Annotated in this window: 98 protein-coding genes, 1 tRNA gene and 1 pseudogene (2 of these 100 only partly in view); 76 read left to right on the plus strand and 24 right to left on the minus strand. The window is 60.5% G+C overall.

Translation table 11 applies throughout. The features are described 5' to 3' along the window. The 4 genes from NWV16_RS13930 to NWV16_RS13945 form a co-directional block, all read right to left on the minus strand. Positions 1-993, minus strand: the 5' portion of a protein-coding gene (locus tag NWV16_RS13930; protein WP_260519503.1) for a cation:proton antiporter. The gene continues 351 nt to the left of window position 1, outside the view; only the first 993 of its 1,344 coding nucleotides appear in the window; its start codon is at positions 991-993; its stop codon lies beyond the left edge, outside the window. Positions 994-1,053: 60 nt separating this feature from the next. Beyond that, positions 1,054-1,665 (minus strand): Yip1 family protein, encoded by a 612-nt coding sequence (locus NWV16_RS13935; RefSeq protein ID WP_260519504.1) that lies wholly within the window; start codon positions 1,663-1,665, stop codon positions 1,054-1,056. A 91-nt stretch (positions 1,666-1,756) separates the two neighbouring features. Further along, the gene (locus tag NWV16_RS13940) at positions 1,757-2,614 is read right to left on the minus strand and encodes an SDR family oxidoreductase (protein WP_260519505.1); all 858 of its coding nucleotides are present in this window, start codon (positions 2,612-2,614) and stop codon (positions 1,757-1,759) included. Between the two features lie 91 nt (positions 2,615-2,705). Beyond that, a complete protein-coding gene (locus NWV16_RS13945) occupies positions 2,706-3,860 on the minus strand; it encodes a MalY/PatB family protein (protein ID WP_260519506.1) in 1,155 nt (384 codons plus the stop codon). A 219-nt stretch (positions 3,861-4,079) separates the two neighbouring features. Between NWV16_RS13945 and fdnG the strand changes: the two genes are divergently transcribed. The 8 genes from fdnG to NWV16_RS13985 all read left to right on the plus strand — a co-directional run bounded on the left by fdnG (position 4,080) and on the right by NWV16_RS13985 (position 16,854). Next, positions 4,080-7,145 (plus strand): formate dehydrogenase-N subunit alpha, encoded by a 3,066-nt coding sequence (gene fdnG / locus NWV16_RS13950; protein WP_260519507.1) that lies wholly within the window; start codon positions 4,080-4,082, stop codon positions 7,143-7,145. A 1-nt stretch (position 7,146) separates the two neighbouring features. Continuing rightward, on the plus strand, positions 7,147-8,082 hold the full coding sequence (gene fdxH / locus NWV16_RS13955) for a formate dehydrogenase subunit beta (protein WP_260519508.1): 936 nt from the start codon (positions 7,147-7,149) through the stop codon (positions 8,080-8,082). Beyond that, a complete protein-coding gene (locus NWV16_RS13960) occupies positions 8,079-8,732 on the plus strand; it encodes a formate dehydrogenase subunit gamma (protein WP_260519509.1) in 654 nt (217 codons plus the stop codon). Before fdxH ends, NWV16_RS13960 begins: the two co-directional genes overlap by 4 nt. A gap of 3 nt (positions 8,733-8,735) precedes the next feature. Next, positions 8,736-9,662 carry a formate dehydrogenase accessory protein FdhE gene (gene fdhE / locus NWV16_RS13965; RefSeq protein ID WP_260519510.1) on the plus strand — a complete coding sequence of 309 codons (927 nt, stop codon included), beginning with the start codon at positions 8,736-8,738 and terminating at the stop codon, positions 9,660-9,662. A 48-nt stretch (positions 9,663-9,710) separates the two neighbouring features. Next, positions 9,711-11,117, plus strand: coding sequence for an L-seryl-tRNA(Sec) selenium transferase (gene selA, locus NWV16_RS13970; RefSeq protein WP_260519511.1), 1,407 nt, complete (start codon positions 9,711-9,713; stop codon positions 11,115-11,117). Next, on the plus strand, positions 11,114-13,033 hold the full coding sequence (selB, locus tag NWV16_RS13975; RefSeq protein ID WP_260523524.1) for a selenocysteine-specific translation elongation factor: 1,920 nt from the start codon (positions 11,114-11,116) through the stop codon (positions 13,031-13,033). The genes selA and selB overlap by 4 nt, the downstream gene beginning before the upstream one ends. 6 nt (positions 13,034-13,039) lie before the next feature. After that, positions 13,040-13,135 (plus strand) — tRNA-Sec (locus tag NWV16_RS13980). Between the two features lie 89 nt (positions 13,136-13,224). Next, the gene (locus tag NWV16_RS13985) at positions 13,225-16,854 is read left to right on the plus strand and encodes an AAA domain-containing protein (protein ID WP_260519512.1); all 3,630 of its coding nucleotides are present in this window, start codon (positions 13,225-13,227) and stop codon (positions 16,852-16,854) included. A gap of 1 nt (position 16,855) precedes the next feature. On the opposite strand, the gene NWV16_RS13990 is transcribed toward NWV16_RS13985, so the two are convergent. The 3 genes from NWV16_RS13990 to NWV16_RS14000 form a co-directional block, all read right to left on the minus strand. Continuing rightward, entirely contained in the window at positions 16,856-18,151 is a 1,296-nt protein-coding gene (locus NWV16_RS13990; RefSeq protein WP_260519513.1) for an OprD family porin, read from the minus strand. Between the two features lie 77 nt (positions 18,152-18,228). After that, positions 18,229-19,563 (minus strand): ATP-binding protein, encoded by a 1,335-nt coding sequence (locus tag NWV16_RS13995; protein WP_260519514.1) that lies wholly within the window; start codon positions 19,561-19,563, stop codon positions 18,229-18,231. Continuing rightward, entirely contained in the window at positions 19,560-20,270 is a 711-nt protein-coding gene (locus NWV16_RS14000) for a response regulator (RefSeq protein ID WP_260519515.1), read from the minus strand. The genes NWV16_RS13995 and NWV16_RS14000 overlap by 4 nt, the downstream gene beginning before the upstream one ends. 163 nt (positions 20,271-20,433) lie before the next feature. On the opposite strand from NWV16_RS14000, the gene NWV16_RS14005 reads away from it, so the two are divergent. Continuing rightward, entirely contained in the window at positions 20,434-20,760 is a 327-nt protein-coding gene (locus NWV16_RS14005; protein ID WP_065257371.1) for a hypothetical protein, read from the plus strand. Next, positions 20,760-21,428: a DUF3313 domain-containing protein gene (locus NWV16_RS14010; protein ID WP_260519516.1), complete on the plus strand. Its 669-nt coding sequence runs from the start codon at positions 20,760-20,762 to the stop codon at positions 21,426-21,428. Before NWV16_RS14005 ends, NWV16_RS14010 begins: the two co-directional genes overlap by 1 nt. On the opposite strand, the gene NWV16_RS14015 is transcribed toward NWV16_RS14010, so the two are convergent. The 3 genes from NWV16_RS14015 to NWV16_RS14025 all read right to left on the minus strand — a co-directional run bounded on the left by NWV16_RS14015 (position 21,421) and on the right by NWV16_RS14025 (position 27,899). Beyond that, the gene (locus NWV16_RS14015) at positions 21,421-24,021 is read right to left on the minus strand and encodes an EAL domain-containing protein (RefSeq protein ID WP_260519517.1); all 2,601 of its coding nucleotides are present in this window, start codon (positions 24,019-24,021) and stop codon (positions 21,421-21,423) included. The two genes, NWV16_RS14010 and NWV16_RS14015, sit on opposite strands and share 8 nt — an antisense overlap. Positions 24,022-24,123: 102 nt before the next feature. Then, a complete protein-coding gene (locus NWV16_RS14020; protein ID WP_260519518.1) occupies positions 24,124-25,410 on the minus strand; it encodes a carbohydrate porin in 1,287 nt (428 codons plus the stop codon). 83 nt (positions 25,411-25,493) lie between these two features. Then, positions 25,494-27,899 carry a glucose/quinate/shikimate family membrane-bound PQQ-dependent dehydrogenase gene (locus NWV16_RS14025; RefSeq protein WP_260519519.1) on the minus strand — a complete coding sequence of 802 codons (2,406 nt, stop codon included), beginning with the start codon at positions 27,897-27,899 and terminating at the stop codon, positions 25,494-25,496. Between the two features lie 462 nt (positions 27,900-28,361). On the opposite strand from NWV16_RS14025, the gene NWV16_RS14030 reads away from it, so the two are divergent. From NWV16_RS14030 to cydB, 6 genes are all read left to right on the plus strand, one after another. Beyond that, a complete protein-coding gene (locus tag NWV16_RS14030) occupies positions 28,362-28,880 on the plus strand; it encodes a hypothetical protein (RefSeq protein WP_260519520.1) in 519 nt (172 codons plus the stop codon). A 7-nt stretch (positions 28,881-28,887) separates the two neighbouring features. Further along, the gene (locus NWV16_RS14035) at positions 28,888-29,334 is read left to right on the plus strand and encodes a DUF421 domain-containing protein (protein ID WP_260519521.1); all 447 of its coding nucleotides are present in this window, start codon (positions 28,888-28,890) and stop codon (positions 29,332-29,334) included. A 66-nt stretch (positions 29,335-29,400) separates the two neighbouring features. Then, positions 29,401-29,628 carry a PLD nuclease N-terminal domain-containing protein gene (locus NWV16_RS14040; RefSeq protein WP_260519522.1) on the plus strand — a complete coding sequence of 76 codons (228 nt, stop codon included), beginning with the start codon at positions 29,401-29,403 and terminating at the stop codon, positions 29,626-29,628. 17 nt (positions 29,629-29,645) lie between these two features. After that, positions 29,646-30,182 (plus strand): hypothetical protein, encoded by a 537-nt coding sequence (locus NWV16_RS14045; protein WP_065257365.1) that lies wholly within the window; start codon positions 29,646-29,648, stop codon positions 30,180-30,182. A 50-nt stretch (positions 30,183-30,232) separates the two neighbouring features. After that, a complete protein-coding gene (locus NWV16_RS14050; protein ID WP_260519523.1) occupies positions 30,233-31,606 on the plus strand; it encodes a cytochrome ubiquinol oxidase subunit I in 1,374 nt (457 codons plus the stop codon). A 15-nt stretch (positions 31,607-31,621) separates the two neighbouring features. Continuing rightward, on the plus strand, positions 31,622-32,623 hold the full coding sequence (cydB, locus tag NWV16_RS14055) for a cytochrome d ubiquinol oxidase subunit II (RefSeq protein ID WP_260519524.1): 1,002 nt from the start codon (positions 31,622-31,624) through the stop codon (positions 32,621-32,623). On the opposite strand, the gene NWV16_RS14060 is transcribed toward cydB, so the two are convergent. Beyond that, positions 32,605-33,138 (minus strand): cupin, encoded by a 534-nt coding sequence (locus NWV16_RS14060; protein WP_260519525.1) that lies wholly within the window; start codon positions 33,136-33,138, stop codon positions 32,605-32,607. The genes cydB and NWV16_RS14060 overlap by 19 nt on opposite strands. Positions 33,139-33,188: 50 nt before the next feature. After that, entirely contained in the window at positions 33,189-33,665 is a 477-nt protein-coding gene (locus tag NWV16_RS14065; protein WP_260519526.1) for a hemerythrin domain-containing protein, read from the minus strand. A gap of 276 nt (positions 33,666-33,941) precedes the next feature. Between NWV16_RS14065 and NWV16_RS14070 the strand changes: the two genes are divergently transcribed. The 3 genes from NWV16_RS14070 to NWV16_RS14080 all read left to right on the plus strand — a co-directional run bounded on the left by NWV16_RS14070 (position 33,942) and on the right by NWV16_RS14080 (position 37,739). After that, a complete protein-coding gene (locus NWV16_RS14070; protein WP_260519527.1) occupies positions 33,942-35,729 on the plus strand; it encodes a thiamine pyrophosphate-requiring protein in 1,788 nt (595 codons plus the stop codon). Positions 35,730-35,732: 3 nt separating this feature from the next. Beyond that, positions 35,733-36,455: a DUF72 domain-containing protein gene (locus NWV16_RS14075; protein ID WP_260519528.1), complete on the plus strand. Its 723-nt coding sequence runs from the start codon at positions 35,733-35,735 to the stop codon at positions 36,453-36,455. A 144-nt stretch (positions 36,456-36,599) separates the two neighbouring features. Continuing rightward, complete coding sequence (locus tag NWV16_RS14080; RefSeq protein WP_260519529.1) at positions 36,600-37,739, plus strand: glutathione-independent formaldehyde dehydrogenase; 1,140 nt, start codon at positions 36,600-36,602, stop codon at positions 37,737-37,739. 53 nt (positions 37,740-37,792) lie between these two features. On the opposite strand, the gene NWV16_RS14085 is transcribed toward NWV16_RS14080, so the two are convergent. Continuing rightward, the gene (locus NWV16_RS14085; RefSeq protein WP_260519530.1) at positions 37,793-38,359 is read right to left on the minus strand and encodes a TetR/AcrR family transcriptional regulator; all 567 of its coding nucleotides are present in this window, start codon (positions 38,357-38,359) and stop codon (positions 37,793-37,795) included. Between the two features lie 118 nt (positions 38,360-38,477). Here NWV16_RS14085 and NWV16_RS14090 point away from each other — a divergent pair, with 118 nt between their 5' ends. The 3 genes from NWV16_RS14090 to NWV16_RS14100 are packed head-to-tail and all read left to right on the plus strand — an operon-like array spanning position 38,478 to position 44,204. Next, positions 38,478-39,638, plus strand: a complete 1,161-nt coding sequence (locus NWV16_RS14090; RefSeq protein ID WP_260519531.1) for a MexC family multidrug efflux RND transporter periplasmic adaptor subunit — start codon at positions 38,478-38,480, stop codon at positions 39,636-39,638. 27 nt (positions 39,639-39,665) lie between these two features. After that, positions 39,666-42,797 (plus strand): efflux RND transporter permease subunit, encoded by a 3,132-nt coding sequence (locus NWV16_RS14095; protein ID WP_260519532.1) that lies wholly within the window; start codon positions 39,666-39,668, stop codon positions 42,795-42,797. 3 nt (positions 42,798-42,800) lie between these two features. Beyond that, positions 42,801-44,204: an efflux transporter outer membrane subunit gene (locus tag NWV16_RS14100; protein ID WP_260519533.1), complete on the plus strand. Its 1,404-nt coding sequence runs from the start codon at positions 42,801-42,803 to the stop codon at positions 44,202-44,204. Positions 44,205-44,287: 83 nt separating this feature from the next. Here the strand turns inward: NWV16_RS14100 and NWV16_RS14105 are convergent, their stop codons facing one another. Next, complete coding sequence (locus tag NWV16_RS14105; protein ID WP_260519534.1) at positions 44,288-44,854, minus strand: TetR/AcrR family transcriptional regulator; 567 nt, start codon at positions 44,852-44,854, stop codon at positions 44,288-44,290. Positions 44,855-45,090: 236 nt separating this feature from the next. Here NWV16_RS14105 and NWV16_RS14110 point away from each other — a divergent pair, with 236 nt between their 5' ends. The 6 genes from NWV16_RS14110 (at position 45,091) to NWV16_RS14135 (ending at position 50,232) form a co-directional block, all read left to right on the plus strand. Further along, positions 45,091-45,750 carry a carbonic anhydrase gene (locus NWV16_RS14110; RefSeq protein ID WP_065257353.1) on the plus strand — a complete coding sequence of 220 codons (660 nt, stop codon included), beginning with the start codon at positions 45,091-45,093 and terminating at the stop codon, positions 45,748-45,750. Between the two features lie 462 nt (positions 45,751-46,212). Next, on the plus strand, positions 46,213-47,466 hold the full coding sequence (gene ectB / locus NWV16_RS14115) for a diaminobutyrate--2-oxoglutarate transaminase (RefSeq protein ID WP_260523525.1): 1,254 nt from the start codon (positions 46,213-46,215) through the stop codon (positions 47,464-47,466). Next, positions 47,463-47,930 carry a GNAT family N-acetyltransferase gene (locus NWV16_RS14120; protein ID WP_260519535.1) on the plus strand — a complete coding sequence of 156 codons (468 nt, stop codon included), beginning with the start codon at positions 47,463-47,465 and terminating at the stop codon, positions 47,928-47,930. Before ectB ends, NWV16_RS14120 begins: the two co-directional genes overlap by 4 nt. A gap of 10 nt (positions 47,931-47,940) precedes the next feature. Beyond that, positions 47,941-49,245 carry a SidA/IucD/PvdA family monooxygenase gene (locus NWV16_RS14125; protein WP_260519536.1) on the plus strand — a complete coding sequence of 435 codons (1,305 nt, stop codon included), beginning with the start codon at positions 47,941-47,943 and terminating at the stop codon, positions 49,243-49,245. Between the two features lie 51 nt (positions 49,246-49,296). Further along, complete coding sequence (locus tag NWV16_RS14130) at positions 49,297-49,920, plus strand: LysE family translocator (RefSeq protein ID WP_260519537.1); 624 nt, start codon at positions 49,297-49,299, stop codon at positions 49,918-49,920. A 9-nt stretch (positions 49,921-49,929) separates the two neighbouring features. Further along, on the plus strand, positions 49,930-50,232 hold the full coding sequence (locus NWV16_RS14135) for a hypothetical protein (protein ID WP_260519538.1): 303 nt from the start codon (positions 49,930-49,932) through the stop codon (positions 50,230-50,232). A 24-nt stretch (positions 50,233-50,256) separates the two neighbouring features. Here NWV16_RS14135 and NWV16_RS14140 read toward each other — a convergent pair whose 3' ends face one another. After that, positions 50,257-50,652, minus strand: a complete 396-nt coding sequence (locus NWV16_RS14140; RefSeq protein WP_065257333.1) for a MerR family transcriptional regulator — start codon at positions 50,650-50,652, stop codon at positions 50,257-50,259. Between the two features lie 75 nt (positions 50,653-50,727). On the opposite strand from NWV16_RS14140, the gene NWV16_RS14145 reads away from it, so the two are divergent. Continuing rightward, positions 50,728-51,789 (plus strand): SDR family oxidoreductase, encoded by a 1,062-nt coding sequence (locus NWV16_RS14145; RefSeq protein ID WP_260519539.1) that lies wholly within the window; start codon positions 50,728-50,730, stop codon positions 51,787-51,789. A 144-nt stretch (positions 51,790-51,933) separates the two neighbouring features. Here the strand turns inward: NWV16_RS14145 and NWV16_RS14150 are convergent, their stop codons facing one another. Then, entirely contained in the window at positions 51,934-52,086 is a 153-nt protein-coding gene (locus tag NWV16_RS14150; RefSeq protein ID WP_260519540.1) for a hypothetical protein, read from the minus strand. 99 nt (positions 52,087-52,185) lie between these two features. Next, positions 52,186-53,544, minus strand: a complete 1,359-nt coding sequence (gene chrA / locus NWV16_RS14155; RefSeq protein ID WP_260523526.1) for a chromate efflux transporter — start codon at positions 53,542-53,544, stop codon at positions 52,186-52,188. 245 nt (positions 53,545-53,789) lie between these two features. Between chrA and NWV16_RS14160 the strand changes: the two genes are divergently transcribed. Continuing rightward, the gene (locus NWV16_RS14160; RefSeq protein WP_260523527.1) at positions 53,790-54,293 is read left to right on the plus strand and encodes a cupin domain-containing protein; all 504 of its coding nucleotides are present in this window, start codon (positions 53,790-53,792) and stop codon (positions 54,291-54,293) included. A gap of 227 nt (positions 54,294-54,520) precedes the next feature. Here the strand turns inward: NWV16_RS14160 and fusA are convergent, their stop codons facing one another. Next, complete coding sequence (gene fusA, locus NWV16_RS14165) at positions 54,521-56,668, minus strand: elongation factor G (RefSeq protein WP_260519541.1); 2,148 nt, start codon at positions 56,666-56,668, stop codon at positions 54,521-54,523. A gap of 228 nt (positions 56,669-56,896) precedes the next feature. Here fusA and NWV16_RS14170 point away from each other — a divergent pair, with 228 nt between their 5' ends. The 13 genes from NWV16_RS14170 (at position 56,897) to NWV16_RS14230 (ending at position 73,385) form a co-directional block, all read left to right on the plus strand. Continuing rightward, entirely contained in the window at positions 56,897-57,061 is a 165-nt protein-coding gene (locus tag NWV16_RS14170) for a hypothetical protein (protein ID WP_260519542.1), read from the plus strand. Between the two features lie 500 nt (positions 57,062-57,561). After that, positions 57,562-59,436: a 3-dehydroquinate synthase gene (locus NWV16_RS14175; protein ID WP_260519543.1), complete on the plus strand. Its 1,875-nt coding sequence runs from the start codon at positions 57,562-57,564 to the stop codon at positions 59,434-59,436. Beyond that, positions 59,433-60,323, plus strand: coding sequence for a UbiA family prenyltransferase (locus NWV16_RS14180; protein WP_260519544.1), 891 nt, complete (start codon positions 59,433-59,435; stop codon positions 60,321-60,323). Before NWV16_RS14175 ends, NWV16_RS14180 begins: the two co-directional genes overlap by 4 nt. Beyond that, the gene (locus NWV16_RS14185; RefSeq protein WP_260519545.1) at positions 60,320-61,102 is read left to right on the plus strand and encodes an EboA domain-containing protein; all 783 of its coding nucleotides are present in this window, start codon (positions 60,320-60,322) and stop codon (positions 61,100-61,102) included. Before NWV16_RS14180 ends, NWV16_RS14185 begins: the two co-directional genes overlap by 4 nt. A gap of 12 nt (positions 61,103-61,114) precedes the next feature. Then, on the plus strand, positions 61,115-61,999 hold the full coding sequence (locus NWV16_RS14190) for a TatD family hydrolase (protein WP_065257312.1): 885 nt from the start codon (positions 61,115-61,117) through the stop codon (positions 61,997-61,999). Further along, complete coding sequence (gene eboE / locus NWV16_RS14195) at positions 61,996-63,228, plus strand: metabolite traffic protein EboE (protein ID WP_260519546.1); 1,233 nt, start codon at positions 61,996-61,998, stop codon at positions 63,226-63,228. Before NWV16_RS14190 ends, eboE begins: the two co-directional genes overlap by 4 nt. Then, positions 63,218-64,663 (plus strand): alkaline phosphatase family protein, encoded by a 1,446-nt coding sequence (locus NWV16_RS14200; RefSeq protein WP_260519547.1) that lies wholly within the window; start codon positions 63,218-63,220, stop codon positions 64,661-64,663. Before eboE ends, NWV16_RS14200 begins: the two co-directional genes overlap by 11 nt. Continuing rightward, positions 64,642-65,793, plus strand: coding sequence for a hypothetical protein (locus NWV16_RS14205; RefSeq protein ID WP_260519548.1), 1,152 nt, complete (start codon positions 64,642-64,644; stop codon positions 65,791-65,793). Before NWV16_RS14200 ends, NWV16_RS14205 begins: the two co-directional genes overlap by 22 nt. Position 65,794: 1 nt before the next feature. After that, the gene (locus NWV16_RS14210; protein WP_260519549.1) at positions 65,795-68,176 is read left to right on the plus strand and encodes a hypothetical protein; all 2,382 of its coding nucleotides are present in this window, start codon (positions 65,795-65,797) and stop codon (positions 68,174-68,176) included. Positions 68,177-68,251: 75 nt separating this feature from the next. Beyond that, on the plus strand, positions 68,252-69,172 hold the full coding sequence (locus NWV16_RS14215; RefSeq protein ID WP_260519550.1) for a hypothetical protein: 921 nt from the start codon (positions 68,252-68,254) through the stop codon (positions 69,170-69,172). Between the two features lie 19 nt (positions 69,173-69,191). Then, positions 69,192-70,484: a hypothetical protein gene (locus tag NWV16_RS14220; RefSeq protein WP_260519551.1), complete on the plus strand. Its 1,293-nt coding sequence runs from the start codon at positions 69,192-69,194 to the stop codon at positions 70,482-70,484. A gap of 3 nt (positions 70,485-70,487) precedes the next feature. Next, positions 70,488-72,305 (plus strand): hypothetical protein, encoded by a 1,818-nt coding sequence (locus NWV16_RS14225; protein ID WP_260519552.1) that lies wholly within the window; start codon positions 70,488-70,490, stop codon positions 72,303-72,305. 30 nt (positions 72,306-72,335) lie between these two features. After that, positions 72,336-73,385 (plus strand): hypothetical protein, encoded by a 1,050-nt coding sequence (locus tag NWV16_RS14230; protein ID WP_260519553.1) that lies wholly within the window; start codon positions 72,336-72,338, stop codon positions 73,383-73,385. Positions 73,386-73,432: 47 nt separating this feature from the next. Here NWV16_RS14230 and NWV16_RS14235 read toward each other — a convergent pair whose 3' ends face one another. Beyond that, the gene (locus NWV16_RS14235) at positions 73,433-73,741 is read right to left on the minus strand and encodes a cupredoxin family copper-binding protein (protein ID WP_119428166.1); all 309 of its coding nucleotides are present in this window, start codon (positions 73,739-73,741) and stop codon (positions 73,433-73,435) included. 14 nt (positions 73,742-73,755) lie between these two features. Further along, on the minus strand, positions 73,756-74,727 hold the full coding sequence (locus NWV16_RS14240; RefSeq protein WP_260519554.1) for a metallophosphoesterase: 972 nt from the start codon (positions 74,725-74,727) through the stop codon (positions 73,756-73,758). A gap of 154 nt (positions 74,728-74,881) precedes the next feature. Here NWV16_RS14240 and NWV16_RS14245 point away from each other — a divergent pair, with 154 nt between their 5' ends. Both NWV16_RS14245 and NWV16_RS14250 read left to right on the plus strand, forming a co-directional pair. Next, on the plus strand, positions 74,882-75,394 hold the full coding sequence (locus tag NWV16_RS14245) for a sigma-70 family RNA polymerase sigma factor (RefSeq protein WP_260519555.1): 513 nt from the start codon (positions 74,882-74,884) through the stop codon (positions 75,392-75,394). Next, on the plus strand, positions 75,387-76,133 hold the full coding sequence (locus NWV16_RS14250; protein WP_260519556.1) for an anti-sigma factor: 747 nt from the start codon (positions 75,387-75,389) through the stop codon (positions 76,131-76,133). The genes NWV16_RS14245 and NWV16_RS14250 overlap by 8 nt, the downstream gene beginning before the upstream one ends. 18 nt (positions 76,134-76,151) lie before the next feature. Here the strand turns inward: NWV16_RS14250 and NWV16_RS14255 are convergent, their stop codons facing one another. Next, positions 76,152-77,057, minus strand: coding sequence for a helix-turn-helix domain-containing protein (locus tag NWV16_RS14255; RefSeq protein ID WP_260519557.1), 906 nt, complete (start codon positions 77,055-77,057; stop codon positions 76,152-76,154). A gap of 162 nt (positions 77,058-77,219) precedes the next feature. Between NWV16_RS14255 and NWV16_RS14260 the strand changes: the two genes are divergently transcribed. From NWV16_RS14260 to NWV16_RS14280, 5 genes are all read left to right on the plus strand, one after another. Next, positions 77,220-78,578 carry a glutamine synthetase family protein gene (locus tag NWV16_RS14260; RefSeq protein ID WP_065257395.1) on the plus strand — a complete coding sequence of 453 codons (1,359 nt, stop codon included), beginning with the start codon at positions 77,220-77,222 and terminating at the stop codon, positions 78,576-78,578. Between the two features lie 92 nt (positions 78,579-78,670). Continuing rightward, on the plus strand, positions 78,671-79,759 hold the full coding sequence (locus NWV16_RS14265) for a polyamine ABC transporter substrate-binding protein (RefSeq protein ID WP_260519558.1): 1,089 nt from the start codon (positions 78,671-78,673) through the stop codon (positions 79,757-79,759). Beyond that, on the plus strand, positions 79,756-81,057 hold the full coding sequence (locus tag NWV16_RS14270) for an NAD(P)/FAD-dependent oxidoreductase (protein ID WP_260519559.1): 1,302 nt from the start codon (positions 79,756-79,758) through the stop codon (positions 81,055-81,057). Before NWV16_RS14265 ends, NWV16_RS14270 begins: the two co-directional genes overlap by 4 nt. 96 nt (positions 81,058-81,153) lie before the next feature. Further along, on the plus strand, positions 81,154-82,809 hold the full coding sequence (locus tag NWV16_RS14275; RefSeq protein WP_260519560.1) for an intermembrane transport protein PqiB: 1,656 nt from the start codon (positions 81,154-81,156) through the stop codon (positions 82,807-82,809). A 16-nt stretch (positions 82,810-82,825) separates the two neighbouring features. Continuing rightward, positions 82,826-83,377: a membrane integrity-associated transporter subunit PqiC gene (locus NWV16_RS14280; protein ID WP_260519561.1), complete on the plus strand. Its 552-nt coding sequence runs from the start codon at positions 82,826-82,828 to the stop codon at positions 83,375-83,377. Here the strand turns inward: NWV16_RS14280 and NWV16_RS14285 are convergent. Continuing rightward, positions 83,335-84,645, minus strand: a complete 1,311-nt coding sequence (locus tag NWV16_RS14285) for a sensor histidine kinase (RefSeq protein WP_260519562.1) — start codon at positions 84,643-84,645, stop codon at positions 83,335-83,337. The genes NWV16_RS14280 and NWV16_RS14285 overlap by 43 nt on opposite strands. 325 nt (positions 84,646-84,970) lie before the next feature. Here NWV16_RS14285 and NWV16_RS14290 point away from each other — a divergent pair, with 325 nt between their 5' ends. The 6 genes from NWV16_RS14290 (at position 84,971) to NWV16_RS14315 (ending at position 93,024) form a co-directional block, all read left to right on the plus strand. After that, on the plus strand, positions 84,971-85,624 hold the full coding sequence (locus NWV16_RS14290; protein ID WP_260519563.1) for a histidine phosphatase family protein: 654 nt from the start codon (positions 84,971-84,973) through the stop codon (positions 85,622-85,624). 291 nt (positions 85,625-85,915) lie between these two features. Then, a complete protein-coding gene (gene arnT, locus NWV16_RS14295; RefSeq protein ID WP_260519564.1) occupies positions 85,916-87,628 on the plus strand; it encodes a lipid IV(A) 4-amino-4-deoxy-L-arabinosyltransferase in 1,713 nt (570 codons plus the stop codon). Continuing rightward, complete coding sequence (locus NWV16_RS14300; RefSeq protein ID WP_260519565.1) at positions 87,625-89,154, plus strand: glycosyltransferase family 39 protein; 1,530 nt, start codon at positions 87,625-87,627, stop codon at positions 89,152-89,154. The genes arnT (NWV16_RS14295) and NWV16_RS14300 overlap by 4 nt, the downstream gene beginning before the upstream one ends. Positions 89,155-89,356: 202 nt before the next feature. Then, positions 89,357-90,370, plus strand: coding sequence for an iron ABC transporter substrate-binding protein (locus NWV16_RS14305; protein ID WP_260519566.1), 1,014 nt, complete (start codon positions 89,357-89,359; stop codon positions 90,368-90,370). Further along, positions 90,371-91,969 (plus strand): ABC transporter permease, encoded by a 1,599-nt coding sequence (locus NWV16_RS14310; RefSeq protein WP_260519567.1) that lies wholly within the window; start codon positions 90,371-90,373, stop codon positions 91,967-91,969. Continuing rightward, positions 91,966-93,024: an ABC transporter ATP-binding protein gene (locus NWV16_RS14315; RefSeq protein WP_260519568.1), complete on the plus strand. Its 1,059-nt coding sequence runs from the start codon at positions 91,966-91,968 to the stop codon at positions 93,022-93,024. The genes NWV16_RS14310 and NWV16_RS14315 overlap by 4 nt, the downstream gene beginning before the upstream one ends. A 7-nt stretch (positions 93,025-93,031) precedes the next feature. Here NWV16_RS14315 and xerC read toward each other — a convergent pair whose 3' ends face one another. Then, positions 93,032-93,937, minus strand: coding sequence for a tyrosine recombinase XerC (gene xerC / locus NWV16_RS14320; RefSeq protein ID WP_312846932.1), 906 nt, complete (start codon positions 93,935-93,937; stop codon positions 93,032-93,034). Here xerC and NWV16_RS14325 point away from each other — a divergent pair. The 11 genes and pseudogenes from NWV16_RS14325 (at position 93,876) to NWV16_RS14375 (ending at position 105,325) form a co-directional block, all read left to right on the plus strand. Then, positions 93,876-94,034: a hypothetical protein gene (locus NWV16_RS14325; RefSeq protein ID WP_260519570.1), complete on the plus strand. Its 159-nt coding sequence runs from the start codon at positions 93,876-93,878 to the stop codon at positions 94,032-94,034. The two genes, xerC and NWV16_RS14325, sit on opposite strands and share 62 nt — an antisense overlap. Positions 94,035-94,341: 307 nt before the next feature. Continuing rightward, positions 94,342-95,490, plus strand: a complete 1,149-nt coding sequence (arnB, locus tag NWV16_RS14330) for a UDP-4-amino-4-deoxy-L-arabinose aminotransferase (protein ID WP_260519571.1) — start codon at positions 94,342-94,344, stop codon at positions 95,488-95,490. Then, positions 95,487-96,509: an undecaprenyl-phosphate 4-deoxy-4-formamido-L-arabinose transferase gene (gene arnC, locus NWV16_RS14335; protein ID WP_260519572.1), complete on the plus strand. Its 1,023-nt coding sequence runs from the start codon at positions 95,487-95,489 to the stop codon at positions 96,507-96,509. The genes arnB and arnC overlap by 4 nt, the downstream gene beginning before the upstream one ends. Then, positions 96,506-98,497 (plus strand): bifunctional UDP-4-amino-4-deoxy-L-arabinose formyltransferase/UDP-glucuronic acid oxidase ArnA, encoded by a 1,992-nt coding sequence (gene arnA / locus NWV16_RS14340; RefSeq protein ID WP_260519573.1) that lies wholly within the window; start codon positions 96,506-96,508, stop codon positions 98,495-98,497. The genes arnC and arnA overlap by 4 nt, the downstream gene beginning before the upstream one ends. Next, a complete protein-coding gene (arnD, locus tag NWV16_RS14345) occupies positions 98,497-99,381 on the plus strand; it encodes a 4-deoxy-4-formamido-L-arabinose-phosphoundecaprenol deformylase (protein WP_260519574.1) in 885 nt (294 codons plus the stop codon). Before arnA ends, arnD begins: the two co-directional genes overlap by 1 nt. After that, a complete protein-coding gene (gene arnT, locus NWV16_RS14350; RefSeq protein WP_260519575.1) occupies positions 99,378-101,027 on the plus strand; it encodes a lipid IV(A) 4-amino-4-deoxy-L-arabinosyltransferase in 1,650 nt (549 codons plus the stop codon). The genes arnD and arnT (NWV16_RS14350) overlap by 4 nt, the downstream gene beginning before the upstream one ends. Next, on the plus strand, positions 101,024-101,368 hold the full coding sequence (gene arnE, locus NWV16_RS14355) for a 4-amino-4-deoxy-L-arabinose-phosphoundecaprenol flippase subunit ArnE (RefSeq protein ID WP_260519576.1): 345 nt from the start codon (positions 101,024-101,026) through the stop codon (positions 101,366-101,368). Before arnT (NWV16_RS14350) ends, arnE begins: the two co-directional genes overlap by 4 nt. Then, positions 101,365-101,778: a 4-amino-4-deoxy-L-arabinose-phosphoundecaprenol flippase subunit ArnF gene (gene arnF, locus NWV16_RS14360; protein WP_260519577.1), complete on the plus strand. Its 414-nt coding sequence runs from the start codon at positions 101,365-101,367 to the stop codon at positions 101,776-101,778. The genes arnE and arnF overlap by 4 nt, the downstream gene beginning before the upstream one ends. Then, a pseudogene (locus NWV16_RS14365) lies at positions 101,775-103,156 on the plus strand (UDP-glucose dehydrogenase family protein); the annotation flags it as partial. The gene arnF and the pseudogene NWV16_RS14365, both read left to right, overlap by 4 nt. Further along, positions 103,151-104,749, plus strand: coding sequence for an ArnT family glycosyltransferase (locus NWV16_RS14370; RefSeq protein ID WP_260523528.1), 1,599 nt, complete (start codon positions 103,151-103,153; stop codon positions 104,747-104,749). The pseudogene NWV16_RS14365 and the gene NWV16_RS14370, both read left to right, overlap by 6 nt. 57 nt (positions 104,750-104,806) lie before the next feature. Continuing rightward, positions 104,807-105,325, plus strand: a complete 519-nt coding sequence (locus tag NWV16_RS14375) for a GNAT family N-acetyltransferase (RefSeq protein ID WP_260519578.1) — start codon at positions 104,807-104,809, stop codon at positions 105,323-105,325. Between the two features lies 1 nt (position 105,326). Here the strand turns inward: NWV16_RS14375 and NWV16_RS14380 are convergent, their stop codons facing one another. Continuing rightward, positions 105,327-106,292, minus strand: coding sequence for a LysR family transcriptional regulator (locus tag NWV16_RS14380; RefSeq protein WP_260519579.1), 966 nt, complete (start codon positions 106,290-106,292; stop codon positions 105,327-105,329). Positions 106,293-106,590: 298 nt separating this feature from the next. On the opposite strand from NWV16_RS14380, the gene argH reads away from it, so the two are divergent. The 9 genes from argH to NWV16_RS14425 all read left to right on the plus strand — a co-directional run. After that, positions 106,591-108,018 (plus strand): argininosuccinate lyase, encoded by a 1,428-nt coding sequence (gene argH / locus NWV16_RS14385; RefSeq protein WP_260519580.1) that lies wholly within the window; start codon positions 106,591-106,593, stop codon positions 108,016-108,018. Positions 108,019-108,079: 61 nt separating this feature from the next. Next, complete coding sequence (locus NWV16_RS14390; RefSeq protein ID WP_096821468.1) at positions 108,080-108,958, plus strand: amino acid ABC transporter permease; 879 nt, start codon at positions 108,080-108,082, stop codon at positions 108,956-108,958. Between the two features lie 20 nt (positions 108,959-108,978). Then, the gene (locus NWV16_RS14395) at positions 108,979-109,743 is read left to right on the plus strand and encodes an amino acid ABC transporter ATP-binding protein (RefSeq protein WP_096821469.1); all 765 of its coding nucleotides are present in this window, start codon (positions 108,979-108,981) and stop codon (positions 109,741-109,743) included. 39 nt (positions 109,744-109,782) lie between these two features. Then, the gene (locus NWV16_RS14400) at positions 109,783-110,607 is read left to right on the plus strand and encodes an ABC transporter substrate-binding protein (protein WP_260519581.1); all 825 of its coding nucleotides are present in this window, start codon (positions 109,783-109,785) and stop codon (positions 110,605-110,607) included. Positions 110,608-110,735: 128 nt separating this feature from the next. Next, a complete protein-coding gene (locus NWV16_RS14405) occupies positions 110,736-111,581 on the plus strand; it encodes a polysaccharide deacetylase (RefSeq protein ID WP_260519582.1) in 846 nt (281 codons plus the stop codon). Further along, the gene (locus tag NWV16_RS14410) at positions 111,574-112,464 is read left to right on the plus strand and encodes a polysaccharide deacetylase family protein (protein WP_260519583.1); all 891 of its coding nucleotides are present in this window, start codon (positions 111,574-111,576) and stop codon (positions 112,462-112,464) included. The genes NWV16_RS14405 and NWV16_RS14410 overlap by 8 nt, the downstream gene beginning before the upstream one ends. Continuing rightward, positions 112,461-113,813, plus strand: a complete 1,353-nt coding sequence (locus NWV16_RS14415; RefSeq protein WP_260519584.1) for an MmgE/PrpD family protein — start codon at positions 112,461-112,463, stop codon at positions 113,811-113,813. Before NWV16_RS14410 ends, NWV16_RS14415 begins: the two co-directional genes overlap by 4 nt. A gap of 16 nt (positions 113,814-113,829) precedes the next feature. After that, positions 113,830-115,008 carry an MFS transporter gene (locus tag NWV16_RS14420; RefSeq protein ID WP_260519585.1) on the plus strand — a complete coding sequence of 393 codons (1,179 nt, stop codon included), beginning with the start codon at positions 113,830-113,832 and terminating at the stop codon, positions 115,006-115,008. A 159-nt stretch (positions 115,009-115,167) separates the two neighbouring features. Beyond that, positions 115,168-115,343: the beginning of an HPP family protein gene (locus tag NWV16_RS14425; RefSeq protein ID WP_260519586.1), read on the plus strand. It continues 511 nt past the right edge of the window; only the first 176 of its 687 coding nucleotides appear in the window; it begins with the start codon at positions 115,168-115,170; its stop codon lies off the right edge, out of view.

Genomic DNA, 115,343 nt, shown 5'->3' on the forward strand with positions numbered 1-115,343 from the left:
TTCCATTGCCCGCTCGACCAGACTGCCGAAGGCGAGCATGTCGCCCATCATGATCCCGGCGGCCACCTGACTGTCCTCGAGCCGTTCGGTATCGCCATGCACGGCGTGTTGCGGTTCGACATGCTGATGACCCACCACCGGTTGAACCAGGTGCTCGGCCGGCGGCTCACTGGCGCCGGTGGATTTCACTTCCTCCTGACGCAAGCCCAACCCCGCGGCAAACACCGACAGAAAACCGTAGCCGCCCAAGGCGTCGGCCCCCACATAGGCCAGTGCAATCAGGGCCAGCGTCAGGTAGTCGTTGGGGCTCACGGTGCTGTCTTCATTGCGGATCTGCAGGGCGAGGGTGATGCGTCCGATTCCGCGCCCCAGCCAGTACCCGGTGAGCAATCCGGCGGGAACGGCCCAGAGTACGTCACGCGTTACCCAGTGACTCCACTCGGCTGCCAGGCCATCACCCTTGAGCCACAACAGCCCGAGGATCACAAAGGGAAAGGCAATGCCGTCATTGAGCCCGGCCTCACCCGACAGCCCGAAGCGCACGCTGTCGATGTCCCGAGCGTCATTGACCTGTACCAGCGAAGCCAGCACCGGGTCGGTGGGCGCCAGGATCGCCCCGATCAATAACGAGGGCCCCCAGCCCAGGTTCAGTCCGTAATGCAGCAACAGGCTGACGCCGATGATCGTCAGCACCATCACCGGGCCTGCCAGGCCGAAGGCGATCCGCCAGCGCTTGTCGCGCAGCGGCAGGCGCAGCTTCAACCCGCAGACGAACAGCGAAAACAGCACGGCGACTTCGGTCAGATGCTCCATCCAGGAGGACGCCTGTTCCAGCGGCAGCTTCAACAGGTCGAGACCGCCCGGCCCGATACCGATGCCCAGCAGAAGACACACGGCCGATGTCGTGACCGGCAGCCAGCGCAGGTAGGACGAGGTCAGCGCAAGAACCAGCAGAACCGCGCCGAGCACGGTGACCCAGATAATGAAACTCATGGCTCGTGGCTCGTGCTGACAAGCGTTGCTGTGTCCCGATGCCAACGCATCGCGAAGGCCTTAGCCAACGGTCGTACGCAAGTATTCGGGTGTGAGCACGTTGAACCACAACAGGATCATCGAGACCAGCAGGGTCACCAGCACCAGCAGCGCGACACCCCACACACTGGCTGAATAGAGCAAGCCTTGCTCCTTGCGTTCGTGCATGAAGGTCGGCAGCCCGACGAACAGCAGGAACGTCGAGTACATCGCCGCCGCACCCAGTACCAGTACCGCCAGCCAGCGGCTCGGCCAGAGCCCGGCGATACCCGCCAGGAAAAACGGGGTGACGGTGTACGCCGCAAAGCCGATGCACTGGTTGAGCGTGGGGCGGGCATCGAAGGTCCGTGACATCCAGCGGATGAAGCCCCCGATGATCGCGACGCCCAGGACCGTGGTGACATACAGCAGAATGCTCAATTGCAAGGCGCTGGCGGTGCTCAGCCTGACCGTTTCGCCTGCCGCCAGGCTCCAGCCGACCGACGTCGTGCCAATGAACAGACACACGGGTGGAATGAGGGCCAGCAACAGCAAATGAGCCATGTAGTGACGCGGGTGCACCTCTTCTTCGCGGCGGATGTCGGTCCACGCAAAGTTCGGCTGGGTGAAAAGCTTGACGATAGGTGCGGACATGGCGACCTCCTGATCTTTCGTGGCGCGAGAGCGGGCCTTAAAGGTATTGAGAGGCCGTCCTGTTCGACGGTTCACTTTTTCCGCCCACCGTTCAGAGCATCGGCTTGCCGCCGGTCACCCCGTAGCGCTGGCCGGTGATATAGCTGGCTTCATCCGATGCCAGCAGCACGTAGATCGGCGCGACTTCCACCGGTTGCCCGGGGCGACCGAGCGGGGTCTGTTCGCCGAAGTGTTGTACTTCTTCGTCCGGCATGGTCGAGACGATCAGCGGCGTCCAGATCGGCCCGGGCGCCACGCAATTCACGCGAATGCCACGGGGACCGAGCATTTGCGCCAGGCCACCGGTGAAATTGGCAATCGCACCTTTGGTCGTGGCGTAGGCGAGCAGGGTGGGTTTTGGCATGTCCGAGTTGACTGAACTGGTGTTGATGATGGAGGCGCCACGCCCCATGTGTTTGAGCGCCGCCTGACACAGACGGAAAATGGCCGTGATGTTGACGTCGAAGGTCATCAGCCATTCGTCATCGGGAATTTCTTCGAAGGTTTCGTGGGTCATCTGGAACGCGGCGTTATTGACCAGCACATCGATACGGCCGAAGCGTTCGACAGTCTGATCCACCAAGGCCTGGCAATGGGCTTTTTGTGCAATATCGCCGGGCAGCAGCAGACACTGGCGACCGGCCTGTTCGACCCAGCGCGCGGTTTCCTTGGCATCTTCGTGTTCGTTGAGGTAGGCGACCGCCACGTCGGCGCCTTCGCGGGCGAAGGCAATGGCCACGGCGCGACCGATGCCACTGTCGGCGCCGGTGATCAGGGCGATCTTGCCGGCGAGCCGGCCGGAGCCGGTGTAGTGTTGCTCACCGCAGTCGGGGTACGGTTCCATCTTGCGCTGGGAACCGGGTACGGCTTGCGTCTGTTGCGGGAAGGGTGGAACGGGATAATCAGTCATCGTCAATCTCCAGGCTTTATGGCAGGTGTGGCCGGTTGACTCGGCACCTTTGCCATGAGTTCGATCGGATTGACGATGACCTCTACGGGATTCAGGCCCGGCGTTCGGCCAGACTGCGCTCCATCCGCGCAAGGCCTTCTTCCAGCAATGAACGCGGGCAACCGAAATTCAGGCGCACGAACTGCTGGCTTTGGTCACCGAAGTCGATGCCCGGGCTGAGCCCGACCCGAGCCTGTTCGAGAAAGAACTGCTGCGGATTGTCCAGCCCCAGCGCCGAGCAATCGAGCCACGCCAGATAGGTGCCCTGCGGCACATTCATCGATACACCCGGCAGACGGCTGCGAACGGCCTCGACCAGATAATCCCGGTTGGCCTGCAGGTACTGTTTCAGCTCCTTCAGCCATGGCCCCGCTTCGCTGTAGGCCACGCGCGTAGCCTCCATACCCAGCGGGTTGACGCTGTCGACCATGCCGCAGCGGGCGTGGTTGACCCGTTCGCGCAGGGTGGCGTCCTGAATGATCATGAACGAGGTCTTGAGGCCGGCAATGTTGTAGGCCTTGCTTGCCGACATCAGCGTAATGGTGCGGCGGGCGATGTCCGGGCTCAGGGACGCGGTCGGAATGTGCACGCGACCGTCGTGGCACAGCTCGGCGTGGATTTCGTCGGAGATGATCCAGGCGTCCTGCGCCATGCAGATGTCCGCCACCGCTTGCAGTTCTTCGCGGTCGAAGACCTTGCCGATCGGGTTGTGCGGGTTGCTCAGCAGCAGGGCGCCGCCACCGGTCAGGGATTCACGCAGTGCCTCCAGCGGCGTGGCGTAGGTGCCATCGGCTTGCGGTTTGAACTCCAGCTCGACCTTGTTCAGGCCCCAATGGCCCGGAGCATGGCGCAGCGGCGGGTAGTTCGGGGTCTGCACCACGACGTTCTGCTGCGGCTGCACGAGCGCCTTGAGCGCCATGTTGAAACCCGATTCGACGCCCGGCAGAAAGATCAGCTCCTGGGGTTTGACCCGCCAGGCGAACTTGTTCCAGAGGTCGGCGACGATGGCTTCGCGCAGATTGTCCCGGGCCACGCTGTAGCCTACCAACGGGTGCAGCAGACGCTGTTGCAGCGCCTCGATGACCACCGGCGGTGCCGCGAAATCCATGTCAGCGACCCACATCGGCAACACGTCGGCCGGATAACGGCTCCATTTGGTGCTGCCGGTGTCGTGGCGGTCGAATACCTGATCAAAATCGAAAGTCATGCGAGGTCTCTGAAGGCGGAGAGGAGTCGTGCCGGCGATGATAAACCTCCATCCCCTGCGGGTGCGAACTTGTGACCGATGAATGGCCGACGGTCGGTTTTCACACCGCCAGCCAGAGCGTTGTCTACAGTGAAAAGGGCGGCACTTGTCTGCCGCCACCGTGATTGTCCAGAAAAAACCCGGCTCGAGTACCGGGTTCCACCTGATCAGGAGTGCACGATGGATCTCAGCCGTCGTCAGTTCTTCAAGGTCGCCGGTATCGGCCTTGCAGGCTCTAGCCTGGGCGCGTTGGGCATGGCCCCTCTGCCTGCCTTCGCCGAGCAGGTGCGCCACTTCAAGCTTGCCCACACCCATGAAACCCGCAACACCTGCCCGTATTGCTCGGTCGGTTGCGGCTTGATCATGTACAGCCAGGGCGATGCCGCGAAGAACGTTGCGCAAAACATCATCCATATCGAAGGCGACGCCGACCACCCGGTCAACCGCGGCACCCTGTGCCCGAAAGGCGCCGGCCTGCTCGATTTCATTCACAGCCCGGGCCGCCTGCAATACCCGCAGGTGCGCAAGCCCGGCAGCAGCGAATGGACCCGGATCACCTGGGACGAAGCCCTAGACCGCGTCGCCGACCTGATGAAGGCCGACCGCGACGCCAATTTCGTCGAGAAGAACGCCCAGGGGCAAACGGTGAATCGCTGGCTGACCACGGGGTTTCTCGCGGCGTCGGCGGCGTCCAACGAAGCGGGTTACATCACCCACAAGGTGGTGCGCAGTCTCGGCATGCTGGGGTTCGATAACCAGGCGCGTGTCTGACACGGCCCGACGGTGGCAAGTCTTGCCCCGACGTACGGCCGTGGAGCCATGACCAATACCTGGACCGATATCGCCAACGCGAACCTGATCCTGGTGATGGGCGGCAACTCCGCTGAAGCGCATCCGTGCGGCTTCAAATGGGTGACCGAAGCCAAGGCGCACAACGCAGCGCGGCTGATCGTGGTCGACCCGAGATTCACCCGTACCGCGTCCGTGGCCGATTACTACGCGCCGATTCGCACCGGCAGCGACATTGCGTTCATGGGCGGGCTGATCAATTACCTGTTGACCGAGGACAAGATCCAGCACGAGTACGTGCGCAACTACACTGACGTGTCGTTCATCGTCAAAGCCGGGTTCGGCTTCGAGGACGGGCTGTTCACCGGTTACGACGCGGCCAGACGCAGCTACACCGACAAATCCAGCTGGGGTTACGAACTGGGCGAGGACGGCTTTGCCAGGGTCGACCCGACCCTGCAGGACCCGCGTTGCGTCTATCAATTGATGAAGCAGCATTACAGCCGCTACACCATCGACCTGGCGAGCCAGATCTGCGGCATGCCGGTCGAGGCGATGAAAAAGATCTGGGAGGAAATCGCCACTTGCTCGCAACCGGGCAAGACCATGACCATCCTTTACGCGCTGGGCTGGACCCAGCACTCGATCGGCTCGCAGATCATCCGTAGCGCGGCGATGGTGCAACTGTTGCTGGGTAACGTCGGCATGCCCGGCGGCGGGGTCAACGCCTTGCGCGGGCACTCGAACATTCAGGGCCTGACCGACCTCGGGCTGCTGTCTAACTCGCTGCCGGGTTACCTGACCCTGCCGACCGACGCCGAACAGGACTACAACGCCTACATCAAGAAGCGCACGCAATTGCCGTTGCGCCCGGGCCAGTTGTCCTACTGGCAGAACTACAGCAAGTTCCACGTCAGCCTGATGAAAGCCTGGTACGGCGCCAATGCGACCGCCGAGAACCAGTGGGCCTACGATTACCTGCCCAAACTCGACATCCCCAACTACGACATCCTCAAGGTGTTCGACCTGATGGGGCAGGGCAAGGTCAACGGTTACATGTGCCAGGGCTTCAACCCGATTGCCGCGCTGCCGGACAAGAACCGGGTGATGGCCGCACTGGCCAGACTGAAATGGCTGGTAGTGATGGACCCGCTGGCCACCGAAACCTCGCAATTCTGGGAAAACGTCGGGCCGTACAACGATGTGAAAAGCGCCGACATTCAGACCGAAGTCATTCGCCTGCCGACCACCTGCTTTGCCGAAGAGGACGGCTCGCTGGTCAACAGCAGTCGCTGGCTGCAATGGCACTGGAAGGGCGCCGACGGCCCGGGCGAGTCACGCACCGACGTGCGGATCATGACCGAGCTGTTCATGCGTCTGCGCCAGCGTTATCAGACCGAGGGCGGGGCCTATCCCGATCCGATCCTCAAACTTTCCTGGCCGTACAAGGTGCCGGAAGAGCCGTCGCCGGAAGAAATCGCCAAGGAGGTCAACGGTTACGCCACCACCGACTTCACCGACGCCACGGGGGCTGCGATCAAGGGCAATTCGCAACTGGCGGGGTTCGCCCAGCTCAAGGACGACGGCAGCACCGCCTCCGGTTGCTGGATCTTCTGCGGCAGCTGGACCGAGGCCGGCAACCAGATGGCCCGCCGCGACAACGCCGACCCTTACAACATGCATCAGCATCAGGGCTGGGCGTGGGCCTGGCCCGCCAACCGACGGATTCTCTACAACCGCGCCTCGGCGGACATGCAGGGTAAACCGTGGGATCCGAAAAAACGTCTGGTGTGGTGGAACGGCAAGGCCTGGGGCGGCACCGACGTGCCGGACTACAAGGCCGACGTGCCACCGGAAGCCGGGATGAACCCGTTCATCATGAACCCCGAAGGCGTGGCGCGATTCTTTGCCGTCGACAAGATGAACGAAGGGCCATTCCCCGAGCACTACGAGCCTTTTGAAACGCCGATCGGCATCAACCCGTTGCACCCCGAGAACAAGAAGGCCACCAGCAACCCGGCGGCGCGGATCTTCGATTCGGTGTGGGACAGCCTCGGCGTGGCGAAGGACTATCCGTACGCCGCCACCAGCTACCGGCTGACCGAACACTTCCACTTCTGGAGCAAGCATTGCCGGTTGAATGCGATTGCCCAGCCGGAGCAGTTCGTGGAAATCGGCGAAGTGCTGGCGAAAGAGAAAGGCATCGTGGCCGGCGACCGGGTACGGGTCAGTTGCAAGCGTGGGTTCATCGAAGCGGTGGCGGTGGTGACCAAAAGGATCCGGCCGTTGCAGGTCAACGGCCAGGTCGTGCATCAGATCGGCATTCCGCTGCACTGGGGCTTCACCGGCCTGACCCGCCACGGTTACCTGACCAACACCCTGGTGCCGTTCCTCGGCGATGGCAATACACAGACCCCGGAATCCAAGTCATTCCTGGTCAACGTGGAGAAGCTCTGATATGGCCAGCCAAGACATCATTGCCCGCTCGGCCACCACCACGCCGGCGCCTTCGGTGCGCAATCAGGAGGCCGTCGCCAAGCTGATCGACACCACCAAATGCATCGGCTGCAAGGCCTGTCAGGTCGCGTGCTCGGAATGGAACGAACTGCGCGACGAGGTCGGCCACAACCACGGCACCTACGACAACCCGCAGGATCTGAGCGCCGAGACATGGACGCTGATGCGCTTCACCGAGCACGAAACCGACGCCGGCAACCTCGAATGGCTGATCCGCAAGGACGGCTGCATGCACTGCGCCGAGCCCGGTTGTCTGGCGGCGTGCCCGAGCCCGGGAGCGATCATCAAGCACGCCAACGGCATCGTCGACTTCGATCAGGATCACTGCATCGGTTGCGGCTATTGCATCACCGGGTGTCCGTTCAACATTCCGCGCATTTCGCAGAAAGACCACAAGGCCTACAAATGCACCCTGTGCTCGGACCGCGTGGCGGTAGGGCTGGAACCGGCCTGCGTGAAAACCTGCCCGACCGGGGCGATTGTCTTCGGCTCCAAGGAAGACATGAAGACCCACGCCGCCGAACGCATCGTTGACCTCAAGAGCCGTGGCTTCGACAACGCCGGTCTCTACGATCCCGAAGGTGTCGGCGGCACTCACGTCATGTACGTGCTGCATCACGCCGACACGCCGAAGATCTACGCCGGGTTGCCGGACAATCCCGCAATCAGTCCTTTGGTAGGGCTGTGGAAGGGCATCAGCAAACCGCTGGGCCTGCTGGCCATGGGCGCGGCGGTGCTGGCCGGGTTCTTCCATTACGTGCGGATCGGCCCGAACCGTACCGAAGAGGATGACCATCCGGAACCCTCCGACACCTCGGTGCATATGGTCGATCCGGCGGTGCACACCTTCGATCCACGCAGGGAGGACCGGCCATGAGCAACAAGACGATCCTGCGCTACACCGCCAACCAGCGTACCAACCACTGGCTGGTGGCGATTCTGTTCTTCATGGCGGGGCTTTCGGGGCTGGCGCTGTTTCATCCGTCGATGTTCTGGCTGACCAATCTGTTCGGCGGCGGGCCGTGGACGCGGATTCTGCACCCGTTCATGGGTGTGCTGATGTTCGTGCTGTTTCTAGGCCTGGTGTTTCGCTTCTGGCGTTCCAACTTCTTCATCGACAACGACTGGAAGTGGCTGCGGCGCATCGACCGGGTGCTGGTCAACGACGAAGAGACCGTGCCGCCGGTGGGCAAGTACAACGCCGGGCAAAAACTGCTGTTCTGGACTTTACTGCTGTGCATGCTCGGGCTGCTGTTCACGGGGCTGGTGATCTGGCGCGCGTACTTCAGTCATTACTTCGGCATCACCACCATCCGCTGGGCGATGTTGCTGCATGCCCTGGCCGGGTTTGTGCTGATCCTGAGCATCATCGTACACATCTATGCCGGGATCTGGATCAAGGGCTCGGTGGACGCGATGCTGCACGGCTGGGTCAGCCGCGCCTGGGCGAAAAAACACCATGCACTCTGGTATCGCGAGGTGGAATCCAGGGATCCACCAGAGCGACCGGTCACCAAAAAGGGCTGACAGTTGCCGACCATTCTTGAACCCGGGGAAATCGAAGCGGCGGCCAGTTCGCCGCCGTTTCTGCACTTGCCGCCGCACAACCTTTTCGCGTTGCGCGCCGAACGTCTGGAACACCTGGCGATCGGTCATCCGTTGGCCGACTACCTGCGTCTGATCGCCGGATTGTGCCGCGTGCAGCAACAAGTCTTCGACGATCCCCCATCAAACGCCCCGATTGATGAACAACGCCTCGAAGTCTGCCGGCAACACGGCATGCCGCCGTTCGCTGCCGACACCTTGATCCGCGAGGACGGCTGGCAGGCGTATCTGGACGCCTTGCTGCAACGCTACGGTGTACCGGAACAACCCGCCGTTGCCGATGCGGTGAGGTCGTTGCAGGCTGCCAGTCCCGGCCAGTTACGGGCCTGGGTGGTGGCGTTGGTGAGCGGCCAGTACTCGCTGGTGCCGGCGGCGCTGGTGCCGTTTCTGGGCGCGGCGCTGCAAACGGCCTGGAGTCATTGGCTGTTGAGCGCACCCAGCCTGCAACTGGTCCCCGGCAACAGCCTCGGCCAATGCCCGGCCTGTGGCTCGCCGGCCATGGCCGGGGTGATCCGTCATCGCGGCAAGCAAAACGGCCTGCGTTATCTGGTGTGCTCGCTGTGCGCCTGCGAATGGCATGTGGTTCGGGTCAAGTGTGTGTATTGCGAACAAAGCAAAGGCCTTGAGTACCTGAGTCTGGAGGATGACCGTCACGCCGCCAATCAGGCGCCGCTGCGGGCCGAGGTCTGTCCGGGTTGCAACAGCTACCTGAAATTGCTGTACCTGGAAAACGATGCCGAGGCCGAAGCGTTGTCGGCGGACCTGAGCAGTCTGCTGCTGGACATGCGTCTGGCCCAGGACGGTTATCAGCGACTGGCACCGAATCTGATGCTGGCGCCCGGAGACGAATGACGCGAGCGTCTACACTCTGGCGCAACGGCTTTTTATCCGGAGCGCCTGATGCCTGCCAGTGTTGCCCAGCGGTTGCCTTCCATCGACAGTCTGTTGCGTCATGACGCCTTTCAACCCGTGGCCGAGCGGCACGGTCGCGAAGCGCTGCTGGCGATGCTGCGTCAGTTGCTCGACGATTTGCGCGAATCGGTCGTGGCGGGGCAACTTTCCGCTGTCGAAATCAGCCCTGAAGCGTTGGCCGGCAGGACTGCCGAGCGTCTGGCCCTGCAGCAGCGCAGCCAGGTGCGGCGGGTGTTCAACCTGACCGGCACCGTGTTGCACACCAATCTGGGGCGTGCCTTGTTGCCGGAAGAAGCCATCGAGGCAGTGCACCGGGCGGCCCGCTATCCGTTGAATCTGGAGTTCGATCTGGCCAGCGGCAAACGCGGTGATCGCGATGACCTGATCGAAGGCCTGATCCGCGAGCTGACCGGCGCTGAAGCCGTCACCGTGGTCAACAACAATGCCGCGGCGGTGCTGCTGACCCTCAACAGCCTCGGCGCGCGCAAGGAAGGCATCATTTCCCGGGGCGAACTGATCGAAATCGGCGGTGCGTTCCGCATTCCCGACATCATGGCCCGTGCCGGCGTGCGTCTGCATGAAGTCGGCACCACCAATCGCACCCATGCCCGGGATTACGAAGCGGCCATCGGCCCGCGCAGCGGTTTGATCATGCGTGTGCATGCGAGCAATTACAGCATCGAAGGGTTTACCGCACGGGTTCCGACGGCCGAATTGGCGGAGCTGGCCCATCGTCATGGCTTGCCGCTGCTCGAGGATCTCGGCAGCGGCAGCCTGCTGGACCTGACCCGCTGGGGATTGCCGGCGGAACCGACCGTGCGCCAGGCGCTGCTCGATGGCGCGGACATCGTCACCTTCAGTGGCGACAAACTGCTCGGCGGGCCGCAGGCCGGGCTGATTGTCGGGCGCAAGGCGTTGATCGCGAAGATCAAGAAGAACCCGCTCAAACGCGCCTTGCGGGTCGACAAGATGACCCTGGCGGCGCTGGAAGCGGTGCTGGGGCTGTATCGCGATCCGGATCGGTTGGCCGAGCGGCTGCCGACCCTGCGTCTGCTGACACACCCGCAGGCCGAGATTCTGGCCCAGGCCGAACGCCTGCAACCGCTTCTGTCCGGTGTGCTCGGTGCAGGCTGGACAGTCTCTGCCGTGACGGCGCTGGGCATGATCGGCAGTGGCAGCCAACCGGTGGCGCGGTTGCCGAGCGCCGCACTGTGCGTGCGTCCGCTGGTTTCAAAACGTCAGCGCGGACGTTCGTTGCTGAATCTGCAAACGGCCTTGCGCGAATTGCCGATCCCGGTGCTCGGGCGTCTGGACGATGACGCGCTGTGGCTGGATCTGCGGCAACTCGATGACGAGCCGGCGTGGCTCGCCCAACTCGGGCAGTTGCAGACATGATCGTCGGCACCGCCGGGCACATCGACCACGGCAAGACCTCGCTGCTGCAAGCCTTGACCGGGCAGTCCGGCGACCGTCGCCCGCAGGAGCGCGAGCGGGGCATGACCATCGACCTCGGTTATCTCTACGCCGAACTGGCATCCGGCACAGGGCTGACCGGCTTCATCGATGTGCCGGGCCACGAAAAATTCACCCACAACATGCTGGCCGGCGCCCAAGGCATCGATCTGGTGCTGCTTGTGGTCGCGGCGGATGACGGCGTGATGCCGCAGACTCGCGAGCATCTGGCAATCGTCGAATTGCTGGGGATTGCTCGGGCGCTGGTGGCGATCACCAAGTGTGATCGCGTCGAGGCGGGCAGGGTGGTAGAGGTTCGCCGGCAAATCGAACAGCTGTTGGCGCCCGGTCCGTTTGCCGCAGCGCCGATGCTGGCGGTTTCAAGTGTGACGGGCGAGGGTGTCGATGAACTGCGCCAGGCATTGTTGCGGGCGCAAAGTGAAGTGTTGAAACGGGGGCGCGAGGGGGGATTTCGTCTGGCCATCGACCGGGCATTCAGCGTTGCCGGTACGGGGATTGTCGTCACGGGCACGGCGTTGTCGGGGATGGTCGCCGTGGGCGACAGACTGATCCTCGGGCCTTCGGGCAAAGCGGTAAGGGTGAGAGGGCTGCACGCCCAGAATCAACCTGCGGAAATGGCATTTGCCGGTCAGCGTGTCGCCCTGAACATCAGCGGTGATCGCCTGGCGCTCGGGCATATCCATCGCGGGCAATGGTTGCTCGCCGAAACGCTGTTCGCACCGACTCAACGTCTGGACATCGATTTCCAGTTGCTGCCCGACGAGACGCGCACCTTCGAACACTTTCAGCCGGTGCATCTGCACCTCGGCACACAGGACGTGATCGCCCGTGTGGCGTTGCTCGAAGGACCTCGGCTGCTTCCGGGCGAGCGCATGTTCGCGCAACTGCTGACTGATGTTCCGGTACACGGCGTGAAGGGTGACCGGCTGATCCTGCGTGACCCGAGTGCCCAGCGCACGCTCGGTGGCGGTCAACTGCTCGATCCGTTCGCCCCGGCCCGGCAGCGGCGCAGCCCCGGGCGTCTGGCGCAGTTGCGAGCCTTGGCCATCAGCCCGGATCTGGAACAGGCGCTGCCAACGCTGCTGGAATACAGCGAAAGCGGCCTCGACCCGCAGCGGCTGGAGCGTCAGTTCAACCGACCGCGTGAAGGCTGGTCATTGCCCGATAACGTCCGCCTGATCGACACCCGCCAGGGGCAGCGCCTGTTCAATGCCCAACGCTGGGGCATCCTGAAATTCACATTGCTGGAGCACCTGGCGCGCTTCCATGAGCTGGAGCCCGACCAGATGGGCCCGGACCGTGACCGATTGCGCCGCTTCAGTGGCCTGAACATCGAGCATTCGACCTTCATCAGCCTGCTGGAAGAACTGCGCAGCGCCGGCTCGCTCACCGCCAGCGGCCCGTGGCTGCACTTGCCGGATCATCAGGTGCGCCTGAATGCGGACGACGAAACCCTGTGGCAGGCGCTGCAGCCGCTGTTCGATCAGACCGGCTTCGACCCGCCCTGGGTACGTGACCTGGCCAGAACCGTGGAGCAGGAGGATGCGACAGTGCGGTTGCTGTTACGCAAACTGGCGCGCCTGGGGGTGATGCATCAAGTGGTGCGTGACCTTTTTTACACCGACATCACCCTGCGGCAAATGGCAGCCCTGCTGCTGCGCCTCGGAGAAGAAAATCCACAGATTCAAGTCACGGCGTTCCGTGATGCGCTAGGCTTGGGACGCAAACGCAGTATCCAGATCCTCGAGTACTTCGACCGCCTCGGCCTGACCCGGCGGATTGGCGAAGGGCGACAGATCCGTTTCGACAACGCGCTGGCCAGTCCCGGCGCCGACTGAGTTCAAGGAAGGCAATCGCGCCCGGTGGCGCGGCCGGGCTTCAAACCCGGTTGGGGACGGCATCCGTTCCCGGGCAGGTTCGACTCCGGCTGCCTTCCGCCAATTATCTGTTCGTATCGAGCTTGAGGGTGCCATCAATAAGCCACTGCCGTAGAATCACCCTTCTTTTCGCTTCAGGTTCGGATGGATCAATGCAAGGCAATCAGCAAGACATGGACGTACTTCGCGGTTGGTGTGCTTTTGTCGAAGCGGCAGGCTTGGCCAAGAGTCGGGTGAAAGAAACAGAGGTCTATCAGGAACAACACGTCAGGCTCTCGGCAGATAATGTCGAAGAAGACTCCAAGGGATTCCGGCTTTCACTGTCTGCCGAGCAGACACGAGTGCTCGCGGAGCGCTATGTCAAAGAGAACGAGGAGGGCGCGACTCAGCCTGAAGCACTGCAACTCGGCTTTCCGTTGCTGCGTGTAATCGAGGGAAAACAGGCGTTCTTTGTTCCGCTTTTCCGTTACTCATTGCCTGATGACTGGCATACCCAGTCTGAACTCAGTCTGTGTGTCCCGGTCAAGCAAGGGATTGAAGTGGTGCCCAATATTGACGCGTTTCGGGCATACCTCGATATAGATATCCAGGAACTTGGCGCCGAGCGTCACATGATGAGCCTGGCAGTTGCCTGCACAGGAAAACAGGGAGAAACCTTCGTCGCGGTGTTCCGCACGTTTCTGGCCTGGATCAATCATCGCCTTGCCGGGTTGAAGACCATCCGTAAGGATGTTACCGATGTGCATCTGGAAAAAGCCATTACCGGGCTGATCTGCCCGCCAGTGATCAGCGACTTCAACTCTCGTGAGCAACTCAAGGACTATGCGGTTCTGCTTGAACGCCCTGACCTGAAAACCTCACCGCTCTTGCAGCGCTACATATTACAACGTTCGCTCGGCAACCCTGCGCCACGCCATCAGTATTCACGTTTTCCGTACGGCCTGTTCGAGCGCAAATACCCGCTGGGCAGGGGGCAGATGCAAACGTTGACCCAGGTTGCCAGTGGCGTACCGCTGGTGGCAGTGCAAGGGGCGCCTGGCACAGGCAAAACGACCTTGTTCAAATCGTTGATCGCCAGCCGGATCGTCGAAAGGGCCTTGGCATGTATCGCCGGGGAAGACCGAAACCTCGGCGTGGTCGTGACTTCGACAGCCAAAAAAGCGGTGGAGAACGTCATTGACGATTTGCGTGACGACCCTTGCCTGAATGATTTCAAGTGGTTCTATTTCCTGTGTGGGGACAAGGCACAGGTCACCTCTGAAATCGATCGGGTGCATGCGCTTCTACGCAAACTCGACGAGCAATCCTACGACAAGAAAAAGCAGGAAACCCTGGCGGACCGGGTCGTCGCGATCCAGCAAACGATTGATGGTGTTCACGTGAAGTTCCTGCGATTGCTTGCAGCTTTCGAGGATGCCCGCTCAGCCTTTTCGGTACTTTCACCCGAAAGCTTTCGCGAGCGACTGGACACATTGATACGCGACGTGCGCGAAAGCAGCGAAGCGTTGGGCTTGATCGACCATCAGGAGCCGTCGCTGGATTACCGTGTTTTAACCAGCCACTGCAACGGCGCACTAGAGGCGCTTGCAGTCGATAAAGTCAGATATACGCAAGCCAAAGACCAGTTGTCCCGCAGTTACGCAAAACTCATTGATGCCCCATTTGAGGAGATGGCCTATCAGCCGTGGCTCGAGAGCAAACTCAGTGAAACACTTCACTACCATTTTTCCGACTACCCAAGAGGCTTCATGGCATCGCTGCGCGCGTGGATGTCTCGCCGCAAATATGCCCGTGCGCTCGATCACCTGAAAAAGAATTGCCTAGATGATATGACTGCTTATGGGCTCGACGGCCTCGATCATGCCCACCTGGCAGAACTGGCGCGCAATCGGGGTGACGTCTTCAGTGCCGGTAATGCCGAGCAAGTATTTCAAACCTTGAGGCAGGGGCCGCCCGAACCCGCGAGGGAGGCGTCGCTCAAGCTGTTGGTCAAGGCCATTGCCGAGGTCATACAACGCTCCAGCGAATGGCATCGTTACGAGGAGGCCCGTAACAGCTTTGACGTCGAGTTCCCGGAAGGCGACTGGATAGAAGTATTGCGGCTGCGTTTCATCGCACAACAGCGCTCGCTGTTCGAACACGCAATTGACTATCTCTGGCAGGAGTTGCTCAGGCAGAAAGAAGTGCTTGGGCAGGCGCTATCGCTCTGGTGCAATATGCTCGACGGCCAGACTGACAGCGGCTTTCACAAATGGAAGGACAAGCTGCAAGAGTTCTATCGGTTGATCAGCCTTGCTTATCCGGTCATGGCCTCGACGCTGGCATCGGTGCAGAAACTGCCCGGATACAAACTCGCCAACCTCAACGGGTTCACTCCATACGCACTGAGTCTGGTGGATGAGGCGGGGATGGTTTCAGCGGAATCGCTAGTTCCTTTACTGGCACGAAGCGAGAGAACCATTGTCGTAGGCGACCCGCTGCAGATCGAGCCGATCCGTACGCTAGGCTCGGCCATGGCCGGCAAGCTCAAGGATCAACATTTCGCCGACAACACCCTGTATGAAGCGGTGTCACCGATGCTCGTGACCGCCTACCATCGCGCCGCCGGGACCTTTTCCGGCGCAGTGGACGATTTGGGCGATGGCATTGTTCTCGACGAGCATCGGCGTTGCCGACCGGCCATCGCCGAACTGTTCATGCAAATCGCCGGCTATCACGGAGTCCAGGTGTGTACTCAGCCCGCTGAACCGCGAATCCAGGCGGCCTGCGACAAGATGGGCGGTTTCAATCTGATGTTCTATGGCGTCGAAGGCCGTAAGGGTCCGCTGCCGAATACCAATCAAGATGAAGTCGAGGCAATCGGGCTGTTGCTGGACAAACTGGAAGGCGCAGGCTACGACCTTTCCCGGGACGTTGGCATTATCACTCCGTACTCGAATCAGAAAAACCTGTTGATCAAGACCTATGGCGAGCGACTCGCCCAGCGTAAGGCGCTTAAAATCGGATCGGTCCACCAGTTTCAGGGGGTAGGTTTCGAGGTAATCATTTACTCTCCGGTGATTTTTCAACGGACTGATCGAGATCAGTTTCAGAATGGCAAGCCCAACCTGTTGAACGTCGCCGTATCGCGGGCCAAGCAACAATTTATCGTTGTCGGTAATCAGCACCGCTTGTTAAACGCCGGCAAATCACTGGAGAAAATGGCGCGATCCTGTTCTGCCTCGTTTTTCGTAAATATGGAGCATCAGAGCCCTTCGTTTACCGGCGTCGCGCCGGTTGGCATCCGGCATTATTTCGATTGCGAGCACATCCAGGCATTCGAATCGCTCATAACGTCCAGTCAGCGATCTTTCGTTGCGGTGGTGCCGTGGATTCGTCAGGGTATCAGTCCCAACCACCCTCCGCTCAAACTGCTTCAAGCGGCGCAGCAGCGTGGTGTTGACGTGAAGGTCTACTACGGGCATGACCATATCGAGCATCCCAATGCCGATGACGGTGAAATCGGCTTGATCAAAGCCTATCGAAGCAAGCTTGGCGCCGAGAACGTTATCCGTCTTCCCGAAGGTACGCACGAGAAAATCCTGATAGTGGATGATCAACTTGCGATGGTTGGAAGCTGGAACTGGCTTTCACACAGTTATTACCGCTACTGCGAAATCTCCACGGGCGCTCCGCTGGCGTTACGTCGGGAAACAAGTGTCGAGTTGCGGGACCCCACGTTGATCAATCAATTGAAATCGCGTATCACAAGCCGTAACGAGGGAGCATCGCCGATACGCTGATTCAAAACCCCAACGGGTACTGAATCACCACATAGATCCTGTCAATGTCATCCCCCGCCTGAGCGCTGTTGGCCCGGTGCGAGACGTGGGACAGCTGCACCGAAAGATCCTTGGCCGCGCCGGACTGGACGATGTAGCGCAGGTCGATGTCGCGCTCCCAGTGCTTGCCGCCATCTCCTTGTTGGGGCTGGTACTGGCCGCTGTCCGGGTCGAACGGGTTGTAGGCGCCGCCCTTGGGCGCGTGGGTGCCGTCGATGTGGCTGCCGGAGACGTAGCGGGTCATGAAGTTGAGCCCGGGAATGCCGAACGCACCGAGATCCAGATCATAGCGGGCCTGCCACGAGCGCTCATGGGCGCCGTTGAAGTCGGCGTATTTGATCGAGTTGGCCAGGTAGATCGAGTCGCCGCCGACGAAATCGAACGGCGTATCGCCGTTGATCCGTTGCCAGCCAAGCATCACCGCATGCGGGCCAAAGGCGTATTTGCCCGAAAGGCTGAACGCGGTGTTATCGATTTCCCCGGCCAGCGCCTGCCCGGTGTCGCGGGTATGGTAGACGTTGGCGTCGAGCAGCAGACCGGACTGTTTGAAATGCAGGTTGGCGTAGTACTGGTGCCAGGTGTCGCTCAAGTCGGACGCGTACAACGCACCGCCAACCGGGCGGTCACTGAACAGGTCAGCGCCGATGAAGCTGATTGCGCCGGCCTTGGTATTGGCGCCGTAGCCCTGAAAGTCGCCTTGGCCGGAGGAGCTGTCCTGATTCTTGAATGCGGTGAAGCGCCCGGCCACCAGATTCACGTTGTCGATTTCCCGGCTGTCGAGCAGAAAACCGGTGGCGTATTCCGGTTGCAGACGTTTGTCGGAGGTATCGAACACCGGTGTTTCGACGGTCATTTCGCCGAAGGCGAGGGTGGTGCGCGAGGCTTTCAGTTTCAAGGCGCCGCCGGCGCTGGAGTAATCGCTTTCGCTGCGACCGTCACTGTCCACCGGTAACAGGCCGGTGCCCGAATGTCCCCGGCCGCCGTCCAGTTTCAGCCCATAAAAGGCGTGCGCATCAAGGCCGAAACCGACCGTCCCTTCGGTGAAACCGGATGAGAAAGTGCCGATAAACCCCTGAGCCCACTCCTGTTTGTAATTCTTGCCGCTGGGCGAGGGCGAGCGGTAGTCGTTGCTCAGAAAGAAGTTGCGGCTGAGCACTTCGCCTTTGGCGTCATCCAGAAAACCACTGGCCAGTGCCGGGTTGGCGATTGCGCCCAGCAGCAAGGCCAGCGTGATACCCGATGGCGATAAATCTTTCATGTGTCAGTCCGGCGTTGATGGGATGTCACCGGATTGTCGTGCGGATGATCTTCGATTGATTGAGCGGATGTGCTGCGTCAGTCAGTCACCGGCAATTGCACTTTTGCCACCAGCCCCGAGCCTGCACGGTTGCTCAAGGTCAGTTCACCACCCTGTTCGCGCACGATTGCCCGGGCCGCCGAAAGGCCGAGCCCGACGCCGCCGGTTTCACGGTTGCGCGAGGTTTCGAGGCGGAAAAACGGGTCGAACACCCGTTGCAGCGCCTCTTCAGGAATGCCCGGACCTTCGTCGCAGATTTCGATGCAGATCGAGTGGCTGTTGCGACTCAGCGAGATGTGCGGACGCTCGGCGTATTTCACGGCGTTTTCCAGCAGGTTGACGATCACCCGCTTGAGGCTCAGCGGACGGCCGTCATAGACCAGGTGGGCCGGGCCATCGAAGTCGATGAGGACGTGCTGGTCGCGGTAGTCGTCGAGGATGGTCTGTAGCAACTCCGACAGATCGAACGCCGTGGTCTGCTCCAGGCGTGTGCCCTCGCGGAAGAACGCCAGAGCGGCGTTGATCATCGATTGCATTTCTTCGATGTCGCGAATCAGTTTCTGCTGATGGTCCAGGTCTTCCATGAACTCGCTGCGCAGGCGCATGCGGGTCAACGGTGCGCGCAGGTCGTGGGAGATGGAAGCGAGCATATGGGTGCGTTCGCCAATGAAATGCTGGATCTGCGCCTGCATGGTGTTGAAGGCAATGATGGCCTGGCGGATTTCGTGGGGGCCTTCGATGCCGATGGGCGGCGCGTGCAGGTCGCCGCCGAACCGCCGGGCGGCGCTGGCGAAACGTTGCAAGGGCTTGGCCAGTTGACGGGTAGCGACCCAGGCCACCAGCAGGGTGGCGATCAGGCCCAGGGCGACGATCACTGCAATCCGGGCGTTCAGGGTCAACCCCCAGCTGCGTTCCGGCGGCGTGAACGACAGCCAGCTGCCATCGGTCAGCGGGATGAGGGCGACATAGTGAGCCTGCGCACTGCCGGCCGGCCAGTCGTCCGGGTTGAACACTTCGAACGCCCGATGACTGCCCAGCAATTGTTCCAGCGCCGGAACCTCCGAGGTTTCGACCGCTGCACCGTCGCCGGGAAGGTTGAAAAGGGCGCGTCGGGCATTCCACTCCACCTCGAGCGTCGGGCTGCTGGCCGCGCTGGCCAGTTGCGGACGCAACGAGGCGGGGGCTGCTTCGATCAGGCGGGTGGTTGCGGCAATCCGCTCCAGCAGGCCGGTACGCTCGATGGGCGGTTGGGCCCAGATGCCGGCCACCTGCACGAACAGAGCGTTGAGCAACAGCGAGGCGAGCATGGCCGCAACGATCGTCAGGGCGATCCGCCGACTGAGGGTGTCGCGCGGCAGGATTCGACCGATCATGAGCGGCTGACCTTGGCCGTGAACATGTAGCCGCCGTTGCGCACGGTGCGGATCAGGTCCGGGCGTTTGCTGTCCGGTTCGATCTTGCGCCGCAGGCGGCTGACCTGCACGTCGATGCTGCGATCGAAGGCTTCGTGGCCCTGGCCGTGAGTCAGGTCGATCAACTGTTCGCGGGTCAGGATGCGCTGGGGATGTTCGAGGAACACCAGCAGCAGGTCGAACTCGCCGCCGGACATCGGAATCATCACGCCCTCGGGCGAACGCAGCTCGCGGCACGTAATGTCCAGGTGCCAACCGGCGAAGGACATGACCGGGCGTGCCGGTTCATTGTTGCGGCTGACGTTCTCGCCGGTACGGCGTTGCAGCGCACGCACCCGGGCCAGCAGTTCCTGGGGTGCGAAGGGCTTGGTCAGGTAGTCGTCGGCCCCCAGTTCCAGGCCGACGATCCGGTCACTCAGCTCGGCCATGGCCGTGAGCATGATGATCGGGATCCCCATCTGCGCACGGATTTTCTGGCACAGGCTCAAGCCACCTTCACCCGGCAGCATCAGGTCGAGAATGATCGTGTCCGGGCGCGTCTGTTCGATGGCGGCCCACATGGCCTGGCCATCCGCTGCCACATCCACCTCGTAGGCGTGCTGCACGAAGAACTTCTTCAGCAGGGAGAGAATTTCCACGTCGTCGTCGACGATCAGCAATCTGCTCACGGTTGCAGGATTCCTGTACCCAAAAAAAGCGCATCTAAAACCATTTCGCGGCCGGGGTCATTTATTTCAATCCGGCAACATTCCTTCAGCACGGACATCAGCCGGACATCGTCGGGCAAAAAACCTCGGGCACTCTGCGCGCATTCCATCCAAGGGGGGTCATATGAAGGATATGAAAAGCGCTTACACCAACCCGGGACATGGCGCCGTGCGCCCGTTGATCCTGACGCAGCGCACCACGACCGGCATGCTCAACGCGCCGATTCTTTTCCAGGAAACCTGCCTGGGGATCGCTCAGGATCAAAGCCAACTCGTCATGCGCCGCTACTTCGAGCGTTTCAGCCCGGCCGACAGTCATTGGGTGGAATACATCCATTCGATTCCCACCAGCGAATTCATCCAATGGATCATGACTCACGGCCAGTTGCGCATCGAGTGTTCTGACAATACGCCCTTCGGTCAGATGCAGGCCGCGGGGGAAACGCATTGATGAGTAGTCGTCATGCGCTGCTGCTGGCTGCCCTGTTGAGCGTGTCGGCCTGCAGCAGCCAGAAAGTCGTGCCCGAGATGTATTCCGGGTTTCTCGACGATTACAGCCTGTTGAAAGAACAGCGCACGTCATCGGGGCAAACGATTTTGAGTTGGGTCAGCCCGGCGCTGGCAAACGGTCGCTACACCCGGGTTTATCTGGCGCCGAGCCAGTTTTATCCGAAGATCGAGCCCACCGGACGCATTCCGCAGAGCACGTTGTCCGGCGTGACTCGCTATTACGATGCCGCCCTCAGGCAGGAACTGGGCAAGACCCTGTCACTGGCCGCCGGGCCCGGCCCGAATACACTGGTCGTGCGGCCGGCCATCACCCGGGTGACCACCAGTACCCAGGGCCTGCGGTATTACGAATGGCTGCCGGTCACTTTGGTCGCTGCCGGCGTGAGTACCGCTGCCGGCATTCGTGACCAGGACAGTGAGATCGCCACGGAGGTATCGATCGAGGACGGCTCGACCGGCGAGGTGGTGGCGAAGGTCGTTCGCAAGGGCACGGGCGTGCCCCTGGACAACGACAGACAAGTGATGACTGTTGATCATCTCAAAGGCGTGCTCGACGGCTGGGCCAGCGATCTGAGTCAGACCTGTATCGCTTCGCGAAAGCTCAAGTGACGCGGTTTTTGCGTGACGGCTGCCGTTCGGCGCGGACGTCTCTGGACGTCTGCAACAGACGGGCGAAGGCTTCCTTGTCGATGGGGCGGCTCATGTAATAGCCCTGCACCTCATTGCATTGGTCCTTGCCGAGAATGTCCAGTTGCTCCTCGGTTTCGACGCCCTCGGCCGTGACGGTCAGGCCCATGGCCTTGCCCAGCCCGATGATCGCTTGCACCACCGCCCGGTCATTGGCGCCACTGCTGATGGAGGCGATAAAGCGTTTGTCGATCTTGATGCCGTCGAAGGGGTAGGCGCGCAAGTAACCGAGCGAGGAATAGCCCGTGCCGAAGTCATCCATGTTCAGCCTCACGCCCAACTCCTTGAGGGCGTTCATGGTGGTCAGGGCACCGTCGGTATCGTTGAGCATGACGTTCTCGGTGATTTCCAGCTCCAGGCGACTGGCCGGAAATCGCGTGCCGACCAGCACTTCGCGCACATCCTCGACCACATCGCTGATTGCGAACTGCGCCGGGGACAGATTGACCGACAACAGGATGTCGCCCGGCCAGGTCAGCGCCGTTTCGCAGGCCTCGCGCAGCACCCAACGGCCAAGCGGCACAATCAGATCGGTCTGTTCGGCCAACGGAATGAACACGTCCGGCCCGAGCAATCCCCGGGTCGGATGCTGCCAGCGCACCAGCGCTTCGACCGAAACGATTTCCTTGCCATCGACCGTATAGCGCGGCTGGTAATGCAGCACCAGTTCCTGGTTGCTCAGCGCGCGACGCAGATCATCCTCCATCTGCCGCCGTGTCTGGATCTGATCGCTCATGTGCGCTTCGAAATAGCACCAGGTGTTCTTGCCATCGGACTTGGCCCGATACAGGGCGATGTCCGCGCAACGGATCAGCTCGCTGGCCACGAAGCCATGGCGCCGGCTCAGGGCGATCCCGATGCTGGCACCGATGTGCAAGGGATGCTGCTCGAAGATGATCGGTTGATGCAGGCTGCCGATCAGGCGTGTGCAGAACTTGTCGATTTCCTGGCGGGTGTCCATGCCGTTGAGGACCACCACGAATTCGTCCCCGCCCAGCCGGGCGACGATGTCCTGATCGCGGGTGCATTCACGCAGGCGACTGGCGACCTCCTGCAACACGGCATCCCCGGCGGGGTGTCCCAGCGAGTCGTTGATCGGCTTGAAGTTGTCCAGGTCGATCATCAACAGCGACAACGGGGCCGCGTGTTCCTTGAGCAACAAGGCGTCGTCCAGGTAGCGCGCCAGTTTGTTGCGGTTAGGCAGGCCGGTCAGCGCGTCGTGCAAGGACAGGTGCTGGATCTGCGCATGGGCCGCCACCTCATCGGTGATGTCGCTGGCGGTGCCTCGATACCCGATGACACTGCCGTTTTCCAGGTACGGTCTGGCCGAAAGGCGACAATGGCGCAATTGCCCGGCGTGATCGCGATAGGTACAACGCAAGTCGCTGGCGTTGCCGCCCTCGTCGAGTTTTCTCAGCCACAGTGCCAGTGGCGTGGTATCGCAGACCAGCAAATGACCGATGTCCTGACCGATCCACTGCGTCTGAGCGTGGCCGGTCACTTCGCTGAAACGGTTCGAAAGGTATGTGATGGACAAATCCCGGTCGACTTCCCAGATCCAGTCGGAAGCCGCTTCGGCCACCGCCCGGAACCGTTCTTCACTGGCCTCCAGTGCCCGCTTCGAAGCCAGCATCGCGGCGACACTCTCGTCGACATGTTGGGAAGAGCGCATGGCATGGCGAAAGAACCAGGCCGTCAGCACCATCAGAACCAACAGGGCAGAACCCAGCGTCGGCAGCAACGACCACAGTAGATGCTGGCCCGGTCGGTCCAGATCGGCGATCAGGCTGTAGCCGGTGTTGTCCAGCGGGACGCGGGGCTGGGCCGGGTCAATGGTGTCGTCGGGGGCCAGGGTCAGGTTGTTGAGCCCGTAACCGCTGCCGATCTTGCGCAGTTTGGTGGGTGTCAGCTTGTCGACGAACACCAGCACCGAAGTCTTTTGCGGGTCTCCGATGGGACGTTCGTCGTTGGGAATGATCGCGGCAGCGGTGATCAGCGCCGGCCAGTCCTCGAACAATGAATAGGTGTTGACGGGTTTGGTCAGGTCCGGCTGATTCTGCACCAGATCGATCAGTGTCTGCGCCGGCACTTGCAGAAACCCGGACATCTGCGCGTCGAGCAACTGTCCGCGAACCACCGCGTATTTGGTTCGCTCGCGGTCCAGCACAAATACACCGTCGTAGCCATCGTTGGTGAACAGGGTCTTGCCCATGTTCTGCTCGGTGTACGCCCAGTTCGTGTCGACCTGGCCGCTTAAACGCTCGTAGGCCGTCGTCCAGTAGGCGTAGCTGGTGATGTAGTTTTTTGATGCCGTGATGCGGTTTTCCAGCGCACGGGCTGAATAGAAATGCACGTCATTGAAGTCATCTTCATCCAGGTGCGTGGCGATACTGAACAGTGCCGCCGTGGCAGCGGCCACACCGGCAATGAACAGGGCGCCGACCGCCAGGGCCAGACGTCGGGTGATTGCGCCTTGAAGGGTGGCGAGAGGCGTCGCATCGTTGGAAATGTCCATTTGCTCGTCCCTGATCCGGTGTCTACTCAATCTAGAACATTGGCGGGCACAAGACGTTCAGATCTTCTGCGCAACGCTTCGTCGCCACCCGTAAAAGGCGGCTTACAGCGCGGCTTTCACCTGCAGACCGACCACCAGCGCATTGTCGATGTCCTGCCCGGCAAACGCGCCAGGCTCGACGATGTACTGCAGGTTCGGACGCAAGGTCAGCCAAGGAGTGGCCTGGTAGCCGTAACCCAGTTCGATCAGTTGCTCGGCGCCATCGAGGCTGGAAAGCGGCGTGCCGTTGGCCAGCGCCGCGTCTTGCTGCACGTCGCGGCTGCGCGGGTTCTGCACGGCGCGACCGTAACCCAGGGCAACGGTGTCACGCGGGCGGCCTTCGAACGGTTTGTACAGGACCACCCCGGCGCCATACCACTTGGTGAACGGCGATGCCGCTTCGCTGGCTGCCGAATATTGACCGAAGGCGTGCAGGCTGCGGCCCTCGGACGTTGGCGAGCTCCACACGGCCTGATCGATCAGCAGGTAATGGCCGCCGCGACCGGAAACGTCCTCGTCGCTGCCGATGCGTTTCACATCCGAGCTGTCGTAGTAGTAACCGAGCTTGTATTCGCCGGGCAGGGTGCCTGCGTGTTTGTAGACCAGTTCGACCGGCACCACGGTGCCGGTGGTGTGTTTCGGACCCAGGTGCCAGGCGCGGCTGGAGTTGCCGTTGCTTTCAGGATCGACGTTGAACGCCGCCACGCGCAGTTGCCATTGCGGCGTCAGGTCGTATTTCACCCGCACACCCAAATGGGCGTTGGGGTAGTTGGTCCAGCCGCTGCCACCGGACATGTTCAGTGGATGGCCGCAGAAACCGGCGTTCATGAAGTTGCAGAGAATGCCGCTGTCGAGACCGCCCAAGTCGTTGCCCATGGCCATGTAGCCGAGTTTGACGTTCAGTGCCGGGGTGAAGAGCGTGCGCTCGTAACTCAGTTCGGTCAGGCGCGTGTAGAGGCCGCCGTAGTTTTCCTGGATCGGCAGACGGTTGCCGACCAGATCTTGCGAGGCGCTATTGCCGCGCCGGTCGTTGATGGTCAGCTGGACCTTGCCGGCGTTGTCCACGCCATAGATTTTGCTCAGGTCAAATTGCGCGCCGAGCTTGATGTTCTGCGAGTAACGGGCCGAACGGTGCAGGCCGCCGTCGGCGTTGTAGGCGGTTTCACCGGTGTAGTCGCCGGTGAATTTGACGCCGTCTTCGTCGAGCCGGTGACGCAGGCCGCCCCAGTCGCCGGTCAGGGTGTTACGGGTGAACAGGTTTGAATCGGCGTCGGCGAAAGCGGGCAGGGCGGTGCTGCCGGCAAGGGCGAGCAGGACTCCGGTGCAGGAAAAGCGAACCACGAATGACATTGCTGAAATCCAGAACGATAGACATGAAACGGCGCGACACCCGAAGATGCCGCGCGCAGTGAAATGAAGGAGGGCGCAGCGGTTTACGGCAGGGCGTAAGCCATGACGTAGTCGCCACGATCGGTCGACTGACGGGCACCGCCGGCCGTGATGACCACATATTGCTTGCCGGTTTTCGGCGACACATAGGTCATCGGGCCGCCCTGGCTGCCGACCGGCAGACGGGCTTTCCAGATTTCTTCACCGTTGCCGCTGTTGTAGGCGCGCAGGTAGAAATCCTGGGTACCGGCGATGAAGATCAAACCACCTTGAGTCGACAGCGTGCCGCCCAGAGTCGGCAGACCGATCTTGATCGGCAGGTGCATGCGGATGCCCAAAGGACCTGTGTCTTCAACGGTGCCGACCGGCACCTGCCAGGCGACTTTGCGGGTGTTCATGTCGATGGCGGTGAGGGTGCCGAACGGCGGCGCCTGGCACGGAATGCCGGCCACCGACAGGAAGCGGTTCTTGTTGACTGCGTACGGCGTGCCTTTCAGCGGAACGGCACCCATGCCGGTATTCAGCGCTTCGCCACCGGAGGTGGCTTCACCTTTGTTCTGCGACGGGATCATCTGGATCCACAGGCCCAGACGCATGTCGTTGACGAAGATGAAACCGTGCACCGGGTCAGTGGAGATGCTGCCCCAGTTCATGCCGCCCAGCGAACCCGGGAAGCTCAGGGACTTGTCGGTGCCCGGCGCGGTGTACAGACCGTCGTAGCGCATCGACTTGAAATCGATCCGGCACAGCAACTGGTCGTACGGTGTGGCGCCCCACATGTCCGATTCGGTCAGGTGCTGCGCACCGATCTGCGGCATGCCCACGGATTTCGGCTGGGTTGGCGAGTAGGGTTCGTTCGGAATGTTCGACGCCTTGACCGGTACTTCTTTGACTTCGGTCAGTGGCTTGCCGGTGGCGCGATCGAGCACGTAAATCTGTCCGGCCTTGGTGCCGATCACCAGTGCCGGAATGGTTTTACCGTCCTTGGTGAAGTCGATCAGGCTTGGCTGCATCGGCAGGTCGAAGTCCCAGAGATCGTTGTGCACGGTCTGGTAGACCCACTTTTCTTCGCCGCTGTCGGCGTCCAGCGCCAGGATCGATGCGCCATAGGTGTGATCGAGCTTGCTGCGTTCTACGCCATAGATGTCGGTGGACGAACTGCCCATCGGCAGGAAGACCGTGTGGGTGGCCGGGTCGTAGGACATCGGCGCCCAGCTGTTCGGCGTGCTGCGTACATAGGTTTTGCCGTCGGCCGGCGCCTTTTTATCTTGCGGGTTGCCCGGATCGAAGGCCCAGCGCATCGCACCGGTCATCACGTCGAAACCACGGATCACGCCGCCCGGCATGTCGGTCTGCACGTTGTCGGCCACGCGACCGCCCACCACCACGGTAGTGCCGGCCATCAGCGGCGCGGAAGACAGTTGATAGTAGCTGTCCGGAACATCACCCAGACCGGCCTTCAGATCGACCTGGCCGTTGTTGCCGAAGCCCTGGCAGAACTCGCCGGTGTCGGCGTCGACCGCGATCAGGCGGGCGTCGATAGTGTTGGTCAGCAGACGGCGCGTGCAGTTGGCGGCCGGCGCGACTGGCGTCTCGGTTACCGGCGAGCCGGCCGGTTTGGCGACTGCAGCGCTGGCGTCGAAATAGGCCATGCCACGGCAACGCTGCCAGACTTTCGATTTGGCGTTGATCGCGTTTTTCCAGAGTTCCTTGCCGGTGTCGGCATCCAGCGCAATCAGGTTGTTGTGCGGGGTGCAGATGAACACCTTGTTGCCGATCTGCAGCGGGGTCAGCTGGTCTTCGGCGCCGTTGCCGTCACTCTCGGCGATGTCGCCGGTGTGGTAGGTCCAGGCGACTTTCAACTTGTCGACGTTGCTGCGGTTGATCTGGTCCAGTGCGGCGAAGCGGCTGCCGCCTTCGGTATTGCCGTAGTGCGCCCAGTCTTTCTGCGCCTTTTCCGGCTCGACCGGGGTAAGGCCCGGGCCGGTGCCGGTAGGGGCGACCGTCGGGTGCGCAACGAACATGTTGCCGGCTGCCACAGCCAGCCCGACGGCCAGAACAGCGGCTACGCCATAAGCGCCGCGCCCGGCAATGCCGCCATTGGCGCGTTTGAGCATCGGGTAGACCAGCGCAACGACCAGGCCCACCGCACTGAACATGAACAGGCGCGAGAACACCGGCCAGAACTCAAAACCGGCATCGCACACTGCCCATATCGCGGTGCCCAGCAGAAACGCCGCGAACAACCAGGCACCGGCAGGCTTGCGCCGAGCGATCAGCAGACCGGAAACGGCCATGACCAGTCCACCGACCAGGAAGTACCAGGAGCCTCCCAGGCTGACCAATTTCACACCACCAGCGGCCAGTGCCAGGCCGAGCAGGGCGATGATCACCCCGAGCCCGACCAGAATGAATGTTGATATGCCCGAGAGGCGTTGACTCTGCTTCACGTTGAATGTCCCGTTGAAATGAGGCGGGCATTATATCGTTAGGTAACTATCTGGTTAAATCACTAATTTTGATTGAAGGAGTGTTTGCTGCCCAATGGTCTGAATGGAGGGCGGATCATAGGTATATGTCAAAAGCGCTCAGGAACAGCGGTAATGGGGAAAGTGGATTTTTTGTCAGGTGAAGTGGGATTTATGACAGGTGGTTGCCACTGGAGCTCCTGCGATTCGCACTTGACAGAGGGCTGCATCAGCGAAGCGATCTGTGTCGAGGCCACGGAAGCGACGATCACCTGTCCGCCGCGCTGGGAACCCGTTCATCAAACATGAGAGACAGCCAATCACCCTGACGGTTGAATTGTTTGGTCGTTGAGCAGGTCAATCGAACAGCATCATGGGTGCGGTTCCTGTTGACTGCAGCCGTCACTCTTGTCCGCTGTGCGAAGACGAGCGAGGGATTGGTCAATGAACGAGAACTCCGAACATCCCGATCTGGAGAGTCGTAATTACCCGTTCTGCGAAGACATGCCTTATCAGATCAAGGTTTGGCGGTTCGAGCGTTTCGGGTGGTACGCCCTGGTCCTGGTGATGATTCTGGGGCTGGCAGGATTGTTCTCACGTGGCGTACTCAGTTCACGCGACGTGCACAGCGAAGACGGCCGGCTTCGGGTCGAGTACGAGATGTTCCACCGTAATGGCTCGACCAACACAATGAAAATCAGCATGAAAGGCAAGCCGGAATCGGCGGTCGAGCTGGAACTGGCCGGCGAGTTGCTCGATGGTTTCAGTATCGAGACACTTCAACCTGAGCCCATACGCTCTCGCGGTTCTGCACAAGGAATGCGCATGTGGGTCCAGACCGATGCCCAAGGCCAGGCCAGTATGTTTTTGACACTGCGTGGTGACGGGCTGGGACTTTTTCGCAGCAGCATTCTCCTGCCCGGCACAAGCAACGTAAAACTCACCCAATTCATTTTCCCGTAGGTGATCCATGGATTCGGTATTGCGTGCGGCCGCCATGTATTTAGCGCTGATGGTGTTGTTCAAGATCGCCGGCAGACGCTCACTGGCGGAGCTGACGACCTTCGATTTTGTCCTGTTGATGATCATTGGCGAGGCAACCCAGCAAGCGCTGTTGGGCGATGACTTCTCGCTGACCAATTCGATGCTGGTCATAGTCACGCTCATCGCTGTGGATGTCGGACTGTCCCTGCTCAAACAGCGTTCGATTCGGGTATCACGCCTGATCGACGGGGAACCCACGATCATTGTCGAGAATGGAAAACTGTTGAGGCAGCGCTTGCGTCACGCTCGGCTGGTGGAAGCGGACGTCATGGAGGCGGCTCGTTCAAGTCAAGGCATTGAAACCCTGGATGAGATCAAATTCGCGATCATTGAGCGTAATGGCAAGATTTCGATCATTGCCCGAGACCGTTGACGCAATTGTTTTGAACACCCGGGATTGGTGCGCGCCTAACCCTTATCGACTCCGGAGGATTGCCCAATGGCACAAGCAACCAGCTACTTCCTGATCGCCATGGCGGTGATCATTCTGTTGATCGACCTGTGGGCCATCATCAGTGTGTTTCGCAGCGACAAAACGGTGGGGGTCAAAGCCGCGTGGGCCATCGGCCTGATCGTCTTTCCCGTGCTGGGACTGATCGTCTGGGGGATCGCCGGTCCGCGAGGGATCAAAGAGGGACCGACATCCCCTGAACACAGCAAAGGCTGATCACCGGGACGACTGTTTTGCCTAGAATTCTGACTTCCCAGGTGAGCGACACCGAACTGTCTGCACGGGATGCAACGATGTTTGGTTCACCCAAACAGCGCCTGGACTTTTACCGGCGTGAAATCCAGTACGAAACCAGCATCCTCTCCAACCGGACCAATGCGTATTTGACTGCGCAATCCTTTCTGGTCATTGCGTTCGGCTCGTGCATGGCCAACGTCAACCCTGAATGGGGAAAACTGTTCACGCTGGTGGTACCACCGTTGCTGGCGCTGCTGGGCATACTCACTTCGCTGAACGCCTGGCCGGGTATCCGCGCGGCGTACGACATCATCGACCATTGGTATTACAAGCAGAGCGAGCTGCTGCGCAGCGAACCTGTGATGGGACTGGCCTATGACGAATCGCCACTGTTCAGCGAGCGCGAGTCCAGCCACAAGGGTTATCGCAAGGCGCTACTGTTTTCGGTGCGTACACCCTGGATCTTCGCGGCATTCTGGGTGTTGCTGACAGGATGGTCCGTTTACATACAACTGGCCAATCCGGGGGGATGAGAACTTGGAACCCGTCATGCACACTTGCGCCCGCACCCCCGGCCCGTCCCATGGAAACGCTTGATTGCGCCCTGATGGCCGCGCGGGCGCAGTTTGCGATCACCATCAGTTTCCATATCGTCCTCGCAGCGCTGACCATCGGTCTGGCGAATTTCCTGATGGTGCTCGAGGCCCTGTGGTTACGCAGCGGCAAGGCGGTCTATCTGGATGTCTACCGCTACTGGCTGAAAATCTTCGCGCTCAATGTGGCGGTGGGCACGGCGTCGGGGTTGATTCTGGAGTACCAGTTCGGGCTCAACTGGTCGCGCTTGTCGACGCAGGCGGGCGATATCCTCGGCCCCTTGATGTTCTACGAGGTGCTGGCGGCTTTTTTCCTCGAGGCCGGTTTTCTGGGAATCATGCTGTTCGGCTTGAACAAGGTCGGCCCGCGTCTGCATTTCTTCGCCACCTGCGCCGTTGCGGCGGGCTCTTTGATCAGTGCGTTCTGGATTCTGTCAGCCAATTCGTGGATGCAGACCCCCGCCGGTTATTCGATAGCCGCCGATGGTCGGTTCATCGCCCTGGACTGGTGGGCGATCATCTTCAATCCGTCCTTTCCATACCGGTTCGTGCACATGACTCTGGCCACGCTATTGGGCACGGCCACACTGTTGGCTGGTGTCAGCGCCTGGCAGTTGCTGCATGCGCCCGAGAATCCAAGGGCCCGGCTGACCTATTCCATGGCGCTCTGGGCACTGGCAGTGCTGATCCCGGTGCAGATCGTGGTCGGTGATCTGCATGGCGAACACAGCCTCGAGTACCAGCCGCAAAAGGTCGCCGCCATCGAGGGCACATGGACGCGTCCACCCGAGGGCGCGGGCGAGCCGTTGCGTCTGTTCGCGATCCCTGACATGGACCAGCGGCGCAATCATTGGGAGGTGGCGATCCCGCGCATCGCGTCCTTGTATTTGCGCCACGACTTGAGCAGCACGATCCCGGCGCTCGATGAATTTCCGGCGCAGGACATCCCGCCAGTGCCGGCCGTGTTTTTTGCCTTTCGGGCGATGGTCGGTCTGGGCCTGTTGATGCTGGGGCAGGGCGTCATCAGCCTGGTATTGCGTTGGCGCGGTCGCTTGTACGCGGCGCGCTGGATGCTTCGAATCAGTGTCTGGATGGCGCCGGCGGGAATGCTGGCGATGCTCTGCGGCTGGGTGGTCACCGAAGTGGGCCGTCAGCCGTTCACCGTCTATGGTCTGCTGCGCACGGCCGACAGCCTTTCGTTCGTGTCACGGGCGCAGGTCGTCAGCGCCACATGGACCATTTTGCTGTTCTATCTGGCGACATTCGGGATCGGCCTGTGGGTGCTGCTGCGCCTGTTGCGTCAGCCGCCCCGCGAGCACGAAGAAGGGCCGCAACCTGCTCTCGCACGGGAAACCGGCAAATGATGAGGCTTGAAGCGCATGTTCGGTACTGACTGGCTGACACTCCTCTGCGCGGCAGCGGTCGGGTTCTCCGTGCTGAACTATGTGCTGCTGGACGGCACGGATCTGGGCACGGGCACTCTGATGGGCGTGACTCGCAGCCGTCAGCACCGCCGGGCCATGGCCGTGAGCATCCTGCCGATCTGGGACGCCAACGAAACCTGGCTGGTGCTCGGCGGCGGTGGTTTGCTCGCCATGTTTCCCAAGGCTTACGCCATTCTGCTGCCGGCGCTGTACCTGCCGTTCATGCTGATGTTTCTGGCGTTGATTGTCCGGGCGATGGCGCTGGAGTTTCGCGATCATGCGCCCGATGACCGCATCAAGCGCGGGGTGGATGGTTTATTGATGCTCGGCTCGGTTGTGGCTGGCGGTTGTCAGGGGATCGTGCTGGGCACGCTGGTACAAGGTGTGCCCGAACAGAACGGCCAATACAGCGGTGGCGGTTGGGAATGGCTGGCCCCGTTCCCGTTGTTTTGTGGCGCGGTGCTGGTGATCGGCTACACATGGCTGGGCGCAGGCTGGCTGTATTGGCGATGCGAGGGTGAACTTCAAATCCGCGCGCGACGGCAGGCAAAGTGGTTGGCCATGCTGACCGTGGTCTTGCTGATCGTTCTGGTTGTCTGGACATCGACCCTTCACGCGCAGTATGCGCAACGCTTGGGAAGTCCTCGGGTATGGCTACCGACAATGGCGACCCTGACGCTGTTGCTGGCCGGGTTCCGGGCGGCCTTCGCAACCCGACGCGACTATCTGCCGCTGTTTGCTGCCCTGGGTATTTTCGTCCTGGCATTCGCCTTGATGCTCGTCGCCCTGTTTCCGCTGATCATCCCGCCGCAATTGACCTTGCAGGCCGCTGCGTCGAGCCCGGTCAGTCAGGTGTTCATGCTGACGGGATTCGCGGTGCTGATCCCGCTGACGCTGTTCTACAACACCTACGGTTTTCGCGTGTTCAGCGGCAAGATTCATCCCGCCGAAGATTGACTCGTCCAATGCTCGGTCAACGCTCCAGAGCGGCCTTGAACAGGGTCGGTGGCAGGGAATGGCAGTGTTTCGATCTGCTGCAACTGAGCTTCGCTGGGCGACTCGCGGCGAATGTCCGCATGCTGGCCAGGCGGGTAGGCGCCGACCACCAGAAAATCGTCGCTGGCATTCAGGCTGCAATGTCCGGTGCCTGCCGGCAACAACAGGACATCGCCCGCGCTGACCATGAGTATCTGCCTGTCCGGGCCGCCGATCATCAAGCGTGCCTCGCCGCAGGCGATGCCAAGCACCTCATGGCCTTGGGTATGGTAATGGTGATAGTCAAAGACAGTGGAGCGCCACTGTGGTGGCCAGCCATTGTCGGCAAAGGTTTTCTCGAATGCCGACGCTGGATCTTCACCCCGTATGGCAATGGCACTGGAATACACCAACACGGGCAGACGCGGATTGTTCGGCACCCAGCCATTGCGCGGCAGCAACAAGGCGTGCACCGAATCGGTTTCAGCTCGGGTCATGACTGTTCTCCCGAAAAAGGGCCTGATCGTCAATCAGGCCCAGTGGCTGGTCATGCCGCCATACGGCTGGCGGCCCATTCCTTTTTGCAGGCGCTTTTCATGGCTTCCATCTGCTCGCCAAGTTCATCGAGCCGGGCTTTGCCGAGCAACTTCCTGGCTTGAGGAAACATCTCTTTTTCCTCTTCCTCGATGTGATGTTCCAGCAGTTCCTTGACGACTTTCACTCTGCCTGCGAATTCCGGGGTGCCGGGATCGGTTTCCTTGAGGTCGGGCAATACGAGTGAATCCACGGTGCGATGTTCTTCCTTGGCCTCGTAATACATCACGTCCTGTTCCTTGCTGCCCGCGGCCTTGAAGGCCGGGTAGAGGATTTCCTCTTCAAGGCGGGTATGGATGGTGATTTCCATCTCCAGCTTGTCCAGAAGCTCTGCCCGTTTTTTGGTGGCCCGTTCGGTGGAATCGCTCAATTGGCCCAGAATGCTTTTCACTTTTTCATGGTCAGCTTTCAGAAGATCGATGGCGTTCATTTTGGCTGTCTCCGATTAAAGGATTGCGGCTGAATCATTGTTATGTGCTCAGACGTACTCGCATTTCGCATGCCATTTCCGTCGCGAATAAAAATGTCTTTCAAATCAAGGACATGAAGCTCGACCTGCCTGTAAGCCGGATTGCACTCTGCAAGATTCACCCTTCGCCAGCCTTGCAATCAGCCCATGCGTCACATGGGCTCGACATCCACACGAACTTCGCCGTCCGCCGGACTGTCCAGTCCTTTACATGCACTGGATGAAGGCGGAAACGACATGACGATGACCGTAGGAGATTTTCTGGTCGAGCGACTGAGCGAGTGGGGCGTGACGCGGATTTTTGGTTATCCGGGCGACGGCATCAACGGCGTTTTCGGTGCATTGAGCCGGGCACAAGGCAAGATCGAATTCATTCAGGCGCGGCACGAAGAGATGGCCGCGTTCATGGCCTCGGCGCATGCCAAGTTCACCGGTGAGCTGGGGGTGTGCATCGCCACCTCGGGCCCCGGTGCCTCGCACCTGATCACGGGGCTCTACGACGCGCGCATGGATCACGTACCCGTACTGGCCATCGTGGGTCAACAGGCCCGCGCGGCACTCGGCGGACACTATCAACAGGAGCTCGACCTGCTGTCGATGTTCAAGGATGTGGCCGGTGCCTTCGTGCAACAGGCGTCAGCCCCGGCACAGGTTCGCCACTTGATCGACAGGGCAGTACGCACGGCTGTCGGTGAGCGGCGCGTGACGGCGATCATCCTGCCCAACGACTTGCAGGACATCGAATATGAAGCCCCGGGGCGCTCCCATGGCACCGTGCATTCCGGGGTTGGTTATACCAAACCGAAAGTCGTGCCTTATGACGCGGATCTGCAACGCGCCGCCGAGGTTCTCAACGCAGGCGAGAAAGTGGCGATTCTGGTGGGAGCCGGTGCGTTGCAGGCCACCGACCAGGTCATCGCTGTGGCGGAAAAACTCGGCGCCGGTGTCGCCAAGGCGCTTCTCGGCAAAGCGGTACTGCCGGACGAACTGCCCTGGGTCACGGGCAGCATCGGTTTGCTGGGCACCGAACCCAGCTACAAGCTGATGACCGAATGCGACACTTTGCTGATGATCGGCTCGGGGTTTCCGTACTCTGAATTTCTGCCAAAGGAAGGTCAGGCACGCGGGGTGCAGATCGATCTGCAACCCGACATGCTGAGCCTGCGCTATCCCATGGAGGTCAATCTGGTGGGTGATGCCGGGGAAACCCTCGCGGCACTGTTGCCGTTACTCGAGCACAAAACTTCACGCAAATGGCGCAAAAAGGTCGAAGGCTGGCGCGCTTCGTGGGAGAAGACCCTGGAAAAACGCGCCATGGTCAAGGCCGATCCCGTCAATCCGCAGCGGGTGGTGTTCGAACTGTCGCCACGCCTGCCGGAGCTTTCGATCATCACCAGCGATTCCGGCTCTTGCGCCAACTGGTACGCCCGCGATCTGAAAGTGCGGCGCGGCATGAAGTGTTCCTTGTCCGGCGGCCTGGCCTCGATGGGCGCTGCCGTGCCCTATGCGATTGCGGCCAAATTCGCGTTCCCGGAGCGTCCGGTGATCGCGCTGGTGGGTGATGGTGCGATGCAGATGAGCAATCTGGCAGAGTTGATCACCGTGGCCAAATATTGGCGGCAATGGGCGAGCCCCAAGTGGATCTGCGCGGTCTTCAACAATGAAGACCTCAATCAGGTGACCTGGGAACAACGGGTCATGGAGGGGGATCCGAAGTTCGAAGCGTCACAGAGCATTCCCGATGTTCCTTATCACCTGTTCGCCATTTCCATTGGCTTGAAAGGTATCTTCGTCGATCGCGAAGAGGAGGTGGCCGCCGCGTGGGAGCAGGCGCTGGCTTCGGAGGTTCCCGTGCTGATCGAGTTCAAGACCGACCCCAACGTGCCGCCGCTGCCGCCGCACATCAAGCTCGAACAGGCGAAGAAGTTCGCCACGACCTTGCTCAAGGGCGACCCGGACGAGGCGGGGGTTCTGGTGCAGACCGCCAGGCAGGTGCTGGGCTCGGTCATGACGCGCAAGAAGTGACTCATGGGCGCGCCGCATCTGTATATCGGTTGCGCGGGATGGGGCATCGGGCGTGATCTCGCCGCCGAATTTCCCGGGGATGGAACGCATCTGCAGCGTTACGCCCTCAGGCTCTCGGGTGTCGAGATCAACAGTTCGTTTTACCGGCCGCATCGCCGAACGACCTACGAACGGTGGGCGCAAGCCGTGCCTCCGGATTTCCGGTTCAGCGTGAAAGTACCGAAAGTCATCACTCACGAACGGCGACTGGCCGGATGCGAGACCGAGCTGGATGCGTTCCTTGAACAGTGTTCAGGGCTCGGCGAGCGTCTGGGCTGTCTGCTGGTGCAACTGCCACCGTCGCTCGCTTATGACGAGGCCGTCGCCCGGATTTTCTTCAACCAGCTACGGGACCGGTTTTCCGGCTCCGTCGTACTGGAGCCACGTCACTCCAGCTGGGTGAATGCCCAGCCGTGTCTGACAACCTGGCAGATAGCCCAAGCGGCGGTCGATCCCTCGCGAATAGAGACCGATGGCGCACCTCGCGGAGCGCCGGGTACACAGTACTGGCGCTTGCACGGCTCGCCGAGGATTTACCACAGTCCTTACGGCCCTGATTATCTGAAAAACCTGGCCATGCAGCTGCGCACGGTCGAGGCCGAGCATGTCTGGTGCATCTTCGATAACACGGCCAGCGGCGCGGCTCTGGTCGATGCGCTGACGCTGTCTGATTGGCTTGAGACGTGAGTCGTTCAATCGTTCTGACCAAAGACGTCGCACGCCACCACTCGTCGCAGCAGTCTGGCAATTGTTTGAACATCCCTTTGGTCGTCTCTGACAGATAAGTCTGAGCAGGCGAAATTTCACTTTGTCTGCCAACGGGAGAAGACCATGAAAGCAATCGTCTATAACGGCCCGCGTGACGTCAGTGTGCAAAACGTCGCCGATCCGAAAATTGAAAAGCCGACCGATGTCCTGGTCAGAATCACGACGACCAACATCTGCGGTTCCGATCTGCACATGTACGAGGGGCGCACTTCGATGGAAACCGGCCGGGTTTTCGGACACGAGAATCTGGGGGAAGTCATCGAAGCGGGCGCAGCGGTGGAGCGGGTAAAGGTGGGAGATCGAGTTTGCCTTCCCTTCAACATCGGCTGCGGTTTCTGTGAAAACTGCGAGAGGGGCCTGACCGGTTTCTGCCTTACGGCCAATCCGGGCACGGCGGGTGCCGCTTATGGGTTTGCCGACATGGGGCCGTATCAAGGCGGCCAGGCAGAATTGCTGCGGGTGCCTTACGCGGACTTCAACTGTCTGGTTCTACCCGAGGACGCCCAGGAGCGGGAAGATGATTACGTGATGCTGTCCGACATTTTCCCCACCGGCTGGCACGCCACCGAGCTGGCTGGCCTGCTGCCGGGCGAAAGCATCGCCATTTATGGCGCCGGCCCGGTCGGCTTGATGGCTGCTCACTCCGCCATGATCAAAGGGGCATCGCAAGTCTTTGTCGTCGACGATCACCCTGACCGGCTGAAGCTCGCCGCCAGCATCGGTGCAACGCCGATCAATTCGGTCGAGAAGGAGGCCGTGGACCAGATTCTCAATCTGACCCATGGCAAAGGTACGGATCGTGGTTGCGAATGCGTGGGCTACCAATGTTGTGATCGACACGGCCATGAAGCCAATCACCTGACCATGAACAATCTGGTCGCTTCCACCAAGGCCACCGGCGGAATCGGCGTCGTCGGGGTTTTCGTACCGCAAGACCCGGGGGCCGAAAACGAACTCGCCAGGCAAGGCAAAATGGCCTTCGATTTCGGTGCTTTCTGGTTCAAGGGCCAGCAGATCAAGACCGGTCAGGCCAACGTCAAAGCCTACAATCGCCGATTGGCCGAGCTCATTCACCACGGTCGCGCCAATCCCGCGCAAATCATCTCTCATCGTCTGAAGCTCGACGAAGGACCGGACGCCTACAAACATTTTGATGAGCGTGACAACGGCTGGACCAAGGTCGTCCTGAAACCGGGCGCGTGAGTCGGCATTGACAGAAAGGCAATTGCTGAAGGCTTGCTTCGCGCAGATGCACGTCAGCGAAGGCCCTCAGCCCATGAAGCTCCTTGCAGGAACATGTGCTCGATCATTCTGGCCGAGTTGGCGTTGGCAGCCCGCCCGCGCTGCTCGGCATCCACCAGCCCATAAACCAGAGCGATGAACAGTTCGGTCAGGATTGCGGCGGTGATGTCGATGCGAAACAACCCGCTTTGTTGGCCTTTCAGGAAGAAGCCGTCCAGCGCCTCCAGATAAAACAGCCAGCGTGTGCCGCCGCATTCCAGATCGAGGAAGTCGGGGCGGTACTGCGCCATCAGAAACGCAAGCATTTCGCGATGGGCCAGGTGTTCGCGAATCAACCGGCGCAGCGCGTCCAGTGGTTCTGTCCCCTCTAAAGCGGCGTTATCAATGATCAGTCTGAGCGTGCCCTCGGCATGCGCCTCCAGTTGCACGATCAGGTTTTCCCGCGTGCCGCAATGGCGGTGCAGGGTCGCCTTGCTCACGCCTGCCAGTTGCGCCAGCTCCTTCATCGTCGCTCGCGGTCGGTTGACCACCGCCAGCGTCAGCGATTTGAGCAGCTGTTCATCATGGGAAATCGAGTTCATCACAGGGCCTTGGCGACAGTCATACAAGATTCACAAAATACTCACATGAGACAATATTGACTCATTAGGATTTGAAACGTAGCATTCGCGCCAAATTCGATCAAGCCTTGGGTGAGTTATGGGCAATTTGCGTGCGGTAGGGATGGCGAGTTCGTTGGCACTCGCCATTGCGTTGGCCGGGTGTGGGCCGACTGAGGATCAGGCAGCGAGCGGCGCTGAAGTGGCGCGTCCGGTAGAAGTGCTGGCGGTGAAGACTGAAGCGTTGGCGCTCTCTTCGGAGCTGCCGGGCCGGGTGGAACCGATGCGCGTCGCGGAAGTGCGTGCCCGGGTGCCGGGCATCGTGATGCAAAAGCGTTTTGAAGAGGGCGCTGACGTCAAGGCCGGGGATCTGTTGTTCCAGATCGACCCGGCACCGCTCAAGGCGGCGTTGGCCCGGGCCGAGGGTGAACTGGCTCGCGCCCAGTCCGTTGCGCTTGAGGCGCAGGCCCGGGTCAAGCGCTATGAGCCGCTGGTGAAAATCGAGGCGGTCAGCCAGCAGGATTTCGACAGCGCCATGGCTGATCTGCGCAGCGCGCAGGCAGCCACCCGTTCGGCCCAGGCCGATCTGCAGACAGCACGGTTGAACCTCGGTTATGCCTCGGTGACGGCGCCGATTTCCGGTCGTGTCGGCCGTGCACTGGTCACCGAAGGTGCGCTGGTCGGGCAGGGGGATGCAACCTTGATGGCGCGCATTCAGCAGCTGGATCCGGTGTACGTCGACTTCACGCAATCGGCTGCCGAAGCACTGCGTCTGCGTGAATCGCTCAAGGACGGAAAACTCTCCGCCGACGACAACACGGCGTTGTCGGTTCGGGTCGAGGGCACCGCGTACGAGCGTCAGGGGGCGCTGATGTTTACCGACGTGGCGGTGGATCGCGGCACCGGGCAGGTGTCGTTGCGCGGCAAATTCGCCAATACCGACGGCGTGTTGTTGCCGGGCATGTTTGTGCGTGTGCGCACGCCGCAGGGCACCGACACTCAGGCGATTCTCGTGCCGCAGCGCTCGGTGCAGCGCGGCAGCGATGGCAGCGCCCAGGTGCTGGTGGTCGGCGCCGATGACCGGGTCGAGGCACGCACTGTCGTGACCGGTGCCATGCAGGATTCGCGCTGGCAGATCAGTGAGGGCCTGAAGGCCGGCGATCAGGTGATCGTCGGCGGTCTGGCCGGCCTGCAACCGGGGACCAAGGTCGTTGCGGGTCAATCCCCGGCCCTGGCTCAGTCGCCTGAGTCGAAACAGTAAGGGCGCCGTTGTCGCGAGGATTTTCCGATGTCCAAGTTTTTCATCAAACGCCCGAACTTTGCCTGGGTGGTGGCGTTGTTCATCTCTCTGGCCGGTCTGCTGGTCATTCCGATGCTGCCGGTGGCGCAGTATCCCGACGTTGCGCCGCCCCAGATCAAGGTGACGGCGACCTATCCCGGTGCCTCGGCCAAGGTGCTGGTGGATTCGGTCACCAGCGTGATCGAAGAGTCGCTCAACGGCGCGAAGAACCTGTTGTATTTCGAGTCGACCAACAACTCCAACGGCATCGCCGAGATCGTAGTGACGTTCCAGCCCGGCACCGATCCGCAACTTGCCCAGGTCGATGTGCAAAACCGCCTGAAAAAGGCCGAGGCGCGCATGCCGCAGGCGGTGCTCACTCAGGGCCTTGAGGTGGAACAGACCAGCGCCGGTTTCCTGCTGATCTATGCGCTCAGCTACAAGGAAGGCAGTCAGCACAGTGATACGACCGCATTGGGCGACTACGCCGCGCGCAACATCAACAACGAACTGCGCCGGGTGCCGGGTGTCGGCAAACTGCAGTTCTTCTCGTCCGAAGCCGCCATGCGGGTCTGGCTCGACCCGCAGAAACTGGTGGGCTACGGCCTGTCCATCGAGGACGTGAACAACGCTATCCGGGGGCAGAACGTGCAGGTTCCGGCGGGCAGTTTCGGCAGCACGCCGAGCAGCAGTCAGCAGGAACTGACCGCCACGCTGGCGGTGAAGGGCACGCTGGATAATCCGCAAGAATTCGGTCGCATCGTCCTACGTGCCAACGAGGATGGCTCGACGGTCAAACTGGGTGACGTCGCCCGTGTGGAAGTTGGCCAGGAAAGCTACAACTTCAACTCGCGTCTGAATGGCAAACCGGCGGTGGCAGCAGCGATTCAGCTGTCCCCGGGTGCCAACGCGATCCAGACGGCCAGCGCGGTCAAGGCGCGCCTGGCGGAACTGTCGGCGTACTTCCCGTCGGACGTTGAATATTCCGTGCCTTACGACACGTCGCGTTTTGTCGATGTGGCCATCGAGAAGGTGATTCACACCCTGATCGAGGCAATGGTGCTGGTGTTCCTGGTGATGTTCCTGTTCCTGCAGAACATCCGTTACACGCTGATTCCGTCGATTGTGGTGCCGGTGTGTCTGCTCGGCACGCTGGTGATGATGTACCTGCTGGGCTTCTCGGTGAACATGATGACCATGTTCGGCATGGTGCTCGCGATCGGGATTCTGGTGGACGATGCCATCGTGGTGGTGGAGAACGTCGAGCGGATCATGGCCGAAGAAGGCTTGTCGCCGGTCGACGCCACGGTGAAGGCCATGAGTCAGGTCTCGGGCGCGATCATCGGCATCACCCTGGTGCTGTCGGCAGTGTTCATGCCGCTGGCGTTCATGTCCGGTTCGGTGGGGGTGATTTACCAGCAGTTCTCGGTGTCGCTGGCGGTGTCGATCCTGTTCTCGGGCTTCCTCGCGCTGACCTTCACGCCGGCCCTGTGCGCCACGCTGCTCAAGCCGATCCCTCAGGGGCATCATGAAAAACGTGGTTTCTTCGGTGCCTTCAACCGTGGGTTCGCCCGGCTCACTGAGCGTTATTCGATCCTGAACAACGGGCTGGTCGCCCGTGCCGGACGGATGATGCTGGTGTACGCGGGCATTATTGCGGTGCTCGGTTACTTCTACCTACGCTTGCCGGAGTCCTTCGTGCCGGTGGAAGACCAGGGCTACATGATTGTCGACGTGCAGTTGCCGCCGGGCGCGACCCGCACCCGTACCGAGGCCACTGGCGAACAACTGGAGCGCTTTCTCGCTTCCCGTGACGCGGTGCAATCGACTTTCCTGGTTTCGGGCTTCAGCTTCTCGGGCATGGGCGACAACGCGGCGCTGGCCTTCCCGGTGTTCAAGGACTGGTCGCTGCGGGGTGAAGATCAGTCGGCCATGGCGGAAGTCATGGCACTCAACGAACAGTTTGCCGTGACCAACGACGGCGCCGTTATGGCCGTGCCGCCGCCTCCGATCGATGGCCTGGGCAACTCCGGCGGTTTTGCACTGCGTCTGCAGGATCGTGCCGGCTTGGGCCGCGAAGCCTTGATCGCCGCCCGTGACCAGTTGCTCGGACAGGCCAACGGCAACCCGAAAATCCTTTACGCGATGATGGAAGGACTGGCCGAGTCGCCGCAATTGCGGGTGGTGATCGACCGTGACAAGGCCCGCACCCTGGGCGTGAGTTTCGAGTCGATCAGCGGGGCATTGTCCGCCGCGTTCGGCTCGGAGGTGATCAACGACTTCACCAACGCCGGCCGCCAGCAGCGCGTCGTGGTGCAGGCCGAGCAGGGCGACCGGATGACCCCGGAAAGCGTACTCAAACTGTACGTTCACAACAGCGCCGGCAATCTGGTTCCGTTGAGCGCCTTCGTCACCACCCATTGGGAAGAAGGGCCGGTGCAACTGGTGCGCTACAACGGTTATCCGTCGATTCGCATCGTCGGTGACGCCGGGCCGGGTTACAGCACCGGCGAAGCCATGGCGGAAATGGAGCGTCTGGCCGCGCAACTGCCGGCCGGTTTCAGCTACGAATGGACGGGGCTTTCGTATCAGGAAAAGGTTTCCAGCGGTCAGGCGACGCAACTGTTCGCGTTGGCGATCCTGGTGGTGTTCCTGTTGCTGGTGGCGTTGTACGAAAGCTGGGCCATTCCGCTGACCGTGATGCTGATCGTGCCGATCGGCGCCATCGGTGCGGTGCTGGCGGTGATGGTCGTCGGCATGCCCAACGACGTGTACTTCAAGGTGGGGCTGATCACCATCATCGGCCTGGCGGCGAAGAACGCGATCCTTATCGTCGAGTTCGCCAAGGAACTGTGGGAGAAGGGCTACAGCCTGCGTGATGCCGCCATCGAGGCCGCACGCCTGCGTTTCCGGCCCATCGTGATGACCTCCATGGCGTTCATTCTCGGTGTCGTGCCGCTGGCCATCGCCACGGGTGCCGGCGCGGCGAGTCAGCGCGCCATCGGTACCGGCGTGATTGGCGGCATGCTCAGTGCGACGCTGCTGGGTGTGCTGTTCGTACCGATCTGTTTTGTCTGGGTGCTGTCGCGGTTGCGCAGCAAACCGGCCCCCATTGCACAACCCGCTTTGGCTCAGGAGTGACACATGCGTATTTCAGCTTTCTCTACGCTGGTGATCGCCCTGATGCTGGGCGGCTGCTCGCTGGCACCGACTTATGAGCGTCCCGTTGCACCGGTGGCGGATCACTGGGCGGGAGAGTCGACGAAGCAAGGCAGCCCGATCAATCAACTGGCGTGGCAGACGTTTATTGTCGATCCCGATCTGCGCCGACTGGTGACCATCGCGCTGGACAACAACCGCTCGTTGCGCCAGACGCTGCTGGACATCGAACAGGCCCGGGCGCAATACCGCATTCAGCGGGCCGACCGGGTTCCGGGCTTGAATGCCAATGCCTCCGGCAATCGTCAGCGTTTGCCGGCGGACCTGGCCAGCGATGGCCGGGCAGGGGTTGCCAGCAACTATCAGGTGGGCGTTGCGCTGCCGGAATATGAGCTGGATCTGTTCGGTCGGGTGAAGAGCCTCACTGATTCTGCGTTGCAGGAATACCTGGCCACTGAAGAAGCCGCCCGTGCGGCGCAGATCGCTCTGATCGCCGAAGTCAGTCAGGCTTATCTGGTTCACGACGGCGCCCAGCGTCGTCTGGAACTGACCCAACAAACGCTGATCAGCCGCGAATATTCGTTCGCCCTGATCAGCCAGCGCCGTTCGAACGGTACCGCCACTGCGCTGGACTATCAGGAAGCATTGGGGCTGGTGGAGCAATCGCGGGCCGAGCAGGAGAGTAATCTGCGACAGAAACAGCAGGCCTTCAACGCGCTGGTGCTGTTGCTCGGCACCAAGGATGCGGCGAAGTCGATTCCCGAGAAATTGTCGAGTGAGCCAATGCTGGTGCAGGACATCGCCCCCGACACCCCGTCCGCCCTGATTGAGCGCCGGCCCGACATTCTCGCCGCCGAGCATCGCTTGCAGGCGCGCAATGCCGACATCGGCGCGGCGCGAGCGGCGTTCTTCCCGCGCATCAGCCTGACTGGCAGTTTCGGTACGTCCAGTGCGCAAATGTCCGGTCTGTTCGACGGCGGCTCGCGTTCCTGGAGTTTTGTGCCGAACCTGTCGCTGCCGTTGTTCGATGCCGGGCGCAACCGCGCCGGCTTGAGTCTGGCCGAAGCCCGCAAGGACTCGGCGGTGGCGGCTTATGAAGGAACGATTCAAACGGCGTTTCGCGAAGTGGCCGATGCACTGGCCGCCACCGACACTTTGCGTCGGGAAGAGGCAGCCCGGCGCGCCCTGGCCAACACCAGCAGCGAAACCCTGAAACTGGCCAAGGCGCGTTACGAAGGCGGCATCGACAGTCACCTGCGTTACCTCGATGCCCAGCGCATCCGCTTCGTCAACGAGACGGCGTTTATCGAAGTCAGCACTCAGCGGCAGATTGCGCTGATCGATCTGTTCCGCTCGCTGGGTGGCGGCTGGTCCTCCGACAAGTCCTGAAACAGCTCCTTTGGGTTGGCGCGTCCAGCCATTGAGCCCCGTGTACCGAGAGGTCACGGGGCCTTTTTTTGCCAAGTGCAGCGTTATTGAGGACGGGCGGGATTGGCAGCGCCGTGCAGAAACATCTGTTCCACGACGTTGGCCGAGTTGGCACTGGCGGCACGCCCACGGCGTTCGGCATCGACCATGGCGAAGATCATGGTCAGGAACAGCTCGGTAAAGACCGCGGCGGTGATATCGATACGGAACGCGCCCAGTTGCTGGCCGCGCAGGAAGAAGGCATCGAGGGCATCCAGATAGAACTGCCAGCGTTTGCCTTCGTCGGTGTCGGTGAACGTGTCCGGGCGGTACTGAAAGAGCAGGAACACCAGCATTTCACGGTGCGCCAAATGCTCGTTGACCAGACTGCGCAAGGCCTGCACTGGATCACCCTGCGACAGATCGGTGGACGTGGTGATCTGGTTCAGCACGGTCTCACCGTGGCCTTCCATGATCTGCACCAGATTGTCACGAGTACCGCAAAAGCGGTGGAGCGTCGCTTTGCTCACACCTGCGGCTTGCGCCAATTCCTTGAGCGTGGCCCGCGGGCGATCAACGATGGCCAGTGCCAGCGCCTTGATGAATCGTTCGTCTTGGGGTGTCAGGGACATCAGTGGGTCTCGAAGCGAATTTCAATGCGGGGGATTGTGCAGGAAAAGCCCCGTTCGAGACCAGTTGAAATTCCCTCGGCACCCCGGCCAGCCGCCGTTGTTGCCGTATAGAGTCAGAACCACCGCTGATTGGATACAGCCAACACGCGAGAGGTCTGTAATAATGGCGACCATCGCGGCGCGTAGGCATGTCGAGTGCTCGTGTCGGTATCCGGCATCTGGTATTGGAGGATTCCATGCGTGACATTATTGATGGCTTTCTGCGCTTTCAGCGCGAGGTGTATCCGCAGCGGGTCGAGCTGTTCAAGCAGCTCGCGACAGAACAAAACCCCAAGGCATTGTTCGTCACCTGCTCGGACAGCCGTGTAGTACCTGAACTTCTCACACAGCGCGAGCCGGGCGAGCTGTTCGTGATTCGCAACGCCGGCAACATCGTGCCGTCGTACGGACCTGAACCGGGTGGCGTCTCGGCCACCGTGGAATATGCAGTCGCCGTGCTTGGCGTGAAGGACATCGTGATCTGCGGTCACTCGGATTGCGGAGCGATGGGCGCGATTTCACGCTGCACCTGTCTGGATCACCTTCCGGCGGTCGCCAACTGGCTGCGTCACGCAGACGCCGCGAAAGCGATCAACGCGGCCCATGAGTTCGAAACGCCTGGCGCCAAGCTCGACGGTCTCGTGCGGGAAAACGTGATTGCACAACTGGCGAACCTGCGGACACACCCGTCGGTGGCCCTCGCGCTCGAACAAGGTCGTCTGAATCTGCATGGCTGGGTGTATGACATCGAGGCGGGTTGCATCGACGCGCTGGATGGCGCAACCCGGCGCTTCGTCAAGCTTTCCGATTCACCGGCTACCGTTGCCGTCGCTGCACGCAACACGGATCAGATGTAACGACGCCTTTATTGGCCCGACCCGGACCGGTGCCCGGCGCAGCCCGGGGCCGGGTCAGGCTTTCAATTTCCTTTCTTCCCACCGCTCCCGGCTCGCAAGCGCGGGCACTTCACGCACGGCCTCCGTCCGATAAACGTTCGCTTTACCGCCGTCTGCGGTGGTGCTGGAAGTCAGTCATAAGCATATGAATTTATAATTCATCGCATGCTCACGAATTACTGATAGCTTAATCAGCGAAAGACGTCATTGTTCCTGCTGGCCAACAGAGCGGGTCATGTTTCAACGGATGAAAGTTGCACGCGGACTTCAAGGACGATAGACCTCTCAGCATTCGCTACATGGCCACTGGGAAATCGCTATGCCTGTTTGAAGTCCATTCAATTGGATTGATAAACGGTACCTGACATGACGGCTACGCTGAATGACTCAACTTTGCGACTCGCACCTGCCACACCACATTCCCTGGATATATTCGAACTTAAAGAATCCAACGTTCGTTCTTATTGCCGGGACTTCACTGCCACCTTTCACACTGCCGAAGGATCGACCCTGACCAGCGAACAGGGTCAGGTGTTCATTGATTTCTTCAGCGGGGCGGGGGCTCTGAATTACGGGCATAACAATCCCGTTCTGAAAGCCGCGCTGCTCGACTATATCGACAGCAATGGCATCACCCATGGCCTGGATTTCAAGACCACTGCCAAGAAAAGCTTTCTGACGGCGTTCGAAGAGCAGATCCTGGCGCCACGCAACCTTAAATACAAAGTCCAGTTCCCGGGTCCTACCGGCACCAATGCGGTAGAAGCCGCGATCAAACTGGCCCGCAAGTACACCGGCCGCCAGAACATCGTGGCATTCACCAATGCGTTTCACGGCATGTCCCTGGGCAGCCTCGCCTTGACCAGCAACCCGCGCAAGCGGGCCGGGGCCGGGGTTAACTTGAACAATGTGACGTTCATGCCGTATGACCGGTATTTCGGCGATGACCTGGACACCTCGTTGTACCTGGGCAACATGTTGCGCAGTGGCAGCGGTGTCGATAAACCCGCCGCCATTGTCCTCGAGACAGTGCAGGGCGAGGGCGGTGTAAACAGTGCTTCGGCCGCGTGGGTGCAGGCGGTGCAGCGTATCGCCCGTGAGCATGACATTCTGTTGATCATCGACGATATCCAGGCCGGCTGCGGCCGCACGGGGGACTTCTTCAGCTTCGAGGCCCTGGGTGTCACCCCGGATATCGTGACCTTGTCAAAATCCATCAGCGGCTATGGCTTGCCACTGTCACTTGTTTTGCTGGCTCCCCATCTGGATGTGTGGGAACCGGGGGAACACAACGGCACGTTTCGTGGCAACAATCTGGCGTTTGTCACGGGCAAAGCGGTGATCGACCACTATTGGAGCGATGCGAGTTTTACCCGGGTGCTTCGCACCAAGGCCGATCTGCTGGAGCAAGGGTTGCTGGCGTTGTCCGAACGCTTTGCCGCAAAGGCGCCTAATCGCCTGAAAGGGCGCGGGTTCTTCAGAGGCATTGAGTTTCAGGACAAGGACCTGGCGCAAAAGGTTGCGGCACAGGCTTATGCGGGCGGGCTGATCATTGAAACATCGGGCATCGACAACCAGGTCCTGAAATTCCTGCCGGCACTGACCATACCTCCCGCGCAGATCACACAAGGCTTGCACATACTCGAGCAGGCTTTTGCCGAGGTGACCGCGCCATGAGTGATCAGGTCATTACCCGCTATGCGTCACTCGATGATGCCGAAGCCATCGCACCATTGCTGGACAAATACCGCCAGTTCTATGGTGAGAGCTCCGACCTGGCACGCTCGCTGGAGTTTATTAAACAGCGATTCTTTTTGGGCGAGTCCGTCATTGTGGTTGCCGAGTTCAATCATGAAATCATTGGATTCACGCAGTTATATCCCAGCTTCTCAAGTGTCACACTTGAGCGTCTCTGGATACTCAATGACTTATATGTCGAAGCCTCCAAACGCAAGAAGGGGGCAGGGCTGGCGTTATTGAATGCGGCAAAGACATTTGCGCAGTCAACAAACGCCAAACAATTGTTTATCGAAGGCGCAGACGACAATCCACGCGCACGAGATCTTTACACTCGATTTGGATTTATCGAGAACACGGCATATCACTATTACCATCTTCCGTTAAAGCCATTCCAGGGATAGGAGCTTTACCATGTCAAACACTGTTTTCGATATTGTGGGTATCGGTTTTGGCCCTTCCAATCTGGCATTGGCCATTGCGCTCGAAGAGTCGGCATCTGCGCTGACCTATCGTTTCCTCGATGCCAAGCAGAAGCCGGACTGGCAGGACGAGATGCTGCTCAGTGGATCGGACATCCAGAACAACCCGTTGCGGGATCTGGTGACGCCGCGCAATCCACGCAGCCGCTACGGTTTCGTCAACTACCTGAAAGAAACCGGTCGCCTGTTCGACTACCTCAACCTGCCGTTGACGTATCCGCTGCGGCGGGAATATGCCGAGTACATCAAATGGGTTGCGGGACATTTTCTCGGCGATGTGGAGTCGTCGGCGTTTGTGCAGCAGGTCGAACCGCTGTTGTTCAAGGGCGAGCAGGTGTGGAAGGTCACCTATAACGATCAACGCGTGATCTACGGGCGCAGCCTGGTGCTGGGCACCGGGCGCACTGCGAATATCCCGGCGGTATTCGAAGGCCTGACCGGCCCCCGCGTGTTCCACCTCAATCACTACCTGGAGAACATCAACAAGCTGCCTGCGAGCGTGCAACGTATCGGCGTGGTGGGCTCCAGTCAGAGTGCGGTGGAGATCGTTCTCGACCTGACGGCCCGATTCCCCGACAAGGAAATCCATTCGCTGCACCGCAGCTTCAGCTTTCGGCTCAAGGACACCAGCCCGTTCAGTGACAAGGTGTATTTCCCGGAATTCATCGACTACTACTTCGGCCTTCCGCCTGAAGCCAAATCGCGGCTGGACAAGCAGTTGCGCGGCACCAACTACAGCTCCGCCGACGAAGATGTCATCAACGCCCTGTACGTGCGCATCCATGAGGAGAAACTGCAGGGCAAAGAGCGCATCAGGATCCTCAATAACATCGCCATCGAACAGGCGCACATTGATGCGTCGGGTCAGGTGCAACTGGCACTCAAGGAGGTCAATCAGCTGACGCATTCGAGCCTGACGCTGGATGCGCTGGTCCTCGCCACCGGCTTCAAGGACATAGCAGACAAGGAAAACGGCGAGTTGTACCCACCGTTGCTCGCGCCTCATCACCGCCGGTTCCGCACGGATGCTCAAGGTGCCCTGGTGGTCAATCGCGATTACAGCCTGACCGCTCTGGATGACTTGCCGGCGGTGTTTCTCAACGGGTTGTGTGAAAGCTCCCACGGGCTGGGGGATGCGGGCTCGTTCAGCCTGATTTCCCTGCGGGTGGAGCACATTCTTTCGGCCCTGGAGAAATACCTGGAGCAGGTCGAAACCCCGGTGCAAGCATTGGCTTGATGCCACCCGGCAGCAGCCCGTCCGGGCTGCTGCTTCAAACAAGGAGGTTTTATGTTCACAGCTGCGTTGATTTACATCCTGGCGGTCATAAGCCCGGGGCCGAACTTCATCATTGTCAGTCGATTCTCCTCACTGAACTCGATTTCCACCGGGCTTGGAGCGACGCTGGGCATCTGCACCGTCGGCGTCTTCTTCTCGACCATTTCCCTGCTGGGGCTGGCGGCCTTGCTGCATGAGTATCCGGCCTTTTCCAAGGTCGCCACCTTGTGTGGTTCGACCTACCTGCTCTACATCGCCTACAGCATCGTCAAAAGCGTGCTGGCAAAAAATACCGGTACCACCGAAAGCACTGCCGTTGGCGTCACCAGCTTTGGCAAGGCTTACCGGGTAGGGGTGATCACCAATATCAGCAACATGAAGACTATCGCGTTCATGATCAGCATCTACGCCGGCTTTCTGTCCTCGCCACGCACCGACATCGAAAAGGTTCTGGTGGTCGCGCTGTGTTCCACCCTCGAAGTCATCTGGTATTCCACAGTGTCGTTGCTCTTCGGGCAAGGCCCGATCAAGGCGCTGTTTCTCAAATACACCCGGCAGATCGATATAGGGCTGGCGGTGTTTCTGGTGGCGTTTTCTCTCAACAACGCCATTCCAGTCTTGATTGCCAGCAGGTGAGGGCGCGTCATGGAATGGAACGATGTGCTCAAGGAAGTGAGCGTGCGCTTCAAATCTCGCAGCTGGTTGCTGATCGATCTGCCTCGCGAGGGGTTGCCACTGAATCGGCTGATGCGGAACCTGGCAAGCGATTACGCCCGATTCACCCTGATACTCGACTGTGGCCTTGAAGAGGTCTTTTCCATAGTCGATGCCTTGGGGGCGGGTATCAGCTATGCAGCCTCGTTACAGACGGTCAGGCGCGAGGCTGAAGCTGAGGTGGCGGGAACACCGGGGGCTGTGGCGTTTCACGACTTCAAGTGGGCGTGTTGATGGGTTCATTTTCGCCACCCTCTGCTACGAAGTGGCCTTCAGCTCATTCAGGCGCTGAAGCTCAAGTTGCCGTGCCGCACTGGCTTCAAGATTGGCACGCTCCTGATCCAGATACCGATGGATGCTCTGGAGGCTGGCGATCTTCTGTTGGATTTCGGCCATTTTCTTTTCAATCAGCTTGGCGCCCTCGGCGCAGTCAATCCGTTGGTTGCGCTGTGCATCGAGAATCTCGCCGATTTCCCCCAGGGAGAAGCCCATGCTTTGCGCCCGCTGGATAAAGTCCAGATCCTGCAGGGTTTGCGCGTTGTAGACGCGATAGTTGTTCGCTCGACGCTCCGCTGTGATCAGGCCGATTTGCTCGTAGTAACGCAGCGTATGGCGGCTGGCACCGCTGCGGGTCTCGAGTTCGCCGATTTTCATGAAAAACACCGCTTGACTGTAGAGTTGGGTCGATAGTTTACGCTTGATTCCTCACCGGAAAACAGGAGCAGAGGAATGAGCGTGGAGTGCTTTGTCACAGGGGGAAGCGGATTTATCGGCCAGCATTTGGTGGCGCTTTTGAGTGCAAAAGGTCACACCGTTCGAGTGCTGATGCGTCGCCCCGAGCGACTCGCGACGCTGCGCGAGCAAGTGGATGCGTTGGGAGGCAACGCAACCCGGGTATTTGCCGTGGCTGGAGACCTGCAGAGTGACGGGCTGGGGTTGAGCCCGGCAGACCGGGCCGTATTGAAACACGCCGGCGTGCTGTTCCACCTCGGCGCCCAATTCGCCTGGGGGCTGTCAATGGAGCAGGCTCGGGCAGTCAATGTCGAAGGCGCGAAACGCGTGGCCTTGCTGGCGGCCGAGCAAAACAGCCGGTTAGTGATGATCGGCGGCTTCATGCTGAAAAATCATGAGCATCTGCGGCGCATCGGCATCGATCCTCTGCATCCGCAGTCGACTGATTGGCCAGCGGTCTATCGGCGCGTCGGGGGTTACGAGGGCAGCAAGCTGGAGGCGCACTTTGCGACCCTGGCGCTGATGGCTGCCAAGGGCGGCGAAATGACCGTGGTGCACCCGGCGACGGTGTGTGGTCACAGCCGCACCGGGCACATCCTGGAGAGCCAGCCACTGGTGGCGCTGATACGCAACCTTGTGCAAGGCAAACTGACTGCGGTGCCCGGTACCGCCAGGCACTGGCTGCCGCTGGTAACGGTGGATCACCTGGTTGATCTGACGGTCGCGTGTGCGTTCGATCCTGCCATGGCCGGGCAGGAGCTGCTGGCGCTCGATGACCAGACGCCCGACCTGCGCGAACTCCTGGTACAGGTTGCGGTAACGGTCGGAGTGAAATCGCCCAGGCATTTCATTTCGTTGCAATGGCTGAAGTGGCTTCTGAAGATTGCTCCCGTCGCGCGTTTTCTGAATACACAACCCGAGGCGCTGGACTTCATCCAGACCACGCGCTTTGATACTTCAACGCTCGAGCGATTTGCCAACCGGCATGGCATTGCCAGGCCGGACATACGCGAGTCGTTGCAGCACACTGCAAGGTTCGTCCATTTATATTGCCTGTAGAAGGGCCTTCAGAATCCATAGCTGCCGCTCGAGTGCAGGTGATTCAACGGCAAGTCATACGTTTGCTGTGGTTAGCCGTAGCAAATACGGTTTGGGCATCTGCGTCGGTGGCGGCTTCGCGGCCAAGGCGGCGTCGGTCGACAATTACTGGCTTGGCTCCGCCGCCTTGTCCTTCTGAATCTGCAACGATGCCTTGCTTTTGTCGCCATCTTTATTCGGGGCATCGTTCGAACCTTCGAAACAGCCCTGCAAGATCAACACGGAACAAAGTCCCAGACAGGCGCAAAGTGTTTTCATGATTCTCTCCTTTCAACTGAAAATACCTCTTCCAATTCCGAAGGCTCGAACGGCGACAGAGTTCACTCTGCTTTGCGCATTCCGGATCGGCGGAGAGCACTAGCGCAGCAGATGCACTGCCAGGCCCACGAGCGCACAGCCCAGCAACACTTGGATAACCCCCCGCTTGAAGTGAAACAAGGCTACGGCGGCGGATATCGCGATCAGCGCTGAAGGCCAGTCGAGACTGGCGCTGAAGCCTTTTGGCCAAAGGACGTGATAACCAAAGAAACACGCCAGGTTGAGGATCACGCCAACCACGGCGGCGGTAATGGCCGTCAGCGGTGCAGTGAACCTGAGTTCATTGTGGGTGGACTCCACCAATGGGCCGCCTGCGAGGATGAACAGGAAGGAGGGGAGGAACGTGAACCATGTCACCACGGTGGCGGCCAAGGCCCCGGCCCAAAATACCTGATCGGCCCCGAACACTTGTGAAACGTAGGCCCCGATAAATCCCACGAAGGCCACCACCATGATCAGCGGTCCGGGCGTGGTTTCCCCCAGTGCCAGGCCGTCGATCATCTGCGTGGGTGTCAGCCAGCCATAGTGACCGACCGCGCCCTGATACACATACGGGAGAACCGCATAGGCCCCACCAAAGGTCAGCAACGCCGCCTTGGTAAAAAACCAGCCCATTTGGGTGAGGGTGCCTTCCCAACCGAAAACGGCGGTCAACACGCCCATCGGCAGTGCCCACAACCCGGCGCCGATGAGTGCCAGCACTGTCAGCTTCAGCCAGCTGAAGCGGGCGTGTTCCGGGGGAGGGGTGTCGTCGTCGATCAGAGCCGGGCCAAAGGATTTCTTGTCGGCGCGGTGGCCTCCGGCCCTGAACTTCTCGGGTGCCAGGCGTCCGCCGGCATAACCGATCAATGCCGCCCCCAGCACAATCAAGGGGAACGGAACATTGAACGCGAAGATTGCAGTGAATGACGCCGCCGCTATCGCCCACAACCAGTTATTTTTCAGCGCCCGAGATCCGATTCGATGGGCCGCTTGTACCACAATAGCCGTCACGGCAGGCTTGATCCCATAGAAGAGCCCGGCCACCACGGGCACTTCGCCGAACGCGATATACATCCAGGACAGGGCGATCAGAATGAACAAGGAGGGCAGCACGAACAGAGCTCCCGCGATCACTCCGCCCCAGGTTCGATGCATCAGCCAGCCGATGTAAGTTGCCAACTGCTGGGCTTCAGGCCCGGGCAGCAGCATGCAATAGTTGAGCGCATGCAGGAAGCGGCGTTCGGAGATCCAGCGCCGTCGCTCTACCAACTCCTGGTGCATGATCGAAATTTGCCCGGCTGGTCCACCGAAGCTGATGAAGCCGAGCTTCAGCCAAAACCAGAACGCCTCACGAACACTGACGGTTTGTGGCCTCGGCAGTTCGTTTTCTATCGTGGGGGACATCACTTTATTCATTGGATTGGCCATCGTTCACAAACACCGTCAGGATCGATGAAGGGCAGGATAAAAGCGGTAATCCACAAGAGCAATATGAGCGCGGTGGGCAAAATGAGCTTTAATCGAGGAGAGCATTAATGGCTCAAAAAAGGTTAAAAAATGACGCTAACTTCATCAATTGTGACGCCATTTCAGGTTAACTACACTAAATGAGCCTTTAGTTGAGCTATGCAAAAAAAGATGAGAAATCAACGGAGAAGGCCATGCCGAACGCAAATGACGTGATTGCCGCTCTTGCGCTGGAAGCTCATGTTGAAGGTGGCTATTTCCGCAGGACGTATCAGGCCGATCATCGAGATATGCTCGAAACCCGGGCTGGCCCACGTTATTTGATGACGTCCATTTACTACCTGTTGACCGAAGATTCGCCGATCGGCCAGTTTCACTTCAACCAGTCAGACATCCTGCATTTTTTCCATCTGGGCGACGCTGTCGAGTACAGCCTGATTCATGCTGACGGCTCATTGCAAACATTGGTAATGGGCCGCGACGTTCTGGCCGGACAGCATCTGCAACTGCACGTACCAGGCGGAATCTGGAAAGCCTCCAGACTGCTGAATGGCGAGTACGGGTTCGGATTGATCAGCGAAGCGGTTTCGCCAGGGTTTGATTTTGCGGATATGGAAATGGGGAATCGACAGAAACTCGTGGCGCAGTATCCGCAGCATCGAGCGTTGATTGAAATGCTGACACGTGATGAGGATTGAGAACGGCACATTTGAAACAGGAGATCATCGGCATCAAAGACATGGCGCCTGGGACGATGCTTGAGATTGAAATGGTATGTGCAACCGGTTCGATCTTGAAATACATTGTTACGTGTAATGTATATTATGTTAAATAATGTGTCTAGGATAAACGCCACCAACTGGCCCCAACGCCTCTTCAGCTTCATCGACCGGGACGCCTCCACCAGCGTCCCGGCCCAAGCCCGTCACTTCTGATATTTCGTCAGCGCTTCAACGATGTTCGGCGGTGCTTCCGCATATTTGGAAAACTCCATTGAATAGCTCGCACGTCCCTGAGACATCGAACGTACGTCGGTCGCATAACCGAACATCTCGCCAAGCGGTACTTCAGCGCGGACGATGCGGCCAGAGACAGACTCATCCATACCTTGTACCAGACCGCGACGACGGTTCAGGTCGCCCATCACGTCACCCAGATATTCCTCCGGTGTGACCACTTCGACTTTCATGATCGGCTCAAGCACAACGCCGCCGCCTTTCTGGGCCAGTTGCTTGGTTGCCATGGAAGCCGCCACTTTGAACGCCATCTCGTTGGAATCCACGTCATGGTAGGAACCGTCAAACACGGCAGCCTTCAGGCCGATCAGCGGATAGCCGGCAACGACGCCGTTTTTCATCTGCTCTTCGATCCCTTTCTGGATCGCCGGAATGTATTCCTTCGGAACCACACCCCCCACAATTTCATTGGTGAAGACCAGGCCTTCGGTGATGTTGCCTTTTTCGTCCATGTCCGGCTCCGAGAAACGGATCCAGCAGTGCCCGAACTGACCACGACCGCCCGACTGACGAACGAACTTGCCTTCGATCTCGACGTTGGATTTGGTGATCTTCTCGCGGTATGAAACCTGTGGTTTACCGATGTTGGCCTCGACGTTGAACTCGCGCCGCATGCGGTCAACGATAATGTCCAGGTGCAGCTCACCCATACCCGAAATGATGGTCTGACCGGTTTCTTCATCAGTCTTGACCCTGAACGACGGGTCTTCCTGAGCCAGCTTGCCCAGCGCGATCCCCATCTTTTCCTGGTCCTGTTTGGTTTTCGGCTCAACGGAGAGCGAAATCACAGGTTCCGGGAAATCCATACGCTCGAGGATGATCGGTTTGTCGGCGTCGCACAGGGTTTCGCCCGTGGTGACGTCCTTCATGCCGATCAGCGCAGCGATGTCGCCCGCCCGTACTTCCTTGATCTCTTCACGCTGGTTGGCGTGCATTTGCACCATACGACCCACGCGTTCTTTCTTGCCCTTGACCGAGTTGATGACCGAGTCACCGGAGGTCAGGAAGCCCGAATAAACGCGAACGAAGGTCAGAGTCCCCACGAACGGGTCAGTGGCAATCTTGAACGCCAGCGCCGAGAACGGCTCGTCATCGTCAGCGTGACGCTCGTCGTAGTCAGCCTCTACCAGTTCGTCTTTCGGTTTCTCGATGAGATCGGGGTGGATCCCCTTGATCGACGGGATCTCGGTCGGCGAAGGCAAGTAGTCGATCACGGCGTCGAGAACCAGAGGAACGCCTTTGTTCTTGAACGACGAACCGCAGACCGCCGGAACGATCTCGCCAGCCAGCGTACGGGCGCGCAGGCCCGCCTTGATCTCTTCGGCGGAAAGCTCACCTTCCTCCAGGTACTTGTTCATCAATTCTTCAGTGGCTTCGGCTGCCGCTTCCACCATCTTGTTGCGCCACTCGTTGGCCAGGTCCACCAGATCTGCAGGAATCTCTTCCTCGCGATAGGTCGTACCCTTGTCGTCTTCGTTCCAGTAGATGGCCTTCATCTTGATCAGGTCGACCTGACCCTGGAAGTCATCCTCTGCGCCGATGGCCAACTGGATCGGAACCGGAGTGTGGCCCAGACGGTTCTTGATCTGCGCGACCACACGCAGGAAATTCGCGCCGGCACGGTCCATCTTGTTCACGTAAACCACACGGGGAACGTGGTACTTGTTGGCTTGACGCCATACGGTTTCGGATTGTGGCTCGACACCGGCGGTGCCGCAGAACACCACGACAGCGCCGTCGAGTACGCGCAGGGAACGTTCTACTTCAATGGTGAAGTCAACATGGCCCGGGGTATCGATAACGTTTACGCGATGTTTGTCGTACTGGCCACGGGAACCCTTCCAGAACGTGGTGACGGCCGCAGAAGTGATGGTGATCCCCCTCTCCTGCTCCTGCACCATCCAGTCAGTGGTCGCGGCGCCGTCGTGCACCTCGCCCATCTTGTGGCTCAGGCCCGTGTAAAACAGGATCCGCTCGGTCGTGGTGGTTTTGCCGGCATCGACGTGAGCGACGATACCGAGGTTGCGATAAAGGCTGATGGGCGTTGTACGAGCCATGATGCGCTCCTTGAAGGGTGATAAAGCAATTATTCACGACCGGAAGAATGAGTGTAGATCCATCGAGAGGTGACGAGGAAGGCAGTTTTCCGCAGCCATCAACACACTGTTTCCGAGCACCTTGTTGACGGAAACTCGTGAAACGTACAACTGTCATAACACCTGTTTACGCTGCGCCACACGGCGGAGCATGATCCTCGAAATGCCGTCATCACTCGGGAATTGAACATGGGCAAAGTCGTCGTCGCGTTGTTGTTCGTAATCGGTGCTCTGGGCTACGCCCTGGTTGAAGGACCGCAGGCTGCTCAACCACCGTTGTTCATGGCCGTTCTGGCAAGCATTGCGGCACTCGTTGCACTGGTACATATCTCCAGTTCTCGCTCTAGCGATTGAGTCCTCGGGCTGTGGCTTCGCGTGTTCATTGAGAACACATTAAGGAACAATCGCTAACTAACCGAGCATTTCAGTCAACTTTAAAACTCATATAACCAGCAGCAATAGCATAAATAACCAAAAATAATGTCACATGGCCACCTTTTATTAGTTAGCTAATTAAGGTCATGGGTGACTCTTCTCGTTCCAAATGAAAGACGCTGTTCATCACGCCAGACTAAACGACTTTATCTTATTGATAATAAAGAACAAATTGACCACGTTTGAGCGGCACTCCTTCGCCGTCTCACATCACTTCAACACAGCACAAACAACTCCCTGCCTCAATCGACTTGCAAAACCACAACAACCGTCTAGGTTCATCAATATCTTCGCAAGTGCTATCGACCTGACAATAAAAACAGCCTTTGCGGCGGGAGCATTCATTCTTCTGAGATAAATCAGACTCTGCTTTAGTTGCTGAACGGAACTCAGTCATAACCAGTCAAGAGGGATGCTTGATGAAGCACAGCCGTTGGTTTCGTGCGCTCTCGAACAATGCGTCGGCCGGGCATTTCTGGCTCTCGCTGCTTTGCTTTGCAGCCTTGGTGATTTCCAGCTTCCTGTTGTTCGAACAGCAGATCCAGAATTTCCTCACGCATCTCGACCTGTACCTGCCCTCTTCTCCCACCCAGAAGCTCAACGTCGCGTTGTTGCTGATTGCCCTGCTGGCACTGGACGTGGTGTTGCCCGTGCCGTCGAGTGTGGTCGCGCTATTGGCGGTGGCGATGCTGGGCAGTGTCGGCGGTTATCTGGTGATTTTCATTGGCCTGTGCCTCGGGGCCGGGTTGGGTTATGCGCTGGGGGCCGGTTATTTCCGGATGCTGTCCAGCCGACTTGGCCTGCATCAGCGTCAGACCGGGCAACTGGCGTATCGACTGGGCACGCTGTCGTTGATCTGCCTGCGTGGCGTGCCGGTATTGGCGGAAACCTCGGTGGTGGCCGCCGGCATGCAGCGCTATCCGCTGCGCGCTTTTGTGCTGGTGACGACCCTGGCCAACGCCGGACTGGCGCTGGCCTACAGCGCCATCGGCACGTTCCTGGTCGAAGAGAATGCGCTGCTGGTGACCATCCTGGCCAGCATGGTGTTGCCGGGGCTGTTCATCGCCGGATACAGCCTGTTCAAGGCCCTGCGAAAACAGGGAACGGCGCCAACACTGCACGGACGTTTCGAGGTCAGTTACGACTACCCGGTGGTGTTCACCGATCATCTGTTCGATCCGCACAATTCCTGCCTGCACCAACAGCTCACTGCCGGGCAAAGCGCTCAGGTGAAGGTGATGATCTTCGCCGATGAACAGTTGCTCAAAAGCGCGCCGACGTTGCTGGAGCAAATCGACATCTACTTTGCTGCACATGCAACGGATCTGCACTTGCTGGCCTCGCCCATTGCCGTTCCGGCCGGCGAATTGAGCAAGGATTCACAGGTGTTGCAGCAGCTCTACACCGACATGCTGAGCCATGGGCTGGACCGGCATTGCTATGTGCTGGCCCTGGGCGGTGGCGCGGTGCTGGACTGTGTCGGTTATGCCTGTGCCACTTTCCATCGTGGCATTCGGCTGATCCGGGTGCCAAGCACGGTGCTGGCCCAGAACGACGCCGGCATCGGCGTGAAAAACGGCATCAACGCCTTCGGCCAGAAAAACCTGCTGGGGGCCTTCTACCCTGCCACCGCCGTGATCAATGACTTCCAGTTGCTGACCACCCTGACCCGCCGCGATCAGATCGCCGGGCTGGCCGAAGCGGTCAAGGTCGCGTTGATCAAGGACCGGGCGTTCTTCGAGTGGATGGAGCAACAGGCCGAAGCCCTCGCCCACTTCGATCACCCGGCCAGTCGTTACGCGATTCGCCGCTGCGCCGAACTGCACCTGGCACACATTACCGGCGCCGGCGATCCCTTCGAGCGCGGCAACGGGCGACCACTGGATTACGGGCACTGGGCGGCGCACAAACTGGAAAACCTCAGTCACCATCGCCTGCGTCATGGCGAAGCGGTCGCAGTGGGCATGGCCCTCGACGGGCTCTACGCCAATGCCCTCGGGCTGCTGAGCGATGGTGATACGGAGCGGGTGACGAGTCTGTTGAGCCGGCTCGGTTTCAACCTGTGCCCGCCGGAACTGGCCCTCAAAGATGCGCAAGGTCGCTCGCCGGTGCTGCTCGGGCTGGAGGAATTCCGCCAGCACCTCGGCGGCCAGCTCTCGATTCCGATGCTCAGCGGCATTGGCCAGTCGGTGGACCTGCATGAGATTGACGACACGCGAATGGAGCAGGCGCTGGCGAAGCTGTCCGCCCTCAATGCCCCGGCTATCGGTTTGAGCGAGGGTTTTGCGAAATGAGCCAGACCCCGCAAAACCTCAAGACCTGGATGACCCTGGGCCGGGTCTCCAACCTGCCGACAGTGTGGACCAACACCCTGGCCGCCGCCCTGCTGGCCAGCAGCGCCGGTGCCTTGGCGCCGCCCTCGTCGCTGGTGTGGATTCTGCTGCTGTTCACCCTGTCGCTGTTGTATCTGGCCGGCATGTTGCTGAACGATCTGCTGGACGCCGACTGGGATCAACAGCACCACAATCCTCGGCCCATCACCCTGGGGCTGGTCAGCCGCCAGCAAGTGCGTCTTGCCACCGTATTGTTGCTGACACTCGCGGCAGCGTCGGTGCTGGGCCTGAGCCAACTGATCGATCAACCCCATTGGCTGCTGGCCAGCGTCAGCCTGCTGGTGGGCTGCATCATCGGTTACAACGTGCTGCACAAGAAATACGCCCACAGCGTGTGGTTGATGGGTGCCTGCCGCTCGGCCCTGTACCTCACGGCGGCCGCCAGCCTGGCGCTGCCACCGGAGCCGATCTGGCTGTGCGCGGTGCTGCTGGGGGTCTACATCAGCGGGCTGACTTATCTGGCGCGTAATGAGCACAACAACCAGTTGCTCAGTCGGTTGCCTCTGGTTCTGATGTTGAGCCCGCTGGTTCTGGCGATCTACTCCGGCAACCTGTGGTTCTGGCCGGTGCTGCTGCTCTGGCTCGGCTGGCTGGGCTGGCATTACCGGCAGCACCTGGCCAACCCGCAGCATCGACAGATCCGCGCATTTATCGGTGCCGGTCTCGCGGCGCTGCCGCTGTTCGATGCGCTGGTGATGGCCGTGGCCAACCAGCCGTTGGGCAGCCTGCTGTGTGTTCTGGTGTTTTTCCTGCTCCCACACTTCCAACGCTGGGTCAAACCGACATGAACATGGACGTCACTGCACCGCCGACGGCGGCCCTTGGCATGCGCCGCGATTGCCTCGCCCGACAGCATCAGGCCCTGGCCGAACAACTCGATGACAGCGAATTGCAATGGTGGCGACAGGCACGGGAGCAGCTGGCCCGGCAACCGGACGCCAACACAGCGGTGCTCCTGAGCGGTCAGTGCAAGCGTCATCTGCATGATCGCGCCCTGCCCGACAACGACAGCTGGAGTCTGATCCAGCTGGCCCGCGCCTTATTGCTGGCACAGGTCCTCGAACAGTCCTCCGGGGGCGGACAATTGTCCACGCTGCGCCAGCTTTTTCTATGGGGGGACGATCAGGAAAAGATCGCCATCCTCAAAGCCTTCGACTGGCTCGACAGCCATGGCGTGTGCATTGAACTGGCGTTGCAGGCCGGACGCACCAGCAACAGCCAGGTGTTCGCCGCACTCGCCCTCGACACCCCCTACCCGTCCCGCCATTACCCGGAACGCGCCTTTCACCAACTGGTGCTGAAGGCACTGGGCATGGGTCTGGACATAAGCCGTCTGGTCGGCCTGAGCCAGCGACACGGCACCGCTCTCAATCAACTGGCCCTCGACCTGCTGGAAGAACAGTTGGCCGCTGACCGGGCGGTATCCGTCGGGTTGCCTCTGGCGATTGCCTTCGACCGCCTCAGCCCGGTTCAACACCAACGGTTGATCGAGCTGAACCGACAGCGGCGCTTGCCGGCGCAATGGCGAGATCACCTGAACGGATACCCGACGATCCCTTTCCCTTGATGAGGATTCACCATGGCCAAGTACTTCGACCCGCATATTCATATGGTCAGCCGCACCACCGATGACTACCAGAACATGGCCGCCGCCGGGATCACCGGGGTGATCGAACCGGCCTTCTGGCAGGGCCAGGCCAGAACCAGTGTCGGCAGCTTCATCGACTATTTCGACACCCTGCTGGGCTGGGAGCGCTTTCGCGCCAGCATGTTCGGCATCCATCATTTCTGCACCATCGGCCTCAACCCCAAGGAGGCCAATGACCTGTCGGTGGCCAACGAAGTGCTGGAAGTCCTGCCGCGCTACCTGGTGAAGGACGGTGTGGTGGCGGTCGGTGAAATCGGCTACGACGACATCACGCCCGAGGAAGACCGCTTTCTCGCCGCGCAGCTGGAACTGGCCAGACAATTCAACCTGCCGGTGCTGGTGCACACACCGCATCGTGACAAGATCGGCGGCACCAAGCGCACGCTGGCGGTGATCCGCGAAGTGGGGATTGCTGAACATCTGGTGATCATCGACCACCTCAACGAGCTGACCCTGCCGTTGGTGCTGGATAGCGATTGCTGGCGCGGCCACTCGATCTACCCCAACACCAAAATGTCGGAACAGCGCATGGTCGCCCTGCTCCAGCAGTACGGCACCGAGAAAATGGTGGTCAACAGCGCCGCCGACTGGGGCATCAGCGATCCGCTTAAAGTGCCGAAAACCGGTCAGGCGATGTTGGCGGCGGGCTTCAGCGAAGCACAGGTCGAGCAGGTGCTGTTCCATAACCCCGTCGACTTCTTCGCCCAGAGCGGTCAACTGGACAAAACCCTGATCAGCACGCCGCTGCCCATCGATCAGCGCCGGCAGTGGCAGGACAACTCTGCCCTGCGGGGGCAGGAGCCGGTGATCAAATGAGCGCCGGCAAGGGTTGGGCCGCCGCGCAGGTCGGGTATTGCAGCAATGTGCACCCGACCCACGACCTGGCCAGGCTGAAGGCCTCCATCGACCAGCACTTTCAGAGTGTGCGTACGCAACGCGGGCTGCAGGAACAGGACAGCGGGCTGTGGATCAGCGCTCTGGCCGCCTCCGCACTGCAGCAGACATCCGCACGCTCGGAATTCCTGAGTCTGCTGCAACGCAGCGGATTGCGCCTCACGTCGCTCAATGGTTTCCCCTACGGTCAGTTTCACGAAGGGGCGGTGAAAGCCGCCGTCTACCTGCCCAGCTGGGCCGAGCCGAAACGGTTGGCGTACAGCCTCGAACTGGCGCAGATCCTCGCGCAAGCGTTGCCGGCAGACTGTCAGCAAGGGGTGATTTCCACTGTACCGCTGGGGTACGCCGCCACCTGGAGCCCGACGCTGCAACAGCGTGCCGAGTTTCAACTGCGCGAACTCACCACGGCACTGGCCAGGCTGCATCGGGAAACCGGCAAGAAAATCGTGTTCTGTCTGGAGATGGAGCCGGACTGCGTGCTGGAAAACACCGACCAGGCCATCGCCTTCTTCCGCCGCTGGCAAATCACTGATCCGCACCATGGCTATCTGGCGCTGTGTTTTGACGTTTGCCATCAGGCCGTGATGTTCGAAGACTGCTATCGATCACTGGTCAGGCTGCGTCAGGCGCAGGTGCCCATCGGCAAGATCCAGCTGTCCAGTGCCCTGGTGTGTCGCTTGCCTGCAGAGGACGCCGAACGCCGCGAACACGTCCTCCAGACGCTGAGTGACTTTTGCGAAACCACTTACCTGCATCAAGTGAAAGCACTCGACAGCGAGAACCGCCTGGTGGCCTGGGCGGATCTGCCGGCTGCGCTGGACGATTGCACAACGCATCCGGGATGCTACCCGGAGCTACGGATTCACTTTCACATCCCGCTGTTCAGCGAACAACTGGTGATACCCGAGCTCAGCGGCAGCCAGCTCGCCCTCGCGCAGACCTTCGACTACCTCGCCGACCATCGCGATTTTCGCCCCGTGCTGGAAGTGGAAACCTACAGCTGGGGTGTTCTGCCTGCCCGACTGAGGCCGACCACCGAACAGGCCCAACTGCAAGGCATCGGCGCGGAACTGCAATGGGTCGAGGATCAGTTGCGCCAGCGTCAATTGCTGCGTCCCCAGGCGCGGGAGGCGTACGCCGATGCCCTCTGATCGTTCACGTCAACCGTTGCTGCTGATCAACGTGGTCGGGCTGACCCCGTCGCTGTTGGGAGACGCGACGCCGCACATCAATGCCCTGCTGAAAACCGCCAGAATGGCCAGCCTGCAACCGGTGTTCCCGGCCGTCACATCATCGGTGCAAGCCTCGATTCTTACCGGCCGCCCACCGTCGGAACACGGCATCGTCGGTAATGGCTGGTATTTTCGCGATCAGGCCGAAGTACGCTTCTGGTTGCAACCCAATGCGTTGATCCAGGGAGAAAAGGTCTGGGAAACGCTCAAGCGCGAGATCCCCGGGTTTCGCTGCAGCCAGTTGTTCTGGTGGTACAACATGTACGCGGACGTGGACGCCGCCATCACCCCGCGTCCGCATTACCCCGCCGATGGTCGCAAGATATTCGGCCTGTATTCGTCTCCGGCTTCGTTGCACGAAACCATCGAACAGCAGATCGGTGCGTTTCCTTTCCCCGGTTTCTGGGGACCGGCGGCCGGCATTGCGTCGAGCCGCTGGATCGTCGATTGCGCCATCGCCGAGTTCCGGCTCGACCGGCCCGACCTGCAATTGATCTATCTGCCGCATCTGGATTACAGCCTACAGCGTGTGGGGCCTGATCATCCTTCGATTGCCGATGAGGTGCGGGCCATCGACCATGAAGTCGGTCGGCTGCTGGCCTTCGCCGAAGAGCAAGGCGCTGCGGTGATGCTCTTGTCGGAGTACGGCATCGAAGCGGTCAATCAATCGGTGTCCATCAACCGTGTGTTGCGTTCGGAAGGTTTGCTGCAGGTACGTCAGTCACTGACCTGGGAATTGCTCGACCCCGGCGCCAGCGCCGCGTTTGCCGTCGTCGATCATCAGATCGCGCATGTCTATGTGAAAAACACCCACGACATTCCTCGCGTCAAAGCGTTGATGCAACGCCAGCCCGGCATCGAGCAAGTGCTGGATAAGGCCGAACAAAAGGCGTTTCAGCTGGACCACCCCCGCAGCGGCGAACTGGTGGCCGTGGCTGCGGCGGGTTACTGGTTCGATTACTACTACTGGTTCGATGATCGCAAGGCCCCGGACTTTGCCCGCACCGTGGACATCCACCGCAAGCCCGGCTACGACCCGCTCGAGCTGTTCATCGACCCGGCCATCCGTTTCCCGATCCTGAAAGTGGCGCGCCGTCTGCTGCAGAAAAAGCTTGGCTTTCGCTACTACATGGACCTGATTCCGCTGGACACCGGACTGGTCCGCGGCAGTCATGGTCGCCTGCCCGAGCGCGAGGAAACCGGCCCGCTGCTCATCACCAATTGCGATCTGCCGCTGCCGCAAACCCTGGCGGCCACGGCGGTGAAACAACTGCTCCTTGCGCATTTTCTGGGGCATCTCTACCACCACTCGGCCAATGCCAAGGAGCTTCCATGCGGCGAGCCATTTCTTTAACCGTTCTCAGTGCACTGGCCGGTTTGGCTCAGGCACAGGACACCAACAGTTTCGATTGCAACCAGTTCCTGAAATTCGGAACCGATATCACCAAGACCCGGGCCGCGTTTCAGCAGAGCCCCGAAACCATGGCCTGGAACTGGTTCGTCTGTCTGAACCAGCCCAGCGCGGCGCAGACCAGTAACCGGGTGTGGGAAACCATGAAGCCGTCGGATCAGGTCTACCTGCCCGATGGCGCTGCGCCCGGCCCCTATGCCAGTAACGCGCCGCTTCCGGCCGACGTGACCAGGCAAGCCACGACGCTGGGCATGGACCTGAACCGGACCTTCCACAACATCAACGCGGTGCAACAGGTCGATGGTCTGGCGCTGCACATGGGCGGGTCGGTGCCGGTCTCCCAGAAAGGCAACCCCGTGCGCTTTCAACTGTTGATGGGGCAGGACACCTTCGACTACATCGTGGCGCGCAATGTCTACAACATGAATGGGCAAAATGCGCTGGCCGGCGACCTGGACTTTCCTGCCACCGCCTGGGAGCTGAAAGCCGCGTGGCTGTGGATCGGTTCGGACACGACCTATCGGCAGACACTGGCCAACGACGGTTACTACATCGGCCAGGCCTACTACCAGCAGGACGACGGCACCTATCAGGTCGGTTATGCGGCATTGAGCGGTCTGCATGTGGTCAACAAGCTGGACGCCAACTGGGTCTGGACCACCTTCGAAAACGTCAACAACAGCAAGTACACCGTCACCAACGCGCCGACCCCGACGCCGATGACCAACACCACGGGGCCGACCCCGGCTGCCAAACCGGTTAACGCCAGCTTCCAGGCGGGCAACCCGTCGCTGTCGAAGTACGAATTGATCGGCGTCGAGTTCCAGCCGGTCACGCAGGTGCTGGCCAACTCGCAGCTGGAGTCGGCGTTCCAGAACACTTCATCGTGCCTGGCCTGCCATGGCACCGCCGCCTACTCCAACGACAAGGGTTATTTCAACTTCGCCATCAAGCAAGGTGGCGGCATCGTTTACCCGACCACTCCGCTGCCGCCGTCCGATTTCGACGGCTACAAAAAACTGGACTTTGTCTGGTCGCTGAAGCGCGCCCAGTGGCAACGAAAAGGAGCCTGACATGAGCGTATTGAACTTCCCCCGCATCTACCTCAACGGCCATATGTTCTGGAACCCGCCCACGGCCAACAACAACGATGTGCTGCCGTTGTATGACGCGGTGAAGATGGATATCAACTGGCCGTTCGTCAATTACTTCGATATCACCTCCGCCAATGCCCCCACGACCTTGCTGCCCTGGATGATCAGGCCTGTGCAGGAAAAGGACTTGCCGCCCTACGTGACGCAAGTGCCGGGCAATGACAATCCGGGCACATTTCCGTTCATACCCGCCGAATGGGATCTGTTTGGCGACAACGCTTGTGGAACGGTGAGCTACCAAAGCACCCGCTCGACCATCATTGGCGGTGAGCTGCAAGCCAACACCTATATCAGCCAGGACGCGCTGGTCGGCAGGGATTACCAACTGCTCGGCAACCCCTTCGGCAGCCAGACACCGACAGCGGCTCGTTTCGTCGATATCAGCCCCTGGCAGAACACCTTTACCGCGCTGTATTTCGATAAATTGCAGTTGGGGGATGCCACTTGTGGTCTGACGCTCAACCGCCAGTATCGGATGCTGGACCGCTTTCTGAGTTTCAAATGGGCCGCGCTTTTCCATGGCCTGGCGTACGTCACCACCACGTGGCAGACCTGCTTCCCACGGGACAATCTGGAATGGGTCATCGGCGACTCGACCCTGCTGAGTAATCTCAAGCAGCAGATGGAACTTCAAGGGGCGCAGGGCCTGATGTTCAGGTTCTCCAACTACCTCACCTGTTACGACCGGAACGGGGTGTTCAACGACTTCCCGTATGTCAACAGCCATTCCTCTGACAAGTCGGCCATGGATCGGCTGACAGCGATGTATCAGAAAGGGCTGGACAATGTTTCCGACATTTTCTTCAACCCCGCCTATAACCGGACCGCGGCGACGCTGGGACTGTGGTTTGCCGACGAATACCCCACGGCTCCCGCCGGTCGGCGCTTGATCCCCGTCGAGGACATTTCGGTCACTCGGCCCGGCATGCCTGAGCCGCAAAAGACCACACTCGGCGTGATCTCGGCGCAGGTCACCGACAACACCCTGTCACTGGATCTGGCCAACACGTTTCCGTTCTATCCCCTCGACAAGCAGGCCGATATCCTGACGGCCGAACGGTTTCAGGCTGGCGATTACAAACTGGGTGTATCGACGAACGGAAGCTTCGTGCCAGTGGTCGACTTCGGCTTCGACCAGTATCAACAATCGGCCTTCGACCTGCGTTCAGGCCTTCTCGACTTCCCGCTCAGCGCGTCGCAAGCGGCCACCTTGCAATCCGGTCCGCTGGCGTTGCAACTGCAGGCACCGCAGTTGTCGGATCGCGTGATCGCCGCTGCCCAGCAAGTCTGGACCGCCGAGGTGGTGGAAAGCGGTACTTTCGTCGACGTGAACGACCACAAAACGCTGAACATCATGGTGCAGAAAAACGGGCAGCCGGCGGCCAACACCACCCTGTTTGTGGCGGAGTACGGCAACCCGTACAACGTGACCACCAGTGACTACTATCTGACATTCAGTAACGATGCCGACTTCACGCTGTTCTACGACAACGTACCGGACCGGAGTCAAAACAGCGCCAACCTGCCGCAGTTCCAGGGCACCCCGCCGATATCGAACTACGTAACCACCGGCAGCGGTCGCCGACTGGTCGATATGGAGATCAGGGACAAACCGGTCGGCGATCCGGTCAGTTACCAGGCATTCATGAATGGCTCGAGCCAACCGATAACGGTCCCGCTGAAACCTTGCCTGCAGTTCGATGCCGGCGTCTACGTCACCGGAACACTGGAAGATAACCAGGCACAGGTCAATTACTCCTATGTGTCGACCACCACCGACGACAAGGGCATCGCTCAGGTAAGTTTCAGAGCCTTGGCTGCGGGCTTCCCGACCTTGCGCTTTATCGTCAAGGACGGTGCCAGCGACCCGGACATCCCTTTCAGCTTTGCGCTCAACCAGGCCCAGATCGATTTCCTCGCCCCGCTGCGCGTCCTGCCACTGGACATGCAGTTGCAACAGGATTTCGTCAATCACTGGAACGACATTTACGAGGACCAGAATGCGCCCGAGAAAATCTGGGATGACTTCATCTACCCAAGGGTGCTCAAGACCTTCTACTACCTGTACCCGATCATGAACAAGTTCATGCCGCTCAACTCCCGCACGCGGGTCGAAGGCGCCGTCGACCAGTTGATCCGGCTGATCAGCAAGGAGTACCAGGAAGAAAGCACCCTCGCGATGCCCATCACCCGCGACCTGTCGCAAAGCCGTCGAGCGGTGCTGGAGTTGTGGGCGCAGAAGCTGGTCAAGCGCAACTTCCCGCCCATGCCTCTGAAGATGAGCGATTACGACAACCTCTGATACACGCTGCTCAACCAGGAACGATGAGCCACTGCGGGCCTGGCGCCCGCAGTGCGCCCTGCCAGGGAGTGACCCATGAACGTCAGCCTCTTGAACCGTCTGTTGCTGTTGATCCTGCTGTTCTGTCCATTTGCATTCGCCCAGGACAGCGGCGCCGTCTACTTCACCAATGGTGTGCACAACACGCTGGGGTGCAATGAAGAGAACGGCAACTGCATCGCCAAACGCAAGCCGGGTGAGCCGTCCGACCCGTTCTTCCCGGCGTTCTGGATCAGCAACTGGACCATGTACCGGGTGATGCACAACTACGAAAACAACCCGCCGCCCTACAGCAACCCGCCAACGACCCTGAAGCCTGCGGACTACACCGTCTCCCGAGGAACCAGCTACTACGACACGACGTACATCCCGCCGGATGGCGACGGTTTCGGCGCGATGATGGAGCACTACGAGAAATATTGCCTGCCGATCTTCCCGATCAAGAACAACAACTACACCTGCTCGTTCGTGTCCTTGGGCAACAAGGCGTACTTCCTGACCTATCCGCAGGATCGTCCGAAGGACATGCCGGCCTGCTGCATGTTTTCGCCGATGAACCATCCGCCACGGCAGGACTTCATCGAACACCTGCCTTATGACGCCGAGCGCAGCAAGAACCTCAATGGCAGCGTGCAGGCCTACGCACTGGATCTGCAATCGCCGCAAGGGCCGATTCTGTTCGGCTACGCCTTCTACAAAAAGATGTCGGGGCAGCCACCCTTCCGCCCACCGCAATCGTTCTTTTTCTCGGGCGATACCAGCGTCGCCAATGCGCCGATCGTCAGCCAGAACTACACCGACTTCCGTATCGCCAGACCGGACCCGGCGCAGACCTGGGCGCAGGTCGCCGCCATGTGCCCGTCGAATCCGCCGCCCTGCCAGTTGTTCGAGCCGCCGGCTTCGCAGAGCAACGGCCAGAAAGCGCAGTGGAACCAGCTCATGCAGCGTAAACCGTGATCAACGACGAAGGATCGCCATGAAAACCACACTCTGTTTTTCCGTGATGTTGCTGGGTCTGGCCAGCCTGCCGGCGCTGGCCAGGGAACAAGCCATGCCCGCGATGCAGACCAGCCAGTTGAACTGCCAGCCGCCCGCTACCGCACCCGCCGCCACGGCGGGTCAGGACCAGTTCGATCAATACAGCTGGCAGATGTTCATCGCTTTGAGCTGGCCGGCAAAGGATGGGCAACGGGGTAACCCCGACTGCACCCGGCAGCCTGGTGCCGCCGGCTACACCGTCTGGCAGACCTACAAGACCGTGGGCGAGATCTTTCTGCCGAACGCCGCCAATCCGGGGCCGTGGAATTCCCCGCAACTCGCCAAAAGCTTCAACATCATCAACATCGCCTCATTGAAAAACAGCGCTCAGGTGAACGCCGTCGATCAGGCGGTCGGCGGCTGGCTGATCGATCAGGCGAAAAACCCGACCTACTACGACATTTCGGCCAACGAGACTTCATACAACTACATCGTCAACAACAACTTCTACAACGCCGACGTCGTCTCCAAGGCCAACAACATCACGTTTCCGTGGGGCGTCATCGAGATCAAGTCGAGCTGGCGCATTCTCACGCCCCATGACAATGCCAGCCGCTATCTGACGATGTTTGCACGGGTGGCGACCTTCAACGATCAGGGCCAGAAGAATGGCGTCACCGAGGCGTTTCTGGGACTGGTCGGCCTGCACATCATCACCAAGGCCAACGGCTATCCGCAGTGGATCTGGTCGACGTTCGAACAGGTCGACAACGTTCCGCCCAAGGCACTGGTGAACGGCCAGTGGGTCGATCAGCCCGTCGCGGGCACGACCTATTCCTACTTCAACGCTGCGGCGCCCGCCGCGTCACTCAACCAGTCACCCTGCGACTGGCAGACCCAGGGCCCGCATCAGGTCTGTGTGCCCAAACCCGGCACCACGTTCCAGACCCCGAACCCGCTGAACCGGGTCACGCCGATCGCCGACATCACCAACCAGATCAACGCCCGTTACCAGGCCGAGCCGGGGCTGCAAAACAGCGTGTTGAAGTACTACCAGCTCATCACCACCCAGCGCCCATTGATGCCTGACAACCCGAGCAACCCGCTGGGCCAGCCGACGCCGGCACTCTCGGCCAACGTGACCATGGAAAGCTACATCCAGCCCAACAGCAGCTGCATGAACTGCCATTCCATGGCGACGCCGGTCAAGAGTCCCTACAAGTCCGATTACTCCTACCTGTTCAAATTCGCCAACTCGCCGCTCGGCAAAACCATCAAGGACGGGAAATAAATCATGAGCATCCTCAACGGCCCGCGACTGAATTTCTGGGGTGGTATCCGCACGGATGTCAGCCTGCCGAATAATTCACCCACCATTCCTTATGACGGCGATGACAACTGGCCGATCTTTGACCTGACCACTTCGACGTTGGCATCGGGTGCCCAGTCTTACACCGACGATCAGTTGAACAACATGATCAATGCGCCCACGGGCGATTACTACACCGCCGGCGGCTGGAATCACTACGGGCAGCATGTCGTCGATATGCAGAATGCGCTGATCAGTTCTCAAGGCAGCCCGGGCAGCGTCAGTACCACCGGGGATATGGTGGGCCAGCCGGTCTATCTGCTGGGTTCCGTGGACCCGGTCACCGGACAGGGGCCGGTATCAGGCCCGATGATGGTGGACCTGGACCCCACCTCGACCACCACCACCCAGATATTTGTCGGTGGCCTGCAAATCGGTAGCAGCAGCAACATCCAGTTGCTGATTCACGCCAATACGGTTTGCAGCAGCCAGGATCTCGGCAAGCGGGTGCTGCAACCGACGCCGAAGGAGCTGGATGCACCGGGTTCCTGCCGTATCAGCGGCACCTTCCAGCTGACCTTTCCACTGAGCAGCATCGTCAGCTGGAACCAGAACAGCAGCGGTTTGCGATCGATCATCCAGGCACCGGGTGCCACCGGTATCGTGCTGCGCTTCGTGATGTTCGAAATGTGCCCGACGATGACCACGCCCCAGTTGCAAGCCGATTATGCCGCCGGCAGAGACACCCCGAACCCGAGCATCGGCCGGGTCATCGGCACATTGGCTCCGGCGTTCGCCAATGAGCCGCTGGACTGTCAGGCGGGCCGTCAGATCGTCAATCAAGGCACGGGCGGCACCGGCTACGCAGACATGAGCAACGCGGGCATGCTGAGCGTCGACATGGTCAACATCATTCCGAAACAGACGTTCAGGGCCGTCAGGGATGACATCACCAGCCCTATCGGACCTAACGGCAATTACGGGCCCGTCACCCTGGCAGCCGGTGAGACCACCCTGAGCACACTCGATCCGACCAGCAGTCCCCTGCTCGACTATTACGTGTATGGCGGCATTGTCGATCTGCCGCTCAATACAGCCCAACAGTCGGCGGTCAGATCCTCGGCGCTGGCCATCAGCGCCCCCGGCACGGTCGCCGGGACCAAGTTGCAGGCAACAGAGTCTGTCTATCGAATCTACGCGGATCAACGCAGCGTCTATACCGAGGACTACCCGCAGGGGCTGTCGATAACGCTGCAGGTCCGGTATCTCGGTGCTGCGGTAACCAGCACGACTGAAATCGATCTCACCGCCACGCCGCCGGGACCCTATTACACGCAACAGCGCTACTGCGACTTCCTTTATTTCCCCCCTGCGCTGACGGTGAGCCCTGGTCAGTTGTCCGTCACGTTCTCCGTCAACGTAAAACCCGCAGCGGCACCCCTCGCAGGTTTCGTCGCCCTGACCTACACCGTCAACGGTCAGGACAGCGGCACGTATTTCACCAACTTTCGCAAATACGCCCAGACCGACTTCGGCATTCCCAGAGGCACCACCATCACCTGGGAACAGATGTACCCGAACGTCCTGCGTTTTCACTACCTGGCCTTTCCGGCCATGTCTCGCTACATCCCGCTGAATCAACCGGACGCGATCATGGGCGCGAAGAATCCGATCCTCGCCCGAACCTCGGATGCCTACAAAGGCACCACGCTGTTCATGCCCGTGGTGCGCTCGATGTCGGCCTCTCAGCGGGCGCTGTTGCGGGCCTTTCTCACAGGCGAGCCGTGGCAACCGCCGCAGTAATCGCACCCCTTTGCCTCTGGAGAGAAATCCATGACCGTTCACATTCCTGCGCGCCCCCGGGAAACTTTGCGCCCGAACACGATCATCGCCGAAGGCCTGCTGAACCCACGCGGTGCCTGCCTGCAAGCCGACGGCAGCCTGCTGCTGGTCGAAGCGGGTTCGGGCCTGCCCGACCAACCCTTCAGCGGTCGCATCAGCCGATTGCGCCCCGACCCGCTCCACCCCGGCGCCTGGCTCGCCCGGGAAATCCTGGCCCAGGGTTATCGCTCGATGAACATGCAGGCCCGCATGTTGCGCGATGAAATCATGGGACTGTCGGACGTGGCCTGCGGTGACGGACGCTGCCTGGTCAGCCAGACCGATTACGTCGCGGGCTCGAAACTGCTGGACCTGCAATACTCGCCGCCCGAACCGATATTTCACAGCCGGGGCAATCTCAACGCTTTGTGTTATCACCCGACACGCCGTAGCTGGCTGGCCGTCAAACCCGATACCAATCAACTGGTGGAATTCAGCTCCGGTGAGGACGAGCAGGTACTGGTGCAACTGCCCGATCTGGACATGGGCCAGGAAGCCGTCCCGGTCACACTGATCCACGAACCGGCAACAGACGCCGTGCTGATCACCCTGTTCTCCGGGGAGTTGCAAAGCGATCCGGCCCGCAAAGGCATCGACTTTGATGATCAGGCCGGTCAGGTGATTCGGGTCTGGCCCGACACCGGCAGAATCGAAGTGCTGATTCGCGGCCTGCAATTGCCCACCGGACTGGCGCTGTGCCCACAAGGCAACGTCCTGGTGCTGGAGCTCTGCAACCGTTTGCAACAACCGCTGCCGCCTGACTGGAATGGCGAAACCCTGCATGGTGGTTTCACCCGGTTCAGCGGGCGACTGTTGAGCTGCAATCTGCAAACCGGCGAAGTGGCCGTACTCGCCCGTGACCTGGATACCCCGTCCAACCTGTGTCTGGTGCAGGACGCGGTACTGGTGAGCGAAGGCATGGGGTTGACCGGGCGACCATTGCCCACGCCTGACAAGAAAGAGGTAGCGTTGAGCGGCAGGCTGCGTCGGGTGCAGCTCTGAAAGTAGATGGAAAAAAGGCGCGGCCCTGTGAAAGCCGCGCCTTCCGTTTACTGAGTCACCACAATCTTGCCGATCATCTGCGGATGCAGCACGCAGAAATACTCGAACTCGCCCGGCGTATTGAACACCCAGGAAAAACTGTCGTTAGTGTCCAGCGCCCCCGAGCGAAACACCTTGTGGGTTTCAGCCACCGTGTGCGGGATCTGGTCGTCATTGACCCACGTCACCTTGGTGCCCACGGCCACGGTCAAATCCTTGGGGCCGAACATGAATTCCTTGATGTCGACCTTTACCTCCTGTGCCCATACGGGCATCGACAAAAACAGGCACAGCACTGCCAACAGTCGCGCTTTCATTGAGCCATCCTCCCCTAAACCAGTGTCGAATCGATCAGCGCCAACGGATGATCGCCCTGCGTCGCCCGCACCTCGGTGATCCCCAAATAGTTGCGCAACTGGTCGGCTGCCACAGTCATCGGCCCCGGCGACGGTGCCGCCCCCGGCGCGGGTTGCGGATACGCCGTGCCACGGGCGGTGTGGAAGGTGATGTTGCCTTCGACCTTCTGGATCACCTGATGGATGTGCCCGTTCAGCGCCGTCACCGAACCGTATTTGCGCAGCATCGCAATCGCCTGATCGCCGTCCTCGGTGCCCCAGCCCCAGGGCTGATAGATGGTCCACAACGGAATGTGGGTGAACACCACGATCGGCGTACTGGTCGATACCGCACGCAGATCATCGGCCAGCCACGCCAGTTGATCGGCGCCGAGGTTGGCTTCATGTCCGGCCTGGAAGTTGAAGACATTCACCAGCGCGATGAAATGCACTCCATGATCATCGAAGCTGTACCAGCCGTTGCCTTTGGTGCCCTTGCCGTAGCGTTCCAGATAGAGCTTGCCGCCGCCCTCGTCGAGGGTGTCGTGTTCACCGGGGATGTAATGCACGGTGGACGGCAGGCCTTTGAGCACCTGCGCTGCGGTGTCGAACTCCTCAGGCTTCGACAAGTGCGTGATGTCGCCGGTGTGCAGGATCAGCGAAGGTCTTTTCGGCAACGCGATGACCTTGTCGATCGCCACTTGGAGGGTCTTCACCGGCTCAGGATTGGCTTCCTTGTTGAAGCCGATGTGCGAGTCACTGATCTGCACGAAATGAAAGGTGCTGGCCATCGCTTCGGGATCGCTGACCTTACCCGCCTCATCTATCGCAAAGGCTCTGGGAATGCCGCCGCTCAGGGCCCAGAGGACTCCGGCCCCGGCCCACGCCGAACACTTGAGCAGCGTTCGCCGGTCCGGGTTGCTCAGCAAGCCGTCGGTGCGCAGTGGATGTTTTATTTGATTGTTCATCTGTGGGGCCTCGCTGGCGGACTACAGTGATGTAGCTGACACCAGCAAGAACCTTGCGAGACGAACGTTTATTCCACGTCGCCGAACAAATTCTTTTCAGGGAATAAAACGCGACGCATCACGGTTATAGGGGTGTGACGGTGCGGAAGCCACTATGAATCGATTCGAGGAGTTGATTGCGCCGCACCTGGACGCGGCTTATAACCTCGCGCGCTGGATCACGAACAGTGACAGCGCCGCACGGGACGTGGTGCAGGAAAGTGCCCTGCGTGCTTTCCGGTTTTTGCAGCGTTTCGCCGACGGCAATGCCAAGGCCTGGTTCCTGACCATCGTGCGCAATGAAAGCTACACCTGGCTCAAGGCCTCGGCCGGGCGCCACTGGGTCGCTTTCGATGACGAGATCGAAAAGAACGAAGGCGCTTTGAGCCACAGCCAGACGCCGGAACTGCTGGCCATTCACACGGAAAACGCGGCAGTGATCCATCAGGCTCTGAGCGCCTTGCCGCCAAACTTTCGCGAGGTCATTGTGCTCAAGGAACTCGAAAACCTGCCTTACAAGGACATTGCGCTGGTGGTCGATATTCCCATCGGCACCGTCATGTCCAGGCTGGCCCGGGCACGGGCGATGCTCAAGCTCGAATTACTGAAGTGGCACGACGATGAATGAACTCGACTGTACGGCTTGCCAGACGCAACTGCATGGCTATCTGGATCAGGAGCTCGATGTGGCAACAGCGGCGGACGTGGCTGCGCATCTGACCCTGTGCACCGCGTGCAAGCATCTGTATGCAGAGGCCAAGGTGCTGAAGATCAGCGTAAAACGCCATGCGCCCTATTACGCGGCACCGCAATCACTGGTCGCCAGCGTGTTGGCCGCGCAGGCTCCTGCACCGTCCAGGCCTCTGCAGCGCTGGCACAGCAGGTTTGTGCCGGCATTTTCCGCCGCAGCACTGGTCCTCGCGGCCGTGTTCTATGTGGCCACGCCAGGCAGTGAGCAGCCGTTGATGGAGGAAGCGGTTTCCAGCCATGTGCGCTCGTTGATGGGTGCTCATCTGAACGATGTGGTGTCGTCCGACCGTCATACCGTCAAACCCTGGTTCACCGGCAAACTCAACTTCTCGCCGCCGGTGGTCGACTATTCGGCGCAAGGCTTTCCACTGCTCGGCGGGCGACTGGATTACCTGCAACACCAGACCACAGCAGCCCTGAGTTACGGTCGGGCCAAACACATCATCAATGTGTTTATCCTGCCGGCCACGGACGCCGACGAGCCTTCGCAAAGCCAGACGATTCGCGGTTTCAATGTGGTTTCGTGGCAGGCGAACCACATGCGTTTCGTGCTGGTTTCCGACGTAGAGAAAGGCGAACTGGAGGCGCTCGCTCAATTACTCAGGAACGGTGTTTGAGAAGACGTATCGCCTCCTTCAGCGACAGGCTCGCTTCAAGGTTTCACTCGGCAGCTCATTGAACAAGGTCCGGTAGCTGTTGGAAAACCGTCCCAGATGCCAGAACGACCAGTTCATCGCCACCTCGGCCACAGTCGTTTCATGGGATGAACGATTGAGCAACTCACGACGGGCACTGTTGAGCCGACGCAGGCGCAGCCATTGGGTCGGCGACAAACCGGTGTAGGCCTTGAACGTCTGCTGCAACTGGCGCAACGACACCCCGGCCACCTGGGCCAGCTCCAGCAGATTGAGGGTTTCTTCCGGCGAGTCCGCGGCCCACTCCCCCACCCGTTTCATGGTCTGCCGCTCTTGCGTGCGACGCTGCAAACCATCGTTATCCAGACACACCCGGGCGTTATCGAGGATGAACAGGCAGTCCTCCAGCAACTGCTGGGTCAAAGCCTCTTTGTCTGGCTGATCCGGGGCTTGCGACAACTTCGTGAGCGTCGAACTCAACCAGCGGCTGAACAGCGCGTTCTGCGCACCGTTGAGGGGGGCCATGAACAGCCCTTCCAGCCTGGCCACGTCGAGGCCGTTGCGCCGGACGAATTCCGGGCCGAACACCACGGCGATTTCCTGGTAGTTCTCCGGGGTGATCCAGATGTTGCGGCTCTCTTCGTTCAGCAGATAGAGCGCGTTGTCACTGCGATCGAAACAGAACGCCAGGGCACCCGACGGCGCACTGAAATTCTGCTCGACCCGGGTGTTCATCTGTTCTTCGTAGACCTCCACACCCTGCAAATCCAGATAGCGGATCCGCCCGGCGAAATGCCCCGGCGACATCTGCTGGTAATGCTGGACCCAGCCCGGTGTCGCACGGATCTGCTCGGTGACATCGGCGGTGTTGAAAGCTTGAACCTGTAGCGGATTACACGTTGTCATGGGAGACCTTGCGCACTCTTTTGGTGCGCTTTGGTGCTGCTGAAAGTGGATAGATGGAACCTCAAGGCCCGCCCAAGATAGTCGTCAACGCGCCACAGGGGAAGCCTGCGAAAGATGAAATCGCACTTCCCCCGCGTCAATAAAACCAACGACGAGGTCTTTATGAATGCCCCTTTCGATCAGCTGTTCACGTGGCTGAAAGATCACAAGATTACCGAAGTGGAATGCGTGGTCAGCGACCTGACCGGCATCGCCCGCGGCAAGATTGCACCGACCAACAAGTTCCTGCATGAGCGAGGCATGCGCCTGCCGGAAAGTGTGCTGCTGCAAACGGTAACCGGGGATTTTGTCGACGACGACATCTACTACGACCTGCTCGACCCGGCCGACATCGACATGGTCTGCAAACCGGTGAGCGATGCGGTGTACGTAGTGCCATGGGCCATCGAACCGACGGCCATCGTGATTCACGACACCTTCGACAAATTCGGCAATCCGATCGAACTGTCGCCGCGCAACGTGCTGAAAAAGGTCCTGCAGCTCTATACCGACAAAGGCTGGAAGCCGATCGTTGCGCCGGAAATGGAGTTCTACCTGACCCAGCGCTGCGAAGACCCGGACCTGCCGTTGAAGGCACCGCTGGGCCGTTCCGGTCGCGCTGAAAGCGGTCGGCAGTCGTTCTCCATCGACGCCGCCAACGAATTCGATCCGCTGTTCGAAGACGTCTACGACTGGTGCGAACTGCAAGGCCTGGATCTGGACACGTTGATTCACGAAGACGGCCCGGCGCAGATGGAAATCAACTTCCGTCACGGCGATGCACTGGATCTGGCCGACCAGATCACCGTGTTCAAGCGCACCCTGCGTGAAGCCGCACTCAAGCACAACGTGACGGCGACCTTCATGGCCAAGCCGATTGGCGATGAGCCGGGCAGCGCCATGCACCTGCACCAGAGCGTGGTGGAAATCGCCACCGGCAAGCCGATTTTCGCCAACGCCGACGGCAGCATGAGCGACCTGTTCCGTCATCACATCGGCGGTCTGCAGAAGCTCATCCCGAAAGTGCTGCCGATGTTCGCGCCGAACGTCAACTCGTTCCGCCGCTTCCTGCCGGACACTTCGGCGCCGGTCAACGTCGAATGGGGCGAGGAAAACCGCACGGTCGGCCTGCGGGTTCCGACGTCCGGGCCTGAGGCGATGCGCGTGGAAAACCGCTTGCCCGGCGCCGACGCCAACCCGTACCTGGCGATTGCTGCCAGTCTGTTGTGCGGCTACATCGGCATGGTCGAGGGCATCGAACCGAGCGCTGCCGTCGAAGGCCGCGCCTATGAGCGCCGCAACCTGCGCCTGCCGATCACCATCGAAGAAGCCCTGACCCAGATGGAAGAATGCGACACCGTCGCCGAGTACCTGGGCAGCAAGTTCGTGCGTGGTTATGTGGCGGTGAAGCGTGCCGAGCATGAAAACTTCAAGCGCGTGATCAGTTCCTGGGAGCGTGAGTTCCTGTTGCTGAGCGTTTAACCAACACACACGAACCCTATGGGAGCTGGCTTGCCAGCTCCCACAAGGGCCGTGCCCACCTGAAAAATCCAATAATTCGAAGAGGTGTCGCCATGCGTCTGTTGAAATCCTTGATCCCCGCCGCTCTGGCCCTGGCTTGCAGCGCCGGTGCGCAAGCCCAGCCCCAGGTCAGCGTCTATAACTGGACCGATTACATCGGCGAAACCACCCTCGCCGACTTCCAGGCCGACAGTGGCATCAAGGTGATCTACGACGTCTTCGACTCCAACGAAACCCTCGAAGGCAAACTGCTCGCCGGTCGCACCGGTTACGACGTGGTGGTGCCGTCCAACCACTTTCTCGCTCGTCAGGTGAAAGCCGGGGCGTTCCTCAAACTGGACCGTTCGCAACTGCCGAACTGGAAAAACCTCGACCCGAAACTGCTGGCATTGCTTGAGAAGAACGATCCGGGCAATGAACATTCAGTGCCGTATCTGTGGGGCACCAACGGCATCGGCTATAACGTCGACAAGGTCAAACAGGTGCTGGGCGTCGACAAGATCGATTCCTGGGCGGTGCTGTTCGAACCGGAGAACCTGAAGAAACTCACCCAGTGCGGCGTGTCGATGATGGACTCGGCCGACGAAGTGTTCCCGGCGATTCTCAACTATATGGGCATGGACCCGCGCAGCGAGAACCCGGAAGACTTCAAGAAGGCCGAAGCCAAACTCTTGAGCATCCGCCCGTACATCACCTACTTCCATTCCTCGAAATACGTGACCGACCTGGCCAACGGCGACATCTGCGTGGCGTTCGGTTATTCCGGCGACGTGTTTCAGGCCGCCAACCGCGCCAGGGAAGCGAAGAACGGCGTGAACATTGCCTACGCGATTCCCAAGGAAGGCGCGAACCTGTGGTTCGACCTGCTGGCCATTCCAGCCGACGCGACCAACACCCAAGAGGCTCACGCGTTCATCAATTACCTGCTCGATCCGCAAGTGATTGCCAAAGTCAGCGCCCAGGTCGGTTACGCCAACCCGAACCCTGCGGCCAAGCAATACATGGATGTGGCATTGATCAGCAATCCAGAGGTGTATCCGCCTCAAGAGGTGCTCGACAAGCTCTACATTTCCACTACCCCGCCCCAGTCGATCATGCGTCTGATGACCCGTTCCTGGAGCAAAGTGAAGTCGAACAAATGAATCAGTACACCCAGGAACACACACGCTCCTACTACGCCGCTTCGGCCCGTTCGAGCACGCGCTACCCTGTGCTGGACACTGACCTGACCGTCGATGTCTGCGTGATCGGCGGCGGTTTTACCGGCGTCAACACCGCCATCGAACTGGCACAGCGCGGCCTTTCGGTGGTCTTGCTCGAAGGGCGACGTATCGGCTGGGGCGCCAGCGGGCGCAACGGCGGTCAGTTGATCCGCGGCATCGGCCATGAAGTCGAAGGTTTCTCCCGCTACGTCGGCACCGAAGGCGTGCGCTACCTGCAACAGGCCGGCATCGATTCGGTGGAACTGGTGCGCCGGCGTGTCGCCGACCACGGGATCGAGTGCGACTTGCGCTGGGGCTTCTGTGAACTGGCCAACACCCCGGCGCAGTTCGAAGCGTTCAAGGCTGAACAAGACAGTCTCGCGGCCTCGGGTTATGCCCATGAAACGCGACTGGTCAGCCCTGAAGACATGCGTCGCCAGGTGGTCGATTCGGGTGTCTATAAGGGCGGTCTGATCGACATGGGGTCAGGCCATCTGCACCCGCTCGATCTGGTTCAGGGCGAGGCCCGGCTCGCGGCATCACTCGGCGTGCGGATCTTCGAACAGAGCCCGGTGCTGGAAATCATCCACGGTGCGACGGTACAAGTGCGCTGCGCCTCGGGCACGGTGCATGCCGGCAGTCTGGTACTCGGTTGCAACGCACATCTGGATGAACTCGAGCAACGGCTCAGCGGCAAAGTCCTGCCGGCGGGTAGCTACATCATCGCCACCGAGCCGTTGTCGAAGGCGCGCGCCGACCAACTGATCCCGCAAAACCTGGCGCTCTGCGACCAGAAAGTCGGTCTCGACTATTACCGGCTCTCGGCAGACCGCCGGCTGTTGTTCGGCGGTGCCTGCCATTATTCCGGTCGGGATCCCTCGGACATCGCTGCCTACATGCGACCGAAATTGCTCAAGGTTTTCCCGCAACTGGCGGATGTACGGATCGACTATCAATGGGGCGGCAAGATCGGCATCACCGCCAATCGCTTCCCGCAGGTCGGGCGACTCAAACAGCAGCCGAACGTGTTCTACGCCCAGGGGTATTCCGGACATGGCCTGAACGTCACGCACTGGTGCGCGAAGCTGCTGGGCGAAGCGATTCATGCCGGTCACAGTCAGGGCATGGACGTGTTCAGCGGCGTGCCGCACATGACGTTCCCGGGCGGCCCTGCGTTGCGCTCGCCGCTGCTGGCACTGGGGATGTTCTGGTATCGCCTGCGGGAAATGCTGGGCTGAAGCCGGCCGATTTGCTCTATCGCAAAGCACTTCTATATTGATGAAGTGCTTTTGCGTTCCTGACGCTCAGTGCCCAACACACTCTGGAGGTCATGGATGGAGTCGTCAGCCGCCGACAAACCGCAGGCGCCCGGCCAGGCCCCGATCAAGACCCGGCGTTTCAGCATTTCGCTGGTGTGGATCGTGCCGATTGTCGCGGTGCTGGTGGGCATTTCGCTGGTGGTGCACAACCTGATGCAGGAAGGCCCGACCATCGTCGTCACCTTCAAGACCGGCAGCGGCCTGACCGCCAACAAGACCGAAGTCAAATACCGCAACGTGGTGGTCGGCCATGTTTCGGACGTCGAGCTGAGCGACGATCAGAAGAGCGTCAACGCCACGATCAAACTGGCCAAGCAGGCCGAAACCTTTACCCGCGAAGACTCGAAATTCTGGGTGGTGCGCCCACGCATCGGCGCCGGCGGTGTTTCGGGCATCGACACGTTGTTGTCCGGCGACTACATCGGTGCCGACATCGGCCAGTCCGGTTCACGCGCCAAGTACTTCAAGGGCCTGGAAAACCCGCCACCGATCACCTACGGCGAGCCGGGCAAACGCTTCAACCTGCACACTCAGGACCTGGGCTCGCTGGATATCGGCTCACCGGTCTATTACCGCAAGATCCCGGTCGGCCAGGTGGTGGCCTATGCCCTGGATGGCGATGGCAAAGGGGTGAATATCGAAGTGTTCATTCATGCGCCGAACGATGCCTTCGTCACCGAAAACACCCGTTTCTGGAATGCCAGCGGCATTGACGTCAATGTCGGCGCCAATGGCTTTGCCGTGAAAACCGAATCGCTTTCAACCTTGCTGATCGGCGGCATCGCCTTTCGCGCTCCGGACTACAGTCCCAACGACGTCGCCGCCGCCGAAGAGAAGACGTTCGACCTGTTCGAAGACCAGCAGACCGCCCTCGCCCCGCCTGCCGGCAAGCCGCAGTACCTGAGCCTGCGTTTCGATCAGGCGATGCGCGGCCTCAAGGTCGATGCGCCGGTGGAATTCCTCGGTATGGAAATCGGCCGGGTGGTGAGCGTCAACCTGGACTACGACGAGAAGAAACGCAGCTTCCCGGTGAGTGTCGGCATCGTGATCTACCCGCAACGCCTGGGCCGGGCCCACGAAAAAATGCTCAAGGTGCTCAATCACAACCCGGATGACGAAGCCGCCGCTGTACGCCTGATCGGCACGTTCGTCGACAACGGTCTGCGCGCCCAGGCCCGTAGCGGCAACCTCCTGACCGGTCAGCTGTACATCGCGCTGGACTTCTTCCCCAAGGCCGAAAAGGTCGCGTTTGACCCGACCGCTCGCCCGATTGTCATTCCGACCATTCCCGGCAGCCTCGAACAGTTGCAGGAAAAACTCGAAGCCATGGTCGACAAGCTCAACAAACTGCCGGTGGAGCGTATTGCCGGCAATCTGGACGGCAACCTCGTGGAACTGCGCAAAAGCCTGACCCAGTTCAACGCCAAGACCCTGCCGAGCGTGCAAAACACCTTGGCCGACGTCAGCAAGACCCTGCAATCGGCCAATTCGACCCTGGCCGAAGATTCGCCGCAGCGGGAAAAACTCACCCAGACCCTCGACGAACTCGGGCGCATGTCGCGCTCGTTGCGTGAACTGTCGGATTACCTCGGTCGCCATCCGGAATCGCTGATTCGCGGTCGCCCCGACAACGCTGCGCCGCTGGATCTCAAGGGACCGCCGCGCAATTGAGCACAGGAGCCTTGCCATGGCTTTACCGCTGAAGTTCACCGTGCTCGCTGCGTGCCTGCTGTTGGGCGCCTGTCGCAGCGACCCGATCAGCTTCCACACCTTGACCCCGGCGCAACCGACGCCCGGACAATCAGGGCAGGACATCGCGATTGAAAGCATCAGCGTGCCGCCCCAGGTTGACCGCCCGCAAATCGTCATCCGTCAGGGCAACAGCGGGCTGGCGATTCTCGAAACCCAGTGGTGGGCGGCAAGTCTGAGCGACGAGCTGCGCAGTGCGCTGATGGATCAATTGAGCAATGCGGGCGTTGCGCACAAGACGTCGGTGCGCATTGATGTGCAACGCTTCGATTCGGTGCCCGGACAATACGGGCTGATGGACGTGAAATGGCGTCTGCGTCCGGCCAATGCGGGCGACACCGGTTTGATGACCTGCCGCTCGATCCTGCAGACCCCGTCCGGGGGGAGCATCGACGATCTGGTGATCGCTCAGCAGAACAACGTCAAACGCCTCGCCGCGCTGATCCGTCAGGCCGCCGGTGAAATGCGGGGCTGTCCATCCTCATCCTGAGCCGGTTGCAACTCCACGCTGAAGCGGCTGCCACTGGACTGACCGCTGCTCAAATGCACCCGCCAGTGCTGGCGTTTGCAGATCCGTTGCACAAGTGACAACCCCAGACCAAGGCCCTCTCCCCGCCCCTCGTCGCCACGTACGAACGGCTGGAACACGGCCTGACGCTGCTCTTGCGCAATGCCGATACCGCTGTCCTCTACCACAAAACCGTTGGAGGTCAGGGTCAGCCGGACAAACCCGTGATCGGTGTAGTGCCAGGCATTGCGCAACAGGTTGCCCATCACCGATTGCAGGAACGTCAGGTTGAAGCGTTCCGGGCACGGCTGATGCACTTCGTAGAAAAACTCCAGACCTTTTTCCCGGATCAACCGGCCCCAGATCTCCGCCTGGGCGTCCGCCACTTCCTTGAGTGTCACACAGCGATCGTTGCCGGTATCGTCCTGCGCGCGGGCGAGCATCAGAAAGGTATCGACCAGTTGCCGCATCTCGTGGCTGGCCCGGGCGATACGGTTGACCTGCGCGGTGGAGCGGGCATTCAGCGACGGGTTGGCCAGCAGCAACTCGCAGGCACCGCACAACACCATCAGCGGCGTGCGCAGTTCATGGCTGACGTCACTGGTGAAGAGCTTTTCGCGGCTGAGGGTTTCACGCAGGCGGCCCAGGGTCTGGTCGAACGAAAGCGCCAGTTCCCCCACTTCATCGGCTGCATAATCCGGGTGCAACGGCGGCGCCAGAACCAGCAGTTGATCGCGGTGGCGCACCTGACGCGCCAGACGAATGACCGGCGCCATGACCCGCCGCGCCAGCAACCGGCCGAGCACGAGCGCCAGCAGTATGCTCAGGACGACACCCACGGTCACCACGATGAACAACAGCCGCTCACGCTGTTCGAGGCTTTCCTGATCGCGCAGCAACACATATTTGCGTCCGCCGACCACTTCAACCATGGCGAAGAAGTCATCGCCATTGAAACGGATTTCCTGAAAACCGGGCAAAAGTGCCGCCAGCGAAGGCATGAGGGCCATGGGGCCAGGGCCACCTTCGAAGAAAAACAGCTCGCCTTTCTCCGGTTGATGACTCCAGCGATCAATGTCTTCCATCGCCAGCAAGCGGTGCAGGCCGCCACTCAGGGAGCTGCTGGCCAGTCTGTGTTCAACCACGTGCACGGCGGCCACGATGCCCAGCGCAAAAAAACCGGCCACCAGGGCACTCATCAAAGCGAACACGATGACGATCCGTTTCGTCAGGCTTTGCTTGAGATCCATTCGGGTCGATGACTCCACGGCTGATTGCAGACTCACGGTCAAGAACAGGCGAGGACCGCGACATTGACCGAACCTGCGCAGCTTCACCGTAAACATGAACATTTGTTAAGACTGGCCGGTAAAAAAAGGGTATTTGAGTCTGGTTATCAAACACCCGATTAGTTGCGACTTTTCGACGCTCGCGAAATTTTCACATGTTCTTCACTACCCCCCGACGCGCACGAACGTAATGTTCAGCCATTATTCAAGTACATAACTATAAAAGTTGGTTAAATCGCCGGCCCAATTCGCCTGCGACGTCAAGGGGCATGCCGTGGAGCGACAGATGCAATTAACTGCGACATATAAACAGCGCCGCACGTCTGGACTTGGAAAACTGTTGACCGGCATCGGTGTGGTAGCCGCAATCGCGCTGGTCAGTGGTTTCGTCTGGGTGACCCGTTCGCCCATGGATCTTGGCCAGGCCGGCAAAGCCGCGCGGGCTGACTGGACCCGGGCATGGCAGGCTGGCGAAGTCGTGGCGCTGGTGCGTCATGCCGAACGTTGCGACCGCTCCGGTAACCTTTGCATGGGCCCGGCCGACGGTATCACGCAGGTCGGCAATGACGCTGCAGTGCAGGTGGGTAAAGGCTTCATGGGCCTGGGCATGCAGCAGGCGCAGGTGTTTACCAGCCCGCTGACCCGTACCGAGCAGACGGCCCGCGCCATGTTCGGTCAGGACACTACCGCCCAGACCTGGCTCGAATCCTGTGGTTCTTCGCTGCGCAACGACGTGGTGGCGCACAAGGTTGCCAAGCGTAATCTGGTGCTGGTGACCCACAGTGGCTGCATCAGCGATTTTGAAAAACAGACCGGTTTTCCTCACGCCGTCGCCGCCGAATACGGCAGTACTTTATTTGCCCGCATCGATGACAAAGGGCAACTTAAAGTACTGGGCATCATGAATGCCGATGCCTGGTCTCAACTTAATAGTCGTTGATGCTTTAGTTGGGGCGAGCCGGCAAGTTTGCGTTTTTTTCAACTAGCCAAGTACAAGTTCATTAATTTGTAATTAAACATGTATCCACCCCAATTTACTGGACAACCGTTTTTTTTAAGCTTGGCTATAGTGCGAGAACTCCAGCCTGGAGGTTTGGCAGTTCTCTGGATACAGGAAATGCCCGTCGCCCGATCGCACACCTGCATTCATTCAACACGATGACCCGCCCGCTCAGGAACGCGCCGGGCAGGCCATCGACACAAGAACTTCGTTTGGCACCAAGGCTTTGTCATGACGTCTGAAAACAACCCGCTGCGCCACGCTGCCCGTCATTTTTCCCCCGCCACGACCTTCGGACGCTGGGCCATTCCCGGACTGATTCTGGGTTTCGTGGTGTTTTATCTGTTGCCGCTGATGACCCATGGCCTGTGGATCCCCGATGAAACCCGCTACGGCCAGATCAGCCAGGAAATGCTGCTCAGCGGCAACTGGGTCGCACCGCATTTCATGGGCATCCGCTATTTCGAAAAACCGATTGCCGGCTATTGGATGATTGCGATCGGCCAGGCGATCTTCGGCGACAACCTGTTCGGCGTGCGCATTGCGTCGGCGCTCAGCACCGGTGTCAGCGTCTGGCTGACCTACCTGATGGCACGCCGGTTGTGGAATAACCCGCGGATCAGTGCCTCCAGCGCCCTGCTTTATATGAGCTTCGGGCTGATTGCCGGTCAGGCCGGCTACGCCAACCTCGATCCGCAGTTCACTTTGTGGGTCAACCTGAGCATGGTCGCCGTGTGGTTTGCCATCGACAGCCAGACGCCTCGCGCTCGTCTGGGCGGCTGGGTGCTGCTCGGTGTCGCCTGCGGCATGGGCCTGATGACCAAAGGGTTTCTGGCCCTGTTGCTGCCGGTGCTGATCGCTCTGCCTTACATGATCTGGCAGCGCCGCTTCGGCGAACTGGTGCGTTACGGGCTGGTCGCGGTGGTGGTCTGCACCCTCGTCAGCCTTCCGTGGGTACTGGCTGTTCATTACCGCGAGCCTGACTTCTGGCGTTTCTTCTTCTGGCACGAACACATCCGCCGCTTTGCCGCCGGCGATGCGGCGCAACACGCCCGTCCATGGTGGTTCTACCTGCCGCTGCTGTTCGCCTCGACCCTGCCGTGGGCTCTGCTGCTGCCTTCGACGTTGCTGCGCATGTGGCGCGAAAAGCGTGATGCAAAAACCGCTTACCTGGCATTGTGGTTCCTGCTGCCACTGGCGTTTTTCAGCCTGAGCAGCGGCAAGTTGCCGACCTACATCATGCCGTGCCTGCTTCCGGTCGCCCTGCTGATGGGACAGACCGTGATCAACTGGCTGGATCAAAACAGTGGCCGCGCCCTGCGCCTGAACGGCGTGATCAACACCGTCATTGCCAGCGTTGCGCTGGTGGCGCTGCTCTACCTGCAAGCGACGAAGGAAATCTACGAAAACACCGAGATGTTCAGCCTTTCACTGGCCTATATCGTGCTGGTGGGCTGGATCATCGTGAACGCCCTGCAAGTGCTGCGTCCGCTGACGCTGTGGGCGATGCCGGCGCTGGGTATCGGTCTGCTGGTGGCGTTGTTGCCGGCAGCCATGCCGGGGCAGATCGTCAACAGCAAGATGCCTGACCAGTTCATTGCCGAACATCAACAGGAACTGAGTGAAACCGCGTCCCTGTTGAGCAACGATCTGGGTGCGGCCTCGGCGCTGGCATGGCGACTGAAACGCCCGCAGGTCGACCTTTACAACACCATCGGTGAACTGAAATACGGCCTGGACGATCCGGCCATGGAGGCCCGTAAAGTCACCATGGAAAACGTCGGTCAATGGATGACCGAAGCCCGGAAAAAAGGCGCAGTGGGTGTGGTCTTGCGGGTGAACAGCACGCAGGAAGAGCAGGAAGTCGAATTGCTGCCGGTAGACGGCAAGCACTATCGTCGCGGCAACCTGCAGATCTTCATCTTCCCGCAGCGCCAGCCATGACCCTGCGCAATAACGACCGGGGCGCCCTGCTGCTCCTGCTGGTGGCCAGCGCCCTGATGTTGCTGCTCGGTCTGGGCAGTCGCGAACTCTGGGGCGCGGAAACCCGCTGGGCCAACATCGCGTTGCAGATGATGCAGAGCGGCGATTACTTCGACCCGTACCTCAAGGGCGATCCCTATTACGACAAGCCGCTGCTGTCGTATTGGCTGATCACCGCGACTGCCTGGTTGACCGGCAGTCTGGATCACTGGTCGCTGCGCCTGTCTTCGGTGGTGTCCGCGTGGCTCAGCGTCTGGCTGGTGTATCTACTGGGCGAACAGTTGTTTCGCAAAGGCACGGGCCTGATCGCCGGCTGGATGCTGGCGACCACCTTCTATTTCGTGTTCTGGGCGCGGGTGGCCACCGCCGACATCCTCACGGTGTGCGGCGTGCTGGCAGCGGTCTGGTGGTACTGGCGCGGACCGGAGGACACGCGGTTTTCGCGCTATCTGGTGTTCTGCGTGTTGCTGTCGCTGACGTCATTGTTCAAAGGCCTGATCGGTTTCGTCCTGCCCGGGCTGGTGCTGCTGCCGCACCTGCTGAATGAAGGCCGCTGGAAGCGTCACCTGAACCTGCGCCTGCTCGCGGCGCTGGTGATTGCCGGGGCGTTCTACATGACGCCGTTCCTTTTGTCACACCTCTACGGCGCGCCGAACTACGGGGAAAGCGGGCTGGGGCTGGTGTTGCGGGAAAACGTCGTGCGGTTTTTCCAGCCGTTCGACAACATCGGGCCGATCTACACCTATTTGCTGTACCTGCCGGTCTACACCCTGCCTTGGGCGCCGTGCTGGATCATCGCGCTGTGGGTGGCGGCGCGGAACTGGAAACACATCGAACCGGACACCCGCTGGCTGATACAGGGCCTCGGGTTATTGATGCTGTTCTTCACCGCCAGCGGTAGCCGGCGCAGTTATTACGTGCTGCCGCTGGTGCCATTCGCACAATTGCTCGGAGCCTGGTGGATCACCCGGCGCATGGCCGCTCGCAATGCCGTGAGTCCGTTTGGCGGGCGCGGCCTGAAAATCGGTTTCGCCGTGACCACGGTGTTGCTGCTGGGCATCCTCGGTGTGCTCTACCCCTGGACCAACAGCGGAGGCGGTGCGATCCGTTTCGGCGAAACCGTGCGCCTGCAAGCCAGCCAAAAGGCGCCGTTGAATCAATGGCATTTCGTCATGGTCGAGGTGGACAACAAGGTTCCGATGTACCTGCAGACTGGCGGTGAGCCGTTCTACTACGTGCCGGAAACCCGTGATTTCCCTCGCGATGGCGACGCGGCGGCGATGTTCGAATGGCTGGAACGCACCAGCGGACGGCATTGGGATCCGCAACGGACGATCTTTGTCGCCCAGTACCGCACCGGTGATCCTGTTCCCCTTTCTCGACTCGGTCGCGATCATCAAATCATCACGGCCACCCCGACCCGCGGCGAACAGGTTTTCCATGGCCGCGAGGATCAAAGCGTCGCTTATCTCCCCAAAGACTCCTGAAAGACAGCGCCGGGTTCACCCGGCGTTTCCGCGCAGTGACTGCTAACCTGAATGGCAATGACATGTATTAACGGTTTGTTTGACGTTTTTTTCTCATTTGCCTCTCTACATTGCCAGCCAGCCAACATATGCAAATCATTCGCATTGAAGCTTTCCGGCGAATGCTCGCCCATAACGTCTAAAAAACAGGAGTTGCTCTGTCATGAGTCCATCCGTTCCGTCCTTTTTCAAGCACGCTGTTCTGGCGACCGCGCTGCTGGCAGCCGGCCAGGTGTTTGCCGCCGATTCCGTCGGCATCGTGGTCTACAACGCCCAGCACGAAACCCTGACCAAGGCCTGGGTTGCCGGCTTCACCGAAGAAACCGGGATCCCGGTCACGATCCGCAACGGCGACGACACGGAAATGGGCAATCAACTGGTGCAGGAAGGCGCGGCATCCCCGGCGGACGTGTTCCTGACGGAAAACTCCCCGGCCATGGTGCTGGTGGACAATGCCAAACTGTTCGCCCCGGTGGCACCGGCCACGCTTGAGCAAGTAGGCTCGGCCTATCGTCCGGCCCATGGCCAGTGGGTCGGCATCGCCGCTCGCTCCACGGTATTCGTCTACAACCCGGCCAAACTGCCGGAGAAGGATCTGCCAAAATCCCTGATGGATCTGGCGAGCCCGGCATGGAAAGGCCGCTGGGCTGCCTCCCCTGCCGGGGCCGACTTCCAGGCCATCGTCGCCGCCGTGCTGGAGCAGAAAGGCGAAGCGGCCACTCTGGAATGGCTCAAGGGCATGAAAGCCAACTTCACCGCCTACCGTGGCAACAGCTCGGTGCTCAAAGCGGTGAACGCCGGTCAGGTGGACAGCGGCGTGATCTATCACTACTACGCCTTCGTCGATCAGTCCAAGACCGGTGAAAACAGCAAGAACACTGCCCTGCACTATTTCAAGCATCAGGACCCGGGCGCATTCGTGAGCATCTCCGGTGGTGGTGTGCTGAAGTCCAGCAAACACCAGGAAGAAGCGCAGAAATTCCTCCAGTACATCACCGGCAAGGAAGGTCAGGACGTGCTGCGCACCGGCAACTCCTTTGAATACGCCGTGGGCAAGGACGCGGCTTCCAACCCGAAACTGGTGCCGTTGAAGGATCTTGACGCGCCCAAAGTCGATGCGTCGAAGCTCGACAGCAAGAAAGCCGTCGAACTGATGACTCAGGCGGGACTGCTTTAATTGAGGCCTGAAACTCTGCCAGCGGGGATCGCTGCGGCGTCCCCCGCCAAGTTGCCACGCAGAACCCGCGCCCTCAACGGGCGCGGGAGTCCGTGGGTGGTCGTACTGGCGATTGGCGTTTCGCTGCTGTCGCTGCTGCCGATTGCATTTGTCATCGGCGTGTCGTGGTACACCGGCTGGGCGACGATCGAGGCCATGATCTTTCGTCCACGGGTCGCCGAACTGCTGATCAACACCGTGTTGTTGGTACTGATCACCCTGCCGATCTGCATTGTGCTGGGCGTCACTCTGGCCTGGCTCACCGAACGCACCGACCTGCCGGGACGGCGAATGTGGTCAGTGCTGGCGGTCGCGCCGCTGGCGGTGCCGGCGTTCGTGCACAGCTATGCGTGGGTGAGTCTGGTTCCGTCGATCAACGGACTGCCGGCCGGCGTGCTGGTGTCGGTGATCGCCTATTTCCCGTTCCTTTATCTACCGATCGCGGCGACATTGCGGCGTCTCGACCCGGCGATAGAAGACGTGGCCGAATCCCTCGGTCTCAAACCGTGGGCCGTGTTCTTTCGGGTGGTGCTGCCGCAATTGCGTCTGGCAATCTGTGGCGGTGCGCTGTTGGTGGGCCTGCACTTGCTGGCCGAATACGGTCTGTACGCAATGATCCGTTTCGACACGTTTACCACGGCCATTTTCGACCAGTTCAAATCCACCTTTAACGGCCCGGCTGCCAATATGCTCGCCAGCGTTCTGGCTTTGTGCTGTCTGGCGATGCTGACCGCCGAATCCAGCGCCCGCGGCCATGCCCGTTATGCCCGGGTCGGTTCCGGCAGCGCCCGGGAGCAGCGGACGGTGCGCCTCAAATCCGGCATCGCAACGCTCGGCCTTTGCCTGCAGATCCTGACTTGCCTGCTGGCCCTCGGCGTCCCGATGCTTACGCTGGGCCGATGGCTGATCGCTGGCGGCGCTGACGTCTGGCACGGCGAAGAACTGCTGCCCGCGCTGCTCCAGACCCTGTCGTTCGGCGTGGCCGGTGCGCTGTTGACCAGCCTCGCGGCGATTCCCATCGCCTGGCTGTCGATTCGCGCCCCCGGCAAGTTGCAGCGCCTGCTCGAAGGCTGCAACTACATCACCAGTTCACTGCCGGGCATTGTCGTGGCTCTGGCGCTGGTCACCGTGACGATCCACTTCGCGCGGCCGATCTACCAGACCACCCTCACCGTGCTGCTGGCATACCTGCTGATGTTCCTGCCACGGGCGCTGGTCAGCCTGCGTGCCGGTTTCGCCCAGGCGCCGGTAGAGCTGGAGAACATCGCGCAAAGCCTCGGTCGCTCGCCGCTGCGCGCCTTGTGGCTGATCACCTTGCGCCTGGCCGCACCCGGTGCGGCGGCAGGTGCCGCGCTGGTGTTCCTGGCGATCACCAACGAACTGACCGCAACCCTGTTGCTCGCGCCCAACGGCACGCGCACCCTGGCCACCGGTTTCTGGGCCATGACCAGCGAAATCGACTACGCCGCCGCTGCGCCTTATGCGCTGTTGATGGTCGTGCTTTCGCTGCCGCTCACAGCCATTCTCTATCAACAATCCAGGCGCAGTGCCGGCCGATGAACGCTCTCGACATCATCAATCTCAGCAAATCCTTCGGCGCACAAACGGCGCTGGACACCATCAACCTGTCCGTCCCCACCGGCAGCCGCACGGTCATCGTCGGTCCGTCCGGATCGGGCAAGACCACGCTGCTGCGGATGATCGCCGGCTTCGAGTTTCCCGATGCCGGCAGCCTGATGCTCAATGGCCAGACCCTGGTGGACAGCAACCATGCCGTACCCGCCTATCAGCGCCAGATCGGCTACGTGCCGCAGGACGGCGCACTGTTTCCGCACATGAGCGTCGCCGACAACATCGGCTTCGGGCTCGCCGTCACCGGCAGCGCCAGAACCGAGCGCATCCAGTCGCTGATGGACAGCGTTGCATTGAACGCCAACATGGCCGGCCGCTGGCCCCATGAGTTGTCCGGCGGCCAGCAGCAGCGGGTCGCCCTCGCCCGGGCGCTGGCCCAGCAACCGCGCCTGATGTTGCTGGACGAACCCTTTTCCGCCCTCGACACCGGCCTGCGCGCCGACATGCGCAAAATGGTCGCCCGATTGCTGGAATCCGCTGGCGTGACCACGATTCTGGTCACTCACGATCAAAGTGAGGCGCTGTCATTCGCCGACCAGTTGGCGGTGATGCGTGAAGGACGCCTGGTGCAGTCGGGGCATCCGATGGATCTGTATCGTTATCCTGACGACGAGCAGACCGCGCGTTTCCTTGGCGAAGCGGTGGTCATGCCGGCGCGGATCGAGGCCGGTTGGGCCCATTGCGATCTGGGTCGGGTGGCGGTGAACACCAACGGGTTTGCGGGCCCGGCGCACATCATGCTGCGCCCGGAACAACTGTTGCTGTCCGATCATCCCGAAAACCCGCAAGGCTGCAATGCCGTGGTCACCGAGCGCGATTTCGGCGGCAATACCTGCACGTTGACCGTCGAATTGCTTGCCGGAGCCGGCGAATCATCGGGCCGCTCGTTGCTGGTGCGCAGTTCCGGAATGCACGCGCCACCCGCCGGCAGCGCGGTGCAGCTGTCGATTCTGGGAGCGGCCCACGTCTTCGAGGTGTCGTGACGCTCGACTACAGGTCGAAACGGTCCACGGCGCGACGCCGTTCATTGTCGTCGCGCACGTCGTAGTTGGCCGTGGTCTGGATGTTGCTGTGGTGCGCCAGTTTCTGGGCAATCGACAGATCGTGCTCTTCGATCACCCGGGTGATGAACGAACGCCGGAAATCATGGGGCATGATCTTCACCCCGACCTGGGTTCCACGCTGGCGGGCGATGTAATAGATCGCGTGCTTGGTAATGCGCTCGCGGGTGATATGGCTGCCACGGCGGATACGGTTGAACAGAAACGCGTCGTCGCTTTCGCCCTCGCTGAGCTGTGAACGGCGAAACTCCAGCCAGGCGTTGAGTTTGGCGAAGGCCCAGGCCGGCGCGTACTTGATCAGTTGTTTGTTGCCCTTGGCCGTGACGCACAGACTGCGCTCGGCGAAATCCACCTGGTTCAGGTCAAGGTCCACCGACTCCGACTTGCGCATGCCCGTGCCATACAACAGCGCAATGACCGCCGCATCCCGCAGCCCTTGCGGACGCGGATCCGCCGCGCAGACTTCCATCAACTCGTGGATCAACGTGCGTTTCAGATTGCGCCCCTGTGACAGCCGCGTGCCGGAAATCCCCTTGACCGAGCGCATCTTCAACAGATGATCCTGGCTGATCAGGCTCATGCGCCAGGCTTCGTTCATGACACCACGAATGGCGTTTACATAAAGTGAAGAGGTATTGGGAGCGTAGTTATCGGCACGCAATGCCGCGACTAACGCAACGACATCTTCCGGTTGCAGGGCGTGCCAGGGAATGTCCTCGACATTCATGTCTTCAAAGCCCAGACGGTCGGCGGCATCCTGCAGGACATAGCGCATGGTCAGTTGGCTGGAAGGTGCCAGACGCGCCAAATACAAGGACAAAGGATTACTTGCGATGGATTCTGAAGGGGTAACGGATAAGCTGCTCAAACGAAAGGCCTTGAGTAAAAACAGTCCAGCACAACAACTAACTACTGCAATGAACTTGATGTAAAGAAGAGTCTTTTAGTGGGACTTTCCAGATAAAGCCGCGCAAATCTGAACAACGGCTGTATGACTTTCAGATAAACGATTCGCCGACCGGTTTTTCATATTCCTTTCACAAAATCGGGAATAACCTACGCCAGATAGGTCCTCAGTCGATACCGCCCAACCTGCCGGGCAACGCCTGAAAAGTCAACCAACCCCCGACGTCATGCTTCCAAGCAACTCGTTGATGCAAAACCCGTTTTTTGTGTCTACGCTGGGATTGGATCCGATGAACAGATGGATCTGTCCATTTTTTTCGCAATGAGGTGTCCATGAGTCAGGCGTTTCTCCCCTTCTCTCGCCCGAGTATCGGCGACGAAGAAATTGCGGCCGTCGAACAGGTACTGCGTTCGGGCTGGATCACCACCGGGCCGAAGAACCAGGCACTTGAAGAACAGTTCGCGCAGTACGTGGGTTGCAGGCACGCCGTTGCCCTGTCCTCCGCCACCGGCGGAATGCACATCACGCTGCTGGCCCTGGGCATCGGCCCCGGCGATGAAGTCATCACGCCGTCGCAGACCTGGGTCTCCACCGCCAACATGATTTCCCTGCTGGGCGCCACACCGGTGTTCGTCGATGTCGACCGCGACACCCTGATGACCGACGCCGCCCGTATCGAAGCCGCCATCACGCCGCGCACCAAAGCCATCATTCCGGTGCACTATGCCGGCGCCGCGTTCGATCTGGATCCGCTGTACGCCCTGGCGGACAAGCACGGCATCCCGGTCATCGAAGACGCCGCCCATGCTGCCGGCACCCGTTACAAGGGCCGCCATGTCGGCTCCCATGGCACCGCGATCTTCTCGTTCCACGCGATCAAGAACATGACCTGTGCCGAAGGCGCGATGTTCGTCACCGACGACGAAGCCCTGGCCAGCCGCGTGCGCATGCTCAAGTTCCATGGTCTGGGTGTCGATGCCTACGACCGCCTGACCGGTGGCCGCAAGCCGCAGGCCCAGGTCATCGAACCCGGTTTCAAGTACAACCTGTCCGATATCAACGCCGCCATTGCCCTGGTGCAACTGCAGCGTCTGGACGCCATCAACGCCCGCCGCACCGAGCTGGCCGGTCAGTACCTGCACAAGCTCGAAGGCCTGCCGGTACAACCCCTGGCCGTGCCGCAATACGCCCAGCAACACGCCTGGCATCTGTTTATCCTGCGCATCGACAGCGAGCGCTGCGGGATGGATCGCGAAGCCTTCATGAAAGGCTTGCAGGAGCAAGGCATCGGCACCGGTATTCACTTCATCGCCACCCACCTGCACACCTGGTACCGCCAGCGTGACCCTGACCTGTATCTGCCCAACACCGAATGGAACTCGGCGCGGTTGTGCTCGATTCCGCTGTTCCCCGACATGACCGACCAGGATCTGGATCGTGTTGTCGGCGCCATCGCCACTCTTATGGACAAACGCTCGTGAGACCTTACCCGATTAAATGCGTGTCGATCGTCATCCCGGTCTACAACGAACAGGACAGTCTGCCTGAGCTGCTTCGGCGCACAGAAGCGGCTTGCGCCCAACTCAAACATGACTACGAAATCGTGCTGGTCGACGACGGCAGCCGCGACGAGTCGGCCAACATGCTCGAAGAAGCCGCCGGACGCGAAAACAGCCCGTTCGTGGCGGTCATCCTCAACCGCAACTACGGCCAGCATGCCGCGATCATGGCCGGTTTCGAGCAGTGCAAGGGCGACGTGGTGATCACCCTCGACGCCGACCTGCAGAATCCGCCGGAAGAAATTCCGCGCCTGGTGGCAGAAGCCGAGAAAGGCTATGACGTGGTCGGCACCGTGCGTGGCCATCGTCAGGATTCGGCGCTGCGCCGCTATCCGTCGAAACTGATCAACCTGGCGGTGCAACGCTCCACCGGCGTGGCCATGAGCGACTACGGCTGCATGCTGCGCGCCTACCGCCGCACCATCATCGACGCGATGCTGGCCTGCCGTGAACGCAGCACCTTCATCCCGATCCTGGCCAACAGCTTCGCCCGTCACACCACCGAAATCGTCGTGGCCCACGCCGAGCGTGAACACGGCGACTCGAAATACAGCCCGATGCGCCTGATCAACCTCATGTTCGATCTGGTCACCTGCATGACCACCACGCCGCTGCGTCTGTTGAGCATCGTCGGTTTCGCCATGGCGGGTCTGGGCGCGCTGTTCGCCGTTGCGCTGATCATTCTGCGCCTGGCGTTCGGTGCGGTCTGGGCCGGTGACGGCACGTTCGTCCTGTTTGCGGTGCTGTTCGTGTTCACCGGTGGCCAGTTCATCGGCATGGGTCTGCTGGGTGAATACCTGGGACGCATGTACAGCGACGTGCGCGCCCGCCCGCGCTTCTTCATTGAAAAGGTGTTGCGCAGCCAGCCGGCCTCCCCGGCGCCTGCGATCACCGTTGACGGCCTTACTTCCAATTCCACTTCCGATCAGGTTCTCTCATGAGTGCAAAAACTGTTGTCTTCGCTTACCACGATATTGGCTGCGCCGGCATTGAAGCCCTGCTTAACAGCGGCTATGACATTGCAGCAGTGTTCACTCACGCCGACGATCCGAAAGAAAACGCCTTCTACGCCTCGGTTGCACAGCTGTGCGCCAACAAGGGCATCCCGGTGCACGCGCCGGAAGACGCCAACCACCCGCTGTGGATCGAGCGCATCGCCAAACTCGACCCGGATTACATTTTCTCGTTCTACTACCGCAACCTGCTGAGCGAGCCGCTGCTGGCCCTGGCCAAAAAAGGCGCGTTCAACCTGCACGGCTCGTTGCTGCCACGCTACCGTGGTCGCGCACCGGCCAACTGGGTGCTGGTCAACGGTGAAACCGAAACCGGCGTTACCCTGCACCGCATGGTCAAGCGCGCCGATGCCGGCGCCATCGTCGCCCAGCATCGCGTGGCCATCGAGCGCAGCGACACCGGTCTGAGCCTGCACGCCAAACTGCGCACGGCCGCCAGCGACCTGCTGCGCGACACCCTGCCGAACATGCTGCAAGGCAAGATCACCGAAACCCCACAAGACGAATCCAAGGCCACCGTCTTCGGTCGCCGTACGCCGGCGGACGGCAAGCTGGTCTGGGCCAAGCCTGCCGAGCAGCTGTTCAACCTGGTTCGCGCCGTGACCCGTCCGTACCCGGGCGCCTTCTGCGCCGTGGGCGAGCACAAACTGATCGTCTGGAGCGCCGACGTCGTCAAGGGCAACGAAGGTCAGGCGCCGGGCCGCGTGATCAGCGTCGATCCGCTGCGCATTGCCTGCGGTGAAGACTCGCTGGTGATCAACGCCGGTCAGCGCAACGACAACGGTCTGTACCTGAGCGGCCCGCAACTGGCCAATGAACTGGGTCTGGTGGACGGTTCGCTGCTGCGCGGCGCCGAATCCGGTCGTGCGCCACGTCGCACCCGCGTACTGATCCTGGGCGTCAACGGTTTCATCGGTAACCACCTGTCCGAGCGCCTGCTGAGTGACGACCGTTACGAAGTCTATGGTCTGGACATCGGTTCCGACGCCATCGACCGTCTGCGCGACCACCCGCGTTTCCACTTCGTCGAAGGCGACATCAGCATTCACACCGAGTGGATCGAGTACCACATCAAGAAGTGCGACGTGGTCCTGCCGCTGGTGGCCATCGCCACGCCAATCGAATACACCCGCAACCCGCTGCGCGTATTCGAACTGGACTTCGAAGAGAACCTGAAGCTGGTTCGCTACTGCGTCAAGTACAACAAGCGCGTGATTTTCCCGTCGACCTCGGAAGTCTATGGCATGTGCCAGGACAAGAACTTCGACGAAGACAACTCCAACCTGATCGTCGGTCCGATCAACAAGCAACGCTGGATCTACTCGGTGTCCAAGCAACTGCTGGACCGTGTGATCTGGGCTTACGGTGCCAAGGGCCTGAACTTCACCCTGTTCCGTCCGTTCAACTGGATGGGCCCGCGTCTGGACCGTCTGGACTCCGCCCGTATCGGCAGCTCCCGCGCCATCACCCAGCTGATCCTGAACCTGGTGGAAGGCACCCCGATCCGCCTGTTCGACGGTGGCGAGCAGAAGCGTTGCTTCACTGACATCGCCGACGGCGTCGAGGCATTGGCCCGCATCATCGACAACGACAACGACGTCTGCAACGGCCAGATCATCAACATCGGCAACCCGGAAAACGAAGCGAGCATCCGTCAGCTGGCCGAAGAACTGCTGCGTCAGTTCGAAGCTCACCCGCTGCGCTCCAACTTCCCTCCGTTCGCTGGTTTCCGCGACGTGGAAAGCAAAGCGTTCTACGGTGCCGGTTACCAGGACGTGGAACACCGCAAGCCAAGCATTGCCAACGCCAAGCGCCTGCTGAACTGGGAGCCGACCGTGGAAATGCGCGAGACCATCGGCAACACCCTGGACTTCTTCCTGCGTGAAGCCATGCTCGAAATCGCGGACAAGCGTTGATGCAGGCAGGTCTTCGTATCGATGTCGACACCTACCGAGGCACCCGTGAAGGGGTGCCCCGGTTGCTGGAAATCCTCGACGAAGCGCAGGTCAAGGCAACGTTTTTCTTCAGTGTCGGCCCGGACAACATGGGCCGGCATCTGTGGCGCCTGATCCGTCCGCAATTCCTCTGGAAAATGCTGCGTTCCAATGCCGCCGGCCTGTATGGCTGGGACATCCTGCTGGCCGGCACCGCCTGGCCGGGCAAGCCGATCGGTCGCGACCTCGGGCACCTGATGCGTCAGGCCCGGGACGCCGGCCATGAAATCGGTCTGCACGCCTGGGATCACCATGGCTGGCAGGCCAATGCCGGGACCTGGAGTGACGCGCAACTGATCGAACAGATCCGTCGCGGCGTCGACACCCTGAGCGACATCATCGGCGAGAAGATCCAGTGTTCGGCCGCCGCCGGCTGGCGTGCGGACGAGCGTGTGGTCGAAGCCAAGGAAACCTTCGGTTTTCGCTACAACAGCGATTGCCGCGGGAATCGGCTGTTTCGACCCCTGCTGGCCGATGGTTCCGTGGGGGCACCGCAGATTCCGGTGGACATGCCGACTTTCGACGAGGTGGTCGGTCCGACCGTGGCGGCGAAGGATTTCAACGCTTTCATCCTGGACCGGTTCCATGCGGACAACCTCAACAACTACACCATTCATGCCGAAGTAGAAGGGATTCTGATGGCCGAAGAGTTTCGCCGTTTGCTGGCTGATGCACGCCAGCGAGAAATCGAGTTTCAGCCTCTGGGCGACCTGTTGCCCGAGTTTCTCAACACCTTGCCTGTCGGCCGTGTGCAACGTGGCGTTCTCGAAGGCCGTGAAGGCTGGCTGGGAGTGCAAGGCGCATGAGCAAACGCTGGGCATTGCCGCTGCTGATCGGATTGCTTCTGCTCGCCTACCTGCTGCCGCTCGGCACTCATGGTCTGTGGATTCCCGATGAAACCCGTTACGCCCAGATCAGCCAGGACATGCTGCTGAGCGGCAACTGGGTGTCCCCGCACTTCATGGGCCTGCGTTATTTCGAGAAGCCGATTGCCGGTTACTGGATGATCGCGCTGGGTCAGGAACTGTTCGGGCAAAACCTGTTTGGCGTGCGTTTCGCCTCGGCCCTCAGCACCGGTTTGAGTGTGCTGTTGTGCTTCCTGGTCGCCCGTCGCCTTTGGAACGAGCCGAGCAAAAGCTTCATCTGCGCCCTGCTCTACATGAGCTTCACGGTGGTTGCCGGTCAGGCGGGTTATGCCAACCTCGATCCGCAGTTCACTTTCTGGGTCAACCTGAGCCTCGTCGCCCTGTGGTTTGCCGTCGACAGCCACAGCACCCGGCAACGGGTAATCAGCTGGGCGGTCCTGGGGCTGGCCTGCGGCATGGGGTTCATGACCAAGGGTTTTCTCGCCTGGCTGCTGCCGGTGCTGATCGCCCTGCCCTGGATGCTCTGGCAGAAACGCTGGCGTGAACTGTTGATCTACGGTCCGGTGGCGGTTGTCGTGGCGATCGTCGTCAGCCTGCCGTGGGTGCTGGCCGTGCACAGTCAGGAACCGGATTACTGGCGGTTCTTCTTCTGGCACGAACACATCCGCCGCTTCGCCGGTGACGATGCCCAACACGACGCGCCCTGGTGGTTCTACCTGCCCTTGCTGGTTGCCTTCAGCCTGCCGTGGGTCGGCATGCTGGTGCCGGCGTTCAAGCAAGCCTGGCAGACCCGTACCCAACCGGGCATTGCCTTCCTGCTGTTGTGGCTGGTGATGCCATTGGCCTTTTTCAGTACGGCCAATGGCAAGCTGCCGACCTACATCCTGCCGTGCTTGCTGCCGCTGGCGCTGTTGCTGGGTCATGCCCTCGCCGACCGACTGCGTCTGGAACAGGGCCGGGCACTGAGCGTCAATGGCCTGCTTAACCTGGTGCTGGGTGTCGTCACGCTGATCGCACTGGTTTACCTGCAATTGAAAAAACCGGTGTACGACCACGAACTGCACAGCATGGTGCTGGTGTTCATTGCCCTGATCGGCTGGATCATCGCCAACCTCGCGCAGGCGTTTCTGCCGCTGCAGTGCTGGGCCGCTCCGGCGCTCGGCAGTCTGCTGCTGGTCGGCGTGCTGCCGGCCGCGTTGCCGAAGTCGGTGGTGGCCAACAAGACACCGGACCAGTTCATCCTGCATCACCTCGATGAACTGTCCGGCACCACGCACCTGCTGAGCAACGATCTCGGTGCCGCCTCGGCACTGGCCTGGCGTCTGAAGCAACCCAAGGTGGCGTTGTACAACACCGTGGGTGAGCTCAAGTACGGCCTGAGCTATCCCGAAGGCGCGCAGCAGCGGATCACCACCGATGAAGTCCAGCAGTGGGTACGCGATGCCCGCCGCACCGGCTCGGTCGGCGTGGTCATGCGGGTCAAGGGTGACGACGAACTGCATGAAGTCGACCTGCTGCCCAAGGACGGCACCCGTTACGAGCAAGGCAACCTGGTGATCATCGTCCTGCCCAAGGATCCGTCATGAGCGGGTTGCTGTTACTGACCGCGTGTCTGCTGACGTGCCTGGGCCAGGTTGCACAGAAGTACGCGGTGGAGAGTTGGCGCGGTGTCGACTCGTCCTGGGCCGACAAAGTGCGCTCGCCCTGGCTGTGGCTGGCACTGTTCGCGCTCGGTTCGGGCCTGCTGGTCTGGCTGCTGGTGCTGCAACGCCTTGAAGTGGGCATCGCTTACCCGATGCTCAGCCTCAACTTTGTGCTGATCACCCTGATCGCGCGTTTCGTGTTTCGCGAACCGATCGATCGCCGGCACTGGATCGGCGTGGCACTGGTGATCGGCGGTGTGGCACTGCTGGGGCAGCAGTCATGAGTCAGGGACGCGGAATCGGCTTCGCTCTGGGCAGCGTCTTGCTGGTCAGCAGCGCCCAGCTGGGCATGCGCTGGAGCATGACGCGCCTGCCGCAGCCGGAACAATGGTTGGCCGCCCTGAGCACCGGCAATGTCGATCTCTCGGCACTGGCGGTGGTGTTCACGGCCATCGTTGCCTATGCACTGTCGATGCTCTGCTGGCTCGCCGCCCTGCGTGACCTGCCGCTGGGCCGGGCCTACTCGCTGCTGAGCATCAGCTATGCGCTGGTTTATCTGCTGGCGGCCAGTCTGCCGCTGTTCAACGAATCGTTCAGTTTCACCAAATCGCTGGGCGTGGCACTGGTCATGCTCGGTGTCATCACTATCAACACTCGTCCGGCACAAGCGCCCGATTTGAGGAGTGCTCCATGAAAATCACAGTATTTGGAAGCGGTTACGTCGGCCTGGTGCAAGCCGCGGTTCTGGCCGAGGTCGGCCATGATGTCGTGTGCATGGATATCGATCAGAAGAAGGTCGAGCTGCTCAGCCAGGGTCACGTCAGCATCTTTGAACCCGGGCTTTCCGGCCTGGTCCGTGAAGGCCTGGATTCCGGTCGCCTGCACTTCACTTCCGATGAAAAAACCGCCGTGCTTCACGGTCGCGTCGCCTTCATCGCCGTGGGCACACCGTCCAGCGAAGATGGCTCGGCCGACCTCAAATACGTGCTGTCGGTGGGTGATGCGGTCGCCCGCCATCGCGAACAGCCGCTGATTCTGGTGGAAAAATCCACCGTGCCGGTCGGCACCGGCGACACCCTGCGCGCCCATATCCAGGCCGCACTGGACAAGGCCGGTCGTACGCTGCAATTCGATATCGTCTCCAACCCGGAATTCCTCAAGGAAGGCTCGGCGGTCTCCGACTGCCGTCGTCCGGACCGCATCGTCATCGGCTGCGAAGGCGATGAAGTGCGCGACGTGATGCGCGACCTGTACTCGCCGTTCAACCGCAACCATGACCGCATCATGTTCATGGACCTGCGCAGTGCCGAGCTGACCAAATACGCCGCCAACTGCATGCTGGCGACCAAGATCAGCTTCATCAATCAGATCGCCGAGCTGGCCGAACACCTGGGCGCCGATATCGAGTCGGTCCGTCAAGGCATCGGTGCGGACACGCGCATCGGCTACCACTTCATCTATCCGGGCTGCGGCTACGGCGGCTCTTGCTTCCCCAAAGACATGCGTGCGCTGATCCACAGTGCAGAGCAAGCCAACTGCTCCAGCGACCTGCTGCAAGCGGTCGAAGCGATCAACGAGCGTCAGAAGCACAAGCTGTTCGACCGCATCAATGCGTTCTACAGGGGCGAGTTGCGCGGCAAGACTTTCGCCCTGTGGGGCCTGGCATTCAAGCCGAACACCGACGACATGCGCGACGCACCAAGCCGAGTCCTGCTCGACTCGCTGTTCGCCGCCGGCGCCAGCGTTCGCGCCTTCGACCCGGAAGCGATGCAGGAAACCCAGCACCTGTACCCGAACGAAGAAAAACTGATGCTGATGGGCACCCCTGAATCGGTACTGTCCGGGTCCGACGCACTGATCATCTGCACCGAATGGCAGCAGTTCAAGGCGCCGGATTTCGACCTGATCCAGCAACGCCTCAAGAATCCGGTGATCTTCGACGGCCGCAACCTGTATGACGCCGATCGTCTGGCGCGCAATGGCTTCAAGTACTTCCCGATCGGTCGAGGGGATTCGCGCAAGCTGCCGATGCCGCTGCATCAATGGTCCAACACTGCGGACGTCGCTTGATTACGTTGTCGCCTGCCATCCGCCGGCAGTCCCTGATCGCAGGGCTGCTGGCACTGTTGTTGTTTATCGCCGGGGTTTATGGACAGGCACCCATCGGCTTTGATTCACGCTTTGTACTGTTTGCCCAGGAAATGTTGCGACACGGGCCGACGGTATTTCCGACCACCTACGGCGAGCCTTACGCCGATTATTCGGCATTGTCGACGTTGTTCATCTGGCTGTTGGCGTTGCCTTTCGGCGCGATCAATACCCTGACCGCCTGGCTGCCCAGCGCCATCGCCGGCGGGGTGATCGTGATGCTGATGTACCGCCTGCTGGCGGTGCATTCGCAGCGCTGGGCATTGATCAGCATTGCGCTGCTGATGCTCACCAGCACCTTCATCACGGAAGTCCGCGCCGTGTCGCAAGACCTGATGCTGGCCGCTGTGGCGCTGTCGGTGTTCTACCTGGGTTACGCTCACGACCACTTTGGCTCCGGTCGGCGCTGGCCGCTGATCTTTGCCCTGTTGCTGCTCGGCTTTGGCATTCGCGGGCCGATCGGGCTTGTGGTGCCGACCGGCATGCTCTGCAGTTATTACCTGCTCGATCGCCAGTGGACCCGGCTGTTCGTGTTCGGTGTGCTGGCGTCGATCCTGCTCGCAGTGTGCGTGGGGCTGCTGTTGTGGCTGGCCAGACTCAGCGGTGGCGAGGCTTTCCTGCAAGACGTGATCCGCATGCAGTTCATGGGGCGCATGGATGGCAGCGAAGGTGTCAGCGGTTCGCTTTATTACTTCACCAGTTCGCTGGGCAACTACGCGCTGGCGTATCCGCTGGCGCTGGTGGTACTGGCGGCGGCGTGGCTGAGCAAACCGCATCAGCGCGGGCCGGCATTGCGTCTGGTGCAATACTGCGCAGCCGCCGGACTGATCGTCATGGTCGGCCTGTCGATTCCGCAGGCGAAGAAGGCGCGCTACCTGCTGCCGATGCTGCCGATGGCGGCGATCATCGCGGCGTATCCGTTCCAGGTGGCTCACGGTCGAGTGTTTGCGTGGCTGCGCGGCATCATTCAGGCGCTGTGGCTGCTGACGCCGCTGTTGCTGATCGTTGCCCTGCTGGTCGCTCGACGCAAATTCCCCGAACTGTTGAGCGGTGTGATGCCGGTACTGATCGTGCTGGGCCTGTTGCAGCTGCTGGCGCTGTCCCGACTGTGGAAACCGCGCTGGCGTGCCGAAGTGTTGGCGTTGAGTTCGGTACTGGCGTTGTGGGTGGTCTACGCGGCGGTGTTCGAGCCGGTGGAGCGCGCGCTCTACGACACCCGCGCCTTCAGCCGCGCCGCGTTCGCCCAGGTCCAGCAGAACCCGGCACCCCTGGTGCTGCATGGCATGGGCAAGGACGCCAAGGCGATCAAGTTCATGGTCAACGTCGAACAGGACCTGCAACCGCAGTTCACCGAAACCGTTCAGCAACTGGAATCATTGAAGGGGCCGGCCTGGCTGATCATGGACAGCAAGGACCTGCAGTCGCTGCAAGGCACGCCGTTGGCCAGTCTGCAACCGGTACTGAGCGGTCGCTTCGACAAGAACGATTACGTGCTGTTGTACCTGAAACCCTTGTAGACCTCGTTGAAGGCTGCGATCTTTCCGTGTTTCCGCATCAGAAGATCGCAGCCCTCGATGACCCTTTCCATTCGCTCTGCCCGTCCCGCCGACGCTGCCGCCCTCCCCGCCATCGAGCGTTCGGCCGCTGCACTGTTTCGCCTCGATCCTGCATTGGCCTGGCTGGCAGACAGTGACGTACCCGACGCCGCGCATCATTTGCAGGCCATCGAGCAGGGACATGTATGGATAGCAGAAAATACTGTCGGACAACTTGCCGGTTTTTTAAGGGCCGTTGAAATCGACAACCAGTTGCACGTCGAAGAGCTGTCCGTCAGCCAACACTTTCAGGGCCAGGGCATCGGTCGCAAGTTACTGTCGGGCGTGATTGAACACGCGCGACGGCAGCAACTTGAGGCGGTCACGTTGACCACTTTCCGCGACCTGCCGTGGAATGCGCCGTTTTATCAACGCATGGGTTTTGTGCCATTGAACGAAGTGGATGCCGGGCCGCGTTTGATCGAGGTACTCAGCGACGAAATCGCCCACGGTTTGCCCGGTGAGCGACGTTGCGCGATGCGATTGATGCTCGGCTGAATTACAACGGCGCTTTCAGATCAACGCCCAACGCCTGAGCGAACGCCTTCACCAACGGACTGCGCACGGTGTTGTGACGCAGGATCAGATTGAACGGCGTGGCGATGTTGATTCGCTCCGGCAGCACTGCGCGAAACTGCCCCGCCGCCACCAGCGTGGCCGCGTAATGCCGGGGCAGGAAGCCTACGAAGCGCCCGGTCTTGATCAGCAGCGCAACGGCTTCGACCTGGGTCGCCGAGGCGGAAAAACTGTCGTAGCGGGCAAAATTGAGTTTGTCGCGATGAATCGCGTAGCGGTGGTTGATGCACTCGTAATCCTGCAGCACGTCGCTGTTCATTTGTGCTTCCGGCATGTCGAACAGCGGATGGCCGACAGCGCAGTAAACCTCCGAACGTTCTTCATATAACGGGTAATAATCAAACTCTTCTCGTTTTTGATAAACCGGCACTATTCCCGCCACCAGGCGCCCTTCTACCACGCCTCTTTCCACCTCATCCAGCTGGGTGGCCTGAAGTTGAAATCTTACTTTCGGCGATTCTTCATTTATCTTTTTAAGCGCAGCAACTAACGGTGAATTAAGGTCGCTGATCGTATTATCAATAACGCCCACACCAAGGTCGCCGATAAGTTCGTTCTGCGCTGAACTAAGCCGATCCCGAAAGTTGTCGACCGACGCAAACAGGTCAATCGACGCCTGATACACCAGACGCCCTTCCTCGGTCAGGTGAAATCCCTCGCGCCCCCGGGTACACAGACGCATGCCGATGCGGATTTCCAGGTCGGAAATCTGCTTGCTGATGGCCGCAAGGCCCACGTTCAGCTCATTTTGCGCGGCGCTGAAACCTCCCGCTTCGACCACGGCCTTGAACACCTTGAGCAGTTTGAAATCCAGTCCGCTGAGGGCCAGTGGCGCTCGGTGAGCCGTTTTCAGCGGCGGGTTTCCGGAATTGGAAAGTGGGGTTTCCATAATGCTGATTTACCTCTGGCGCAATGTTCAACAATCTGTGTCCAACAACAAAAACATCGCCGGCTAATAATAATGATCACAGAAAACAAGCCTTGGCAACCGCCAAAAAATCCCGAACATCAGTGCCAACTCACTGGTCGCCAAACATTAAAAGCTGACACTTCGATCAGCTCTTGTCTCTTTGCAACTGCCCTCTTGAAACTGCTTTGACCTGATTCCGTCTGCTGATTGTTCGGCACGATCTTTCAGGGCCATGCACACCGATTTCAGTTCGCGTTACCGACGAGGAAAACAACAAATGTCTCAAACCACCGACCGTCTCTGGGGTGCTCGTTTCAAAAGCGGCCCGTCCGCAGCCCTGGCGGCGCTCTCCCGTTGCCCCGAGCGCTATTTCCGCCTGACGCCGTACGATCTGGCCGGCTCCAAGGCTCACGCCGGGGAGCTGCAACGTGCCGGCCTGCTCGACGAGCAGGAAACCCGTACGATGATCGAAGCCCTGGACGGCATCGGTGCCGATTTCGCTGCCGGGCGCATCGCCCCGACGCTGGACGACGAAGACGTTCACACCTTCATCGAGCGCCTGTTGACCGAACGCCTCGGCGCTCTGGGCGGCAAGTTGCGCGCGGGCCGCTCGCGCAACGACCAGACCGCCAATGATCTGCGCCTGTTCCTGCGGGATCACGTGCGTACCCTGGCCGTGGAAGTGCTGGCTCTGCAATCGGCGCTGGTGGATCAGGCTGAACAGCACGTCGAAAGCATTTGCCCGGGCTTTACCCACTTGCAGCAGGCGCAGCCGATCGTGTTCGCCCATCACCTGCTGGCCCACGCGCAATCGATGCTGCGTGACGTGCAACGACTGGTGGACTGGGACGCCCGCACTTCGCTGTCGCCACTCGGTGCTGCAGCCATGGCCGGTTCCGCCATCGCTCGCCAGCCGCAGCAATCAGCCAAGGAAATGGGTTATGCCGGGGTCTGCGAGAACTCCATCGACGCCGTGGCCAGCCGCGATCACATCGCCGAGTTCCTGTTCATCGCCAGCATGCTCGGGATCAACATCTCGCGTCTGGCCGAAGAATTCTGCCTGTGGTCGTCGCGCCAGTTCCGCTGGGTCGATCTGGACGACGCCTACGCCACCGGCAGTTCGATCATGCCGCAGAAGAAAAACCCGGACATCGCCGAACTGGCACGAGGCAAGGCCGGCCGCCTGATCGGCAACCTGACCGGCCTGCTCTCGACGCTCAAGTCCCTGCCGCTGTCGTACAACCGCGACCTGAGCGAGGACAAGAACGGCGTGCTCGACAGCGTCGACACCCTGCTGCTGGTGCTGCCGGCGATGGCCGGAATGGTCGCGACCATGACCGTCAACGTCGAGGAGTTGCGGCGCCAGGCGCCGCTGGGTTTCACCCTCGCCACCGAAGTCGCCGACTGGCTGGCGGTACGTGGCGTGCCGTTCAAGGAAGCCCACGAAATCACCGGGGCGCTGGTGCAGGCCTGCGAAAAACACAGCCTCGAATTGTGGGAAGCCTCGCCGGCGCTGCTGGCCGAGATCGACCCGCGCCTGACGGCAGATGTGCGCGACAGCCTGACCCTGGAAGCCGCCATCGCTGCCCGCAACGGTTGGGGCGGCACCGCGCCGCAACAGGTGCGCGAGCAGATCAGCCGCTTGAAAACCGCCCTCGCCGCGCAGCAACAGTGGACCGAAAACTACCAGGGCTTCCGCCTCTGAGCCGGATCCCCCTCCCACCGGGAGGGGGTTGATCGAAAAGTACAGTGTACGGAGAAACAACATGAGCCAGACTCAGGCAGAACGACTCCAGGCGGAGCGCAAACTGGCGGAAAACCAGTTCGACATCACTCAGTACCAGCATGTGCCACGGCGCTATTACGGGCGGATCTTCTTCGCCACGCTGATTGTGATCGCGATCATTGGCCTGGTACGGGCCTTCGCCGAAGGCAAGATCGAATGGTCGTACATCGGCCAGTTCCTGACTTCCGAAGCGATCATGTGGGGGCTGCTCAACACGATCATCATGGCCGTGCTGGCCATGGCGCTGGGCATCGTGTTCGGGGTGATCACTGCGATCATGCGCATGTCGGCCAACCCGATCCTGCGCTACGTGGCGCTGACCTACACCTGGCTGTTTCGCGGTACGCCGCTGATTCTGCAACTGCTGTTGTGGTTCAACCTGGCGCTGATCTTCCCCACCATCGGCATTCCCGGCCTGTTTGAACTCGACACCGTGAGCCTGATGACGCCGTTCGTGGCCGCCCTGCTCGGCTTGAGCATCAACCAGGGCGCCTACACCGCTGAAGTGGTGCGTGCCGGCCTGCTGTCGGTGGACACCGGCCAGTACGAAGCGGCCAAGTCGATCGGCATGCCGCGCCTGCAGGCGCTGCGCCGGATCATCCTGCCGCAGGCCATGCGCATCATCATTCCACCGGTCGGCAACGAATTCATCGGCATGGTGAAAATGACCTCGCTGGCGAGCGTGATCCAGTACTCGGAACTGCTCTACAACGCCCAGAACATCTACTACGCCAACGCCCGGGTCATGGAGCTGCTGATCGTCGCCGGTATCTGGTACCTGGCCACCGTTACCGTCCTGTCCTTTGGTCAAAGCCGTCTGGAGCGTCGTTTCGCTCGCGGCGCCGGCAAGCGCTCGTAAGCCGCGCAGGAGAATCGCACATGAGAAGCATCGTCAAGGCTGTGGCCCTGAACAAATATTACGACCAGTACCACGCGCTCAAGGACATCAACATCGAAGTCGAGCAAGGCGAAGTGCTGTGCATCATCGGCCCGTCCGGCTCGGGCAAGAGCACCTTGCTGCGGTGCGTCAATCAGCTGGAAAAGATCGACAAGGGCGGCCTCTGGGTCGACGGCGAACTGGTCGGCTACCGTGTCGTCGGGCACAAGCTGCACGAACTCAACGAGTCGCAGATCGCCCGTCAGCGCCTGGCCACCGGCATGGTGTTCCAGCGCTTCAACCTGTTTCCGCACATGACTGTGCTGCAAAACATCATCGAAGGCCCGTGCCAGGTGCTCAAGCGTTCGCCGAAGGAGGCGCACGAAGAAGCCCTGGAACTGCTGGCCCGGGTTGGCCTCGCCGACAAACGCGACAGCTACCCGATTGAACTGTCGGGCGGTCAGCAGCAACGGGTGGCGATTGCCCGCGCCCTGGCCATGCGACCCAAGCTGATGCTGTTCGATGAACCCACTTCGGCACTCGACCCGGAACTGGTCGGTGAGGTGCTGTCGGTGATGCGCGATCTGGCGCAAACCGGCATGACCATGATCGTCGTCACCCATGAACTGGGCTTCGCCCGGGAAGTTTCCAACCGCATGGTGTTCATGGACGGCGGGCAGATCGTGGAGGCTGGAAGCCCCGAAGAAATACTAATAAGTCCGCAAAACCCGCGCACCCAAAGCTTCATTTCTGCCGTTCGAACCTGAGGCCCCTTTGGCCTTCACAACACTCATAAGAGAACGTCCATGAAGAACTTCGTCATTCCAGCAGTACTCACCTCCCTCATGTCTTGCGGTTTCGCCGTGGCCGCCGAATTGCCGGCGAGCATCAAGGAAAAAGGCGAGATCGTCGTCGCGATCATGCCCAACTATCCGCCGATGGATTTCAAGGACCCGGCCACCAACAAGCTCACCGGTCTGGACTACGACCTGGGCAACGCCTTGGCCGAGCGCCTCGGGATCAAGATCAAATGGCAGGAAACCGGCTTCGAGCAAATGATCAACGCCCTGACCACCGACCGCGTCGACATCGTGCTGTCGGGCATGACCGACACCGCCGAGCGTCAGGCCAGCGTGACCTTCGTCGACTACTTCACCAGCGGTCCGCAGTTCTACACCTTGCAGAAGAACACCGCGACCAACGAAATCACCGACCTGTGCGGCAAGAAAGTCGGCACCAGCCGTCGCACCACGTTCCCGGCGGAAATCGCCGCGTGGAGCAAGGAGCACTGTGAGGCCGCAGGCAAACCGGCGATCAACGTGATCGGCACCGAAGGCTCGGCGGACGCCCGCGCCCAACTGCGCCAAAGCCGCATTGACGCGGCGATGCAGGGCAGCGAAACCCTGTCCTACCTCAAGACCCAGGAAAAGGACATGTACAAGACAGTCGGCCAGCCGATCTCCGTGCAGTTCACCGGGTTGGGTGTGAGCAAGAAGAAGCCTGAGCTGAGTGAAGCGGTGAAGGTGGCGTTGCAGAGCATGGTGGATGACGGCAGCTATGGCGCGATTCTCAAGAAGTGGGATCTGGAGCAGGGTGCGATCAAGGATGTGACCATCAACGCCGGTAAATAACTGGTTCCTCTGTGGGAGCGGGCTTGCCCGCGATGGCGCCCGATCAGTCGACATCAATGTTGAATGTACCGGCCTCATCGCTGGCAAGCCAGCTCCCACAGGGGCTGTGAACAGTTGGAGAGTTATCGATGTCCTCCTTGCAACCCACCTGGCCCGACTCGCACAAAGCCTGCCTCGCCCTGGCCTTCGACCTCGACGGTCCGACCGGTGACGCGATGCTCAACGGCTCGATCTGGCGCAAGCCCGAGTACTTCGGCTTCGGCGGCTATGGCCCCTATCGCGCCCTGCCGCGCTTGCTGGATCTGCTCGACGCCTTCAAGATCCCGACCACTTTCTTCGTCCCCGCGTGGGTCGTGGAAAACTGGCCGAAACAATGCCAGGCCATCGTCGAGCGCGGCCATGAAGTCGCCTACCACGGCTACAAGCACGAATCCTTCTACGCCCTGACGCTGGAGCAGCAGCAGGCCGTGATGAACAAGTCCCTCGACGTCTTCTGGCAATACCTGCATATCCGCGCCGAAGGGTTTCGCACCCCGTCCGGCGACTGGCGTGCCGAGACCCCGGCGATGCTGGCCGACAACGGTGTCATCTATTCCAGCAGCATGCGCGGCGATGATCGCCCGTATCTGGTCAACGTCCCCGGCCACGACACGCCGCTGGTGGAGATCCCCGGCCGCTGGGAAATGGACGACTACGCCTCGCTCGCCTACACCCGCGCACCGAATTTTCCGTCCGGGCTCGACCGCACCGCCAGCTACGAACTGACCCTCGACAACTGGCAACGCGAGTACGACGGCGCGATGGACGAAGGCCTGTGCCTGACCACACTGTTCCATCCGAAAATCACCGGCAAACCGGGGCGCATCCTGTTGCTGGAGAAACTCTTCGAACACATGCGCCAGCGCGATGACGTGTGGTTCGCCACCTGCCGCGACGTCGCCCGCTGGTGGCTGAAGGAGCATCACCATGGCTGACGCGAACAATCTCTGGCCCGCCGGCAAACGCTGCGCGGTGGTGCTGACCGTCGACTACAACGACATCCACGGCATTCTCACTCAGGCCCCGGAAGTTGCCGGGCGTGACAAGACGCTCTCGGTGTGGCGCTACGGCACGCAACGGGGTGTCGAGCGCCTGCTCGGATTGTTCAGGGAACTCGGGGTGCGTAGCAGCTGGTTCGTGCCCGGCATCGTCGCCGAGGAAAATCCGCAGCACATTGCGGCCATCCAGGCTGACGGCCATGAGATCGCTTGCGCCGGTTACCGCCATCAGGATTACGACACACTGGATCTGGCAGAGCAAAGCGCGGAAGTCGCCAAAGGGTGTGCGGCGCTTGAGGCTTTGACCGGCATCTGTCCAACCGGCTTCCGAGTACCTGCCGGTAACGGTGCCCCAGGGTTCATCGAAGCCTTGAAACATCAAGGCATTCACTGGTCCTCGTCATGGCGAGGCGATGATCTGCCGTTCTTGCACCCGACCGCACCCGAAGTGGTCGAGCTGCCGCTGCATTACGAACTCGAAGACGAACCCTATTTCGCCTTCAACCTGAGCCCGGCCGTGCCGCCGGCGCAATCGCGAATCGCCTCCTACAGCCACACCTTGGGCAACCTGCAAATGGACTTCGCCGGATTCCACCGCTTCGGTCTGTGCTACGTGCTGCGCCTGCACCCGGAAATCATTGCCACGCCGGGGCGCATCGGTGTGTTGCGTGAATTGCTGCAAGGCATTCAACAGCACGACGACGTGTGGATCGCCACCGGCGCTGAAGTCGCACATTGGTGGGTGCAAACGGCGGCGCCCGTTGCGCAGGATCATCCAGCGTCAGCGTATGAGCGCCATTATCGGGACTATCTCGTATGACTGAACGCATGCAGCGGCTGGCGCAGTTTTGCGTCGAGACCCGGTTTGCAGATCTGCCGCCGGTGTTGGTGGAACAAGCCAAGCGGCACATTCTCGACACCTTCGGCGCAGCGCTGGCCGGGGCCGACAGTACGGTCGCGCTTTTGGCGCGGCAGGTGTTCGGCGCCGAGCCGGGCACCGCGCTGGTCTGGGGTTCATCATTGCGGGTCGGCGCGGGGCATGCGGCTTTGCTCAACGGCATCGCCGCCCATGCGCTGGAGCTGGACGACACTGGCGGCTGCGATCATTCCGGCGCGGTGGTGCTGCCGGCGGTGATGGCGGCGCTGTCACTGGTGGATCGGCCGGTGGACGGTCGCGAGTTCATCACCGCCGTGGTGATCGGCTACGAAATCGGCCGGCGGGTGCTGGAAGCCTGCGGCAGTTATTCGGCCCACAACGGCGCCGGCTGGCACTCCACAGCCACCTGCGGCGTGTTCGGCGCGGCGGCGGCCTGTGCACGGATCTTTACCCTGGATGCAGCGCAAACCGTCTCGGCGCTGGGCATCGCCGGCAGTTTCAGCGGCGGGCTGTGGGCGTTCATCCACGATGGTTCGCAAAGCAAGAAACTGCACAGCGGACGCGCTGCCGAAGGCGGTTTGCTAGCGGCGCGTTTTGCTCGCGAAGGTGTGAGTGGACCGTCGGTGTTGTTCGATGATGTCTGGGGTGGATTTCTCAAGACCCTCGCGCCGGGTAGCGCGCAACCGGATGCATTGGACGCCGGGTTGGGACAGGTCTGGAAACTCGCGCGCTGTTCGATCAAACCCTACGCCGCGTGTCGTGGCACCCACTCGGCGATCGATGCGCTCGGTCTGTTGCTGGAGCAATTGCAGGTAGGCGCCGATCAGTTGGAAGACGTCCAAGTGAATCTGTGCGGGTTTCTGCTCGACATGTGCGGCGGTCGCGACGCCCGCAGTCTGGCCGCCGCGCAGATGAGTCTGCCCTACGCCCTCGCCGCGCGACTGGTACACGGGTACTGCCGGCTCGAGGCTTACGATGAACAGCCGCGCAACGATCCGCGCATTGCTCAATGGCTGACGCGCATTCGCCTTGAAGTGGATGAGCGTCTGTCGGAGGATGGCGAGCCGGTGGTCATTGTTCGAACCCGCGACGGGCGTCAGGCGAGCCTGTGTGTCGAGGTGCCGCTGGGCGCGCCGGGCAATCCGCTGAGCGAGGCGGCGCTGGAGGAGAAGTTTTTGAGTCTGGCGTTGCGGGTGATTTCACCGCTTAAGGCCGAGCCACTATTGGCGCAGCTACGACAGCTGCAAACGCTGGATTCCGTGCGCGATCTCGAGCACCTGTTAACCGAATAAGGACATTTGATTTTCCGTGGCCACCTACTCGCTCGTTATCCGCCGCCTGATGATCGTCTCGCTGACCATCGTCGTCAGCCGCGCCATCACCAGTCCGTTGCTCACACTGTTCTTGAGCAACAAGCTCGGCCTCAACCAACAGGACGTCGGGTTGTTGCTGGGCATCGCGGTGTTCATCGCCACCCTGCTTGCGCTGTACGGCGGCTATATCATCGACCGGCTGGAAAAACGCCGGTTGCTGATTCTGGCGATGCTCTCCAGCGCCATCGGCTTCGTGCTGCTGACCTTCGCCAAAGACCTGTACCTGACGACCGCGACGCTGGTCATCACCGAAACCGCCTCGGCTTTGTTCCTGATCGGTTCCAAGGCGATCCTCAGTGAAAACCTGCCCATGGGTCAGCGGGCCAAGGCATTTTCCCTGCGCTACACCCTGACCAACATCGGCTACGCCACCGGCCCGATGCTGGGTGTGGTGATCGCCGGGGTATACCCGATTGCACCGTTCCTGATTGCCGCCGGCATCGCTTTCGGCAGCATCTTCCTGATGATCGGCATCCCGAAGGACGCCAGCCCGGTCGCCGCCATCGGCCAGCCGCAAAGCTTCCTGAAAACCCTGATTACCCTGAAAAACGATCGCACGCTGATCATGTTCACCTGCGGCTGTCTGCTCAGCACCGTGGTTCACGGGCGTTTCACGCTTTACCTGTCGCAATACCTGCTGGTGGTCGAAGACTCGCAACGGGCGCTGCAAACCATGGCCGCTCTGCTTGCTTGCAACGCCATCGCGGTGATCCTGCTGCAATATCAGATCGGCCGCTTCCTCAACCGGGAAAGACTCCGCGACTGGATTGCCGCCGGCACCAGTCTGTTCATCCTCGGCTTGATCGGTTTCAGCCTGGCCGACAGCCTGGTGAGCTGGTGCATCGCCATGTTCATCTTCACCCTCGGCGAAATGATCATTTACCCGTCGGAATTCCTGTTCGTCGACACCCTGGCCCCGGAAGAATTGCGCGGCAGTTATTACGGCGCGCAGAACCTCGCAGCATTGGGCGGTGCTTTGAGTCCGGTGATCTGCGGTTTCCTGCTGATGCACACACCGGCGCCTACCATGTTCTACGCCCTCAGCGCGCTGACCGCGATGGGCGGGTTCCTGTGTTTCATGAGCGGGCGACGAGTGGCTTTACTTCGAAAATAATGCACTGAAGATGCATTTATATGAATTTGTCAGCATCGAGATTGCTTGGCACACTGTGCGCGTTCCTCCCCCAATCGTTGGAACGCTTCGAAGGACTTTCCGGGTTGACGGACAAGTCCTTTTTTTTGCCTTCGGTTTTCTGCAAAGGATCGTTTTTTCATGCTCGCTCGCTGGTTGCCCGCCGCCATCAACACCCGCCCCACCGAATGGAGCCGTGCCGCCATCGGCATGGCACTGGGCACGTTGTTCAGCGTGTGGGCGTGCAGTCAGGTGTTCGGTATCGAAGTGGCGTATCACCTGATGGGCCCGTTGGGGGCATCGGCGGTGCTGCTGTT

It is taken from the genome of Pseudomonas sp. BW7P1 (genome assembly GCF_024981055.1).
In the GTDB taxonomy this organism is placed as follows: domain Bacteria; phylum Pseudomonadota; class Gammaproteobacteria; order Pseudomonadales; family Pseudomonadaceae; genus Aquipseudomonas; species Aquipseudomonas bananamidigenes.

Bases quoted from the DNA above. Each gene is read 5' to 3' on its own strand.
- NWV16_RS13935 (WP_260519504.1), bottom strand. From the start codon at position 1,665: ATGTCCGCACCTATCGTCAAGCTTTTCACCCAGCCGAACTTTGCGTGG.
- NWV16_RS13940 (WP_260519505.1), bottom strand. From the start codon at position 2,614: ATGACTGATTATCCCGTTCCACCCTTCCCGCAACAGACGCAAGCCGTA.
- NWV16_RS13945 (WP_260519506.1), bottom strand. From the start codon at position 3,860: ATGACTTTCGATTTTGATCAGGTATTCGACCGCCACGACACCGGCAGC.
- fdxH (WP_260519508.1), top strand. From the start codon at position 7,147: ATGGCCAGCCAAGACATCATTGCCCGCTCGGCCACCACCACGCCGGCG.
- NWV16_RS13960 (WP_260519509.1), top strand. From the start codon at position 8,079: ATGAGCAACAAGACGATCCTGCGCTACACCGCCAACCAGCGTACCAAC.
- selA (WP_260519511.1), top strand. From the start codon at position 9,711: ATGCCTGCCAGTGTTGCCCAGCGGTTGCCTTCCATCGACAGTCTGTTG.
- selB (WP_260523524.1), top strand. From the start codon at position 11,114: ATGATCGTCGGCACCGCCGGGCACATCGACCACGGCAAGACCTCGCTG.
- NWV16_RS13985 (WP_260519512.1), top strand. From the start codon at position 13,225: ATGCAAGGCAATCAGCAAGACATGGACGTACTTCGCGGTTGGTGTGCT.
- NWV16_RS13990 (WP_260519513.1), bottom strand. From the start codon at position 18,151: ATGAAAGATTTATCGCCATCGGGTATCACGCTGGCCTTGCTGCTGGGC.
- NWV16_RS13995 (WP_260519514.1), bottom strand. From the start codon at position 19,563: ATGATCGGTCGAATCCTGCCGCGCGACACCCTCAGTCGGCGGATCGCC.
- NWV16_RS14005 (WP_065257371.1), top strand. From the start codon at position 20,434: ATGAAGGATATGAAAAGCGCTTACACCAACCCGGGACATGGCGCCGTG.
- NWV16_RS14010 (WP_260519516.1), top strand. From the start codon at position 20,760: ATGAGTAGTCGTCATGCGCTGCTGCTGGCTGCCCTGTTGAGCGTGTCG.
- NWV16_RS14015 (WP_260519517.1), bottom strand. From the start codon at position 24,021: ATGGACATTTCCAACGATGCGACGCCTCTCGCCACCCTTCAAGGCGCA.
- NWV16_RS14020 (WP_260519518.1), bottom strand. From the start codon at position 25,410: ATGTCATTCGTGGTTCGCTTTTCCTGCACCGGAGTCCTGCTCGCCCTT.
- NWV16_RS14030 (WP_260519520.1), top strand. From the start codon at position 28,362: ATGAACGAGAACTCCGAACATCCCGATCTGGAGAGTCGTAATTACCCG.
- NWV16_RS14035 (WP_260519521.1), top strand. From the start codon at position 28,888: ATGGATTCGGTATTGCGTGCGGCCGCCATGTATTTAGCGCTGATGGTG.
- NWV16_RS14040 (WP_260519522.1), top strand. From the start codon at position 29,401: ATGGCACAAGCAACCAGCTACTTCCTGATCGCCATGGCGGTGATCATT.
- NWV16_RS14050 (WP_260519523.1), top strand. From the start codon at position 30,233: ATGGAAACGCTTGATTGCGCCCTGATGGCCGCGCGGGCGCAGTTTGCG.
- cydB (WP_260519524.1), top strand. From the start codon at position 31,622: ATGTTCGGTACTGACTGGCTGACACTCCTCTGCGCGGCAGCGGTCGGG.
- NWV16_RS14060 (WP_260519525.1), bottom strand. From the start codon at position 33,138: ATGACCCGAGCTGAAACCGATTCGGTGCACGCCTTGTTGCTGCCGCGC.
- NWV16_RS14065 (WP_260519526.1), bottom strand. From the start codon at position 33,665: ATGAACGCCATCGATCTTCTGAAAGCTGACCATGAAAAAGTGAAAAGC.
- NWV16_RS14070 (WP_260519527.1), top strand. From the start codon at position 33,942: ATGACGATGACCGTAGGAGATTTTCTGGTCGAGCGACTGAGCGAGTGG.
- NWV16_RS14075 (WP_260519528.1), top strand. From the start codon at position 35,733: ATGGGCGCGCCGCATCTGTATATCGGTTGCGCGGGATGGGGCATCGGG.
- NWV16_RS14080 (WP_260519529.1), top strand. From the start codon at position 36,600: ATGAAAGCAATCGTCTATAACGGCCCGCGTGACGTCAGTGTGCAAAAC.
- NWV16_RS14085 (WP_260519530.1), bottom strand. From the start codon at position 38,359: ATGAACTCGATTTCCCATGATGAACAGCTGCTCAAATCGCTGACGCTG.
- NWV16_RS14090 (WP_260519531.1), top strand. From the start codon at position 38,478: ATGGGCAATTTGCGTGCGGTAGGGATGGCGAGTTCGTTGGCACTCGCC.
- NWV16_RS14095 (WP_260519532.1), top strand. From the start codon at position 39,666: ATGTCCAAGTTTTTCATCAAACGCCCGAACTTTGCCTGGGTGGTGGCG.
- NWV16_RS14100 (WP_260519533.1), top strand. From the start codon at position 42,801: ATGCGTATTTCAGCTTTCTCTACGCTGGTGATCGCCCTGATGCTGGGC.
- NWV16_RS14105 (WP_260519534.1), bottom strand. From the start codon at position 44,854: ATGTCCCTGACACCCCAAGACGAACGATTCATCAAGGCGCTGGCACTG.
- NWV16_RS14110 (WP_065257353.1), top strand. From the start codon at position 45,091: ATGCGTGACATTATTGATGGCTTTCTGCGCTTTCAGCGCGAGGTGTAT.
- NWV16_RS14120 (WP_260519535.1), top strand. From the start codon at position 47,463: ATGAGTGATCAGGTCATTACCCGCTATGCGTCACTCGATGATGCCGAA.
- NWV16_RS14125 (WP_260519536.1), top strand. From the start codon at position 47,941: ATGTCAAACACTGTTTTCGATATTGTGGGTATCGGTTTTGGCCCTTCC.
- NWV16_RS14130 (WP_260519537.1), top strand. From the start codon at position 49,297: ATGTTCACAGCTGCGTTGATTTACATCCTGGCGGTCATAAGCCCGGGG.
- NWV16_RS14135 (WP_260519538.1), top strand. From the start codon at position 49,930: ATGGAATGGAACGATGTGCTCAAGGAAGTGAGCGTGCGCTTCAAATCT.
- NWV16_RS14140 (WP_065257333.1), bottom strand. From the start codon at position 50,652: ATGAAAATCGGCGAACTCGAGACCCGCAGCGGTGCCAGCCGCCATACG.
- NWV16_RS14145 (WP_260519539.1), top strand. From the start codon at position 50,728: ATGAGCGTGGAGTGCTTTGTCACAGGGGGAAGCGGATTTATCGGCCAG.
- NWV16_RS14150 (WP_260519540.1), bottom strand. From the start codon at position 52,086: ATGAAAACACTTTGCGCCTGTCTGGGACTTTGTTCCGTGTTGATCTTG.
- chrA (WP_260523526.1), bottom strand. From the start codon at position 53,544: ATGAATAAAGTGATGTCCCCCACGATAGAAAACGAACTGCCGAGGCCA.
- NWV16_RS14160 (WP_260523527.1), top strand. From the start codon at position 53,790: ATGCCGAACGCAAATGACGTGATTGCCGCTCTTGCGCTGGAAGCTCAT.
- fusA (WP_260519541.1), bottom strand. From the start codon at position 56,668: ATGGCTCGTACAACGCCCATCAGCCTTTATCGCAACCTCGGTATCGTC.
- NWV16_RS14170 (WP_260519542.1), top strand. From the start codon at position 56,897: ATGGGCAAAGTCGTCGTCGCGTTGTTGTTCGTAATCGGTGCTCTGGGC.
- NWV16_RS14175 (WP_260519543.1), top strand. From the start codon at position 57,562: ATGAAGCACAGCCGTTGGTTTCGTGCGCTCTCGAACAATGCGTCGGCC.
- NWV16_RS14180 (WP_260519544.1), top strand. From the start codon at position 59,433: ATGAGCCAGACCCCGCAAAACCTCAAGACCTGGATGACCCTGGGCCGG.
- NWV16_RS14185 (WP_260519545.1), top strand. From the start codon at position 60,320: ATGAACATGGACGTCACTGCACCGCCGACGGCGGCCCTTGGCATGCGC.
- NWV16_RS14190 (WP_065257312.1), top strand. From the start codon at position 61,115: ATGGCCAAGTACTTCGACCCGCATATTCATATGGTCAGCCGCACCACC.
- eboE (WP_260519546.1), top strand. From the start codon at position 61,996: ATGAGCGCCGGCAAGGGTTGGGCCGCCGCGCAGGTCGGGTATTGCAGC.
- NWV16_RS14200 (WP_260519547.1), top strand. From the start codon at position 63,218: ATGCCCTCTGATCGTTCACGTCAACCGTTGCTGCTGATCAACGTGGTC.
- NWV16_RS14205 (WP_260519548.1), top strand. From the start codon at position 64,642: ATGCGGCGAGCCATTTCTTTAACCGTTCTCAGTGCACTGGCCGGTTTG.
- NWV16_RS14210 (WP_260519549.1), top strand. From the start codon at position 65,795: ATGAGCGTATTGAACTTCCCCCGCATCTACCTCAACGGCCATATGTTC.
- NWV16_RS14215 (WP_260519550.1), top strand. From the start codon at position 68,252: ATGAACGTCAGCCTCTTGAACCGTCTGTTGCTGTTGATCCTGCTGTTC.
- NWV16_RS14220 (WP_260519551.1), top strand. From the start codon at position 69,192: ATGAAAACCACACTCTGTTTTTCCGTGATGTTGCTGGGTCTGGCCAGC.
- NWV16_RS14225 (WP_260519552.1), top strand. From the start codon at position 70,488: ATGAGCATCCTCAACGGCCCGCGACTGAATTTCTGGGGTGGTATCCGC.
- NWV16_RS14230 (WP_260519553.1), top strand. From the start codon at position 72,336: ATGACCGTTCACATTCCTGCGCGCCCCCGGGAAACTTTGCGCCCGAAC.
- NWV16_RS14235 (WP_119428166.1), bottom strand. From the start codon at position 73,741: ATGAAAGCGCGACTGTTGGCAGTGCTGTGCCTGTTTTTGTCGATGCCC.
- NWV16_RS14240 (WP_260519554.1), bottom strand. From the start codon at position 74,727: ATGAACAATCAAATAAAACATCCACTGCGCACCGACGGCTTGCTGAGC.
- NWV16_RS14245 (WP_260519555.1), top strand. From the start codon at position 74,882: ATGAATCGATTCGAGGAGTTGATTGCGCCGCACCTGGACGCGGCTTAT.
- NWV16_RS14250 (WP_260519556.1), top strand. From the start codon at position 75,387: ATGAATGAACTCGACTGTACGGCTTGCCAGACGCAACTGCATGGCTAT.
- NWV16_RS14255 (WP_260519557.1), bottom strand. From the start codon at position 77,057: ATGACAACGTGTAATCCGCTACAGGTTCAAGCTTTCAACACCGCCGAT.
- NWV16_RS14260 (WP_065257395.1), top strand. From the start codon at position 77,220: ATGAATGCCCCTTTCGATCAGCTGTTCACGTGGCTGAAAGATCACAAG.
- NWV16_RS14265 (WP_260519558.1), top strand. From the start codon at position 78,671: ATGCGTCTGTTGAAATCCTTGATCCCCGCCGCTCTGGCCCTGGCTTGC.
- NWV16_RS14270 (WP_260519559.1), top strand. From the start codon at position 79,756: ATGAATCAGTACACCCAGGAACACACACGCTCCTACTACGCCGCTTCG.
- NWV16_RS14275 (WP_260519560.1), top strand. From the start codon at position 81,154: ATGGAGTCGTCAGCCGCCGACAAACCGCAGGCGCCCGGCCAGGCCCCG.
- NWV16_RS14280 (WP_260519561.1), top strand. From the start codon at position 82,826: ATGGCTTTACCGCTGAAGTTCACCGTGCTCGCTGCGTGCCTGCTGTTG.
- NWV16_RS14285 (WP_260519562.1), bottom strand. From the start codon at position 84,645: ATGGATCTCAAGCAAAGCCTGACGAAACGGATCGTCATCGTGTTCGCT.
- NWV16_RS14290 (WP_260519563.1), top strand. From the start codon at position 84,971: ATGCAATTAACTGCGACATATAAACAGCGCCGCACGTCTGGACTTGGA.
- arnT (WP_260519564.1), top strand. From the start codon at position 85,916: ATGACGTCTGAAAACAACCCGCTGCGCCACGCTGCCCGTCATTTTTCC.
- NWV16_RS14300 (WP_260519565.1), top strand. From the start codon at position 87,625: ATGACCCTGCGCAATAACGACCGGGGCGCCCTGCTGCTCCTGCTGGTG.
- NWV16_RS14305 (WP_260519566.1), top strand. From the start codon at position 89,357: ATGAGTCCATCCGTTCCGTCCTTTTTCAAGCACGCTGTTCTGGCGACC.
- NWV16_RS14315 (WP_260519568.1), top strand. From the start codon at position 91,966: ATGAACGCTCTCGACATCATCAATCTCAGCAAATCCTTCGGCGCACAA.
- NWV16_RS14325 (WP_260519570.1), top strand. From the start codon at position 93,876: ATGGTCAGTTGGCTGGAAGGTGCCAGACGCGCCAAATACAAGGACAAA.
- arnB (WP_260519571.1), top strand. From the start codon at position 94,342: ATGAGTCAGGCGTTTCTCCCCTTCTCTCGCCCGAGTATCGGCGACGAA.
- arnA (WP_260519573.1), top strand. From the start codon at position 96,506: ATGAGTGCAAAAACTGTTGTCTTCGCTTACCACGATATTGGCTGCGCC.
- arnD (WP_260519574.1), top strand. From the start codon at position 98,497: ATGCAGGCAGGTCTTCGTATCGATGTCGACACCTACCGAGGCACCCGT.
- arnT (WP_260519575.1), top strand. From the start codon at position 99,378: ATGAGCAAACGCTGGGCATTGCCGCTGCTGATCGGATTGCTTCTGCTC.
- arnE (WP_260519576.1), top strand. From the start codon at position 101,024: ATGAGCGGGTTGCTGTTACTGACCGCGTGTCTGCTGACGTGCCTGGGC.
- arnF (WP_260519577.1), top strand. From the start codon at position 101,365: ATGAGTCAGGGACGCGGAATCGGCTTCGCTCTGGGCAGCGTCTTGCTG.
- NWV16_RS14375 (WP_260519578.1), top strand. From the start codon at position 104,807: ATGACCCTTTCCATTCGCTCTGCCCGTCCCGCCGACGCTGCCGCCCTC.
- NWV16_RS14380 (WP_260519579.1), bottom strand. From the start codon at position 106,292: ATGGAAACCCCACTTTCCAATTCCGGAAACCCGCCGCTGAAAACGGCT.
- argH (WP_260519580.1), top strand. From the start codon at position 106,591: ATGTCTCAAACCACCGACCGTCTCTGGGGTGCTCGTTTCAAAAGCGGC.
- NWV16_RS14390 (WP_096821468.1), top strand. From the start codon at position 108,080: ATGAGCCAGACTCAGGCAGAACGACTCCAGGCGGAGCGCAAACTGGCG.
- NWV16_RS14395 (WP_096821469.1), top strand. From the start codon at position 108,979: ATGAGAAGCATCGTCAAGGCTGTGGCCCTGAACAAATATTACGACCAG.
- NWV16_RS14400 (WP_260519581.1), top strand. From the start codon at position 109,783: ATGAAGAACTTCGTCATTCCAGCAGTACTCACCTCCCTCATGTCTTGC.
- NWV16_RS14405 (WP_260519582.1), top strand. From the start codon at position 110,736: ATGTCCTCCTTGCAACCCACCTGGCCCGACTCGCACAAAGCCTGCCTC.
- NWV16_RS14410 (WP_260519583.1), top strand. From the start codon at position 111,574: ATGGCTGACGCGAACAATCTCTGGCCCGCCGGCAAACGCTGCGCGGTG.
- NWV16_RS14415 (WP_260519584.1), top strand. From the start codon at position 112,461: ATGACTGAACGCATGCAGCGGCTGGCGCAGTTTTGCGTCGAGACCCGG.